Here is a 115,343-nt window from a genome sequence, read left to right as displayed (position 1 = left end):
ATTGCGGAAACGCACAAAGGCTACTGGATAGGTACCGAATCCGGTTTGCAATCGTACTCTTTTGCATCACAAGAGAGTGCCTATTTCGCCAGAGAACACACACACAGCCATGCGTTGTTTGGTGAAAAGGTTTACTCAATACTCAATGATCATCGAGGGGGAATGTGGATTGCCACTGAACGAGGCATTCATTACTTCTCATTGTTTGCTCATCATTTTAAGCGCTTTCCTGATTTGATGTTAACCCGCGGAGCAGCGTCAGAAAAACTGATTCAACTGACTAATAAGAAGAGTCGTAGTGGGTTTTGGATGGTCACCAATGTGGGTGTATATTCACTAAAATTGAACCGTAAGGCGTCGAGAAAGCTGCTTTATAAAGGTAGAGTGAACGATGTTATCGAGCATAATGGCGTGCTCTGGTTAGCCACTGAGAATGGCATCATCTGTATTGATAGTGTATCCGGTACTGTGATTGCGGACCGTTTACCTAACTTTTTAAAAACCTCGTCAGTTGAGTTGTTGGAACTGGATAACAACGGTCGAATCTGGGGAGCCAGCGACTATAAGTTATGGCGCTTTGATACCCAAAGTCGCGATTTGATGCAATATGGCTCTGAGTGGATGCTGAACAAGTATTTACCAGCGCAAGTTACTCAGATGGCAGTGGCTGACAACGGCAGTCTAATCTTGGGCACAGATCATGGCACCTATGTACTGATTAACGGCCAAATCCACTATGTTAGTGCCTCAGAATACTACGGGCGTGTGGCTAGTATAAAAGAAGTGAATGGTGGTGAAATCTGGGTGGCGAGCACTTACGGATTGTATCAATTAGACGCAGCCAGCTTGCAACTTAAGTCTCTGACTATGGTGGATGATCATATTACGCCTAAGTGTTTGATTAGTAATAGCAATGGTGTTTGGATGACTTCTTCTGCTGGTCTGACCCATTATGCGAAGAGCGGGCAAATAGCAGCACATTATGGTGAGCCGCTCGGTTTAGTGAATAACGAATTCCAGTCAGGGCTATGCAGCTCTGGCTCAGAAAGCCTGCAAAATCTATTAATTGGCTCAAGGCGAAACCTTATCAAGGTTGACACCAAAAGTCTTAGTGCTAGCAAATCTCCCAACGTACAGGTGATATACAGCCAAGTGGTTGCTAATCAGGATTTGTACTCTCTTGGTGGGAGTGTTTTGGGGGCTCCACATGTGACATATGGAGAATCGATTGCGTTTCAGTTTGGTGTGCTTCCACAGGTCAGTAATGTTTCCCTGCAATATCGACTGGGAGAACAGGATGAATGGCAGAATCTCGAAGGAATGAAGCTGACCATTGAACATATTCTTCCCGGTGACTACGCGCTTGAGGTGCGTGCTGTAAACAATGGCATGGCGCAGAGTGCTATTGAGCCGTTTGTTTTCTCAGTTGACGAGCCTTGGTATATCAGAGGGTATGCGATTTTCTCCTACGTGACAGCTGTATTTATTTTGCTAGCGTTTGTTATTTATTGGCGTTCTCGCATGATGGCAAGAACCAATAAGGATCTGAGGTCTCAGGTTGCGCTTAAGACTAATCAACTGCGTCATCAAAGCCGAATCCTGCTAACTAACAACGATCAATTAAGAAAACAGCTACAAATCCGACGCATCCTTTATCGACAGTCAGTGCAATCGTTGCGGGAAAGGCTGCAAGGTTGTGCATTACAGACGGCCACAGATTCAGAACAGGGCAAACAGCAATTATTGAGATTTATGATTCACGAACTGGATCTATTGCTTAACGTACGTGCGGCTAATGGCGATGCCTTGCCAGTTTACAACTTGTCTTTGGTATTGCGCTCTGCATTGGATGGTTGGCAAGAAGAGCTTATTAAGGCTGGTTTATCTGTGGAGGTACACTCAGAAGAAGATAAAGACATTTACGTCACTCTCGATGTTTTTAATCTCGATAGTGTGTTTAATCTTTTGATTGATAATCTGATTAAGCGCTCATATCGAGGGCAAGTTGTGTTGATGAGGTATCGTATCAATGACGGAGAAGTCTCTTTTTCCATAACCGAACAAGGTGCAAAGCTTGATGATGCTTCTGTGACGCCCATTGAGTTGTGGAATGAAATCGAGTCTTTGGTCAAAGAAAATGGTGGTAGCTTCCATCGATACAGCTCCGATGAACGAAACTTAATTGAGTTTGTGTGGCCTGTTGGAAGTGAATTTGAAGAGAACTCGATTGTTCAACTTACTGACACAGGCTTATCTGAAGAACAGTCAAAAGACCCGTGGATTGAAAAACTCGAAGCCTTAGTTGTCCAACATTATTCAGATCCGGAATTTGGTACGGCTTCAGCGGCTAAGCAAATGTACGTGTCCGAGCGTAGTTTACAGCGTCGATTTAAATCGGCTGCAGAACGTACGTTTATGGATTACGTGACTGAGGTGCGGCTGGACTATGCTTGTCGACGTTTGCTGGCTGGTGAAAAAATCTCAGATGTAGCGTTTGAATGCGGGTTCAATGACCCTTCCTATTTTAGCCAGCGATTTAAACATCGTTTTGGCGTATCTCCTTCTCAGTTTATTGAAGATCAAGATCGGTAGCTTGTTGCTGCCCACGACTTAATTGAACCAGAAAACTAAATAAAATGAGTTGTGTTAGGCAGGATGAACTTAGCACACTGATTGGCGTGATGCGTGATGCGTGATGAAAAAAATATCGTGGTATAGCCGGGGGGACTATACCACGGGTGCCAATGACACCTTCGCTTGCTGCCGGAGTGGTGCGGGTAGCACCACCTCTGGAATTCAATGTCTTCCAAGGAGCTGTCCTTGTCGACGTGTTTAACTATAAAACTATCGACTTATTTTACTTATAAAATTAACGCCAAGGTTACATGATAAAAGCGACATTGAAGTTATATTGTTGATATATAATTGTTTTTTGTTTATTTGTTGGCAAGGGTTTGAAATGGGCAGTGTTTATTAACTGACCAGAAATGATTGTTTTTAACGGAATTAACGGGTGTTTAATTGACGAAAGTGACGTTCCATATTCGCAATGTTTGATTTCAGACAAGATTTACAAAATTTACACAGGCTAAGATCTAAAGTCTTAATAATAATATTTCTCATTTTTATCTTTAATTGGCCTGTCTATGAAACTTTCAGATTTAACACAAGGGCAAAAAGCAACGATCACCGGTTTTTCAGAGCTTTCTAATGATGTTAGGAAAAAGCTTATGGTGATGGGGTTGCTTCCTCGAACTCCAGTCACGCTTATTCGTAAAGCCCCAATGGGCGATCCTCTTCAGGTTGAAGTCCGCGGTGTGTCTCTGGCAGTCAGAACCAATATTGCTAATTCAATTCATGTGGAGACCAACTGATGAAGTACAAAATTCTGACTGTCGGTAATCCAAACAGTGGCAAAACAACCCTGTTTAATGGCCTGACAGGTGCCAAACAGCAAGTAGGTAACTGGGCAGGTGTGACGGTTGAAAAGAAAACAGGTCGTTACAGTCATTCTGGTGATGAATTCATGCTCACTGACCTTCCTGGTATCTATGCATTAGATAGCGGTAACGATGGCAACAGCATCGATGAGTCAATCGCTTCACGTGCGGTCTTGACGCATCCAGCGGATCTAATCATTAACGTTGTTGATGCGACGTGTCTAGAGCGCAGCTTATATATGACGCTTCAGCTGCGAGAGCTTGGCAGACCGATGATGGTTGTGCTGAATAAAATGGATGCATTGAAGCGTGAACGACAAACTATCGATGTCAAAGCGTTAGAAAAAATGCTGGGCTGTCCGGTATATGCTTTATCCGCAAACAACAAAAATCAGGTCCAACGCCTGAAAGAACGTCTACATAAAGCGGTGGTTCAAGGCGTTGCACTGAATGAACTGAAGATTCGCTATGACGTAGAATTTGAGCGAGCGATAGACCAAATCCAACCTATTTTTGCTAATCATTCTGAGGTTTCCGCCCGCGCTCTTTCTATTCGAGCTTTAGAGCAGGATCTGTTGGTCTTAAACAATCTTTCTTCTGAAGAAAGAGACAACATTGCGAAAATTCAGGGCAGTCTCGACCTAGATATCGATCTCATGGTTGCCGATACGAAATATACTTTCCTCCATGAGCAGTGTAAGAAAGTGCGCCGGACTGAAGGCAAGCTTAGTCATAGCTTTACGGAAAAGGTGGATAACGTCATTCTCAATAAATGGGTAGGCGTTCCATTTTTCTTTGTCGTTATGTACCTGATGTTTATGTTCTCTATCAACATCGGCAGTGCATTTATCGACTTCTTTGATATTGGTGTCGGCGCTTTGCTGGTTGATGGTGGGCACTACTTGTTAGATGATCATCTGCCTGTTTGGTTGGTTACATTGATTGCGGATGGCGTGGGTGGAGGTATCCAGACGGTCGCCACGTTCATTCCGGTGATTGCTTACTTGTATCTCTTTTTAGCAATCCTGGAAAGCTCAGGCTATATGTCTCGTGCTGCTTTTGTTCTCGATAAAGTGATGCAGAAGATTGGTTTACCGGGTAAAGCCTTCGTTCCATTGGTTCTTGGCTTCGGTTGTAACGTACCAGCCATCATGGCAACACGAACGTTAGATCAGGAACGTGAACGCAAACTTGCTGCCTCAATGGCGCCGTTCATGTCTTGTGGTGCTCGTCTTCCTGTATATGCATTGTTTGCCGCCGCGTTTTTCCCTGAAAGTGGCCAGAATATCGTATTTGCTCTTTACCTACTGGGGATTGCTGCGGCTGTATTCACAGGGCTTGTGCTAAAGCATACGCTTTACCCGGGTTCAAGCGACAGCTTAATCATGGAAATGCCTGATTACGAATTACCAACGATACAGAATGTGCTGATCAAAACGTGGCAAAAGCTGAAACGCTTTGTTCTTGGAGCAGGTAAAACTATCGTTGTTGTTGTGACCATTCTTAGCTTCCTCAACTCCGTCGGTACTGATGGATCATTTGGCAATGAAGACAGCGAGAATTCAGTGCTGTCTAAAGTTTCTCAGGTGGTGACGCCTGTATTTGAACCGATAGGCGTTCATGAAGATAACTGGCCGGCGACAGTTGGTATTATCACAGGTATTTTTGCCAAAGAAGCGGTAGTGGGAACTTTGAACAACCTTTACGCACCAAGTGAAGGAGAAGAAGGTGAGTTCAATCTCATGGCGAGTTTGGAAGAGGCGGTTATGTCTATCCCGGAAAATTTAGCTGGATTGAGTTATTCCGATCCGTTGGGTATTGAAGTGGGTGATTTGACCGATAGCTCTACTGTGGCAGAAGAGCAGGAAGTCGACGCTTCTATTTTTGGTAACCTAAACCAATATTTTGTCTCAGGCCATGCCGCGTTTGCTTACTTGATTTTCATCTTGCTGTACACACCGTGTGTCGCGGCGATGGGCGCATATGTCCGTGAATTTGGCCAGAAATACGCGCGCTTTATTGCTGTATGGACGATGGGTCTTGCTTACGGCGGTGCAGTGCTTTACTACCAGACGATGCATTTCACAGACCACCCAATCTACAGTGCAGCCTGGATAGCCGGAGTCATTTTGGTTTCCTTTGCGACTTATCGCGCGTTGAAAGCGGCGGGGCAGAAGCAGATGCATTATGCTGAGGCACACACAGCATGATCTTACAGGAGCTGAAACGGCACATCGAACAGCAGGGTTGCGTTAGCCAGAAAGAACTCGCGAAGAAATTTTCAATGAGTGAAGACGGTGTCGATGCCATGCTGGCGGTATGGATAAAGAAAGGGAAGATATCTCGCTTGGTCGATACCAATAAAGCTCAGAAAGTGACCCGAGTCAGATACTCCGCGAATGGTGCCGATGAGTTATCTCTCACGGTGACCATGTAAAGAAAATGCCGCTGGTAACAGCGGCATTTTTTTATGCTTTTTTAAACAAGCTACTTAGTGATAAGACATTCTGAATCTTACTGAGTATCGCTTGTTGTTCCTCTTCAGAACGAAAATCCCCCTGAGTATTTCCCCATACGGGCCCTGGCCAGGCAACATCATCCTTAAAACGTGCGATGTGATGGACATGAAGTTGCGGAACCATATTACCAAGCGCACCTAAGTTGAGTTTATCTGGGCGAAAAGTTGCTTCTAATGCTTGGCTTACCGCTTGTGATTCGAGTAAGAACTGTTGTTGCTCTTGCATTGGCAAGTGATGCAGTTCTTTTAAATTTTCCCGTTTAGGAACAAGAATGACCCAAGGAACAGCGTTGTCCTTGTGGAGCAGGGCAATCGTCAAAGGAAAGTGGCCAATGACGCTAGTATCCTTTGCCAGTTGTGGGTGGAGTTCAAAACTCATGATTCATTCCTATTAGTATTTTTAGCCAGTATACGCCAGATAAAACAAAAGGTTGATGCTTTCACATCAACCTTTATTTTGTATCGCTAAAGCCCTAGCTTACATGCGTTCTAGCGTATCAATACCTAGCAGAGAAAGACCTTGCTTGATGGTCTTCGCTGTCAGTGCTGCCAGCTTCAGGCGACTCTGTTTAACAGACTCATCTTCTGTGTTCAGAATTGGGCATGCTTCGTAGAAGCTTGAGAACTGGCCTGCAAGTTCGAATAGGTAACTACACATGATATGCGGTTGACCTTCACGAGCAACTGACTGCACAGCTTCTTCAAACTGAAGTAGCTTGGCGATAAGAGATTTCTCTTTCTCTTCGGTGATCTGAATGTCACCTGCCAGCTCATCCATAGAGATGCCTGCTTTAGCGAAGATAGAAGCAACACGTGTGTAGGCGTACTGCATGTATGGTGCTGTGTTGCCTTCAAATGCCAACATGTTGTCCCAGTCAAACACGTAGTCAGTCGTACGGTGTTTAGACAGGTCTGCGTACTTAACAGCAGCCATTGCTACAGTGTTGGCGATGTTTTGCTTTTCAGCAGTTTCTAAGTCTGGGTTCTTAGACTCGATAAGCTTGATTGCACGCTCTTCTGCTTCGTCTAGCAGGTCCGCCAGACGAACTGTGCCACCTGCACGCGTCTTAAATGGACGGCCATCTTTACCTAGCATCATACCGAAAGCGTGGTGTTCAAGAGTTACCTCTTCTGGCACATAGCCCGCTTTACGAACGATTGTCCATGCTTGCATCAGGTGTTGATGCTGGCGTGAGTCAATAAAGTACAATACGCGGTCGGCACCTAGCGTCTCGTAGCGGTATTTCGCACAAGCGATATCGGTAGTGGTGTACAAGAAGCCGCCGTCACGCTTCTGGATGATAACACCCATAGGCTCGCCGTCTTTGTTTTTGTACTCTTCAAGGAATACAACTTGTGCGCCGTCATCTTCTTGTGCAAGACCTTGCTCTTTCAGGTCTGCCACAATGCCAGGTAGCATGTTGTTGTACATGCTCTCACCCATTACGTTTTCACGAGTTAGAGAGACATTAAGACGATCGTAGTTGCGTTGGTTTTGGATCATGGTGACATCCACCAGTTTCTTCCACATCTCTGCGCAGTATTCATCACCACCTTGCAGTTTAACCACGTAGTTACGCGCTTTGACTGCAAACTCTTCATCTTCGTCGTACAGCTTTTTCGACTCGCGATAGAAGGCTTCAAGGTCAGCCAGCTCCATTGAAACTTCACCAGACTCTTGCTGAACACGCTCTAGGTTGGCGATAAGCATACCGAACTGAGTACCCCAGTCACCGATGTGGTTAGCACGGATCACTTTATGACCAAGGAATTCGAGAGTACGAACAACAGCGTCACCGATGATTGTTGAACGTAGATGGCCAACGTGCATTTCTTTAGCAACGTTTGGCGCTGAGTAGTCAGCAACGATAGTTTTTTGCGCTTCAGCTGCAACACCAAGGCGAGAGTCAGAAAGTGCGGACTCAGCTTGTTTGGCGAGGAATTCTTCGCTCAGGAAGATGTTGATAAAACCAGGGCCCGCAATTTCAGTTTTGCTTGCGATACCGTCAAGGTCTAGAACATCCAATACTTTTTGAGCAAATTCGCGTGGGTTTGTGCCGAGTTTCTTAGCAACGCCCATCACGCCGTTTGCCTGGTAATCACCAAACTGTGGCTTTGCTGATTGACGAACGGCTGCAGGACTGCCTGCAGGTGCGCCAGCGGCTTCAAGAGCCTGAGATACTTTGTCGTTAATAAGTGCTTGGATATTCACACGCGCTTCCTTCAATTCTTGGGAATTGGTTGGATATGCATTGAGTTATTCAGCTTCGTCAGACGCTATTGCTGAATAATATCCACTCTGGTGGAATGAATGCATATCTCTATATAGTTCATAATTTGGCGCACATAATACCAACTTTATTGCTTTTCTTATAGGGAGTGTTCTGGGAAATTTTCTACTTTTCCTTAGGTTCTTGCTAGTATTGCGGAAAAATCAACGTTTTGGATAGATGAAAATGTCTCAAAGACTACTGGATGCTGAATTGATGCCTTCACAAATGAAAGGCAAGATTGAAGATTTTATGCATAAAATTCAATGTTTAAGCGAGAAACTGCATATTAATTTACGTCCTTTTAAGGCGGATCATATTGCATTACGTATCAATGACTTGGAATTGGCAAAACTGGCTCATCAAGAATGGTTAAAAGAAGGCTGTGAAATATCAAATGCGGTGATAAATGGTCGTCCGATCATTGTGATTGAATTTAGTCAGCCTTTGAAGGCGTTAAATTGGTCGATTGAGTGCTTAGAATTGCCTTATCCAGCCGAGGGAAAAAGCTATCCGCAGCAGTCATGGGAGCACGTCGAGTTCGTTGTGCCTTCGCAAGCTGAAACAGCAGAGGAATTTTTGCAGGGCATCAAGCAACAACAGCCAGAACTTGCGAAACACTGGAATCAGCTGGGAGAGCAGGGAATTAAGGTGAAATTATCGAGCCCGAAAGGAGAGGGCGAGCGACTCAACAACCCAACAGTGGCATTTAAGCACGATGGAATTTGTATCAAGCTTCACCCACATTCATTGAAAAAGATTGTCGAGTCGGAGCAATCAGCCTAAATCGATGTCTTTTGGTCTCAATTGAAATTCCTCAATCGAGCCAATTTCAAAACCTAATTCAAGCGGAGCGGACTCATGATGTGCGTTCCCTTGAGTGTGCATAATGAGACGGTTCGCTGTTCTGGGTTTGAGTTCGTTCACGACAAAGCGAATCATGTCAGCGCGAGTAAGTGTCTTGAGTTCTTCCAACACCACTTCTTTTTGGTTAAAGCCACGATCTTTATTACCTATTGCAACCCATAAACGCTGAGCTCGACTGCGTAGGGTGGTGTCTGGCGTTGCAATCTGGTTCCACAACCCTCGTTTACTGCTGTGCCATTGGTATTCGTTGAGCTCAAGAAGCACCATATAGAACGCATTGAGAAACTCGTCAATCGAGCTAATTAAATCGACAGGAGCGGCATTGGGAGATTGTACATAGAGCACAATACCCGGATGACGATTGAGTGGTAAGTTCCCTGTTCCTACCATATAACCCAGCTGTTGCTTGGTACGTATCTCATGGAAAAACGTAGCTGACATCAGGTGATTAGCCAGTGAGTAGAGAGCGATGTTTCGCGGCTCGATATCGTCACACTGGTAGTATACAACGACGGCAGAATCTTCCTGATTGCATTCCACCGAACATTGGAATGTCCCGTTTTTACCAAGCATCACAAGAGGACGAAGTGCTTCCTCATATTGTTGATTATGGACTCTAAGCGCGTCTTTGAGTGTCTCACCGAGGCTGATTGCATCAGTGCGGGTCCAATCACCATAAACAAACATCTCAACATGCAATTCGGCCAAAATATCCTGAACGAACTCGGCTAACTCTTCGACATGAATAGTCTCGAGTGCTTCCAACAATTCAACGTAAGGTGGGTTATTGGGTTGTAACAGCCCGGTCATGGCGTTGAACAACTGAGAAATGGGTTTGTCTTGGGCTGCGTTACGCCAGTTCCTGATTAACTGAGTTTTGATGGTCTCAAAGCGTTTGGCACTGAACTCACGTTTAGAAAAGCGGTTGAGGATCATTTTCATCAACTCTGGCTGTTTCTTGCTGAAACCAGACAGTGTTAACGTCACGCCACCTTGATGGGCATACATGTTGTAGCCCATACCGGCAATTTCCGCCTGATAGGTCTCTTTAGCCAGTGAATCGAGGAACATCTCTACACATAAGCGTGTTTTGACAATGTTTCTCGGATTAGCGACCGCATGCGGGCTATCAATCGCTACATAGATAACACCTTTAGGTACGCGGAATTCATGGTCTTGGAGGTGCCATAATTTGAAGCCTGGAAGTTCTTCAATGACTTCAGGGATATCAGACCGAGAATCGATGGGCTGCGGATCTAAGTCGTAACAAATAAACGGGTTCTTTGGCGGCAGGCAAAAGCTCAATTCGCTTGTTGCTTTATAGTAGGCCAGCTTCTCTGAATTAAATGGAGTGACGGAGTAGGGAGAAGCGTACCATTGGGCCTGCTTATCATACTTGAAGCCCTGCGCAATTAGCGTAATGCGAAGGTTCTCAGGCGTTAAATATTGCAGCAGGTCTTTGAGTAGAGGTTCGTCATATTCATTCATCATAAAGTCGCCGTAGATTGTATCTTCTGGCGCGTAATGCTGCATGTTGACCACAAGGTGACTGACCAAATCTAATGGTCGTGTCGGCTCTTGAAAGCGGAAAGCCGACTCGAGCACGGCCTGCTTCTCAAGGTAACGCCACTCATCAAACCCATCGCGGCTTAATAGTGTTAAATAGGAGAAAATCGCCTGTACAATTTCATCAACACAGCCAAGTCCCTCTGTGGTTAACGCGCAGCTAACCGTAAATTCACGATAGTTGCTGCCACTGGTGCCACCACCGGCAGAAAGGGAAGTGATCCAACCTGCTTCCTTCAACGCTAACATCAGGCTGCCTTCACCCTCATAACCAAGCAAATGCGCGAAATAAGAGAGAGGTTTCTGACGATAATGCTCATCCATACTTGGCATTGGGAAGGTCAGTATCAGTTTCCGGATTTCTTTGATTGGCTCTACATTCACCAAAATGCTGGTGGAGTTTTTGTCCGTATAGGGTGTGCTGATAGATTTACCCGCCAGGCCATGGGTTGGGATGGACGAAAATCTTTCTTCCACCCAGAGCGCAAGCTTGTCTGGAGATTGAGGGCCCATAACGGTTAGCGTCATCAAATCCGCAGAGTATTGCTGATAGTGAAATTCGACAATCTCGTCACGGATCGACTGCCCATCACGATCACCGAGTGTTTCTAGGTTGCCTACCGAAAACTTGGCAAACGGATGTTCCGGATTCACCAGCTCCTTGTGAACCTGATACAGACGACGAGAATCATCTTTAAGTTTGAGCTTATATTCAGATTCAACCGCTTGGCGTTCTTTATCTAGCGCTTCAGGGTTAAACAGTGGTGCAGTAAAAAATTGGCTAAACCGGTCGAGGCTATCCTCAAAGGCTGAAGGAGTAACGTCAAAAAAGTAGCAAGTGTGCTCGGTGCCAGTCCAAGCATTATTGCTGCCACCGTGCTGATTAATATAGCTTTGAAACTCCCCGACTTTAGGGTATTTTTCTGTACCCAAAAACAGCATATGTTCTAGGTAATGAGCGAGCCCCTGACGATCCATCGGGTCATCAAAATGCCCTACATTGACTGCAAGCGCGGCGGCTGATTTTTGTGCATCGCGATCCTGAACCACCAAGACTCTGAGCCCGTTTTCCAACGTGAGGTAGCGATATTGGTTGGTGTCATTTGGGCTTATATGCACAAGGGTCTCTCCGCTGAAGATGCTTAGATACTAGTATGTACGGGATGTGAACGAGTGCCAACTATCTCTTTGAGAAATATAAGCATACGTAATTTAATTATCCATTCCTTAAGATTGTTAAGAAAGTCGAAGTCTTTAGCAAGGTACTTGATATAATTATTTTTAAACGGGCAGCAAAAGTCCGTGTATTAAAGAATAACATTGCGGTTAGTAAGCAGTCACCGATTTAGGAAGAAGCCATGAAAATATTTATAATGCGCCACGGAGAAGCAGAGCATTACGCAGCTTCTGACGCTGAGCGTGCGCTAACAGAAAGAGGACGCAGTGCCTCAGCCGCAGTGGCCAGAGCTTGTGCAGAACAAGGCTATGCCCAGTTTGATAAAGTACTAGTAAGCCCTTACTTGCGGGCCCAACAAACCTGGCAGGAAGTATCCCGAAGTTTCAACGCCAAACAAATCCAAACGTTTGAAGAGATCACGCCATATGGTGAGTCGACTCATGTGGCGGATTATGTTGCTGCGGTTGCCGAAGTGGAAGGTCTTGAATCGATCCTGTTAGTCTCACACTTGCCATTGGTCGGTTATCTGACGGCGGAATTTGTGCCAGATATGGTGCCACCGATGTTTCCTACCTCCGGTATCGTATGTGTTGATTACGATCTGAATAAACGACGTGGTGAGCTGATTTTTAATATCCAACCTTAAAGTACATTGCTTGTGTAGGAAGTAATGTAATTCAATGAGTTACAGCTTTCTGCGACTTTTCTGTTTAGCCATAAAATTGACAGGACTTATGGACTGGAACTTGCATAACCGCCTAAGTCCCTTAATTTTGGTTAAATTATAGATTTCTCTTCTATGAAGTTTACATTGCCGTTCGCGGATAAGTTACCTCCCATCCCTCAGAGAGCGATGCCAGCGATAGGTGCGCCTGTCATGGTATTGGCGACACTGGCGATGGTCGTGCTGCCAATACCGCCATTCCTGCTCGACTTATTCTTCACATTTAACATCGCACTGGCGATGGTGGTGCTATTGGTCACAGTCTACACCCGTAGGCCATTAGATTTCGCTGCGTTTCCAACCGTACTTCTTATCGCGACTTTACTGCGCCTAGCGTTGAACGTTGCTTCAACTCGAGTTGTTTTGTTGTATGGCCACGAAGGTACCGGAGCGGCAGGTAGTGTGATTGAAGCGTTTGGTAGCGTGGTGATTGGTGGTAATTATGCCGTTGGTCTTGTTGTCTTCCTTATCCTGATGATCATCAACTTTATGGTTGTGACCAAAGGTGCAGGTCGTATTTCTGAAGTGAGCGCACGTTTTACCTTGGATGCGTTACCAGGTAAGCAAATGGCGATCGATGCTGACTTGAACGCAGGATTGATCGATCAAGACCAAGCGCGCACTCGTCGCCAGGAAGTGACGAAAGAAGCTGACTTTTACGGTTCGATGGACGGTGCATCAAAATTTGTTAAGGGTGATGCCATTGCAGGTATCCTGATTCTGTTTATCAACATCATCGGTGGTCTATCGATTGGTATGGCCCAGTATGGATTGGCATTCAGTGACGCCATCCAGATCTATACCTTGTTGACTATTGGTGATGGCTTGGTTGCTCAGATACCGTCGCTACTCTTGTCGATTGGTGCTGCAATCATGGTGACTCGCCAGAACACTGACGAGGATATGGGACAGCAGGTTGTGTTCCAGATGTTCGACAACCCGAAAGCACTAATGATTACCGCTGGTATTCTTGGCGTGATGGGTGTCGTGCCCGGTATGCCGCATTTTGCATTCTTGTTACTTGCGATTATGGCAGGTGCTGGCGCGTACTGGATTCATCGTAAACAGAAACAGGAAGCGGAGAAATCTAATTTACCAGCCACTACAGAGCAAGATGCGCCGACGCCTAAAGAATTGTCTTGGGATGACGTTCAACCCGTTGACATCATTGGTCTTGAGGTAGGTTACCGCTTGATCCCGTTAGTGGACAAAGACCAAGGAGGCGAGTTGTTAGAACGGGTTAAGGGCGTTCGCAAAAAACTCTCGCAAGATTTTGGTTTTCTGATTCCTGCGGTCCACATTCGCGACAACTTGGAGCTGACTCCCAATAGTTATCGGATTACTTTGATGGGCGTTGCAGTAGGTGAAGCAGAGATTCGCCCTGATATGGAGTTGGCTATTAACCCGGGGCAGGTATATGGCATGGTGGAAGGCGAACCAACCATTGACCCTGCTTTTGGTCTTGAGGCAGTGTGGATCAAAGATGAGCAGCGAGAGCACGCCCAAGCACTTGGTTATACCGTAGTGGACTCTTCTACCGTTCTTGCTACTCATTTAAGTCAACTACTAACGAACAACGCTTCAAATCTGATTGGTCATGAGGAAGTGCAAAACCTGCTAGAGATGCTTGGTCGAAGTGCGCCTAAATTGGTAGAGAACTTTGTGCCGGATCAGCTTCAGCTGGGCGTTGTGGTGAAAGTATTACAGAACTTGCTTAATGAAGCGGTACCTATCCGAGACATCCGAACTATCGTCCAAACCTTGGCTGAATATTCAAGCAAGAGTCAAGAACCTGACATCCTCACAGCCGCCGTTCGCATTTCTTTAAAACGATTAATTGTTCAGGAAATCAATGGAATAGAGCCAGAGTTGCCAGTTATTACATTGATTCCTGAGCTGGAACAAATATTGCATCAAACAATGCAAGCATCTGGGGGAGAGTCTGCAGGCATCGAACCAGGTTTGGCAGAACGACTACAATCTTCTTTAACTCAGGCAACTCAAGAGCAAGAGTTGAAAGGAGAGCCAGCCGTCCTTCTGACCTCTGGCGTATTGCGTTCAACATTGGCTAAGTTTGTGAAGAACACAATCCCATCGCTGCGAGTGCTCTCTTATCAGGAAATCCCAGACGAGAAACAAATACGTATTGTTCAAGCCGTTGGTAACTAGCAGTAATGCGTGAATAGATGGATATCTACTTTGAAGATTAAACGATTTTTTGCCAAAGACATGCGTACCGCCTTACTCCAAGTCAAAGGGGAGTTAGGTGATGATGCGGTTATCATGTCTAATAAAAAAGTCGCTGGTGGTGTGGAGATTGTTGCAGCGGTAGACAATGAGACAGCCGCGGCGCGCTCAGGCGCTAACTATAACTCCCAACCTCGCTACAACAACTCTCAGGCCGCTGCGAATATGAAGAGCGCGCCAACTCCTAAGCAACGTCAGTTAGACGAAGATAGAGTGAGTCTGCAAGGTAAGGCGGACTCAGGCCGCTCCATGACGAAGCGCTTTGCAAACATGCTTAAGCAATACAGCAACGGTGCTGGAGAAGCCGATGGCAATGAGCCAGAAAGTGCGGACTCACTATCGGCATTACTTAAGAGACAATCGGCTGCTCGAGGGGATAATAACGGCGTTCAGGTACGTGAAGACTCTCCGTTAGCCCGACTCATTGCAGAAGACCGAAGCGCAGAGCGACCTGCTCCACGTCTTGATCCGACACGTTATGAACGTAGTCGTGCCGAAGAGCAGAATGTGCGCGGCGAAGATCTTGAAGATATGCGTGAAGAGATGACGTCAATTCGCCGACTTCTTGAGCATCAAGTATCTGGACTTATGTGGCAGGAAGTTGAGCGCCGCGAACCTCTTCGTGCGATGTTGATTAAACGACTTGAACGTATGGGGGTTTCTGCTGAGCTAGCGGATCAACTCGCATGTTATATTCCTGAAGATACGCCACCAACAAAAGCATGGAAAGCGTTGCTGGGTCTAGTTTCGGACCAAATTCCTATTTCCAAACAAGATATTCTTAAACGTGGTGGCGTGGTTGCCTTACTAGGGCCTACAGGCGTGGGTAAAACGACGACGGTTGCCAAGCTTGCAGCAAGAGCTGCAATGGAGTTTGGCTCAGACAACGTCGCCTTAGTTACAACGGATACTTATCGTATCGGTGCACACGAGCAATTATCGATTTACGGTCGCATTATGGGATGTGCAGTAAAAGTTGCTAAAGATTCCAAAGAGTTAGCCGATGTAATATATCAACTGAGAAATCGTCGCCTAATTCTGGTTGATACAGCAGGTATGGGACAGCGTGATGTTCGCTTATCAGAGCAGCTTGATACGCTCATGCATGAAAGCGGTGAAGTGATTCATAGCTACCTAGTTTTACCTGCTACCGCGCAGCGCAAGGTACTGCAAGAGACCATCGACCACTTTAAGAGAATTCCACTTTCGGGTTGTATTCTCACCAAACTGGATGAGTCGTTAAGCCTAGGAGAGTTTGTCAGTGTCGTAGTACAAAACTCATTACCTGTGGCTTATATCGCGAATGGACAGCGAGTTCCGGAAGACATAGTGATAGCGCAGCCTAAGTACATGGTTGCGAAGGCAAATGAATTGTTAGAGAAGTCGACAGATGACGAACCTCACTATTGGAATAGTGAATCAGAAAGGTTCTAGGCGGCGGACGATTATGACTAAGAATATGATACAAGACCAAGCAAGCGGACTACGCCGCTTAACACAACCTTCACTGACTAAAGTAATTGCGGTTACTGGTGGTAAGGGCGGCGTGGGTAAATCAAATGTGACTTTAGGCCTTGCGATATGTATGGCGCGCCAAGGCAAAAAGGTCATGGTGCTTGATGCTGACCTTGGTTTGGCAAATGTTGATGTAATGCTGGGTATACGGTCGAAGAAAAACCTCGGCCATGTATTAGCAGGCGAATGTGACTTACAAGATGCTATTGTTGAAGGACCGTATGGAATAAAAATTATTCCGGCGACTTCTGGCACTCAGTCAATGACCGAATTGTCTCATGCGCAACATGTCGGTTTAATTCGTGCTTTTGGCAGCCTAGAAGATGAGATGGACGTGTTACTCATTGATACTGCTGCCGGGATCTCAGATATGGTAGTGAGCTTTTCACGCGCAGCTCAGGATGTGGTAGTTGTGGTTTGTGACGAACCGACTTCTATCACGGATGCATATGCTCTGATCAAACTTTTGAGTAAAGAACACCAAGTTCAACGATTTAAAATTGTTGCAAATATGGTCAGAAGCTATCGTGAAGGGAGAGAATTGTTCGCAAAGTTGACCTTGGTCACAGAGCGATTCTTGAATGTTAGCCTTGAGCTCGTAGCATGTATTCCATTGGATGATAAAGTTCGACAAGCTGTGAAAAAACAAAAGATTGTCGTGGATGCATTCCCTCGTTCGCCAGCGTCATTAGCTTTGGGATCGTTAGCAAATAAAGCGCTAACTTGGCCAATTCCTAAGACACCGAGTGGACATCTGGAGTTTTTTGTAGAACGCTTACTTCATAGAACAGAGATGTTAGAGGAACCATTTGGTGAATAAGGCATTGACCTATGACCAATACGCAAATCAAGACAGCCAGCGAGCATTTTTAGAAAAATACTCGGTGCTGGTAAAGCGCATTGCTCACCATTTGCTCGGGCGATTACCTCCGAGCGTACAGGTCGAAGACCTAATTCAAGCCGGAATGATTGGCTTATTAGAAGCTCAAAAGAACTACGACGGCAGTAAAGGCGCCAGTTTTGAAACCTATGCTGGCATTCGCATCCGTGGTGCTATGCTTGATGATATACGCCGTGGGGATTGGGTTCCCCGCTCAGTACACAAAAACAGTCGAGAAATCAGTCAGGCCATTGCGCAGTTAGAAGGTGAACTCAATCGGGACCCAACCGATGCAGAGGTCGCCAAGCGCTTAGAAATGAGCCTTGAGCAATACCACAGTGCATTAACGGATATTAACAGTTCTCGTCTCATTGGTATTGACGATTTAGGTGTGTCAGAAGATGCGATATCGCACGAAGATGCTGACGAAGAAAATATCCCTTTTCAGGGCGTCGCAGATGAATATTTTCGTACTGCACTAGTAGAATCAATTAAATCACTTCCTGAAAGAGAAGCTCTAGTACTTTCGCTTTATTATGATGAAGAGTTAAACTTGAAGGAAATCGGCGAAGTTATTGGTGTTAGCGAGTCGCGCGTTAGCCAAATACTAAGCCAATCAATGCAGCGTCTACGCACAAAGTTGAGTGTTTGGACAAATAATGACTAAAAATCACTGATATCGAACTCAGTGGAGGCAATTTTGAATAAAAACATGAAGATCCTTATTGTTGACGACTTTTCAACAATGCGCCGTATCGTTAAGAACTTACTTCGTGACTTGGGTTTCAATAACACTCAAGAAGCGGATGACGGCTTAACGGCGTTACCAATGCTTAAGAAAGGTGAGTTCGACTTTGTAGTAACAGACTGGAACATGCCTGGTATGCAAGGTATCGACCTTCTGAAGCATATTCGTGCCGACGAGGAGCTTAAGCATCTACCTGTTCTTATGATCACAGCAGAAGCGAAGCGCGAACAAATCATTGAAGCTGCGCAAGCAGGTGTTAATGGCTATATCGTTAAGCCATTTACCGCAGCTACACTAAAAGAAAAATTAGATAAAATCTTTGAGCGTTTATAAGTCAAGGAATTGACTACGTAACGCGAAAGGCCAATTCAGAATGATTTCATTAGAACAGGCAAAGCACCTCGTAGAGTTGTTAGAAAACGATCAGCAGAAAGAAGCTGACCAACTTGTCAAAGACATACATGAAGGCTCTTCTAATCCAATGCTACAGGAAATAGGTGAGCTGACGCGTGATCTTCACGAATCTATCAAGCAATTTAGCATTGATGAACGCATGAGTGAGATTGCGAACGATGAAATTCCTGATGCTAGGGACAGACTCCAGTATGTCATTGATAAGACAGAAACTGCGGCGAATAAAACCATGGATGCTGTTGACCGCTGCATGCCAATAGCAGACAACCTTCATGAAGGATTGCTCCAGGTCCGCCCTCAGTGGAACGAATTAATGCATGGGCGTATTGAACTTGCAGAATTTAAAGCTCTGTGCCATCGCATTGATGGTCTACTTGGTGAAGTAGAAGGAGATAGCTCCGAGCTTAGAGGGCAGCTAACAGAAATTCTAATGGCGCAGGATTTTCAAGATTTGACAGGTCAAATCATTCGTAGAGTGATTACCCTCGTTAATGAAGTTGAAAAGAGACTAGTGGAAATTCTGACAGCGTTTGGCGCAAGTCAACTACAAGACGCTGCAAACGATAAGAACAAATCATCGATAGACCCAGAGGGGCCAATACTCAACCCTCATGAAAGGGAAGATGCGGTTTCATCACAAGACGAAGTCGACGACTTACTCTCAAGTCTTGGGTTTTAGAGGTAACTTATGAGCTATGAATTAGACGAAGACATTCTACAGGACTTTTTGGTTGAAGCTGGCGAGATACTAGAGCTTCTTTCTGAACAGTTGGTAGAACTAGAAAACAACCCTGACGACAAAGACCTTTTAAATGCAATATTTCGTGGTTTCCACACTGTCAAAGGCGGGGCGGGTTTCTTATCATTAACCGAACTGGTTGATACCTGCCACGGTGCTGAAAACGTGTTTGATATTTTGCGTAACGGTCAGCGCCAGGTTACAGCAAGTCTAATGGATACCATGCTGAATGCGCTGGATACTGTCAACGAGCAGTTTCAGGCAGTACAGGATAGAGAGCCTCTGACTCCAGCAGATCAAGCATTGCTTGATGAGCTGCATCGTCTAAGCAAACCTCAAACTGAAGATGAAGCCGAACCTACGGCAGAAGCGCCTGCTGATCCAGTAGTGGAAGAGCCTATTGTTGAAGAGCCTGTCGCTTCAGAACCAGTGGAAGTATCACCAGAAGCACCTAGTACGCAAGCCGTGTCCGCTGGTTCTATTGACGAAATTACACAAGATGAATTTGAAAAATTATTAGACGAGCTTCATGGTGAAGGTAGTGCACCAGGGACCTCTGAAGCCGCTGCAGCAACAGAGGCTCCGGCCGCTCCGTCTGTGCTTGATGGTGATATGAGCGGTGACATTACTGATGATGAATTTGAAAAGCTTTTAGATGAGCTACATGGTAGCGGGAAAGCTCCCGGTGAAGGTTCGGCAGCCACTCCTGCCCCGCCACCGCCGAGTAAACCTGAAACGCCTGCACCTGCAGCTGCTGCCAGTGGTGGCGATAGCGATTTAATGACAGACGCTGAGTTTGAAAAGCTACTTGATGATTTACACGGTTCAGGTAAGGGGCCTTCAGTTGAAGAGCTTGATGCAGCAACCAAGCCCGCAACACAAAATGTAGAGCAAGCCCCAGAACCTGCTAAGCCAGCGCCAGCCCAAAAAGCTGCAGCACCAGCTCCTAAGGCGGCAGCACCTGCAGCTTCAACTGTTGCATCTGCCCCAAAACCAAAAGAGAAAGCTGCACCGCCAGCTAAAAAAGAAGCTGCTCCGCCAGCGACACAAGCCAAGAAACCTCAAGCTGAAGCAACTGTACGGGTAGATACATCAACACTAGATACCATTATGAATATGGTCGGTGAATTGGTGCTTGTTCGTAACCGACTGCTAAGTTTGGGCCTCAACAGCAATGATGAAGAAATGTCAAAAGCGGTAGCGAACTTGGATGTTGTTACTGCTGATCTTCAAGGCGCTGTGATGAAAACACGCATGCAGCCCATCAAGAAGGTATTCGGTCGTTTCCCTCGTGTTGTTCGAGATTTAGCTCGTAGTCTGAAGAAAGATATTAATCTTGAGATGCGTGGTGAAGATACAGACTTGGATAAAAACCTAGTTGAAGCACTAGCGGATCCACTGATTCACTTGGTACGTAACTCTGTCGACCACGGCGTTGAAATGCCTGATGACCGAGTCAAGGCCGGTAAACCGAGAACGGGTAAAGTTATCCTGTCTGCTTCTCAAGAGGGCGATCATATCGAATTAGCCATTGTAGATGATGGTGGTGGTATGGACCCAGATAAGCTTCGAGGTATTGCGGTCAAGCGCGGTATCATGGATGAGGATGCAGCTTCTCGCTTGACCAATAAAGAATGTTTTAACCTGATCTTTATGCCTGGCTTCTCTAGTAAAGAACAAATTTCAGACATTTCTGGTCGTGGTGTGGGCATGGATGTGGTGAAAACCGCTATTAACACCCTTAATGGCTCCATCGACATCGATTCAGAAATGGGTAAAGGAACCAAGATTACGATTAAAGTTCCGTTAACTCTGGCTATTCTTCCTACCTTGATGGTCGGTGTTGCTGGACATCCGTTTGCGCTACCACTGGCAAGCGTGAATGAAATTTTCCACCTCGACTTGAGCAGGACTAACGTCGTAGACGGTCAGTTGACTATTATCGTTCGTGAAAAATCGATTCCGTTGTTCTACTTACAGAATTGGTTAGCGCCTCAAGCTGGAGATGTAGAGCTTCGTAAAGGTCATGGGCATGTTGTGATTGTCCAGATCGGTAGCCAACGTGTTGGTTTTGTTGTGGATACCTTGATTGGGCAAGAAGAAGTGGTTATTAAACCGCTTGATAGCATGCTTCAAGGCACGCCAGGAATGGCAGGTGCAACGATTACCAGCGATGGTCATATCGCTCTAATTCTGGATGTGCCGGATTTGCTTAAGCAGTATGCAGCTGCTTCTCGAATCTAAGTCGTAGAACAAAAAAGGATTGCTATGGCGATTAAAGTTTTAGTGGTAGATGATTCGAGTTTTTTCCGTCGCCGAGTCAGTGAAATAATCAATTCAGAGCCTAGACTAGAGGTGATGGATGTTGCGACCAATGGTAAAGAAGCGGTCGAAAAAGCGATCAGATTGAAGCCAGACGTCATTACTATGGACATTGAAATGCCAGTCATGGACGGTATAACAGCCGTTCGTGAGATCATGGCAAAAAGTCCGGTTCCAATTTTGATGTTCTCTTCTTTGACTCATGATGGTGCTAAAGCAACGTTAGATGCGCTTGATGCAGGTGCATTGGACTTTTTGCCGAAGAAGTTTGAGGATATTGCACGTAACCGTGATGATGCAGTTTCTCTGTTACAGCAGCGCGTAATTCAAATCTCGTCACGCCGTACCTTTATGCGTCGCCCTGCGGCAAAACCAGCACCAACGGCTACTCCGACGGCAAGGCAACCTGCTACGTCGACTGCTCCTACGCAGCGGACGACGCGCCCAGCAGCGACCGCCTCTAAGCCGTCTTCAGCTGCAAGATTTAAAGCAAGTGGCAAAAAATACCAGCTGACTGCAATCGGTACCTCCACAGGAGGGCCTGTTGCATTACAAAAAATACTTACAAAGCTACCCGCTAACTATCCGCATCCAATTGTGTTGATTCAGCATATGCCAGCAACGTTTACGGCTGCGTTCGCGAGTCGTTTAAACTCGCTGTGTAAAATTCAGGTTAAAGAAGCGGCTGATGGTGATGTGCTCAAACCAGGAGTTGCATACCTTGCGCCTGGCGGTAAACAGATGATGATTGACGGGCGCCCAGGCTCTGCAAAGTTACGTGTCATCGATGGCGGTGAGCGAATGAATTATAAGCCTTGTGTTGATGTAACCTTTGGCAGTGCAGCAAAAATCTATTCTGATCAAGTACTTTCAATGGTTCTAACAGGTATGGGAGCAGATGGAAGAGAAGGCGCTCGTATGTTGAAAAGCGCAGGCTCAACAATTTGGGCGCAAGACGAAGAGAGTTGTGTTGTTTATGGCATGCCTCAAGCCGTGGCCAAAGCGGGTATTTCCACCGAAGACCTACCATTGGAGCGTATTGCTGAGCGCATTCTGGTAGAAGTTGGCCTGTCGTAGAGGTATCGCATGATTGTTTGGAGTATTGCAAACCAGAAAGGCGGTGTTGGTAAAACGACAACGACGATCACGTTGGCTGGTTTGCTTAGCAAGCAAGGAAAACGCGTTCTACTTGTAGATACGGATCCGCATGCATCTCTGACTACGTATTTAGGTTATGACTCCGACGGCGTGGCTTCAAGCCTGTTCGATCTTTTCCAACTCAAAGAGTTTAGTGAACAAAGCGTTTTACCTTTGGTCATGAAGTCAGATATTGAAGGGATTGACTTAATACCTGCCCATATGTCACTTGCGACGCTTGACCGTGTGATGGGAAACCGCAGTGGGATGGGACTTATCCTCAAGCGAGCTCTAATGGCAATAAAAGAGCATTATGACTATGTGCTCATTGATTGCCCGCCGATATTAGGGGTCATGATGGTCAATGCGTTGGCTGCGAGCAATCGTATATTGATTCCAGTCCAGACAGAGTTCTTGGCGATGAAAGGCTTGGAGCGTATGGTTCGAACATTGGCGATTATGCAAAAATCGCGTAATCGTGAATTTAAAGTAACGATTGTTCCGACAATGTACGATAAGCGAACGAGAGCATCGTTGCAGACTTTGCAGCAACTGAAGAAGGATTACCCTAATCAAGTTTGGACTTCGGCTGTACCGATCGATACCAAGTTCCGAGATGCCAGTTTAAAACATCTTCCAGTTTCACATTTTGCATCGGGTAGCCGGGGTGTTTTCGCATACAAGCAACTGTTGATCTATTTAGAGAGGTTAGCGGTGGATGAGTAGCAACACTTTACTCTCAAGTGAGCAAGCGCTGGACGAGTACTTTTCAGCGTTACTCGATGAATCAATTGAAATTGAAGAACTGTCAGAGGTTCCAGAAAGCGTTCCTGATATCTTACCAAAACCGGAAGAGGTGGAACTGGAGCCCGTTGTTCAGTCAGTTGAAGAGAAAAGCTACTATTCAGCACCAACTGCGGAAGTAGAAGTTCCCAATTTAGATGATGTGGAAAGGCTGCTGGAACAACTGGAGTCCACCAACCCTGTTGCAGAGCTTCAGCTTGAAGAGGTGATGGAGCAAAACACGGTTCAGATTGCTGAAGCCAAAGAGGTTGTTGAAGAAGTTCAGGATTGGGAAGTTGAAATTCCTGACTTAGACGAGCCGATAGTTGAGGCTGAGTTGGACACTTCTGACCTTGTTGAGGAAACCATCCAAGTAGAATCAGAAGCTGAAATTCAAATTGAAGAGCCAGAAGTTGAATTGGCAGAAGAAGCTTCTGTCGAGCCTGATACTCAAGCTGGGGGCAGCGAATTAGGCATTTGGCATTCGACTGAGCGTGACGCAGAGTTTCAGGTACTTTACTTTGATGTGAATAGCGTGACTTTTGCAGTTCCCCTAGACGAACTCGGTGGTATACACCGAATAGCGGAATTGAATCATCTGATAGGGCGTCCTGAATGGTATTTAGGCCTCCAAACAAGCCGAGAGGCTCAGCTGGATGTGGTAGACACGGCAAAGTGGGTGATGTCCGAAAAGCTGATAGACAACAGCTACAAGGATGAATACCAATACATAGTGATGCTGGATGAAAGTATGTGGGGACTAGCTTCAACACAACTAAAAGGAACAGAATCGCTTAATCCAGAGAAAGTCCGCTGGCGCAAAACAGCAGGTAAGCGCCCGTGGCTAGCTGGAATGGTTAAAGAAAAAATGTGTGCTTTGATCCATGTTGAAGCATTGATAGCTATGCTTAATGCAGGACTTGATGTAAAAGCCTTAGATAAATAAAACATTTATGCCGATTTAGGCTTAGAGAGGAATAGGTATGTCTCAAACTAATGAAGTCGAAGTAAGAAAAGATCAGTCCAATGACGAAGTACTTCAGTGGGTGACGTTCCAGCTAGAAGAAGAAACTTACGGTATCAACGTAATGCAGGTACGTGAAGTACTTCGCTATACAGAGATTGCTCCTGTACCGGGCGCCCCTGATTATGTTCTAGGTATTATTAATCTACGTGGTAACGTCGTAACGGTAATCGATACTCGTTCACGCTTCGGCTTGATGGAAGGTGAAATTACCGATAATACGCGCATCATCGTGATTGAATCAGAACATCAGGTGATTGGTATTCTAGTGGATAGCGTTGCGGAAGTGGTTTACTTGCGTTCTTCTGAAATTGATACCACGCCAAGTGTTGGTACTGATGAAAGTGCTAAGTTCATTCAGGGTGTGAGCAACCGCGATGGTAAGCTACTAATCTTGGTTGATCTGAACAAGCTTCTGACTGACGAAGAATGGGATGAGATGGCTCACCTGTAATGGATGCAGTGGTATTTGCAAATGCTCCTGTGATCGCAGGAGCCATTGCGTTAGTTGTACTGTTGTTTGTATTGGCTCTTTTTCGTATTAAGAAAAGTCAGCGGCTAATGGCCGATCATTGGCGGCAACAGAATCGCCACCTCGATAAAGAGTTGCAGAAGGCTACAAAACAACTGCTTGAAGTGCGCTCTGTGGTTGTCGGATTAGGGCAACGAGTAAGTGAGCAACAGGATCTCATCCAGCACCTGAATGAAAGAATATCAGAACTAGAACAGGAAGATGGTGATGGTCGGTTGTACTCGAGAGCCACAAAAATGGTTCAGTTAGGCGCTGACGTTAACGAGCTTATTGAAGAATGTGAATTGCCTAAAGCTGAAGCTGAATTGATGTTATCCTTGCAAAAGAAGATTGCAGGGAAAGAGAAGATTCCTCCTCTAAGTGCTGGCAATGAACAACGCAAAACACCAGTACGGCGAAAAAGTGCGAGAAAATAACGATTAAAAAGGATGCAAACAGCATCCTTTTTTTGTGTTCAATTGTAACCATTTAGTGGTAGTTAAATGGGGCTGTGATAGATTGTTAACAGAATCTTACCGAGTTTCGTGATTCGTATGTGGCTAATTCTATTTTGTGTGAGTACGGCTGTGGTACTATACCCGCACGAAATTTATGTAGTGAACGTTCATGTTAGAAGTATCTCAACTGACTGCCATCAGAGATGAAAGAATTCTCTTCGAATCCCTATCTTTTACTATAAATTCCGGTGAGTTAGTACAGATTGAAGGCCGAAATGGCACAGGCAAAACAACGTTGTTGCGTATCGTAACTGGGCTCGGAGAACGTGATAGTGGTGAGATTTTCTGGAACGGCGAGAATATTGAGTCAAACCGAGATGCTTATCATCAGGATCTGCTGTTTTTGGGCCATCAAACAGGTGTGAAGCGTGAGCTAACTGCTTATGAAAATTTGAGGTTCTATCTCAATATACATTCTCGTAAGCCTGTAGATAAAGAGACTATCTATAGTGCTTTGATGAAAGTAGGGCTAGTGGGGCGTGAAGATGTCCCCGTTGCTCAGCTTTCTGCTGGACAACAACGTCGAGTTGCATTGGCCCGTTTGTGGCTGAGCGACCATAAACTTTGGATCTTGGATGAGCCTCTGACGGCGATTGATAAACAGGGAGTGAAAGTTCTGGAATCTCTCTTCCTTAGCCATGCTGAAGATGATGGCATTGTGATACTTACAACACACCAGGACATGTTCGCTGACAATCCAAAACTAAGAAAAATAAAACTGGGTGATTAGCTATGTTTGCAACAATGAACAGCATTATTCGACGTGAATTGCTTATAGCGTTTCGCCGTCAGGCAGACATATTCAATCCACTGTGGTTTTTCATCATAGTGATTACACTTTTCCCACTCAGTATTGGCCCAGAACCCAACCTGTTAGCTCGTATTGCTGCTGGTATTGTTTGGGTTGCGGCATTGCTGTCTGCACTGTTATCTCTTGAACGATTATTCAGGGATGACTTTCAGGATGGTTCACTGGAACAAATGATGTTAATGCCTGTCCCATTGCCTATAGTCGTGATTTCAAAAGTGATTGCACATTGGGTTTTGACAGGCTTACCGTTGATTCTGATTAGCCCTTTGCTGGCTATTTTACTTTCTCTTGATATGAATTCTTGGCTGGCTGTTGTTACAACATTACTGATAGGTACACCAACGTTGAGTTTTATAGGTGCTATTGGTGTCGCGTTGACAGTCGGTCTACAAAAAGGGGGCGTGCTACTCAGCTTGTTGGTTTTACCGCTGTACATTCCCGTATTGATCTTTGCGACCTCGGCTATTGACGCTGCTTCACTTGGAATGGCGTATAACGGTCAGCTTGCAATACTAGGGGCGATGTTTATGGGAGCTATGACACTGACACCATTTGCGATTAGTGCTGCGTTGAGAGTAAGTGTCAATTAATTGTTTTCGATCAAGCACGAAATTTCCCCTTTCTATAAATTACAAAACTAATAATTGTCAAAAAAAAGTCCAAGAGACGTAAATAAGACAACACTGAAGTAAGAGTGAGAACGACGATGTGGAAATGGCTCCATCCTTATGCCAAGCCCGAAACCGCTTATCAGCTGTGTGGTAAGCTATTGCCCTGGTTTTTCATATTAGCCCTACTGTGTTTATCGGTAGGAACGATATGGGGACTGGCCTTCGCCCCTTCTGACTATCAACAAGGTGATAGCTTCCGGATTATTTATATCCATGTCCCTTCTGCGATTTGGTCTATGGGTGTTTACATGTCCATGGCGATTGCAGCGTTTATTGGCTTGGTCTGGCAGGTCAAGCTGTCAGACATGGCCGCCTCTGCAATGGCTCCAATAGGAGCAGTTTATACCTTCATTGCCCTGCTTACAGGGGCCGTATGGGGTAAGCCGATGTGGGGGGCATGGTGGGTATGGGATGCGCGTTTAACCTCTGAACTGATCCTCTTGTTCCTTTACCTCGGTGTCATCGCGCTTTATCACGCGTTTGATGACCAGAAAACAGCAGCCAAAGCGGCAGGTATTCTGGCGATTGTTGGTGTTGTGAACTTACCGATTATTCATTTCTCAGTAGAGTGGTGGAATACCCTACATCAGGGAGCGACTATCACTAAATTTGCAAAACCTTCCATCTCTAGCGATATGCTTTGGCCTCTATTGCTGAACATTTTCGGTTTTGCATTTTTCTTTGGTGTAGTGACGATGATTCGTCTACGCAATGAGATTATTAGCAAAGAGAGTCACCGCCCGTGGGTGATTGCTTTAGCTCAGGCTAAATCTCAGCGAGGTAACTAAACGATGCATTTTGAATCTTTGAGCGATTTTTTCGCGATGGGCGGTTATGCCGGCTATGTTTGGAGCGCTTTTGGTATCACATTCTTTTCGATGTTTGTTCTGCTTCTGGTCAGTATCCGCCGTGGCAAAAACCTGTTGAATGAAGTGCAGTCGAAGGTAGACAGGCAAGCGCGTATTGATGCGGCTAAAAATTTGGAGAACACATTATGAACCCTAGGCGAAAGAAAAGGCTGGGCATTGTCTTAGCAATTTTCATTGGTATTAGCGCTACCGTTGGTTTAATGCTTTACGCACTAAATCAGAATATGGATTTGTTCTATACACCAACCGAGTTGGTTGACGGCAAACCTGATGGCACCAAACCTGAAGTCGGCCAACGTCTACGGATTGGCGGTATGGTGGTTGAAGGTTCGGTTCGACGAGATCCTGAATCACTGCGTGTTTCTTTCGATTTGCATGATGTCGGCCCTAAGGTCACCATCGTCTATGACGGTATTCTTCCAGATCTGTTCCGTGAAGGGCAGGGCATTGTCGCTCAGGGTGTGTTGAAAGATGCGACGACCGTTGAAGCCTTTGAAGTGTTGGCAAAGCATGATGAAGAATACATGCCGCCAGAGATAGCGGAAGCGATGAAGAAAAATCACCAACCGCTTGAATATACAGAACAACAAAAACAAGGAAGCGGTCAATGATTGCTGAAATTGGTCATTTTGCAATGATCGTTTCACTGGCAATGGCAGTGCTGTTGAGCATACTGCCGTTAGTCGGTGCGTCTCGAAATAATACTATGCTGATGAACACCGCAAGACCTCTGTCTTGGGGCATGTTCCTGCTACTTCTTTTATCTTTCTGTGTGCTGCTTTGGGCATTCTACACCAATGACTTCACGCTCAACTATGTTGCTACCAACTCAAACAGTCAGTTACCTTGGTACTATCGCCTGACAGCGGTTTGGGGAGCACATGAAGGATCCTTGCTTCTTTGGGTTCTGATTCAAGCCGCTTGGACAGTTGCCGTTGCGACATTTAGTCGTGGTATGCCGCAAGAATCGGTTGCTCGTGTGCTTGCTGTAATGGGCATGATTACGGTTGGATTCTTACTATTCATCATCGTTACATCTAATCCGTTCCTACGTACCTTGCCATTCTTTCCTGTCGATGGTCGTGACTTAAACCCATTGCTTCAAGATCCAGGCTTGATTATTCACCCACCAATGCTTTACATGGGTTACGTAGGCTTCTCAGTTGCGTTCTCTTTTGCTATTGCATCATTGATGACAGGCCGACTCGATACCGCTTGGGCTCGTTGGTCTCGCCCTTGGACGACAGCAGCTTGGCTATTCCTGACTCTAGGTATTGCACTAGGTTCTTGGTGGGCGTACTACGAACTCGGCTGGGGTGGCTGGTGGTTCTGGGATCCAGTAGAAAACGCATCCTTTATGCCTTGGCTTGCGGGTACAGCGTTAATGCACTCATTAGCTGTAACTGAAAAGCGCGGCACCTTTAAGGCTTGGACTGTGTTGTTGGCAATCTCTGCGTTCTCGCTGAGTTTATTAGGTACTTTCCTAGTACGTTCGGGTATTTTGGTTTCAGTTCACGCGTTTGCATCTGATCCATCACGAGGCATGTTTATTCTCGGTTTCCTAGTGTTTGTTATTGGTGGTTCGTTACTGCTGTTCGCTTTGAAAGGGGCAACCGTTCGTGTCCGAGGTAACTTTAGCTTAGTTTCACGTGAGAATGCCCTGCTATCAAACAACGTCTTGTTGATTGCTGCTTTGGTGGTGGTTCTGGTCGGCACATTGTTACCACTAGTTCATAAACAGATTGGTTTGGGTTCAGTATCTATCGGTGCGCCGTTCTTCAACATGTTGTTTGCGTGGCTGATGATTCCTTTCTCTTTCTTGCTAGGTATCGGTCCGCTGATTCGTTGGAAACGAGATAGCTTATCAAGCTTGATCAAGCCTATGCTGGTTTCCGGTGTAGCGTCACTTGTACTTGCAGGTGTGTTTGTTTACTTGTTTGCCGATTTCTTCCAGTTTATGGCTTATTTAGGCTGGGTGATGGCGTTGTGGATTATCTTCATGCACGGCTTTGAGTTGCATGAGCGTGCGACTCACCGTCACAGTTTTTCTGTTGGTATCAAGAAACTTCAACGTAGTCACTGGGCTATGATGATGGGACATATTGGCCTTGCTGTAAGTATCATTGGTATTGCGATGGTTCAGAACTACAGCATCGAGCGAGATGTACGTTTGGCTCCTGGTCAGCATTACAACATTCAAGGTTATGACTTCTACTTCGAAGGACTGCGTGACAAAGATGGCCCGAACTATGATGGTTATATTGCAGACTTTGAAATCACTCATAACGGCAAGTACATCAATACACTTCATGCAGAAAAACGCTTCTATCGCACTGCACGCTCGATGATGACAGAAGCTGCGATTGATCGTGGTGTGACTCGTGATTTGTATATCGCGATGGGCGAACGTCTAGACGATAACAAGTCTTGGGCAGTACGTATCTATTACAAACCGTTTGTTCGCTGGATCTGGGCTGGTTCATTGCTAATGGCTCTAGGCGGTGCTATTGCAATCAGTGACAAGCGTTATCGTTTCAGAAAAAGTGCAAAAACGCAGGAGGCATAATGAATAAGAAATTACTATTCATCCCACTGTTGGCGTTTTTGGGGTTGGTGGCAGTTTTTGCCACCCAACTTGTTAAAAACTCACATGGCGATGATCCTACCAAGTTAGAGTCGGTACTTGTCGGCAAATCGGTTCCTGAGTTTCGTCTTGAAGACCTCGCCGAGCCAGGCAAGCTTTACGATCAGTCCATCTTTAAAGGTGAGCCACTACTGCTAAACGTATGGGCGACTTGGTGTCCTACTTGTTATGCAGAGCACCAGTACCTGAATGAGTTAGCGTCGCAAGGTGTTAAGATCATTGGTATGAACTACAAAGATGAACGTGATAAAGCCGTTCAGTGGCTAAATGAACTTGGTAACCCATACCTAATCAGCTTATTCGATGGTAACGGAATGCTTGGTTTAGATTTGGGCGTATATGGCGCGCCAGAAACATTCCTTATTGATGCACAAGGCAAAATTCGTTATCGCCATGTCGGTGATGTGAATGACCGTAACTGGAACGAAACACTGAAACCGATGTATGAGCAAGTTCTGGCGGAGGCTGGACAATGAAAAAGATGATATTGGCTCTGTTTGCTGCGATGACTCTGTCTTTGGCAGCACATGCCACAATCCAAATCTATGAGTTTGATGACTTGGAACAAGAGCAGCAGTTCAAAGAACTCGGTAACACCCTTCGTTGTCCTAAATGTCAAAATAATACTATCGCGGATTCCAACGCAGAGTTGGCTGTCGACTTACGTCAAAAAGTGTATGAAATGACCAAAGAAGGCAAGTCAAAACAGGAAATCGTTGATTATATGATTGCTCGTTACGGCAATTTTGTTACCTACAATCCACCATTCACAATAGCGACATCAATTTTATGGCTAGGGCCGATTTTTGTCGTGGTATTTGGCTTTGGCTTTATTGTCCTAAGAACTCGATCACGTAAGGCGCAACCTGAACAGGCAGAATCTTGGGACAAAGATAAAGAAGCGCGCTTGAAAGAGCTGCTGGATAATAAGAATGATGGAGATAAGCAGTAATGACACTATTTTGGGTAGCTTCAGTCATTCTTGTGGTACTGAGCTCACTGCTGATTGCTTTGCCGATCATTAGAAAAAAAGCGAATAATGATGAAGCATTGCGTGATGAGTTAAACAAGGCGTTTTACAAAGACCGTTTATCGGAGCTCGAAGAAGAAGCCGAAGAAGGGTTAGTTGAAAACCAACAAGATCTGATCGACGATTTGAAACAATCGCTGTTAGACGATATCCCGGAAGATCAGAAAGTAGAGCGTGAAAACGGCATCTCACCAATGGCAGTGCTTATTCCATCGGTTCTTTTGGTTGTAGTGTTGTCTTACGCCATGTACATGAAATTCGGTGCTTCGGATGAAGTTGTGGAATGGCAGCAAGTGAGTGCAAATCTTCCTGCTTTGTCTAAAAAGCTTATGGCACCAGAAGGTACTGCACTGAGCGACGATGAAATGCAGGATCTGACTCTGGCACTGCGTACTCGTCTGCATTACCAACCTGATGATTCTACAGGTTGGTTGCTCCTTGGTCGTATTGCACTAGCCAATAGGGATGTGGAAACGGCAATCGGGTCGATGAAAAAAGCGTACAGACTTGAGCCAGATAACGCAGATGTCAAATTGGGTTATGCGCAAGCTTTGATGTTGTCTCAGGATGATATCGACCAAGACAAAGCTCGTAAGATTCTTGGTCAACTGGTTCAGAGCGATTACGTTGATTTACGCGTATTCTCATTGTTAGCGTTTGATGCATATGAACGCAAAGATTACCCAGCAGCAGTTCGCTACTGGAGTGTTATGCAGCAGATGATCGGTCCGCAGGACAGTCGTTATGAAATGCTCTCTCGCAGCATTGAAAATGCTCAGAAACAAATGGGTGATCACGTACCGAGCGGTAAATCTGTGTCTGTCTCTATCGCGTTGAGCGCTGAGGTTCAGGCTGATCCTAATTCAGCGCTGATCGTTTCAGTTCACACTGCCGATGGATCTCCGATGCCAGTAGCTGCTGCCAGATACCCGATGGGCTCTTTCCCAAGAACCGTTGTTTTGGACGATGGAAACAGCATGTTGCAAGACCGTAAACTGTCTTCACTTGAATCTTTGATGGTAAGAGTGCGTCTAGATAGCGATGGAAATGTTGCAACCAAACAAGGGGACTGGTTTGGAGAGAGCGAAGCCGTTAAAATGGGCGAACCTGTTGAAGTTATAATTGATAAGCAGTATCAATAGATACCCCTTATGAATGTACGAAGGCCGGTGACTACACCGGCCTTTTTTATGGAAATTATAATAATGAAGAGCTTTAAGTCTCAGATATGGGTGATTGCTTGTACGTCAATTTTTCTATTTGGCTGTGCGGGCTCACCTCAGGAAAGTGAACACTCAACGTCAGCCGAATCGGAGGTCAATGACCCATTTGAGGGGTTTAACCGCACGATGTGGACAATTAACTATGACTATTTAGACCCTTACTTCGTTCGTCCAGTTTCGTTGGCATACGTTAACTACGTGCCTGATCCTCTGCGTCATGGCGTATCCAACTTCCTTGGCAACTTAGATGAGCCAGCAAGTATGGTGAACAACATCTTAATGGGGAATGGTGAGAAAGCACTCGATCATTTCAATCGCTTTTGGATTAACAGTACCTTTGGGCTTTTAGGCATCATTGATATCGCGTCTGAAGCGGGGATCACCGACCATAATGAGAAAGCTTTCAGTGACGCCGTTGGCCATTATGGGGTAGGTAATGGGCCATATGTGATGGTGCCAGGCTATGGTCCTTGGACTGTGCGTGAATCTACAGACATTGTTGATGGCTTATATGTCCCACTGTCATTACTCAACTTCTGGGCTGGGCTAGGTAAATGGGCGCTCGAAGGTATGGAGACACGCGCGGCATTAGTATCTCAAGAAGCGATGTTGGAGAACTCTCCCGATCCTTATGCGCTTACACGCGATGCATTTCTTCAAAGGCAAGACTTTAAAGCAGAAATCGAGCCTAAGGACGATTACGATGCAGATGAAGAAGCTTACCTAGATGAATATCTGGATGAAGATTTCTAATAAAAAGGCTTGGTCATGACCAAGCCTTTTTTGTTTGCGGGATAATTTATTTAGAATTTGTAATTAGCTTGAACACCGATTAGCCAGATGTTGCCTTTAGTCTCGCCGACGAATTGGCCTGCAACATTTTGTGCTTCATCATCCGATGCGTATCCGCGCGATTCGGTGATTGGTGCATCTTTCGCAAGGATGTAGGTTAATCCGCCATCCAATGTGAACTGTTTAGTAAACTCGTAGCTTGCACCAAGGCTCAGCCATGTACGATCGGTTTCTGGAATGGTAATTGTACGGTTTTTATCACTAACTGCTGACGTGTCGTATGCCGCGCCTGTGCGTAGAGTTAGTTTTGGGTCAACCTGGTAGGTAGCACCGATAGCAAAGCGGTAATTGTCTTCCCAATTTTCAACCTTAACCATTTTAGTGCCATAGGTATCAAGCTGTGCTTCAAGTTTCTCGAAGCTGCTCCAATCTGTCCAGTTTAAGCTTGCATGGATCGCCAGTTTTTCCGTTAGCTGATGGAAGCTTGCTAGTTCTGCTGTTGCAGGTAAGGCGAGATCCATAGAGCCGTTGTCACGGTTCCCGTCCCTAAGGGCTGAGTCAAAACCAATACCCGTTGCGTAGCCCTCAAGTTTAAGATCAATTTCAGATTTGTAAGTAAAACCAACTCTATGATCTTCATTAATTTGCCAAGCTGTGCCGACTTGCCAACCCCAAGCGGTATCATCACCTTCCATGTATTTTAGAGTGGTGCCCTTGGCCGCAGAAATTGGAGTCGTGCCAATAACACCAATTACGTTGTTTTCCGGCGTTTTTGCGCCAAAGCTACCTTCCCCCATTACATAACGGATACCGCCACCAAAACTGAACTGTTCATTGAGCTTGTATGCTGCGTTCAGGTTCGCTTCCATAGTAGTAACGCTAGCTTCATTACCAAAGTGTGCAGCGGCAAAGTCATCGCCTAGGTTAGTTTCCATGCCGTAGTTAGTGCCCATCGCAAAGCCGACAGCGACTTTTTCAGAGTACTTATGAGAGATATAAAAGTTAGGAATAACAGCATCATTTGCGAAATCATCAGAAGTTGCATTTGATGTAGGAAGGGTCGGGTTTAATGACTTAGAGCCATCCACGCTACCACTGACATCTACATTAGGGTTTACATAGATAGCACCGACAGAAATCTGAGTACCTTCGAGATAGGTTAGCATTGCTGGGTTGCGCCACTGTGCGCTCGCGTTGTCGGCCATAGCTGCTTCACCAGCGTATGCACGACCTAAACCTGTTGCTGAATATTCAGCGAGCTGGAATCCTGCCGCATTTACTGATGCAGATGCAGAAAGAAGGCCACCTGCCACTGCAAGAGATAGAAGAGTTTTGTTTGTTTTCATTTTTATGTTCGCTGAACGTATTGATAATTTGTCGTGCGATCATAAGTTTAGAGCTATTACTTTAAAAATTAAAAACAGTGTTAACTCTATATTTGGCATAAAATATTACTAATTGACCAAATTCCTTTTTAATTGACTAAATGTTAATGGTTTGTTTTTTGTATTGAGCGTACATGCGTAGTATGAAAAGGGTGTTTTTGAGTACATGTGTACGCTTAAAATGATTGATAAACAGAGACTTAAGGTAGGCTTTGTCGTTCAGCGAAAAGAAAGGGCCAGTAAAAACTGGCCCTTTAAAGTTGTTATTAGTCACACGTTAAAACTTGTGAGTGTATTGCACACCGAACAACATAGCTGTCGCTTTAGTCGTGGTATCTAGCTTAATGGTGTTCGAACCACTTGTGATGGTGTCGTTAACCTTTTGGTCTTCGCCTATGAGATAGGTGAAGCCAACGTCTATTGCTTGATCTTGGTTGATATGATACGTAGCACCTGCAGAGAACCATTGACGGTCAGAATCAGGTACAGATACTGAGGTCAGTTCATCTTGAACGCCTTCGTCGAACATGTAGCCTACACGAGCTTCCCAGTTTTGGTTGACGTAATACGTACCACCGATTGCGTAATGGAAAGTGTCTTGCCACTTATATTGCTTAATTTCAGTACCGTTAGTTGTTGCTAAGCGATCGAAAGCGCTCCAACCAATCCACTGTACGCTGTAGTGAACAGCGAATTTAGTGTCTTCAATACGATGATAACCAGAGAATTCAAACATATCGGGTAGTGGGATCTTAAGATCACCGATGTTTGAGTCGCCGCTGTAAGAAACGGTACCGCTTACTTCTTTTTCAGGGCTGTAATGATAGCTTAAACCGAAGCGGTTGTTTTCGTCCATTTCAAAAACAGTGCCTAGGTTAAAACCAAAAGCCCACCCTGAAGCATCGATATCCATTAGCTGTTGAGTGTTTGTTGTACCTGTTGAAGTACTAGGTACTTGCACTACGTTCATGGTTGACTGGCGCTTGAGTTCCCCCTCACCGTAGATTATATCTAAGCCACCACCAACACTCCATTGTTCATTAATACGATAAGAGCCAGCCAGTAGGATGTTTGTAGTGCTAACATTGGTGATACCGCCAAATGCATCAGCGCCAGGAACTGCTGAAACTGCAGTCGTACCGTTCACGAACAACGTACCAGTATTTGTCCCCCAGTTGCTATCAAACTCATTGGTTGTACCAAAGTTAGAGTAAATACCGAGGCCGACAGCGAACTCGTCGTTAACAGGATGAACAATGTAAAAGTTAGGCACAACAGATGTTGCGTCGTTCGTAGTGTTTTCTATAGAACTAGAAGAACCACCCACTGCAGCTGGTTGAGTGTACGTTGAATCCTTAATTTCTACTTCAGAGTCGATGACATTAAAGCCAACCGACACTTCAGTGCGGTCAAATAATGACATTGCTGCGGCGTTACGAGACATAACAGACGCATTATCTGCAATAACAGCGTCACCAGCGAAGGCTCGGCCTAAACCAGTTGCTGATTGAGAGTTAAGTTGGAAACCTGCAGCGAGAGCTTGCTGCGAAGCCATTGTAGTTGTGGCAATGGTCACTGCTAAAAGTGATTTTTTAAACAGACGCGTCTTGTTCATTTTTGCTTTTTCCTTTTTTGTTCGTCTCTACCGGACGTTATACTCGAGCAAAAGCTCAGTGGTGGCTGATACTAGACTCAAGTATAAAAGATAGAAATCCGACCATTGCCTAATTGGATGATAAAATTATGGAAATGATGTGTATCTGGCAGGAAAATGCTGAAAAATTCTTCTTTTTAGAGCTATGACTCTAATTTTATGCTAAAAAAATGGCTTAAACGATTCGTTCAAGCCATGAGATAGGTCACAAAATGTTAAAATTTGGTTAACTCATCGGTTTGATGATAGTCATCAGGTTTTCGGCGATTTTGGCAACATCTTCACCTTCTTCTCCGACCAAGATTAAACTGGTCTGACCGACAGGTTCTACAACACCCGCCATACCTTCTTTCTCGAAGTCGACCGTCTTGTCTGAAGCGATGCCCGTTAAGAACAAGGTAACTTTACCTTTTTCACCACGGAAGACCATGTGAAGTGCATTCGACTTACCAAACCCACAATGATTTAGGTAGTAGACGTGGTAAGGGAAGTTTTCACCAAGCTGACGATCGAACGGCATCATCTTGGCGTTAATTTGTGATGATGCGACGTTTTCATCTAAATTTTGAACAAATGGTTTTTCATCGATGACGTGCTTAATGGCTGTATCAGCTAGGCTAGCTTGTGCTGGAGAAACAACAATGTTTCCCCAATTCACCTGTCCAACGAGCAAACCAAAAACAAAAGCAATCGATGCTGCCATGGCCATGGCACGTTTGGCAAAGTTCGGTCTAACTACGTTTGATTCTGTGCTTGATGTCTGATTGAATAATATTCTGTCGGCCAGATCTTCAGGGACATCTACATTCATTGCTTTGGCAATCTGAGCGTCGAGATCCAGAATATCATCGGCGAACTTGCCATTGGCATCATTCGACTTCATTGCTTCTAAGATATCGCTGTCCCGGTCTTTAGGATCGGACATGATGCGACGACGAAATTCTAACTCATCCATTTTGCTGCCCTCTGTGACTGTTTTCTGTATCTAACATGTCTTTCAATTGATTTCTTGCTCTGAACAGACGAGTCATCACAGTATTCTTATTCAGACCTAGTATCTCACCAATCTCTTCACCGCTAAAGCCACCGACGACTTGCAAGAAAAGTGGTTCGCGATATTCATCTTCCAGCTTCATGATCTGTGCTTGGACCCATTCCGACTGATGGTGTGGGTCATCGCTGACCTTTGCATCATTACCATGATCATCAATATCGACCAGATCAAACTGTTTTCTTTCGAAGCGGCGAGCATTTTCTCGTCTCAAAATAGTAATGAGCCAAGATTTTGCTGCTTTTTCGTCCTGTAAGCTATCCAGAGATTTCCATGCCCTTAGGCAAGTTTCTTGTACCAAATCCTCTGCCACAGACTGATCTTTGCACAACCAGTAAGCGTAGCGGTACAGATCTCTGTGATACGCTCTGACAAGCGCTTCGTACTTTCTTTGTCTGTCCATATCCGAGTTGACCGGACTACTGGACTTTTTCTTCCCAAAAAAATTGATGACTGACACATGAGCCTCCAAATTTGCTCTGTGGTTTTTGTTGTACGCCTGTAAGTAAAGGCTATAGCGTGAGACCTAAATCAAACGGGTATGTCCAACTTTATGTGCAAGCGAATGTTCTCATAGCTACTGTTAGAGTGAAAGTGAATAGGATTATTTTATAAAATCGAATTAGGGGGATAAATCCACTTAAACTTGATCTATTTCAAAATCCGATGAATTTCAAAGGTTATAGTACTCCTTGTCATCTAGTTGGTCTTATGACTAACAAGTTGAGCAAGATGACACTTCCTTTTGAAGGCTGACTTTACTTTCTCCTAATCAGGAAACTGATTATTTTCAATTGGCGTAAGTTAATTGTTTTATATATTCCGACCACACAGTTCTGTGTGGTTTTTTTTTGCCCACACTTAATACTTCTATAGCAATTATAGATGATAGAGCTTTTCGCTCACAGATTGTCTGGACTAAGTCTTTGTCTGCAAGCTATTTGTTCTATAAATGACTGTTGCGTTCAGCTTTAGTTCATTCTCTTGGTTTAAATTGCTTTTCCATCCTAAGTCACGTTTATTTAAACGGCCGTTTGATTGTGTTAACATTCTGATTACAATATCTCTGGTCAGACCTCTTATTCTTAAAGGAGAAACAATGGGCAAGCAGGAAGTGAAAACGCGTTCCGGAGAGCGCGTCGCAGTCGTCGCTGGTTTGCGTACGCCATTTGCACGCCAAAGTACTGAGTTCAGCCAAGTTCCAGCGGTTGATCTAGGTAAAATGGTAGTTAGTGAAATGATGGCTCGCACAGAGATTGATCCAAAGTTGATTGATCAAGTGGTATTCGGTCAGGTTGTGCAAATGCCGGAAGCTCCGAACATCGCACGTGAGATTGTATTAGGTACGGGAATGAACATTCATACCGATGCCTACAGTGTGACGCGCGCTTGTGCGACGAGCTTTCAGTCTGCAGTGAATGTGGCAGAGAGCATTATGTCAGGCACTATCGATGTAGGTATCGCGGGCGGTGCGGATTCTTCTTCTGTTTTACCTATTGGTGTTTCTAAAAAGCTTGCCGCAAATCTGCTGGCGCTGAGCAAAACTAAAACCATGGGCCAAAAGCTCAAAATTCTTAAAAGTCTATCATTTAAAGATCTGATGCCGGTACCTCCAGCGGTTGCAGAATACTCAACAGGCTTGTCGATGGGTCAAACCGCTGAGCAGATGGCGAAATCACATTCGATTACCCGTCTAGAGCAGGATGCGTTGGCGCATCGATCTCATACTCTTGCCGCTCAAGCTTGGAATGACGGGAAAATTGAAGGGGAAGTCATGACGGCATTCCCTGAACCGTACAAAAAGTGGATCTCGCAAGATAACAACATTCGCCATGACTCTATCCTTGAAGGTTACGCGAAATTACGCCCTGCTTTTGATCGTCAATATGGCAGCGTAACCGCAGCGAACAGTACTCCACTTACAGATGGCGCAGCGGCAATTATGCTGATGCGTGAAGGTAAAGCGAAAGAGCTGGGCCTTGAAATTATGGGCTACATCCGCTCTTACGCATTCTCTGCTATTGGTGTTGAAACCGATATGCTGATGGGGCCTTCTTACTCAACACCGATGGCGCTCGACAGAGCGGGTATTGAACTGTCCGACCTTACTTTGATTGATATGCATGAAGCATTTGCAGCTCAAACCTTATCCAATGTGAAGATGTTTGCTTCTGATAAGTTTGCACAAGAGCAACTGGGTCGCTCTAAAGCGATTGGTGAAATCGATATGGATAAGTTCAATGTGCTTGGTGGTTCAATTGCTTATGGTCACCCATTTGCAGCCACTGGCGCACGAATGATTACTCAGACGTTGAGAGAGCTAAAACGTCGAGGTGGTGGACTGGCGCTGAATACAGCGTGTGCCGCAGGTGGTTTGGGTGCAGCTATGGTTTTGGAGGTTGAGTAATGAGCGAGCAAAAAGCGTTTGAGTTAAAAATAGACGAACAAGATATCGCCTGGCTGTCTATTGATGTTCCGGGTGAGAAAATGAACACCTTGCAGGCAGCGTTTGCTCAGGAGATGGAAGACATCTTTACTCAACTGAAGGAGAAAAAATCCTCAGTAAAAGGTTTAATTGTCCACTCTCTGAAACCTGATAACTTCATCGCAGGTGCTGATGTTAGGATGCTGGACGCATGTAATAGTGCGTCAGAAGCTCAAGCACTAGCTGAGCAAGGCCAGCAGATGTTTCAACAGCTCTCTGACCTACCATATCCTGTTATCGCTGCTATTCACGGTCCGTGCTTAGGTGGTGGTTTGGAGCTTGCTCTCGCATGTGATTACCGTGTTTGTACCAATTCAGATAAAACCCGTTTAGGTTTGCCAGAAGTGCAACTTGGTCTTCTGCCGGGTTCTGGTGGTACGCAGCGACTGCCACGTCTTATCGGATTGTTGCCATCTCTGGATATGATTCTTACAGGAAAGCAGTTACGCGCTAAAAAAGCCAAGAAGCTTGGTGTCGTGGACGCTGTGGTACCTGAGACTATTTTACTTGAGGTTGCGAAGAGCTTTGTCGAAAAGCATGCTGGAAAATCGCGAGCCAAACGTAAGGTTTCGACGAAAGAGAAACTGATCGCTAATACCGGTCTTGGTCGTAAAGTGATCTTTGAACAAGCATCTAAGAAAACCATCGAAAAGACTCGTGGCAATTATCCAGCGGCAGAGGCAATCCTAGAAGTGATTCGCTACGGCCTAGAGAAAGGGTTTGAGAAAGGCCAGGGAAAAGAAGCGCAGCGCTTTGGTGAGTTAGTAATGACCTCAGAGTCGAAAGCACTTCGCTCTATTTTCTTCGCGACAACTGAGATGAAGAAAGAGAATGGCAGCGATGCTGAGCCTAAAGCGATTGAACGTGCAGCGGTTCTTGGTGGTGGCCTGATGGGTGCTGGAATTAGCCACGTCAGCGTCTCGAAAGCGAAAGTTCCAGTGCGTATTAAAGATGTCTCTAATGATGGTGTTCTTAACGCATTGAAGTACAACTACAAGTTGTTTGATAAGCAGCGTAAGCGTCGCATTATTTCTAAAGCACAACTGCAATCCAAAATGCTTCAAATGTCAGGTGGTACAGATTTCACCAGTTTCAATCACGCGGATGTTGTCGTTGAAGCCGTATTTGAAGATTTGAACCTGAAGCAGCAAATGGTTGCTGATGTGGAAGAGAATGCGAAAGATACCGCTATTTTTGCTACTAATACCTCTTCGCTGCCTATTCATCAGATAGCGGACAAAGCGCAGCGACCTGAAAACATCGTAGGCCTTCATTACTTTAGCCCAGTAGAAAAAATGCCGTTGGTTGAGGTGATTCCTCATGAAACAACGTCTGATGAAACAATCTCGACTGTAGTTGAGTTTGCACGTAAGCAAGGTAAAACGCCGATTGTTGTTAAAGATTGCGCAGGTTTCTACGTGAACCGTATTCTTGCTCCGTACATGAATGAAGCAGCGCAAGTGTTGATGTCTGGTGAGCCGATAGAGCAACTGGATAAAGCTTTGCTGAACTTTGGCTTCCCAGTAGGCCCTATCACCTTGCTTGACGAAGTCGGCGTCGATATCGGTGCTAAGATTATGCCGATTCTGGTTGAAGAATTAGGCGAACGTTTCCAAGGTCCTGACGTGTTCGATATCTTGCTGAATGACAATCGTAAAGGGCGTAAGACAGGTAAGGGTTTCTATACCTATAAAGGTAAGAAGAAGGAAGTCGACAAGTCAGTGTATAAGCTATTGAGCTTATCACCAGAGTCTAAGATGGCAGAGAAAGACATCGCGATGCGCTGTGTGCTACCTATGTTGAACGAAGCGGTTCGTTGTCTGGACGAAGGCATTATTCGTAGCCCTAGAGACGGTGACATTGGTGCTATTTTTGGTATTGGCTTCCCTCCTTTCCTTGGCGGCCCTTTCCGCTACATGGATCAGATTGGCGTGAAGAAACTGGTAGAAATGATGAACGAGCACGCACAGAAATATGGTGATCGTTTCGCTCCATGTGACGGTTTGTTGACCCGAGCAGGGTTAGAGAAATCGTTCTACGAGTAATACACGACTAGATGACAATCAGGCGAGCCGTAAGGTTCGCCTTTTTTGTAACCTGAGGTTATGATCAAACCAAAGCAATTATAAAAACTCAGTAAGGATTTCAAATGGATGCTTTAGATTTGTTGCTCAACCGCCGTTCAATAGCAAAATTGTCTGGCCCAGCGCCAGAAGGTCATGTGCTTGAGAACATAATCCGCGCAGGATTGAGAGCCCCGGATCATGCAGGCCTGACGCCTTGGCGCTTTGTTATTTCCCAGGGAGAAGGGCTGAACAAGCTGTCAGACATTCTGGTTTCAGCGGCCAAAGCAGAGAGCAGCGAAGAAGCGGTAATAGAGAAGCTGAAAAATGCTCCATTCCGTGCACCTATGGTTATCACAGTGATTGCAAAAGTCACTGAGCACGAAAAAGTACCGGCATTAGAGCAATACTTATCTGCGGGTTGCGCGGTTCAGGCGATGCAGATGGCGGCAGTGGCTCAAGGCTTTCAAGGTTTTTGGCGTTCTGGCAAGTGGATGTTCCATCAAGCGGTTCATCAAGCATTTGGACTGGAAGGCGACGACGAAATTGTCGGTTTTCTCTATTTAGGTACACCAGCTTGCACACCGATGAAGGTACCAGAGCGTGACCTGAGTAAGTTTGTTGAGTATCTGTAGGGATTAGGAAAAGAGCTTGGTTTGTCCAAGCTCTTTCTTCATCTAGTGAATATTGTAGGCAATAACAAAGTCGATAAGTAAGCGTACTTTTTCTGGTAGGTGATCTTTATGATTGTAAAGCATATAGATATCGCGGGGGTTCGCACTCCAGTCTTCGAGTACGCGCGTTAAACTGCCATCTTCAATGTACTTTTTAAGCATGGCATCTGGCATAAGGGTGATCCCTAATCCGTTGGAACACGCGCTGCGTACGACATCAAGAGTACTTGCTTGGAAGCGTCCTTTGTCATTGTTGACGACGGTTTCACCGTTGCTGTTGGTGAGTTGCCATTTAAGAAGAGGTGCACCTTTTAATAGGGAATGATTGTGTAAATCTTCTGCATGTTTTGGAGTAGGGTTATTTTTTAAGTACTCAGGGCTGGCAACTAATATGTCCTCAACTGAGCTTATCTTACGCGCAATCAGGCTTGAATCTCTCTGAGGGCCGACACGGAAAATGACATCCCACTCTGTCGGATCAAGTTGATCAGCATGATTGCTAGTCGTTAGTTCAATGTTGATGTCAGGGTAGTGTTTCATAAACTCATTCAGCATAGGCATCATTCTACGCTTAGTGAGGTTTGAGGGTGCGGAAATGCGGATTTTGCCTGCAGCGCCTCGGCATTCGTCAGTGATCTCTTCGGCTGCAGAGGTCAATCGGTTAAGTAGGGGAGAGCATTCGTTGTAGAAACGTTCACCGGCTTCCGTAAGGGAAAGTTTACGAGCATGGCGGTTTAATAACCTAAGGTTAAGTGCCTCTTCTAACGCTTGTATGCGTCGTGTGATTGTTGCAACGGGAATCATCGTCTTGCGAGATGTCGCAGTATAACTCCCATTTTCAACGACTAGCCTAAAAAGGTTGAGATCATCTAATTTCATTACGTCCGACACATTTTTTTACGAATTTGGGTAATTTATATCTATAACAGATGTCAAAGGTTGAGTCACATCAACAAGTTTTACGATCTTTGACATTGCATACATATAGTATGCAACAAGGACGCAAAGTGGAAGATTTGTATAAATACACTTTCGCGACTACTTTTAAATGAGTGTTTGAAACAATTTACAAAAACAATAATAACAGCAGTTGTACGTTTTTAGTTGCGTGAGGCGAAGGTTTATGCATAAAACATATGAAGTGGCGACAACGCCCTCAACTCAGCTGGCTGCCAGCCAAAAATTGATCATGCTAGTCGATGATGATCCTGTCTTCCGTAAGATCACTTGTGGATTCCTTAAGGCTCAAGGTTATCAGGTTGTCGAAGCTGAAAATGGTTTAGAAGGTCTGAAAAAGTTAAGAAGCGCTGAGCCTGATCTCATCCTTTGTGACCTGTCTATGCCTGTTTTAGACGGTATCGAATTTGTTGAAGAGGTGAGTTTAGAGTACCCATCTCTTCCTTTAATTGTGGTGTCAGCAACAGATGAAATGTCTGATGTTGCTAAAGCACTTCGCTTTGGTATTAAAGATTTCCTACCAAAACCCATTTCTAATCATGAGCACCTTGCGAGTGCAATCGAAAATACACTTGATGACTCAGACAACCATCTGTGTGACCAGCGTGATTTCGCCAGTCAATGGTTTCGTGTAGACAGTGGCGATATGCCTGAAGAGCAGGAATTACATTGGCACCTAGAATATCTTGAAGATAATCCCATAGCTGCGAAAGATTTACTTCACGCATTACTTCCAGATAAGGATACCTCTCAGGGGGATTGGAAGTGCAGCTACCGCTTGTTGCAGTCAACAGATGTTATGCCTTTGGTGTTCGATTATGCGTGGCTAATGAATGGTCAGTTTGCGTTTTATCTTGTTGATTCAGCAAGTGAAGGCCAGCATGGTGCGGCAACTACTTTACTAGTTCGCGCTTTATTCCATGACTATTTACGTAACCTTAAATGTTTTAACGCGGATCTCAAAGACATTGCAGATTTGCTGGAGAAAGGTTTAGCTTGTTCAGACTGTGCTAGCCCAGTGCATGCCATGTTTGGTATTGCTGATGTCTCTGAAGGTACTTTGTCTATTTTGCCGGCAGGGCTGGATGCCCAATGGTCTAATGGCTATTTTTCTCAGCACATCCCGGCGGGTGTGAGGCTAGGGGATAGTTGCGCGAAGAACTTTATTACCACCGATTTGCCAATACAGTCTGCTTGCCAGCTAACTTTGAGCTGTCTTGGGTCAAGTAGTTTCAGCTTGGACATTTTCCGCGGAGGCAGTGCATAAGCGCTGCCTCGTTATTGAGCTCAATATCGAAATAACCCTTCTTTTGCTCGGTGTTTATGAGCAAGAGATTAAGGTATAGTCCGCCAAAACAAAAATGACCCAATGTTTTAACGAAAGTTTAACTCGTGGTTTGAAAAATCGTCACTTACATTAGAGAAGTAATCCCATGGCAGACAAAGATTTCAAAGAACCTTATAATATTTTCTACTTTCTAGGTTTTATTGCAGCTCTATTGATTCCAACACTACCAGCCACGTTAACTTGGATTCGTGTAGTAAACGGATACGCGGGCTTCTAACTGATTTCTCGGAGCTTACCATCAGTATTCAAAGATTTGGCTTAAATATTGTTGGTGGCTTAAGTTTGTGCCTAGGCTTTCTGGGCATATTCCTCCCTCTTCTCCCAACGACTCCTTTTATTCTTCTTGCTAGCGCTTGTTTTATGCGCAGCAGTCCAACTTTCCATCGTTGGCTGCATGAACACAAAACGTTCGGACCTATTCTAGACAATTGGCATCAGCATGGTGCTGTAACCAGTAAAGTAAAAACACGTGGTGCCATCTGTATGGTTGCGAGTTTTACTTTTTCTATTTGGATTGTTCCTCACTTTTGGTTAAAGATTATGCTGGTGGTTATGCTGATCATCTTATTGACCTGGTTTATTCGTTTGCCTGTGATTGAGCGCCTTGCTGACAAGCAAGAAAATCACTAAGATTGCAGAGAAGTGTGCCCGCTCTTCGAGTGGGCGTTTGTTATTGTAGGCACAGATAATTTAAGTCAGCTGTTAATGACCCAATTGTGCTGAGAACCTCGCTAGCGCTTGCCACATAATGACACGATAAGGTAAACGCTTAGCCAATCTAAGAAATGAGTTATGACAACTGAAACAATCTCACTGATCAAATCTAGCATCAAAAGTATTCCAGACTATCCAAAGCCAGGCATCCTCTTTCGTGACGTGACCAGCTTGATGGAAGACGCTCCTGCTTACCAAGCGACGATCCAACTATTAGTTGAGAGGTACAAGGACATGGGCTTTACCAAGATTGTTGGTACAGAAGCGCGTGGTTTTCTTTTTGGCGCTCCTCTTGCACTGGAATTAGGGCTAGGTTTTGTGCCTGTGCGTAAACCGGGTAAATTGCCACGTGAGACGGTTGCACAATCTTATGAGCTTGAGTACGGCACTGACACACTGGAAATCCACACTGACGCGATTTCAGAAGGTGATAAAGTGTTAGTTGTTGATGATCTTCTTGCGACTGGTGGCACTATTGAAGCTACCACTAAACTGATCCGTCAGTTGGGTGGCGTTGTAGAACATGCTGCATTCGTTATCAATCTTCCAGAGATTGGTGGTGACAAGCGTCTAGAAGGTTTGGGCCTCGACGTATACAGTATCTGTGAATTTGACGGCCATTAATCGGATATATTCATGAGTTACCTTGCTTTAGCTCGAAAGTGGCGACCTGCAAAGTTTAATGAAGTTGTAGGGCAAAGCCATGTTTTGACAGCATTAGAAAATGCTTTAGCCCAGAACAGGCTCCATCATGCCTACTTGTTTAGCGGGACACGTGGTGTAGGTAAAACGACCATAGGTCGATTGTTTGCCAAGGGGCTGAACTGTGAAACAGGGATTACCGCTACGCCATGTGGTACCTGTGATACCTGTAGAGAAATCGATGAAGGCCGATTTGTCGATCTATTAGAAATCGATGCAGCGTCACGCACTAAAGTTGAAGATACTCGTGAATTGCTTGATAACGTGCAATACAAACCTGCACGTGGTCGATTTAAGGTCTATCTAATCGATGAAGTTCACATGCTCTCGCGCCATAGTTTTAATGCGTTGCTTAAAACACTTGAAGAGCCGCCTGAGTATGTGAAATTCCTTCTGGCGACAACCGATCCTCAGAAGCTTCCAGTTACCATTTTATCTCGCTGTTTGCAGTTCCATCTTAAGCCAATCAGTGTTGATAATATCCATGAGCAATTGGATCATATTTTAAAGCATGAGCAAGTTTCTTCTGAGCCCCGAGCGCTTGGAATGATTGCGCATGCCGCAGATGGCAGTATGCGTGATGCACTAAGCTTAAGTGATCAGGCTATTGCATTGGGGAATGGACAGGTGCTTGCCGACAGTGTGGCGCATATGTTGGGTACACTGGATACCGATCAGGCGTTGCATTTGCTTGAGGCGATCAGCTCAAAGCAACCTCAGGTTGCGATGGACAGTTTATCGGCTTTAGCGAAAAACGGTGTCGAATGGGATGGACTACTCCAACAGCTTGCGACTCAATTACACCGCCTCGCAATGTATCAGGCACTGCCTGCGACCCTAGACAAGGAGCAACCTGACGCAGAAAAAGTAGAGCTCTTGAGCCGTGCGTTAGCGCCTCAAGATGTTCAGCTGTATTATCAAATTGCATTGAAAGGCCGCCAAGATCTACCTTTAGCGCCTTCAGAGCGTATCGGCCTAGAGATGATTGTGCTGAGAATGATGGCATTCAGGCCGTCGGCAAAACCTCATGCACATGCTATCTCGATAGATGTTGCTAAGTCAGAACCGACGACACCAGTTTCAGTCTCTCAACCTGTCTCTAGTGCGCCTGCTCTCAATGTAACGCCGCCTGTCGCACCAACTCCTTCCTATCCGCAGGAGCGAGAAGAGTTACCTCCGGCTGGTTACATGCCTGAGCAATATAGTCCTGAGCCTATGGATTACGCCCCTCCGCAGCATGAAGCACCGGTTCAATCTATGCCTCAAGAGCAGCAGGTTCCGCCTTCAGTGCAACAGAACCAACCTACATCGCCTGTGAGTGGATTGCGTCACCAGCTTCGTTCTCAACGCAAAGGGAACAATCAAGGAAATACGCCAAAAAAGGCTAACGCGACATCAGCAAAAAAATCAGATTCTGTTCTTGACCGAGTTGCTCAGCGACACTCAGGAACTATGCCGGTGTCGCCATTGTCAAACTCACAATCAGTAGCGACACCTGAGCCGGATAAGAATGAGCCTTATCAGTGGAAGCCGACACTGCCTCAAGTCGAAAAACAGGGCAGTGAACTTACTCCAACTCAGATAAAAAAGGCGTTGGAACATGAAAAAACGCCTGAAATGGCCCAAAAATTGGCAGAAGAGAGCTTAGAGAAAAATGAGTGGGCGAAGCTGATTAGCCAGTTGGATACGGCAAAGCTGACCGAACAATTGGCTCTGAACTCTCATTTTGAAAAACAAGGCCCATCAATTGCACTGACATTAAGGCCTCAGCAAGCGCACTTAAATACTGAGCGCGCGCAAAGTGAGTTACTCGAGGCAGTCAACAGAGCTACCGGTGAGGAATGCCATCTTACTGTTGAGGTAGGTGACAGTGGAGAAACACCTTTAGAGCTGAGAGAAAAGCTTTATCAAGGCAGATTGCAACAGGCTTTTATCAGCCTAGAAAATGACAATCATGTCCAGTTTATAGAGCAGCGATTTGCTGCTGAACTGGATAAAGACAGTGTACGACCAATTTAAGTCTGGGGTTGAAAACTTACACTTCGACCCCATCTATTAACGAAATAAGCTAAATAACCAGAGAGATAATCATGTTTGGTAAAGGCGGTATGGGCAATCTAATGAAGCAAGCCCAGCAAATGCAAGAGCGTATGCAAAAGCTTCAAGAAGAAATTGCAAATATGGAAGTGACAGGTGAGTCTGGTGCTGGTCTAGTAAAAGTCACTATCACGGGTAGCCACAGTGTGCGTCGCGTTGAGATCGATGAAAGTCTGATGGAAGACGACAAAGAAATGCTAGAAGACCTTATCGCTGCTGCTTTCAACGACGCTGCTCGTCGTGTTGAAGAAACTCAGAAAGAAAAAATGGCTGGCGTGACTGGAGGTATGCAACTACCACCAGGCATGAAAATGCCTTTCTAATCGATAGGGTTAGTTAATGCGCACCAGTCATATGCTGGAGCAATTGATGGAGGCCTTACGTTGTCTACCTGGGGTTGGCCCCAAGTCGGCTCAGCGTATGGCCTTTCATTTGTTACAGCGCGATAGAAAGGGTGGTTTGCAGTTGGCGGACGCGTTAAGCCAAGCGATGACGGAAATCGGCCACTGCAATGAATGTCGCACCTTTACCGAAGAAGAAACGTGCCATATTTGTACCAATCCTAAACGTCAGGAAAATGGTCAAATTTGTGTGGTTGAAAGCCCGGCTGATATAGCTGCAGTGGAATCCACAGGTCAGTTCTCTGGTCGTTATTTTGTTCTTATGGGTCATTTGTCACCACTTGACGGAATTGGTCCGAGTGATATAGGCCTTGATGTGCTCGATTACCGCTTACGCCGAGGTGATGTCTCCGAAGTCATTCTCGCGACTAATCCAACGGTCGAAGGGGAAGCAACGGCTCACTATATCGCTGAATTGTGTAAGGAACATCAGGTTCAGGCGAGCAGAATTGCTCATGGTGTCCCTGTTGGTGGTGAATTGGAGCTGGTGGACGGAACAACGCTTTCACATTCCCTATTAGGCCGACAAAAGCTGTGATTCATATCGGATGATTGAAAAAGCCACTCTTGCGAGTGGCTTTTTTTATTATTTCTTTTTGGTGTGAAACTGTTCACAAGCCAACATAGTGTTCTCAATCAAGCTGGCCACTGTCATTGGCCCAACGCCACCAGGAACGGGAGTAATAAAGCTTGCGCTTTCCTTTGCGTTTTTGTAATCGACGTCACCCACTAATTTGCCAGACTCTAAGCGGTTGATACCGACATCGACCACCACAGCGCCTTCTTTGATCCAGTTGCCTGGAATAAAGTTAGGTTTACCCACAGCCACTACCACCAAGTCTGCTTGACGAACATGGCTTTCGAGATCTTTGGTGAATCGGTGGCAAGTGGTCGTTGTACAGCCAGCTAGCAGAAGTTCAAGCGTCATAGGGCGGCCAACAATATTGGAAGCACCCACAACAACAGCATGCAGACCGCGAAGATTAATATTGTAGCGGTCAAGTAATGTGATGATGCCTTTTGGTGTGCATGAACGAAGCTTAGGAATACGCTGAGCAAGACGACCAACGTTATAAGGGTGGAAACCATCAACGTCTTTTTCTGGGTGAATACGCTCTAAAACATGTGTTGCATCAATACCAGCTGGTAATGGCAACTGAACCAGAATGCCATCAATTTCTTCGTCAGCATTCAACTCATCGATCAGAGACAGCAATTCTTCTTCTGATGTTGAAGCGGAAAGATCAAATGATTTTGATACGAATCCTACTTCTTCACACGCGCGACGTTTGCTTCCAACGTACACTTGAGATGCTGGATCTTCACCGACCAGCACAACAGCCAGGCCAGGCGCTCTTAAGCCCGCATTAACCCGAGCTTTTACACGAGCGGCAACTTCCGATCGAACGGTTTGAGAAATAAGTGTTCCATCAATATTTTGAGCAGTCATGGCGTTCCTTTAAATAGAATGGCTATTTAGTTGCTGCGCATTGTCGCAAAAAATTTGACGAACATCTAGAAGCAAACGTTTGCTTTGGGGTGTTTTTAATCAAAATGAAGTTCGGTGACCTTTTTTTAGTCATTTAGATCAGAATGTTAAGAAAAGACCTTGTTTTAAGGACTCGAACTCGTATAATCCTTTCCCTGTAGCGCGCCCTTAGCTCAGTTGGATAGAGCACGTGCCTTCTAAGCATGTGGTCGCAGGTTCGAATCCTGCAGGGCGTGCCATTTATTTGAAAACCCTGATAGCTTAACGGCTGTCAGGGTTTTGTCGTTTCGTAGAAGGATGAAAATTGCGCTGCAATCATAGCGTGACTATCGCACTAAATTCGACCTGTACATAAGCTGAGCTTTTCTGTAGCATGGCGTTCCTTCTCAAAGTACCTAAATTGATTAAAGCTTGAACAGGGCACCATACGTTCAGACAACATGCGCAGTATCCATACCAAAATTAAACCCGAGTTTGAGCCTCTCCTGTCTGAGCTAGCATTGCATGCATTGCTTCATCTGCACACCAATCATTCAGCACAGGTCTTAGGCCGAAAATCGCGTTCGGACATTAACGACATTCTTTCTGCTTGGCTGAACAAAGCGGCTAACAGCAAGAAATATAAACCTTTTAAGAAGAAAGTTCGTTCCCTGGTTAGCCACGCTCGATCTCAGCGCCTGGATATGGAATCAATGCTTGGTAATCTGTTCTCGCCCATTCATGGCGATGAACTGCCTCATCTTGATAGCTTTTTACTGCTGATCAACATGCTGGAGAAAGAACTTAATACGACGGTATTGGTTTCTAGCCCAGAAGAAGTCGACTTGGCCTTTAACCCTAAAGGCTGCCTATTGTGTGTGCTGTCACCGGATTTGAATGCGCATTTTGACAATCGCAATCGTCTATCTGCTGATATTTCAATGCTATTTCGTGGTACTCGTGGCGAAAAGCATGCCATTCTTCGAACCATTTACGCTTCTGCAATTTTTGAACATAAAGTTGATTACGAAGATGATAACTTTGTGCGTATTAGCTTAGGCTTGAAATAATTAATTGCTTCCAACCTGTTCGAGCCTAAAATTCGATTGTTGTTATTTGATTCGAGTTTCGCGAATTTTAGCCGCAATTTAACTACAAAGTTTGCACTGGAGCCTATTGTTTACACTTTTTAAAACTCAAAAAAACTAGCCTAAGCTCTCAAATTTTTCAGATTGTCATAAAAATTTAATCTTGGTGTGTATTGAGAAAAGTCTTCGAATTCATCATATTGTAATTAAGATGTAATAAAAACAACGAGGAGAACGTATGCAGCATCAAGAAATGATCCAACCTTCTAACTTTGGCGTTATCAGCCGTACTTGTCTATTTTCACTTGTTGGTATTGTGGGTGTTTTTGCTCTTATCTAACATTGGACGTCAGTGAAGCTAAGCCTTAATAGGTGTGTAACTACTTACTTTTAAAATCATTTATTAGGGCAGCTTTCAAAGCATATTTTTCCGCTTTATGCTACTTTCTGCGATAACAGCTTTGCAAATGGACTGCATATGTCTTCTCTGTCGTCGCTCAACCTTAACTACCGCTTTAGTCAATTTCCTTCAGCATTCTATACCCATGTTCAGCCGCAAGCGCTCGACAACAGTCGCTGGGTGGCTTGGAACAGTGAGCTTGCTCGCCAATTCAGCCTACCTTTGCAAGCGCCACAAGACTCACTGAAATCTTTGCTTGCTGGCGAACTTAAACCTATGCCTATCCCTTGTTTGGCCATGAAGTATGCGGGTCATCAGTTTGGTATCTACAACCCTGATTTAGGTGATGGTCGGGGATTGTTACTGGGCGAAATTTCTAATCAGTCAGGCATCTTATTTGACATCCACCTTAAAGGTGCTGGATTAACGCCTTATTCGAGGATGGGTGACGGGCGCGCGGTATTGCGCTCCACGATCAGAGAGTATTTGTGCAGTGAGGCAATGGCAGGCTTAGGGATCCCAACGACACGGGCGTTAGGGATGTTAACCAGCGATACTCTTGTTTTCCGTGAAAAAGCCGAGCAGGGCGCGCTTTTACTGCGAATGTCTCAGAGCCATATTCGTTTTGGGCACTTCGAGCATTTCTTTTACACCAATCAGATAGCCGAACTGAAGTTGCTATCTGATAAGGTGATTGAGTGGTACTGGCCGGACTGCATCGAGACTGACAAACCATACTTAGCGATGTTTGAACATGTGGTCAAAGGTACAGCTAACTTGATTGCGCACTGGCAGGCTTACGGTTTTGCACACGGCGTGATGAATACCGACAATATGTCTATTCTTGGCGAGACGTTTGATTATGGACCGTTTGGATTTCTTGACGATTATGATCCTAGTTACATCAGCAACCACTCTGACTACGAAGGCCGTTATGCGTTTGATCAGCAACCTAGAGTGGGATTGTGGAACTTATCGGCCCTTGCCCACGCGTTAACCCCGCTCATTGAGAAGAACGACTTAGAATCAGTACTGGAGAAGTACGAAGGTATACTTGGTAAGAGTTTCAGCCGATTGATGCGAAGAAAACTCGGCCTTCAGAGCAAGCGAGAAAAGGACAGTGAGCTCTTTCAATCTATGTTCGAATTGTTAGAGCAAAACCAAGTCGATTACACACGCTTTATGCGTGAGGTATCCAATCTAGACCGTACGGATCCCCAAGTCGTGATTGATTTGTTTGCCGATCGTGAAGCGGTAAAAGTATGGCTTACAGACTATCTTGCCCGATGTGAACAAGAAGCCGATGAAGCTGGTTCTCCCATCGAAGCATCAGAGCGCTGCGAAGCCATGCGGCGTGTGAACCCCAAATACATATTGCGTAATTATCTCGCTCAACTGGCGATTGATAAAGCGGAAGAAGGCGATTTTAGTGAAGTGAACCGAGTCGCTGAACTACTCAAATATCCTTATGATGAGCAGCCGGAAATGGACGAGTACGCTAAGCTGCCACCCGAATGGGGGAAGAAAATGGAGATCAGCTGCTCTTCCTAATTGACCTCTCTTGTGAAAAAGCACTGAATTACTTTTATATTTGTTAATAGGTTGTGATCTGAATCTGTTTTGTGATCAAATAATCCAATATTATCAATCTGCCCCATTCCTATTAATCTCTAAACTAGAGCCAGACATCGTAAGTAATAATTGAAGTGAATGAACGCAAAGATACTTGTTGTAGATGATGATCTAGAAATTCGGGAGCTGTTGGGTGAATACTTAACCAAAGCGGGTTATCAGGTCAACGCCGTGGCGGATGGCGAAGAATTAAAGGCGCACCTTGATCAAGAAGGCTACCCCGATATGGTGCTTCTTGATGTGATGCTACCGGGTGATGATGGCTTTACCTTGTGCCAACATATTCGTCGCGACTCGAATGTACCTATTATTATGCTGACCGCAGTGTCGGACGAAACTGATCAGATCATCGGTCTGGAAATTGGTGCCGATGACTACATTGCCAAGCCATTTAATCCACGTCAGCTCATCGCTCGAATCAAAGCAGTCTTGCGACGGGTTCAAATCAATGAAGAAAAAGGTTCAGACGCTCTACCAAAACAGATTACGTTTGGCGACTGGCAACTTGATACCTTGGCGCACAAAATTACCCATAGTGATACCCAAGAAGAACACGATCTGTCGGGCAGTGACTTTGCACTCTTAATGCTGTTTCTCTCGCGCCCGAATGAGGTTTTAGATCGCGATACGATCTCTTTTGCGACCAGAGGGCGAGAGGCACTTCCTTTTGAGCGAGGTATTGACGTCCAGTTGAGTCGCTTGCGTCAGCGTCTGGGTGATAGCGGAAAATACCCGCAATATATTAAAACTATGCGCGGAAATGGCTATATCCTCGCCGTACCTGTCAGTATTGAACATTGATAGATGAATACTCTGTTAAGTAGGCTAAAACCCAATTCCTTGGTAACCCGTACTCTAGGGTTAGCGTTATTAGCGGTGATATTAGCGCAGGGTATTGCCACGGCGATCTGGTATACCGAATCGAAGCAAAAAGAGCTGGCGGGTATTCAATCGGCCTCAGAAAGTATGGCGAACATGTTTGCTTCAACGGTGACCTTCTTCCAATCCCTACCGACTCGCTATCGTCATATTGTGCTGGATCAGATTCGTAATATGGGCGGCACGCGTTTCTTTGTGTCATTCAACAAAGAAAAGCTGATTGTTGAGCCCATTCCAGATACACAATTAAAAAGAGCCTCTCTTTCTGCGGTGGAATCTGTGCTCAACGACAAACTACCTAAAGTGTCTTCGATATCTGTCGACTTTTCTCATGCGCACAATCTTCGTCTACTAAAGAATGATATCTACCTTAGTGATTTACCCAAATCATGGGCGCATCATACTTTAACATTATCGCCCATTGATCCTCCTGTTCTGGTGGTACAGATCGAGCTTAAAAGCAATGAGTGGGTCTATATTGCTGCGTTACTTCCCGCACCCTATGTCACATTGGATGACACCTTAATTGGCCGAGAGCAGATCCTGTTTATTTTCTTCTCGACGACCTTGTTGCTTGGTCTGACTTATCTGTTAATGCGCCGACAAGTCAAACCCTTAAAGCGTTTAGCAAAAGCGGCCAATGAAATGAGTATGGATATTGATCAGCCGCCATTAGGTGAAGAAGGGGCGAGTGAACTGGTCACCGCGACTCGAGCGTTTAACAGAATGCAGCAGCGTATTAGGCGCTATGTGGCTGATAGGGAGCACCTGTTTTCGTCCATATCCCATGATCTCAAAACGCCGATCACTCGATTACGTTTAAGAGCTGAGCTACTTGATGACGACAAAAAACGTCATAAATTCAATCAGGACTTAGATGAGCTGGAGATGATGGTCAAAGGCGCACTTCAATGTGTGAAAGACACTGATTTACACGAGAACAATGCCTTTATTGATCTCAATGCCATGATTCAGTCGGTAATCGAACCGATGAACTTTAAGAGCGATTGTGTCACTTTTACTCCAATCGAGATGGAACCTATGGTGGCTAAGCCCTTAGCCATTAAGCGAGTGTTGACCAATTTAATCGATAATGCGGTTAAATATGGAGAGAGTGCCACTGTGTCGATTGAAGTGACGGATGAATGGATTTCCGTCTCGATTGACGATGTTGGACCGGGCATACCAAGTGATAAGCTCGAAGCCGTTTTTGAGCCGTATTTTCGCTTAGCTTCTGATGACCAAGGCCACGGTTTAGGCTTAGGTATCTGCCGTAACATTCTGCATGGGCATGGTGGAGATCTCATTATTAGCAATCGTCCACAAGGCGGTTTAAGAGCGCAACTCTTTATTCCACCGACACTTGAAGTTTAATGTAACATTGCTGTTACATTCCTATTACGGTTTGTTTCAATCTAATCTGTGCAAATCTATACACTCATTTTCGAACACATGAAACAGGGGCTTTTTCGCTGTCAGCCCTGTGTCTAATCCAATACATGGAAGATAATAATGAAAATGAATAAAACCCTACTTACCTTATCCCTTTTATCAGCGGCTTCTATGACTCAAGCGGGTGAAGTTGAAGTGCTTCACTGGTGGACTTCGGGTGGCGAAGCTAAATCCATTTCTGTTCTGAAAGACATGTTGGAAGAGCAAGGCCACAGCTGGAAAGATTTTGCGGTTGCTGGTGGCGGTGGTGAAAGTGCGATGACGGTACTGAAAACTCGCGCGGTGTCAGGCAACCCACCTTCAGCGGCGCAGATCAAAGGTCACGACATTCAAGAGTGGGGTGGTCTGGGCTTTCTGACTAACCTTGATGACGTTGCAGAAAAAGGTAACTGGGATGGCGTTGTACCAAAAATGGTGACCGACGTTATGAAGTGGGACGGTGATTTTGTGGCTGTACCAGTCAACGTTCACCGTGTGAACTGGCTTTGGGCAAACCCAGCGGTATTTGAAAAAGCGGGCGCAAAAGTCCCAACGACCTTGGATGAGTTTTTTGTCGCAGGTGACAAAATTAAAGCAGCAGGTCTAATCCCGCTGGCTCACGGCGGTCAGCCATGGCAGGACGCAACCGTGTTTGAAGCGGTTGCGCTTGATGTTCTAGGCAGCGAAGACTACGTGAAAGCTTTTGTTGAGTTGGATATGGATGTTCTGTCTGGCGATAAGATGGTCGAAGTGTTTGCCAAATTCCAGAAAATGCATGATTACATCGACTCGAACTCGCCGGGTCGTGACTGGAATGTTGCGACTTCTATGGTGATCAATGGTGAAGCGGCGATGCAAATCATGGGTGACTGGGCGAAAGGCGAATTCTCAGCAGCCGGCAAAGTGGCAGGTAAAGATTATGTCTGTGTGCCAGCTCCGGGTACCGCAGGTCAGTTTACTCATAACGTCGACAGCTTTGCTTTCTTTGAGCTAGGCGAATCAGGCAACCAACAAGCGCAAAAAGCGTTGGCAGCCACCATTCTTGACCCTAAATTCCAAGAAGTGTTCAACCTGAATAAAGGTTCTATTCCAGTGCGTCTGGATATGGATATGTCGAAGTTTGATAAGTGTGCACTGGATTCAATGGACGAGTTTAAAGCGACGGCGAAATCCGGTGATCTCGTACCAAGTATGGCGCACGGCATGTCAACAACCAGCTACGCACAAGGCGCGATCTTTGACGTTGTGACTAACTTCTTTAACGACAAAGATGCCAATCCGCAAGACGCCGCGCAGAAACTGGCGAAAGCAGTAAAAGCGGCGATCTAACGGCGCTTTATTCTGTCACCCCCAAGGGCAGGCAGGCTTGTGGGGAGCCTGCTTGTCCTTTCCTTCTAAGACTTACTTTCAGGGAAAGTGTCACAAGGATTCGTTATGGAGCATGTTTTGACTGGGTCAAAAAGTCAGTCTGTCTATAAGCCAAGCTTTGCTGACAGGCTACAAACCTGGCTACCGAAGATCGTATTAGCACCGACCATGTTGGTTACTGTGGTGTGTATTTACGGCTACATCTTCTGGACTGCCGCACTATCTATGACCAACTCTCGATTTCTACCTAGCTTTAATTTTGTCGGTTTTACCCAGTACGAAAAGCTAATGGACAACGACCGTTGGATCACTTCGATTTCAAACTTAGGCATTTTTGGCCTGCTATTTATGCTGGTCGCAATCGGCTTAGGTGTCGGTCTAGCAATATTGCTCGATCAAAATATTCGTCAGGAAGGGGCGATTCGTACTATTTATCTCTATCCGATGGCGTTGTCGTTCATTGTTACTGGTACGGCTTGGAAATGGATTCTAAACCCAGGTCTGGGCATCGAGAAACTGATGCACGACTGGGGATTTACAGACTTCAAATTCGACTGGTTGGTAGACTCTGATATGGCGGTTTACACGTTAGTCATCGCTGCAGTATGGCAATCTTCTGGTTTTGTAATGGCGATGTTCCTCGCGGGTCTTCGTGGTATCGATTCATCGATCATCAAAGCCGCTCAAATTGATGGTGCTAACCTACCGACGATTTACGTAAAAATTATTCTTCCTTGCCTAAGGCCTGTGTTCTTCAGCGCGGTAATTATTACATCGCATATAGCGATTAAGAGTTTTGATTTAGTGACCGCAATGACGGCTGGGGGGCCGGGTTATTCCTCGGATTTACCTGCATTGTTTATGTATGCCCATTCATTTACGCGTGGTCAGATTGGCCTTGGTGCTGCCAGTGCCATGATGATGCTAGCCGGAATTCTTGCCATTCTGGTGCCGTATTTGTATTCCGAGCTTAGGGAGAAAAAATCATGACCAATAACATGAATTTTGCTCGCCTGTTCATATACTCAGCGCTGATTTTCTTCTGTCTGGTTTACCTGATGCCATTGTTTGTCATGGTCATCACGTCATTCAAAACCTTACCAGATATCAAAGCGGGTAATTTGATGAGCCTACCTAAAGAGTGGGTGTTTGATGCTTGGTATAAAGCTTGGGACGGAGCTTGCACTGGAGTGAAATGTGAAGGTGTGAAAGGCTATTTCTGGAACTCTTTCCAGATGGTAATCCCTGCTGTTGCGATCTCAACCTTACTTGGCGCTTTCAATGGCTATGTTGTGACTAAGTGGCAGTTCCGTGGCTCGAACCTCTTCTTTAGCTTATTGCTGTTTGGCTGTTTTATCCCATTTCAGGTCATCTTGCTGCCTATGGCGGCGGTACTAGGTAAGTTGGGCTTAGCGAATACAACGGCGGGCTTAGTGACCGTTCACGTTATCTACGGTATGGCTTTTACGACGTTGTTCTTCCGCAACTTCTACATCAGCATTCCTGATGAGTTGATCAAAGCAGCAAAATTGGATGGGGCGGGCTTCTTTACCATCTTCTTCAAAATCCTGCTGCCACTTTCAACGCCAATCATCATGGTGACCGTGATTTGGCAGTTCACATCGATCTGGAACGATTTCTTGTTTGGTGTGGTGTATTCAGGATCCGACACACAGCCGATTACAGTAGCACTTAACAACCTAGTGAATACCAGTACAGGTGTGAAGGAATACAACGTGGATATGGCCGCGGCCATCATCGCCGCTCTACCGACGTTGCTGGTTTACGTGCTGGCAGGAAAATATTTTGTTCGTGGCCTGACCGCCGGATCAGTAAAAGGATAATCATAATGGCAACTTTAGAACTCAAACAGATCCGTAAAACCTACCCAAAAGCGGAACAGGAAACCCTCAAGGGAATCGATATCAGCATTGACTCGGGGGAGTTTCTGATTTTGGTTGGCCCATCGGGCTGTGGTAAATCAACCCTGATGAATACCATTGCTGGCCTAGAAGGTATCAGTTCAGGTGAAATCGTGATCGATGGCCGTGATGTCTCAGTCGTGGAGCCAAAAGATCGTGATATTGCGATGGTTTTCCAGTCGTACGCTTTGTACCCGAACATGACGGTGCGTGGCAACATCGCGTTTGGCCTTAAGATCCGTAAAATGCTCGAGGCTGAGATTAATGCTGAAGTGCAGCGTGTGGCAGAGATGCTACAAATCGACCATCTGCTTGACCGTAAGCCATCTCAGCTATCAGGTGGTCAGCGTCAGCGTGTTGCGATGGGACGAGCCTTAGCGCGTCGACCTAAGTTATATCTGTTTGATGAACCATTATCGAATCTGGACGCAAAACTCCGTGTCGAAATGCGTCATCAGATCAAACGCCTTCATCAGCAACTCAATACCACCATTGTTTATGTTACTCATGATCAGATTGAAGCCATGACTTTGGCTGATCGCATTGCCGTGATGAAAGATGGTGAATTGCAGCAACTGGGCACACCTCAGGAAATCTACAATACGCCCAACAATATGTTTGTTGCCGGTTTTATGGGATCACCATCGATGAACTTCATTAAGACCATGGTTGATCTTGATGATGAACAGCAGCCTGTGATTAAAGTTAAAGGTGGTAACGATCAGGAACACCATATCCGTTTACCTAACTCAATGCGTGAGCAAGATGGTAAGGAAGTTGTGATTGGTTTACGCCCAGAGCACATTACAGAAAAAGAAAATGAGGAATCGAGCGCTACCACGCAACTTGATCTGCAACTTGAGGTTCTGGAACCCACTGGGCCAGATACTATCGCGATGATTAAGGTCAACGATCAGGAGGTGGCATGTCGACTGTCTCCGGAGTTTGATGCTCGTGTTGGCCAGGTTGCTCCCCTGCATTTTGATCTGTCAAAAGCGGTATTCTTTGATGCGAAAACAGAACAAAGGATAGAGTTCCATTAATAAGATTGAACACACTCCCAACCAAGTACGGGGGAGAATCGGACTGGCTTGCTGTCCGAGTTGGGAGTGTGTTCGCCCTTAATTCGGCTAGATAAAAACTTATTTTTAATAAAAATATCAATAACGACTATGCTTATAGCATCAACATGAATATGAAATTCGTGTTTGTCTTGAGAGGGGGAGCCAGTCAGTCTCCTTGCTGACTCTCAAATCTCATGTAATAAAAATGGCAGCATGGCGCTGCCATTTGTTTATCTAACGTTTGGGTAATGTTAAATATGTGTAAAATGACACATTCGAGAAGTTTCGATGTGTCATTTCCCACCCATTTTTATCTAATAAATCTGTTTATAATTATTTTTCCGCATAGGGCTGAATTTAATTCATTGAAATATAAAGATTAAATTTATTTTCATAAGTTGGCTTAGTTATTGCCCTTATAAATATATCAACACCCAGTGATGGGGTTGTTCTATTAACAAGGAGAAAAACAATGCTAAAGCCTTTGACCCTACTATCTGCTTCGATTCTCGCTGTAACCAGTTTTAATGCGGCCGCTAACTGTGACCCAGGCGAGACTGTGATCAAGTTCAGCCACGTAACGAATACAGATAAGCACCCTAAAGGTATTGCGGCTTCACTGCTGGAAAAACGTGTTAACGAAGAGATGAACGGAAAAGTGTGTATGCAGGTTTTCCCGAACTCGACACTTTACGATGACAACAAAGTACTGGAAGCGCTTCTAAACGGTGACGTGCAACTTGCTGCCCCTTCTCTTTCTAAGTTTGAAAAGTTCACGAAGAAATACCGTATTTTCGATCTGCCATTCCTATTCGAAGACGTTGACGCCGTTGACCGTTTCCAAAACTCAGAGTCTGGTGAGAAGCTGAAAAATGCAATGAAGCGTCGTGGTCTGCAAGGCCTAGCTTTCTGGCATAACGGCATGAAGCAAATGTCGGCAAACAAGCCACTACTGTCACCTGAAGATGCTAAAGGTCTTAAATTCCGTGTTCAGGCTTCTGATGTATTGGTAGCGCAGTTTGAGCAACTAGGTGCGAACCCACAGAAGATGTCGTTTAAAGAAGTGTATGGCGGTCTACAAACTAAGGTTATTGACGGCCAAGAAAACACTTGGTCAAACATTTACGGTAAGAAGTTCTTTGAAGTTCAGGACGGTATTACAGAAACCAACCACGGTATCCTAGATTACCTTGTGGTTACCTCGAACGACTTCTGGAAAAAACTCCCAGCAGATCAGCGTGAACAACTGAATACCATTATTCAGGAAGTCACTGCACAGCGTAATGCAGAGTCAGCTAAGGTGAACCTAGCGAATAAGAACAACATCATTGAAGCGGGTGGTGAAGTTCGTACATTGACGCCAGAGCAGCGTCAGCAATGGGTTACTGCGTTGCAACCTGTTTGGAAGAAGTTTGAAAAAGACATCGGCTCTGACCTTATCGAAGCTGCATTGGCTTCAAACCAGTAACACGATAATAAAAACATCCCTGACTATTGGCCCTCCGAATCGGGAGGAGGGCCTTTTTTACCCTGCAATACCTGTTAGGCGCGACCAACGGGTGATCAAAGCGATGTAACTATGGAACAGTCAATTTTTGCCAGAATAGGAAAGGTGACAGATGCTATCGAGGAAACGCTGATTGCGTTTTTCTTGGGAGCAATGACACTGCTAACCTTTGCTAATGTAATTTTTCGATATGTCTTTAACGACAACATTCTTTGGGCTCTTGAGCTCACCGTTTTCCTTTTTGCCTGGATGGTTCTAGTCGGTGCGTCTTATGGCGTAAAAAAACACTTTCACATTGGTGTCGATGTCATCATCAACATGGCACCAGACCAACTGCGTAAAGTCTACGCGTTACTTGCAGCGGCTTGCTGTTTAGCATTCTCAATTCTTCTTCTGGTTGGTTCTTGGAACTATTGGTATCCGTTTGTCACTGAACGTGCTTGGTATGAAACCGACGATATTCCAATGCCTGAAATATTGCAGTTCCTAGCTGACTGGCTGAATGAAGGTGAGCGCTACGAAAAGCTTCCACGCTTTATTCCTTACATGGCGCTGCCAATTGGCATGGCGCTGATGACATTCCGTTTTATTCAAATCACCGTACAAATCGCAACAGGTAAATTAGACCGCTTGATTGCAGGTCATGAAGCGGAAGAAGAACTTGAGGCACTGAAAGAAGAGCTCAAAGACGCTGGTGAAGCGATGGAGCCGAAAAAAGCCGACGATAAGAGCAAGGAGAGCTAAACCATGGATATTTTGTTTTTATTCGTAATGGTGGTTGGCTTTATGCTGATTGGTGTGCCAATCGCTGTATCGCTTGGTCTATCGAGCATTCTGTTTTTGATGATGCACTCTGACGCTTCTTTAGCCTCAGTAGCCCAAACCCTGTTCAACGCGTTCGCCGGTCACTACACCTTACTCGCTATTCCATTCTTTATTTTAGCATCAAGCTTTATGTCGACGGGTGGTGTGGCTAAGCGAATTATTCGTTTTGCTATTGCAATGGTCGGTTGGTTCCGTGGCGGATTGGCGATGGCTTCTGTCGTCGCGTGTATGATGTTCGCCGCGTTATCAGGTTCGTCTCCGGCCACGGTTGTTGCCATCGGTAGTATCGTTATCGCAGGTATGATCAAAAACGGTTACTCCAAAGACTTTGCCGCTGGGGTGATTTGTAACGCGGGTACGTTAGGTATCTTGATTCCACCGTCAATCGTTATGGTTGTATATGCCGCTGCGACGGACGTGTCGGTTGGTCGTATGTTCCTCGGCGGTGTGATTCCAGGTCTTCTGGCGGGCGTGATGCTGATGATTGCTATCTATATTGCAGCGCGCGTGAAAAATCTGCCAAAACAGCCATTCGTTGGCTGGGGTGAAATGTTTGATGCCGCGAAAGACGCAAGCTGGGGTCTACTACTGGTCGTGATCATTCTAGGCGGTATCTACGGTGGTATTTTCACGCCGACTGAAGCTGCAGCGGTTGCAGCGGTCTATTCCTTCTTTATTGCGAATTTCGTCTACAAAGACATGGGTCCTTTCGCAGAGAAAGAGAATGGTAAACCAGCCATCGTCAAGATTTTCCAAGCATTTGTCCATAAAGACACTAAGCATACGCTGTATGAAGCGGGCAAGCTGACTATTATGTTGCTGTTTATCATTGCAAATGCCTTGATTCTTAAGCACGTACTAACAGAAGAGCGCATCCCGCAGATGATTACTGAGTCGATGTTATCTGCTGGCCTTGGGCCGATCACCTTCCTAATCGTGGTTAATGTCTTGCTTCTGATTGGTGGTCAGTTTATGGAGCCGTCGGGTCTGCTGATCATTGTTGCTCCGTTGGTGTTCCCAATTGCGATTGCACTGGGCATCGACCCTATTCACCTAGGTATCATGATGGTCGTGAACATGGAAATCGGGATGATCACTCCGCCTGTCGGGCTCAACCTGTTTGTGACGGCCGGGGTCGCTAAAATGTCGATGATGCAAGTGGTCAAGGCGGCGCTCCCTTGGGTGGCGGTAATGTTCTTGTTCCTCATTATCGTTACTTATGTGCCATGGGTATCGACTTGGCTTCCGACGACGCTAATGGGGCCTGAAATCATAACCAAGTAAGTGCTTCCTGAGTTCTAATGAAAAAGTCTCACTGTCGATGTGAGGCTTTTTTTTGCTCGGAGCGATTCGGTCTATAGTTAAAGAGGAATAGTTACTGTAATTGTGGCTTAGTTGTTTGTTGTAAGAATCGAGTGAGGACATTATGGAAATGCACCAACACTCAATGCGTGATTTGTTTCAGCAACTTGGGTTAGCGAGCTCCGACGACAGCATTCGGGAATTTGTTAATCACCACAGTGGGCTGGTGGTCGGCACTGCACTGCATGAAGCCTTTTTCTGGTCGCCTTCACAGGCCGCGTTTCTAAAAGAAGCGATAGAAGAAGATGCCGATTGGGCAGAACTGGTCGATCAGCTCGATGTGATGTTGAGAACCTAAATTAACTAAGCCAGCATCTGATGCTGGCTTAGTTATTACTATGATTAATCGGCTTTGTAGTTGGCCTTGTCTAGCCCGTAACGCTGCATTTTGTCGTAGAGCGTTTTTCTCGCCAGACTGAGCTTGTCCATGGTTTGTTTGATACTGCCTCCAGACTCGAGCAAGGCTTGCTCTATTGCACTTCTTTCGAACTCAGCCACTTGTGTCGCCAGTGAGAGTGGTTGATTACTTTGCTCGATACTTTCCCCAAATTGAGTCAGCTTACCCAGCAAGACGAAACGTTCGGCTGCGTTTCTTAGCTCGCGGACATTACCGGGCCAATCGTGGCTTAAAAGCTGACTCAGTGCGCTGTTTGGAAGCGCAGGGGCGCTTTTTCCATAGCGTGAAGCGGCAACTAACAGGAAGTGGTGGAACAGAGCCGCGATATCTTCCTTGCGCTCTCTCAGTGCAGGTAAATCCAGCGTGACGATGTTAAGGCGGTAGTAGAGATCTTGACGAAATTCTCCTGCCTCTGCTGCTTTCTTAAGATCCACTTTTGTAGCGGCAATGACTCTTATATCCAATGGTAACAGCTCATTCGAGCCCACTCTTTCAATTACGCGCTCCTGAAGGACGCGTAACAGTCGAATTTGTGCCTGCATTGGCATGGATTCAATCTCATCAAGGAATAAGGTTCCGCCCTGAGCATGCTCAAACTTACCGATACGCTTAGTTTCTGCACCAGTAAATGCTCCTTTCTCGTGGCCATAGAGCTCACTCTCGATGAGGTTCTCAGGCACTGCGCCACAGTTGATGGCGACAAAGTTCGCGTCGCGTCTTGAACTTTGTTCGTGAATCGAACGAGCAACCAGCTCTTTGCCTGTCCCTGTTTCACCGAATAAGAGAATATCGGCGTCGGTATCGGCAATATGTGAAATGGTCTCTCTCAGCATCTGTATTGACGGTGTGTCGCCGATGATCCTAGGGCCGAGGGTCTGACTCGCTTTGAGACTGCGTTTGAGTTCCTGATTCTCCAGTGTGAGGTCACGCTTTTCCAATCCTCGTCGTGTGGTATCGATTAAGCGATCGATGGGGAAGGGCTTCTCGATAAAGTCATACGCGCCGTTTCTGAGGGCGTTGACAGCCATGGAGATATCTCCATGGCCCGTAATGAGAATGACGGGAACATCTTTGTCCTGATGCAGCACCGTTGAAAGCAGGTTTTCACCGGAAAGACCGGGCAAGCAGATATCGGAAATGACCACTTTTGGCAAACCGTCCTGCTTAATGGCAAGAAGTGCATCTTCGGCACTGGAAAAAAATTGTGCGGATATTTCTTCTAACTCGAAGCTCTGCTCTATGGCTAAGCGAATATCGCTTTCGTCATCGATAAAAAAGACGTCGTACATCAAGATTCCTTTGCGTTATCTCTTACAGTCGAAACATGAAATGGTAACTGTATGGCAAACCTTGCTCCGCCATATGGCGAGGTTTCCACGGTTAACTGGCCATCCATCGCTTTAATGATCTGTTGGGAAATCGACAGGCCAAGACCCAAGCCATTTTTCTTCGTAGTAAAGAATGGCTCAAAGAGGTGCTTAGCTTGATCTTTTTTAATCCCAGGGCCGTTGTCATCGATGTAGATCATGATCGATGCCTCTGTTTGTTCAGTGCGGAGTTCGACAATGCGCTTGTCCTGCTCTTCCACTGCTTGTGCAGCGTTAGTGATTAGATTAATCAAAACCTGTTCTAGCTGAATTGCGTTTACCTCGGCGGAGCCTGTGGTGTGATTAAACTGTGTGGCTAATTCTACCCGATAAGATTTTATCTGAGGTGCAACCAGTTCCTTCGCTGAGAGCAGGATAGGTTCGATATCGAGAACGCTTTTGTCGCTGGTGTCTGATTTGCGCGTAAAGGATTTTAATTGACTGCTGATTTTGGCCATCCGATCAGTCAACGCTGAGATTCGGCTGAGATTGTCGTCGACACGCTCAAGTTTGTTTTTATCAAGAAAGCGGCGGCCATTGTCTGCAAAGCTTCGAATCGCGGCGAGTGGATTGTTTAACTCATGGCTAATACTGGCAGACATTTGGCCGAGAACTGCCAGTTTAGCGGCTTGGATTAACTCGTCTTGTGTTTGACGCAGCATTTGTTCGGTGCGGGAGCGTTCTAACACTTCGGCCTGTAATTCAGACGTTCTTTCAAGAACCAGAAATTCCAGCTTTTGTTTTGCTTCAGACTGCAGTTGCTCAAACTGGCGCTTTTTGAGATGCCTTTGGTAGGTCAGTTGCAGTGTTAAAAATGCAATTACAAACAGCAGAGTCAGTATTAGAGCGAAACTTAACGTGGACCAAAAAACGGTTATCTTCTCAGTCAATACACGAATGGTAAGATCGAGCAAGGAAAGCGTTCGACTGGAGACAATGTAGTCGCCTTGTATCCAGCCGAGCAAATGGTTTTCGAGCTCAGACTGGGCCTTATCGAGTTGCCCAACCAGCCCGAGAGATTTTATGTCTTTATCTAGGTATTGACGGCTGTTGGAAATCTGATTCCGCTCTGCTTCTGTCAGAGTGAGCAGGCTTTTAAATAACCATTGTGGGTTGCTCGACATGAAAATCACGTCGTAGCTGTCGGTCGCAACAAATGTATTTTGCTTCCCCTTCCAGTTCTCTTCGATTGCAGACAGATCCATCTTGACCACAATAACGCCGGCTATTTCACCTGCGTACACGACAGGGAACGAATAGTAATAACCTCTTTGCCCAGAGGTCGAGCCGAGCGCGAAATACTGGCTGGAGTTGCCTTTTACTGCTTCAGAAAAATAGGGGCGCCACGAAAAGTTTTTGCCAATAAACGAGCGCTCCAAATTCCAGTTACTGGCCGCAATGGTGTTGCCGACCCGATCAATCAGATAAGTATCGGACGCTTGGATGATGTTATTGACGTTCTCAAGATAGCGGTTCGTGATGTCTAGTTGAGCCGGGTTGTCAGGCTGCATTAAAGCTGAAATCAGCTCGGTATCTTTAGCAAGCAACTGGGGGAGGTGAGCGTACTTATCCAGTCTTGAGGCAATGTGGCTAGCAAAGCGATCAAGCTGCGCCTGATGTTCGTCGAGTAGGGATTGATAGTGGTAATTCCATACCCATTGAGAGCCAACAATGAGGCAGAACAGGTAAAGAATGAGCAGGTAGGCATTTGCCCGACGAAAAGGTGACATTACATTCCCTGTAATTGAGGTACTACTGATAACTTAGGGTAATGTTTTTTGTTACAGGTGTGTTTAGTTGTGTAACGAAAATGAGGAACAAAACCGGACTTGGATCTAGTTTTCTCGTTTAATTCAGAAAAAAGATTAGTTTCTCTTGAAAAACCGATTAATGTCCCCATTTCTGGAACGGTTAGCTGCTTGATTGATGTTTTTTATAGCAGTTAACTGAGTTTTTAGGGTAAAGCCTGGCCTATGTTAGGGATCGGCTCGACAGTGACCGACGAGGTCGGTAGAATGCTGCGTCTGAATTTTTATCCTGAGGCTAATCGGAGATACCTTTCACCAACTTGGTTGGAAAGATATCGCTAATTAGTCCGGTAACTGACTCGTTTGGTTATCGATACTCGATTTACGAAGAGTGCTCTTAGAGCGCAAACAAGGATGGGTCCTGAACTTTTCAAGGTTTTAGGGCACATACGCTCAGCTCAGTCTGAGCCAGTTTTGAGGTTAATGAATAATGCAAGTTACTGTTGAAACGCTAGAGGGCCTAGAGCGCCGTCTAAACATTACTGTTCCTGCTGCTAACATCGAAGATGCTGTAACAGCTGAACTACGCAACATCGCTAAAAACCGTCGTTTCGATGGTTTCCGTAAAGGCAAAGTGCCTCTGAAAATGGTTGCGAAGATGTACGGCAAAGCAGTACGTCAAGACGTAATGGGTGAAGTAATGCAACGCCACTTCATCGAAGCGATCGTTAAAGAAAAAATCAACCCAGCAGGCGCACCAACTTTCGCTCCAGTAGAGAGCAAAGAAGGTGAAGATCTAGTATTCAACGCAACTTTTGAAGTTTACCCAGAAGTTGAGCTGAAAGGTCTAGAGAACATCACTGTTGAAAAGCCAACAACTGAAGTTCAAGACGCTGACGTTGAAGAGATGATCGAAACTCTACGTAAGCAACAAGCTACTTGGGCAGAAGTTGATTCAGCTGCTGAAGAAGGTACTCGTGCAACTATCGATTTCGTTGGTTCTATCGACGGCGAAGAGTTCGAAGGTGGTAAAGCTGAGAACTTCCCACTAGAAATGGGCGCAGGTCGCATGATTCCTGGTTTCGAAGACGGTATCACTGGTAAAACAGCGGGTATGGAATTCGACATCGACGTAACATTCCCAGAAGATTACCACGCTGAAAACCTAAAAGGTAAAGCAGCTAAGTTCGCGATCAAAGTGAACAAGGTTGAAGCTCGTGAGCTTCCAGAAATCAACGATGAGTTCGTTTCTAAGTTCGGTGTAGCTGAAGGTGGCGTTGACGCTCTTAAAGCTGAAGTTCGTAAGAACATGGAGCGTGAGCTTAAGCAAGCAGTTAAAAACCGCATCAAAGAGCAAGCGATTGACGGTCTAGTTAACGAAAATGAAATCGACGTGCCAGCTGCACTTATCGATCAAGAGATCGGTACACTACGTCAGCAAGCTGCACAGCGTTTTGGTGGCAACCCAGAAGCAGCTGAGCAACTTCCACGTGAACTGTTCGAAGAGCAAGCTAAGCGTCGCGTAGTTGTTGGTCTTCTTCTAGGTGAAGTAATCAAGTCTGAAGAGCTAAAAGCTGACGATGAGAAAGTGAAAGCGCTTATCGAAGAAATGGCTACAGCATACGAAGATCCATCAGAAGTAATTGCTTACTACGAGCAAAACACTCAGATGATGGACAACATGCGTAACGTTGCGCTTGAAGAGCAAGCTATCGATGCAATCATCGCTAAAGCACAGGTTTCTGAGAAAGAAGTTAGCTTCAACGAGCTAATGAACCAACAGCAGCCAGCTTAATAAGCAATATCTTGCGTAGAAGGTTGACGGAACGTTAACTATTCTGCTAACAATGGTCCGTATGATATTTATCATCCGGGCCATTTATTTTAGGGACATAAGAATATGAGCTACCAAGAAAAAAATGCAATGTCACCAATTTTAGACGCGCTGGTACCAATGGTGGTTGAACAGACTTCCCGCGGTGAACGTTCTTACGATATTTACTCTCGTTTATTAAAAGAGCGCGTGATTTTCTTAACTGGTCAAGTGGAAGACCACATGGCAAATCTTGTCGTGGCGCAGCTGCTTTTCTTAGAATCTGAAAATCCTGATAAAGATATTTTCCTCTACATCAACTCGCCGGGCGGCAGTGTAACTGCAGGTATGTCGATCTACGATACGATGCAGTTCATCAAGCCAAACGTTAGTACAGTATGTATGGGCCAAGCGTGCTCAATGGGTGCTTTCCTTCTTGCTGGTGGTGCACCAGGCAAGCGTTATGTACTACCAAACTCTCGCGTGATGATTCATCAGCCTCTGGGCGGTTTCCAAGGCCAGGCGTCTGACATCCAAATCCACGCTCAGGAAATCCTGACCATCAAGCAGAAACTGAACAAGTTACTTGCTGAACACACAGGTCAACCTCTTGAGGTGATTGAGCGTGACACTGACCGTGATAACTTTATGGCCGCTGATCAAGCTGTTGAATACGGTTTGGTCGATGCAGTGCTGACTCATCGCGGTGAGTAATAATTGCCAGAGCATTTTGGCTATAATTGATATACACTCAGATCATAAAGAGTAAAGGCTAAGAGGTTAGCGAATGACAGACAAAAGCAAAGAGAGCGGTAGTAGTAAGCTTCTTTACTGCTCTTTCTGCGGCAAAAGCCAGCACGAAGTTCGCAAGCTAATCGCTGGTCCATCCGTTTACATTTGTGACGAATGTGTCGATTTGTGTAACGACATTATTCGTGAAGAAATCAAAGATGTTCTGCCGAAGAAACAATCGGAAGCACTGCCAGTGCCAAGAGAGATTCGTGAACACCTTGATGATTACGTGATTGGCCAAGATTACGCTAAGAAAGTGCTAGCAGTAGCCGTTTATAACCACTATAAGCGTTTACGTAATGGAGACACGACTAGTGAAGGTGTTGAGCTCGGTAAGAGCAACATCCTTCTTATTGGTCCTACGGGTAGTGGTAAAACATTACTGGCTGAGACATTAGCGCGTTTCCTAGATGTACCATTCACAATGGCGGATGCCACTACGCTAACCGAAGCTGGTTACGTAGGTGAGGATGTTGAAAACATCATTCAGAAGCTACTGCAGAAATGCGACTATGACGTAGCAAAAGCCGAGCGCGGCATCGTGTACATTGATGAAATCGATAAGATTTCACGTAAGGCTGAAAACCCATCAATCACTCGTGACGTGTCCGGTGAAGGTGTTCAGCAGGCGTTGCTAAAACTGATTGAAGGTACTGTGGCTTCAGTTCCACCTCAAGGTGGGCGTAAGCATCCTCAACAAGAATTCCTTCAAGTTGACACATCTAAGATCCTATTTATCTGTGGTGGTGCATTTGCGGGCCTAGATAAAGTGATTGAGCAGCGTGTTGCGACGGGTACAGGTATTGGTTTTGGAGCTGAAGTCCGCTCTAAAGACGAAACGAAGACAGTAGGTGAGCTCTTCACTCAGGTTGAACCAGAAGATTTGGTTAAATATGGCCTGATCCCAGAGTTCATCGGTCGTCTACCTGTGACAACAACGCTAACAGAGCTGGATGAAGAAGCACTGATTCAGATCTTGTGTGAGCCTAAGAACGCGTTGACCAAACAGTACGCAGCGTTGTTCGAGCTAGAAGACTCTGAGCTTGAATTCCGCGAAGACGCTCTACGTGCTATTGCGAAGAAAGCGATGGAACGTAAAACAGGTGCTCGTGGATTACGTTCAATCTTGGAAGGCGTCCTGTTGGAAACCATGTATGAGCTTCCATCCATGAATGACGTTAGCAAAGTCGTCATTGATGAATCAGTGATTAATGGTGAGTCTGACCCACTGCTGATTTACAGCAACTCGGATAATCAGGCCGCGGGCGCAGAATCTTAATCAGATTCACATAAATTAATGAATAATTTAAGGAGGTAATCATTTACCTCCTTTTTTTTATTCTTTCATTGAATCCAACCAATTAGCCCCCATATACTGCTCATAAGACTAAGCGGAAGAGAGAAGAATATGAACTTGGAACGTTCCGAACGTATCGAGATCCCCGTACTACCTCTAAGAGATGTAGTCGTTTACCCGCACATGGTAATTCCTTTGTTTGTTGGACGTGAAAAGTCGATTGCTTGCCTTGAAGCGGCAATGGATAACAACAAGCAAATACTGCTAGTTGCGCAGAAAAAAGCCGAAACTGATGAGCCAGCAAAAGACGATTTGTTTGATGTCGGTACCGTGGCAACCATTCTTCAATTGCTAAAACTGCCGGACGGGACAGTGAAAGTGTTGGTTGAAGGCCAGCAACGTGCAAAAATTCATAAATTTGAAGAAGACGAATTCTTTACTGCTGACGCAGAATATCTGACGACAGAGCAGCTCGATGAACGCGAAGAAGAAGTGATTGTTCGCAGTGCGATTAATCAGTTTGAAGGCTTCATCAAGCTAAACAAGAAAATTCCACCTGAAGTTCTAACATCACTCAACGGTATCGACGAAGCGGCTCGCCTTGCTGATACGATTGCTGCTCACATGCCACTAAAACTGGCAGATAAGCAAATCGTGCTGGAAACGTTGGACGTGACCGACCGTCTTGAGTTCCTGATGGGGCAGATGGAATCGGAGATTGACCTGCTTCAAGTTGAAAAACGTATTCGTACACGCGTTAAAAAGCAGATGGAAAAATCTCAGCGTGAGTACTATCTGAATGAGCAGATGAAAGCCATCCAGAAAGAACTGGGTGAGACTGAAGATGGTGTTGATGAGTTCGAAACGCTGAAGCAGAAAATCGTCGACTCTAAGATGCCGCAAGAAGCGCGCGAAAAGACCGAGCAAGAGCTACAGAAGCTGAAGATGATGTCGCCAATGTCTGCGGAAGCAACGGTTGTTCGTGGCTACATTGATTGGATGTTGGGTGTACCGTGGCACAAACGCTCAAAAGTTAAGAAGAATCTGGCAAAAGCCGAAGAAGTGCTGAATGAAGATCATTATGGTCTGGAGCGCGTTAAAGAACGTATTCTAGAGTACTTAGCGGTACAGAATCGCATTAACAAGCTTAAAGGGCCAATCTTGTGTCTAGTAGGGCCTCCAGGTGTTGGTAAAACATCCTTGGGTCGCTCAATTGCGGCGGCTACTGGCCGTAAATACACTCGCATGGCGTTGGGTGGTGTACGTGATGAAGCTGAAATCCGTGGTCACCGCCGTACTTACATTGGTTCTATGCCAGGCAAACTGATTCAGAAGATGTCCAAAGTCGGTGTTAAAAACCCGCTGTTTCTTTTGGATGAGATCGACAAAATGTCTTCTGACATGCGCGGCGATCCTTCATCAGCTCTATTAGAGGTACTCGATCCAGAGCAAAACAACGCATTTAACGACCACTATCTAGAGGTGGATTACGACCTATCTGACGTGATGTTTGTTGCGACGTCTAACTCAATGAATATTCCAGGTCCTCTGTTAGACCGTATGGAAGTAATTCGTCTATCGGGTTACACCGAGGACGAGAAACTCAATATTGCGAAACGTCACTTAGTAGAGAAACAGATCAAACGTAACGGTTTGAAACTGGGTGAAATTGAGATTGAAGATTCTGCAATCATCGGCATTATTCGTTACTACACACGTGAAGCGGGTGTACGTAGCCTAGAGCGTGAAATCTCGAAGATCTGCCGTAAAGCGGTGAAAAACATCCTGCTCGACAGCAGCCTTAAAACGGTCACTGTGAACATGGATAACCTAAAAGAGTACTTAGGTGTTCAGCGTCACGATTACGGAAAAGCGGACGACAGCAATCGTATTGGTCAGGTAACGGGTCTGGCTTGGACTGAAGTCGGTGGTGATCTTCTCACGATTGAAACAGAAGCGATGCCGGGCAAAGGTAAATTGACTCAAACTGGCTCTCTTGGCGATGTGATGCAAGAATCGATTCAAGCGGCGATGACAGTAGTTCGTTCTCGTGCGGTGAAATTGGGCATCAACTCTGACTTTTATGAGAAACGTGATATTCATGTCCACGTTCCTGAAGGTGCAACGCCGAAAGATGGTCCAAGTGCAGGTATCGCAATGTGTACAGCGCTTGTTTCTAGCCTGACAGGTAACCCGGTAAAAGCTGAAGTGGCAATGACAGGTGAAATTACCCTTCGTGGTGAAGTTTTACCTATCGGTGGTTTGAAAGAAAAACTACTGGCGGCACACCGTGGAGGCATCAAAACGGTACTGATTCCTAAAGATAATGAGCGTGATTTGGAAGAGATTCCAGACAACGTTATCGCTGATCTTAAGGTGATTCCGGTGCAATGGATTGATGATGTTCTTAAAGTTGCGCTAGAAAAAGACCCGTCAGGTGTCGAAATTGCTGCTGTAAAATAGTGATGTGCAGCAAAAATAAGTAAAAGATTACGCTGATAAGCATAAAAAGGCTTGTCAGCGTTTTTTTTGGACGCTAACGTTACCCACATAGCTTCAGGCCTTGTTGTATAAGGGGTTGGAGTTACTTTAAAATTGAAATGGAACGAAAGCTGCCTTTAAAAATAATAACAGGTGGCGCAAAGGGGAATCACAGTGAATAAAACACAATTAGTAGAAAAAATTGCAGAAAACGCTGACCTTTCAAAAGCTTCAGCAGGCCGCGCTCTAGACGCATTCATTGAAGCTGTGGGCGACACTCTTCAGTCTGGCGACCAAGTTGCTCTAGTTGGTTTCGGTACATTCAGCGTACGTACTCGTGCCGCTCGTACAGGTCGTAACCCAAAGACTGGTGAAGAAATTCAAATCGCAGAAGCAAAAGTTCCTGCGTTCAAAGCTGGTAAAGCTCTAAAAGACTCTTGCAACTAGTCTGAAAATTGCCGATAGCGGCAGTTTTTATCGAACCTTTTTAAATTATGCGCATCATACTGATGCGCATTTCTTTTTCTGGTATTATCGCGCTATCTGATTTTAATTATAATGTACGTCGTGTTAGCGATGATTAGAGCTAATGCGGTCTACACGCGGAGAGTGTTTTAAATATGATGGATCGATTACGCGAAGGCGTTAATAGCATCGCGGTTAAAATTATCCTTGGATTAATCATCCTATCTTTTGTCTTTGCCGGTGTTGGCAGCTACATCGTTGGCGGTAGCAATAACTCAGCGGCAAAGGTTGGTAACGTCGAGATTGGTCGTGGTGAGTTTGAACAAGCTTATCAGAACGAACGTAATCGCATGCAAGCTCAGCTTGGTGATTATTTCTCAACTCTGCTAGCAGACCCAAACTACGTTGAGTCTTTCCGCAAGTCAGTACTTGACCGAATGATTAACGATTTGCTGCTAGAGCAACACGCTGAGTCTTTAGGTCTACGTGTCAGTGACTCTCAAGTTCGTAGCATGATTGTCGATATGCCACAGTTCCAAGTCGATGGAAAGTTTGACCAAGAGATTTACCAAGCGTCTCTTCGTCGTGCAGGCTTCTCGCCAGATAGCTTTGCCGAATATCTGCGCAGAGACTTGGTTCGCAATCAACTCCTGACTGCAATTCAAGCGAGCGACTTTTCTCTTGAGGGAGAAGTGGAAGCTCAAAGCAAGCTTTTGACTCAAACGCGTGAAATCAAGAAAGTAACGCTTTCATTGTCAGACTTTGCATCTAAAGCTGAATTGTCAGAACAGGAAATTAACGACTACTACACTCAAAATCCAGAGCGTTATACTCGTCCTGAACAGGTTAAAGTGGCTTATGTTGAGCTTTCTGCTCAGCAGTTGAAAGACGCTATTGACGTTTCTGATGAGCACGCGAAACAATATTACCAAGAGCATCTTGATAAGTACTCATCGGAAGAGCAGCGTCGTGTTAGTCACATCCTGATTGAAGGTGATGATGAAGCGAAAGCTCAAGCGATTTTGGATGAACTCAATGCTGGTGCAGATTTTGCGACGCTAGCAGAAGAGAAATCTGATGACTTTGGCAGTGCTTCAGAAGGCGGCTCTCTAGGTTGGATAGAGCGTGATGTTATGGACCCAGCATTTGAAGAGGCAGCATTTGCTCTGAAGAAGGCTGGTGACGTGACAGGTTTGGTGAAATCTGATTTTGGCTATCACATCATTAAACTGGACGAGTTGAAAGACTCGGTAGCTAAGCCATATGAAGAAGTGGCTTCAGAAATCAAGCAAGAGCTAAAAGATCAGCAAGCGATTGACCAGTTCTATGAGCTGCAAAGTCAGCTAGAAACGGTCGCATTTGAGTACCCTGATTCTCTGGATGATGCTGCTGACGCAATCAAAGTTGAAATTCACACGACAGACTTCATTTCTCAAGCTGATGCGCCGGAGTTATTAAAAGCACCTGCTGTAATGCAAGCCATTTTAAGCCCTGAAGTAAAAGAAGACGGGTTGAACTCAGAAGTCATTGAAGTGGCACCTGAACACGTGATTGTTGTTCGTGTAGAAGATGCGCGTGACGAAACAGTGCTTCCATTAGACGAAGTTCGTGAGCAAGTGACAACGGCGCTGGCGAAAGTGAAAGGGGAGCAAAGCGCAATTGAGCTTGCCGACAATTTGGTTGCAGAGCTGAAGAAGGGTAACAAAGACCTAATGACTGAAAATGGTCTTGCGTTCAGTGACTCGGAAAACATTGATCGTAGCTCTCCGTTGGCTGATGTTGTCTTCTCGATGAAGAAGCCAAGTAGTGGTCAAGTGGAGTTCGCTCAAGCTAAAGATTTCAACGGTGACATCGTTGTGGTTGAGCTAACCAACGTGAAATCTGATGTTAATGCGCAGTACAACGAACAGATTGGTACTCAGTTAACCCAGATGAACGCACAACAAGATCTTTCTGGCTTAATCAATATTCTTCGTAAAACTATCGATATCGAATATTACGTTGTGACTCAGTAATCCTAGTTGATGTAATTGATAGACTACTCATAACGGGCTGCATTTGCAGCCCGTTTTATTATGCGCTGTTTTCTCTACTCCTATTGTTAGGTTCCTCTACGGTATCTATTCCACCAAGTGACATAGAGGAATATGGGAAATGCTACGCATACTTTGGACGAGTCTTTTAATGGTGCTCGCGGTATATAGCCCAACTACTGTATCGGCTGAAAAAACCACCAACTCAGAATACGCTGGAATAGAGATTACAGTGAATGTTAATACGGCTGAAGCGGCTGAATTAGCGGCGTTACTAACTGGTGTTGGTGCGAAAAAAGCTGAGGCTATTGTTCAATATAGGGACGAAAACGGTCCCTTTTTGAAGGTGACTGATTTGGCTTTGGTTAAAGGTATTGGCCCCGCTTTAATAGACAAAAACCTCAGTCGTATAAAGTTGTAAATTGATAGAGCGCTAAGCGCTCTATTTTTTGGCTTTTTACTGTCAATACTCTCTGGTGCGAAGAGGCGAATCCCACTATAATTCACGCCGAATATTGGTCAGCTCAATGGCTATTATTTTCAACTAATGTGGAGTAAAACATGTCGTCTCATACGCCGGTTGTAACCGTTGATGGACCAAGTGGTGCAGGTAAAGGCACTCTCTGTATGCTTCTGGCGAAGAAGCTTGGCTTTCACTTACTGGATTCCGGTGCGATTTATCGAGTATTGGCTTTAGCTGCGATTCATCATGGCGTTGACCTTGAATCTGAAGATGCGCTTGTTCCCTTGGCCACTCATCTAGACGTACAGTTCATCGCAGAAGGTGACTTAGTGAAAGTCATCTTGGAAGGCGAAGATGTTTCAGGTGAGTTACGCAAAGAAGAAACCGGAATGGCCGCTTCAAAAGTAGCAGCGTTTCCTCGCGTTCGTGAAGCTTTACTGCGTCGTCAGCGTGCTTTTGCTGAAGGCTCCGGTCTTGTAGCGGATGGCCGTGATATGGGAACTGTTGTGTTCACTGAAGCTGAAGCCAAAATCTTCCTTGATGCTAGTGCTGAAGAGCGTGCGAACCGCCGCCTTAAACAGTTGCAAGGCAAAGGGTTAGATGTTAAATTTGACGACCTTTTGAGCGAGATCCAAGAGCGTGACGATCGAGATCGTAACCGCCCGGTGGCGCCATTACGCCCCGCTGAGGATGCGCTGTTGCTAGATTCTACTTCGATGAGTATCGACGAAGTGGTAGAAAAGGCACTACAATATATCGAATCTAAGCTAGTCGTTTAGGCGGCTAGGTCAGAGCGTTGGTCGCATGGATGATGACTGGCGAATTTAATAACCCCACGCGGTAGGATACCCGTGGACGTTTAATTTATTGAAGATTAAATAAATGACTGAATCTTTTGCTCAACTCTTTGAAGAGTTTCTAAACGAGACTGAATTCCAACAAGGTACTATCGTTAAAGGTACTGTAGTAGCTATCGAGAACGGTTTCGTTCTTGTTGACGCTGGTCTTAAGTCTGAGTCTGCAATCCCTGCTGAACAGTTCAAGAACGCTGCTGGCGAACTTGAAGTTGAAGTTGGTTCTGAAGTAGACGTAGCGCTAGACGCTGTTGAAGACGGTTTCGGTGAGACTCAACTTTCTCGCGAGAAAGCGAAGCGTCACGAAGCTTGGATCGTTCTTGAGAAAGCTTACGAAGAAGCTGAAACTGTTGTTGGTATCATCAACGGTAAAGTTAAAGGCGGTTTCACTGTTGAACTAAACGGTATCCGTGCTTTCCTTCCAGGTTCTCTAGTAGACGTACGTCCAATCCGTGACACTGCTCACCTAGAAAACAAAGAGCTAGAGTTCAAAGTTATCAAACTTGACCAGAAGCGTAACAACGTAGTTGTTTCTCGCCGTGCGGTAATCGAGTCTGAGAACAGCGTTGAGCGTGATGAGCTTCTTGAGTCTCTACAAGAAGGCGCAGAAGTTAAAGGTATCGTTAAGAACCTAACAGACTACGGTGCATTCGTAGATCTAGGTGGTGTTGACGGTCTTCTACACATCACAGACATGGCTTGGAAACGCGTTAAGCACCCTTCTGAGATCGTGAACGTTGGTGACGAGATCCAAGTTAAAGTTCTTAAGTTCGACCGTGAGCGTACTCGCGTTTCACTAGGTCTTAAGCAGCTAGGCGAAGATCCATGGGTAGCAATCGCTAAGCGTTACCCAGAAGGTCACAAACTATCTGGTCGCGTTACTAACCTAACTGACTACGGCTGTTTCGTTGAAATCGAAGAAGGCGTTGAAGGTCTAGTACACGTTTCTGAAATGGATTGGACTAACAAGAACATCCACCCATCTAAAGTTGTTAATGTTGGCGACGAAGTTGAGGTTATGGTTCTTGAAATCGACGAAGAACGTCGTCGTATCTCTCTAGGTCTGAAACAGTGTAAAGCTAACCCATGGCAGTCTTTCGCTGAAGCGCAAGCTAAAGGCGACAAAGTTACTGGTAAGATCAAGTCTATCACTGACTTCGGTATCTTCATCGGTCTAGAAGGCGGCATCGACGGTCTTGTTCACCTATCTGACATCTCTTGGAATGTTGCAGGTGAAGAAGCAGTACGTGAGTACAAGAAAGGCGACGAAATCTCTGCAGTTGTTCTAGCAGTAGACGCAGAGCGTGAGCGTATCTCTCTAGGCGTTAAGCAAATGGAAAATGACCCATTCAATGCTTACGTTTCTGAGAAGAAGAAAGGTGTACTAGTTAACGGTACTGTTACTGCAGTAGACGCTAAAGGTGCAACTATCGAGCTTGAAGAAGGCGTAGAAGGTTACATCCGCGCTTCTGAAGTTTCTCGCGACCGCGTAGAAGATGCTTCTCTAATCCTAAGCGTTGGCGATAGCGTTGAAGCGAAGTTCACTGGTGTAGACCGTAAGAACCGCGTAATCAACCTATCTGTTAAAGCTAAAGATGAAGCAGAAGAGCAAGAAGCAATGGCTTCTCTGAACAAAGCAGATGACGCTTCGTTCGGTAACGCAATGGCTGACGCTTTCAAAGCAGCTAAAGGCGAATAATATCTCGCTTTATTGAAAAAGGAGCCGAAAGGCTCCTTTTTTATGGATTGAGCTAAAATAGTCTTAATACCAATCTCAGCAAGTGACTCTGATAAAACGCGATTTGGAATTGCGCAAATTGTTGGTTTGTGTCTAGAATTGATAGCAAGTGTTTGTTGGAATTGGTATTACTTACTATAATAAGTGATAAACTACTCTACGAGGGAAACTATGACTAAGTCTGAACTGATTGAGAGACTCTGCGCTGAGCAAACCCATCTTTCAGCGAAAGAGATTGAAGATGCTGTGAAAGACATTTTAGAGCATATGGCTTCGACACTAGAAACTGGCGATAGAATCGAAATTCGTGGATTCGGTAGTTTCTCTCTGCATTACCGCGAGCCTCGTGTAGGCCGAAACCCAAAAACGGGCGAGAAAGTAGAGCTGGAGGGCAAATACGTCCCTCACTTTAAACCAGGCAAGGAATTACGAGAACGCGTTAACCTCGACTAATTTCAAAATACTTATTATTGAAGCGGCATACGTAGTGTATGCCGCTTTTTTATGAAATGAAATTCTGAGATAGGCATGGTTTGTTCAAGGGTTTTACTGCATAATCGTATCGGCAGATATCGACTTAGGTGATAGAACATGAAAATTATAAAAATTGTTATCGTGCTGGCCCTATTTTTAATTGCACTGGCTTTAGGCTCTCAGAACCAGGAAGTAGTCAACTTTAACTACTTACTGGCACAAGGTGAGTTTCATCTTTCGACACTACTAGGTGTAGTGTTTGTGACTGGCTTTGTTTTGGCTTGGATTATCTTCGGTAGTTTACATCTACGTTCTCAAATGCAACTACGCAAGCTGAAAAAACAAGTGAAAAAACTTTCACCTCCAGAGAGTGAACCTCAACAGGTTAAAGCCCAATAAGTTGTATAGGTAGGCTTTTTACTCAATGTTAGAAATACTCTTCTTGTTACTACCAATCGCAGCAGCATACGGTTGGTATATGGGTAATCGCAGTGCCCAGCAAGACAAGCAGAAGCACTCCAACCAAATCTCTCGTCAGTATGTGACGGGTCTTAACCTGCTATTGTCCGATCAATCGGATAAAGCGGTGGACCACTTTATCGAACTTCTTCAGGTCGACAACGAAACGATAGATACACATTTGGCCTTGGGTAACCTTTTCCGTTCTCGTGGAGAAGTCGATCGCGCCATTCGTATTCACCAGAATTTAATATCTCGTTCTGGGCTGACCATAGATCAAAAAAACATAGCTCTTCAGCAACTAGCTAAGGATTACATGGCATCGGGTTTTCTTGACCGCGCAGAGAAAATCTTTGAGCAACTCGTTGATGAGCCTGATCATCGTGAAGCAGCATTGCAACAGCTAGTGTCGATCTACCAACAAACACGGGAATGGGGCAAAGCGATCCAATACGCGACCCAGTTGGTAAAATTAGGTAGAAAACGTATGCGTACAAGCATCGCGCATTTTTGGTGTGAGCTTGCAATGCAAGAAAAAGCAGACGGTGATAATAGTCGAGCGATTCAACACTTTAAGCGCGCACTGTCTGAAGACCCAAAATGTGTTCGTGCCAGCATCGCCCTAGGTAAGCTCTATCTTGAGGTGGAAGATTATGCTCAGACCATTAAGTACATGGAGATGGTGATTGAGCAGGACATCGACTTTATTAGCGAAGTACTCCCAACATTGGCAGACTGTTACCATCATTTAGGGCAGGAAGAGGAGTTACTGGATTTTTTACGCCAATGTATTGTCTCCAAGGCTGGCGTCTCGGCAGAGCTCATGCTTGCTCAAATGGTTGCTCAACATGAAGGTTCTGGTTCTGCGCAGGAGCTACTCACTCGTCAGCTCGTTAAAAATCCAACCATGAAAGGTTTTTATCGTTTGATGGATTATCATTTGGCCGACGCGGAAGAAGGCCGAGCAAAAGCGAGTTTGCAGACGTTGCAAAAATTGGTGGGAGAGCAGTTAAAAGTTAAACCTCATTACCGATGTCGTAAGTGTGGTTTCTCTACCCATTCAATGTACTGGCATTGTCCATCATGTAAAGGTTGGGGAACCATCAAGCCAATTAGAGGCCTTGATGGTGAATAAGAAATTCGATTGGGGATTCCAATCAAGAAAATAGCAGCGGTGATCCCGCTGCTTTTTTTAGGCATGTAATTAGTTAGTAGGAGATGAAATGATTGACCAAAAAGTTATTGTTGCACTGGATTACGACAATCAAGCGGACGCCCTTACTTTCGTAGACAGAATTGATCCAAGCTCTTGTCGATTGAAAGTTGGTAAAGAAATGTTCACGCTGTTTGGTCCTGATTTCGTTAAAGAGCTACACAAGCGCGGCTTTTCAGTATTCCTGGATCTAAAATTCCATGATATTCCGAACACATGCTCGAAAGCAGTGCGAGCAGCCGCGGAACTTGGTGTATGGATGGTGAATGTTCATGCGAGTGGAGGAGAGCGCATGATGGCGGCTTCACGCGATATCCTAGAGCCATATGGTAAAGACCGCCCGCTACTGATTGGTGTGACTGTGTTAACCAGCATGGAGCAAAGTGATCTTACCGGCATCGGACTCAACGTTGAGCCAAAAGAGCAAGTTATTCGTCTAGCAACATTGACCAAAAACTCTGGGTTGGATGGGGTTGTGTGCTCTGCTCAAGAGTCTTCAATGCTGAAGAGTGAGTTAGGGTGTGAGTTCAAGTTGATTACACCAGGCATCCGTCCAGCAGGGGCTGCTGTAGGGGATCAGAAACGCATCATGACGCCAGTCGATGCAATTCAAGCAGGTTCAGATTATTTAGTTATCGGTCGTCCAATTACTCAAGCTGCGGATCCTGACAAAGTCTTGATGGATATCAACCAATCACTCAGTATCTAGAGTTTTGTAAATCGCCAGTTTGACTGGCGATTTTTTTCGTTACAGGTACAACCTCTCGATATTATAAACATTCATGCTAGTTATTAGTCTGCTTTTCGTTTAGCTTGGATTTAGTGACTATAATGAACCTCTAAACAAGGAGTTGGTTATGACTGATACATTATCGGCGTCAGTTGGCGCTAGCGAAGCTTTGACTGATGCAGCAACCAAAAAAGTAACACCAGCAGATGTGGCTAAGGTGAAAGCGGAGGTTTTAAAGCGCATCGAACAATCCACTCACTTATCTCAGGGCTTCCGTCTGGTGAACCAAGCGGATTATCAGTCTGGTCTCGCAGAGCTCAAAGCCAAATTGAAATCGAAGAGCTTCCAACGAACTGAAGAAGGCAAGATGTGTAAGCTGATGCTCGACATATTGACCGATGATGCTCATCTTGCGGAATATCTAGACGAAGATTTGTCCCAGTATTTAGTGACCAACGATGCAGGGAAGAAAGTACTCGATACAAGCGCGATGGATTTTAAGGCCAAAAATCAGGTTGCCAATGCTAAGTTAAAGCGTAAGCAGCTGTTCCTGATGTTTAAAGAGATCATTCAAGCTCAGGTCGAATTGAATACTTTTGCTCAAAGACTGAAAGTGGCGTTTGGCGCTGAAATCAGCTTTCCTCCCGGCGCTTACGGCGGTATTAAGAGTTACAGTGGAGCCTTGGCAAAAATTACCACCCGAGAGCGTACTAACGATGTTGGCGACTTAAAGGACTGTGCTCGTATTACGGTGAAAGTAAAAAGCTTCAGAGACCTTCAGGGGGCGAAACTGTTCATCTGCCGTACTGAGGAGTTCAGGGCTGTTGCTCAATATCAAAAAGCATTGAAGGACCGTTACCAGCTCGCTAAATCAGGCTCTAATTTAGAGCGATTTAATGTCGAGGCCGATGGCAGTGGCTATAAGGATATTAAGTTCTTTCTTAAGATGAGTAACGGCCAAATCGCCGAATTACAGCTCAATATCCCGGGTATGCTGGTTGCGAAGAAAAAAGCACACATTATCTATGATATCGCACGGACCAATCAGGAAGCATTTGACTCCAGAGCCGAGTTTCAGGTCGCAAGCCAAGAAGTTCTCGATAAAGTCAAAGAGAAGATGAATGATGACTGGTTTGGCTTTATTCGCTCAAAACTGTCAGGTGTCGACAGCGATGCTAACTGCATTGAATCTATGATTGAAGTTTTACGCAGCAAGGGGAGTTTGGTCATTGGTGCCAATGAAGCAGAGGCACTCAATCGAGTGAGTAAGAAGTTGTATGCTGCTGGGTTGGGCAATGCGCTTTTGGACCCGAGTCCCGCCTCCAAATAATCTAAGCAAAAGATAGGATGCCAGTTTGGCATCCTTTTTAATATTTAGTGCAGAGTGGTTAGTTTTTAAGGGGAGTACCACTGTGGAATTTAAAGTCGCTATCAGGACTGGTGATTAAGTCGGCTTCGAGTTGACCAAAGTAAGCGACTCTATGTGAGATATCTTCGCCAGCGATCTCTTCAGCAAGGCTTAAGTAGTCCTGATAATGGCGTGCTTCCGAACGAAGCAGCGAGATATAGAATTTAGCAATATCTTCATCCATATGAGGAGCGAGCTTTGCAAAGCGTTCACAGGAACGTGCTTCAATGTATGCTCCAATGATCAATTTGTCTATGAGTGTTTGCGGTTCGTGAGTTGCCATACTTGCAAGTAGCCCTTTTGCGTAGCGGCTCGCTTGTACAGGTTCGTAGGCAATGCCTCGGCTATCCATAATTTCCAAAACCTGATAGAAGTGATGTAACTCTTCTTTGATTAGCAACACCATTTTGTCTATCAAGTCCTGACTATAAGGCGAATCAGATTTGGCCATGATCGCTTTCGAAATATTGCTTTTACCCTTGAGAGTTTCCAAGCTGCCTGTTTTTCTATAAGCGAAATCTTCGTAGGGCTTAAACCAGTTCAGCAAGTTGTGAGCGCTGCTTTTGTCTACCGCATACTTACGAATTAAATACATCGCCGACTGGCCAGCCTTAAGCTCACACAACAAATGATCGATAAGAACGGTTTTTAGGTTATCTGGTTTACTGGCTTCGGTGATCCAGTCTTCCGGTGTGGCACACTGAAGAAAACTGTTGATTGGTTCCAGTAAAGTATCGTAGCTTTTCAAATCGATCATGATGTTATTCAATAAATAGAAAAGGCCGCATAAGCGACCTTTTGGAAACGGACTGAGTGGATTATATTACCATTTTTTCTTTTCGCCAAAGAGCTCGTCCATATCATTTTTGCGTTGGTCTTCTTCAATCTGATGAAGCTCTTCTGCATTTTTAGATTGGCGTTTCTGCTCTAGGTCATCGTACATTTCTTGAAGCTTTTCTCTGGCTTGATTCGAGTAATTATCGTTTTTATTACTCAGAGCATCGAGGCCTTTACGCAGTAACTGAATCGCAGTGCCAGGTTGACCACGAACAATAGCATCATTAGCGCGTTTAATTACGTTTTCGATGTTAATACGAATCTGAATGGTCTCTAGACGAGCGTTTTCAGCGACATAAGCTTGAGTCTCAAATCGGCCTTTATTATGTTCACTACGAATAGTGTCACGTAAACGCTTCACCAGCTTCAACATCACAATTGCTTGCTTGTCGCTACTTGGCGTCTTGAACGAGGTGCTCTCGCCACCTTTTTTGTCGCTCTTTAATTGCTGTATTTGTTGCTTAACATGTTCAACGCGTTGTTCCAGCTGCTTATTCTTTGGATCCAGCTCAAACATGCTTTCGACAGCGTCAAGAATTCGAGTATTCAGACAAACCAGTAGTTCTTTGCTGTACGGCATGTGGTGTGCGTGGCCAATCAGCTCTTCTGTCGCATCGATGATGGCGAGGTATCTGGCACCTTCTTGCTTTCTTGCAGTTTCAACTTTGACTTTGTACTGGAGCATGATGTTATAGCCAAGCACTAACACCAGTAAGATGGCAACTAAAGCTATGATTAACCCAATATTCATAAATTCCGTATCTTATGTTTTGTTGGCTAGCGAGTAAGGATACACGATTCTTAAGAACCACTGCACCTATTTTGTATTATTACGTTTCCATGGCTAATTATTAACGAAAACTCTGATCTATGGGTAATTTTTGAGTTATTGCTTACAAAAAAGTCATCCAAATCAGAAATTACTCTTTATAAAGTACCCAAATAGTCAATTGTGCTATCAATTTTAACCAAGAGGCGTTATAACTAAATATTATAAACTATATTTGCTCAGAATGGGGCGTCGAGTAAGGGATTACGGGGTCGAGAATGAAGTTACAACAACTGAAGTATATTGTTGAGGTAGTTAACCACAATCTGAATGTATCTGCTACTGCCGAGAGTTTATATACCTCACAACCTGGCATCAGTAAGCAGGTCCGTTTGCTTGAAGATGAGCTTGGCATTCAGATTTTTGAGCGAAGTGGTAAACACCTGACTCAAGTGACTTCAGCGGGCGAAGATATTATCCGCATTTCTCAGGAAATTCTTGCACGTGTTGAAAGTATTAAAGCGGTTGCTGGAGAGCACACGCACCCAGAAATGGGAACCTTGAATATATCGACCACCCATACTCAAGCACGTTATGCGCTGCCAGACGTAATCAAAGGCTTTACCGCTCGATACCCTAAAGTATCGCTTCACATGCACCAAGGTACGCCGACACAGATGTCTGAAGCGATAGCTAAGGGGACGGCAAATTTTGCGATTGCGACTGAAGCTCTGCATTTGTACCAAGATGCCATCATGTTACCGTGTTATCACTGGAATCGATCAATTGTTGTGCCCAAAGAGCACCCTTTGGCTCAGAAAGGCAAAATCTCAATTGAAGATCTCGCCTCTTATCCGTTGGTTACATACGTGTTCGGCTTTACCGGACGTTCAGAATTGGATACAGCCTTCAATAAGGTCGGCTTGACGCCACGAGTAGTTTTCACTGCGACAGACGCCGATGTGATTAAGACCTATGTTCGTATGGGAATTGGGGTTGGCGTGATTGCTAGCATGGCTATCGATAAAGATCAGGATGAAGATTTAGTTGCGATCGACGCTAGCCATATTTTTGGTGCGAGTACGACCAGCATTGGTTTCCGCCGAGGCACTTTCCTTCGCTCGTACATGTTTGATTTTATGGAACGATTTGCTCCGCATTTGACACGTCCAGTCGTTGAGCAAGCTCTCTCTCTGAAGTCGAGCGCGGAAATTGAAGAAATGTTTAAAGATATTGAACTACCGGTACGTTAGAAACTTTCTTCTCACCTTGCTTCCCTCTAGAATAAACCCTTGTCAGGGGGAAGCATGCAAGACACATTTCAACAACTCGATTCATTTCTCTTATCTCATCAGAAATTTTGGCGCTTTGAGCCCTTCTTTTCTAGCTTTGATGATCAATTACCTTGGCAAGCTGAACACCCTCAGTTGTGCCAATGGCTTACTGAACTTTGCCCTCAACAAATTGAAGAGTTGAAATCTGCCCCCGAGCAACTCCATAAAGCCCTTGAGCAATTTATCCCTGCTCTATCTATCGTTCATGACTTCACTCAGCTCACCAGCTCTACTTTATACGGTTTGCAATTGGAACGAGGTATTGAGACAGGAGTTCCGGGCAGGAAGCTTGAACAGATTGTGTCGATGGGGGAGGCGGCGTTACGCTCTCATCAAGGCAGTGAATGGCTTGAATGGTGCTCAGGTAAAGGTTTCTTGGGCCGTATACTTGCCAGTCATAGCCAGCAGCCAGTGACCAGTTTCGAATTTCAACAAATGTTGTGTGATTCGGGTCAGCAAGAAGCTGATAAACAGAACTTACCCATGAGGTTTGTCCAAGGAGATGCGCTTTCCGCTGACGCAAAGCAAGCACTTAACCCTAAACAACATGCGGTTGCATTACATGCATGCGGCGATTTGCATGTTTCTTTGATTGAAAAGGCAGTTTCGGTTGGATTGCCAGCATTAAGCATCTCGCCTTGTTGTTACCACCTTATCCAACAGGATAAGTATTACCCTTTGTCTAAGCTTGCTTGTTCGTCAGCGCTTCAACTAACAAAGCCAGAGCTGCGTATACCACTTCAGGAAACCGTTACAGGTGGTGAGCGAGTTAAACGGCATCGCTTTCTCGAAATGAGCTACCGGCTCGGGTTGGACCTGCTATTGAGAGAAGTCGGTGGTCATCAAGATTACATACCAGTACCAAGTGTTAAAAAGTCCTTGTTGGCCGATGGATTTGGCGCTTTTTGCCAATGGGCGGCCGATCAGAAACAGCTGGATTTGCCAACGAATGTGTCGTTTGCGGAATTTGAAGCGAAAGGTGAACAACGTTATTGGCAAATGGAGAGGCTCAGCCTTGTTCAACAACAGTTCCGTCGCAGTCTGGAAATGTGGTTGGTACTAGATAAGGCTTTGTATCTTGCAGATCATGGTTACCAAGTATCTGTTGAAGCTTTTTGTGCTAAAAAAATTACGCCGAGAAATATCCTGATTCAGGCGATTAAAAATTAGCCGTATACACACCTCTAAGTTTGTTGATTTTTTGTTAAAACTCCCTTCCAATTTTTCTAAGTTATTGGTAATAATGAATGATGTGCACAGAAAATGTGCAACTCAATCAATAATTATATAAACACTAACCGCACACAACATCACATCAATAATGCTGTAATCAAGGAGTCGAGATGAAAGCAGGAAAAGTTATTGCTACCGCTGTATTGGCAGGAGCAGCACTACTGTCATCAACAAGCATCATGGCGAAGACAGCCAAAGTAGCTGTATCACAGATCGTTGAACACCCGGCACTGGATGCCACTCGTCAGGGGCTTATTGATGGCTTGAAATCAAAGGGCTATGAACAAGGAAAAAATCTCGAGTTTGACTACAAAACGGCACAAGGCAACCCTGCGATTGCCGTACAGATTGCTCGCCAGTTTGTCGGTGAAAAGCCTGACGTTCTAGTTGGTATTGCTACTCCGACTGCACAAGCATTAGTATCAGCAACGCGCTCAATTCCTGTTGTATTCACGGCCGTTACGGACCCGGTAGGTGCTAAATTAGTAAAAAGCATGGAGAAACCAGGAAAGAACGTCACGGGCTTATCTGATCTTTCCCCAGTGAGTCAACATGTTGAACTGATTAAGGAAATCATGCCAGATGTGAAATCCATCGGTGTTGTGTTTAACCCTGGAGAAGCGAATGCTGTCACTTTAGTGGAACTACTCAAAGAGAGTGCAAAAGCGCAGGGTATTGAAATTGTAGAAGCTACGGCGATAAAGAGTGCTGATGTCCAGTCTGCGACTCAGGCAATTGCGGAGAAGTCTGATGTGATTTATGCACCGACAGATAATACTGTTGCCAGTGCGATTGAAGGTATGATTGTAGCGGCGAATCAGGCCAAGACACCTGTTCTGGGTGGTGCGACTTCATATGTTGAAAAAGGCGCGATTGCTAGCTTAGGTTTTGATTACTATCAAGTTGGCGTTCAGACAGCAGACTATGTTGCGGCGATTCTTGAAGGTTCGGCGCCAGGTTCATTAGACGTTAAAGTTGCCAAAGGGTCTGATTTAGTCGTTAATGAGACGGCGGCGAAAAAGCTGGGTGTGACGATTCCAGCATCAGTACTTGATCGCGCAACTAGCGTTAAGTAACCCAAAAAGAGAACGCGCTATGCGTTCTTTTTTTTAAGGCAGAAAAGGGAGTTGTTATGTCTGCTTTTGCTTTTTTTGGTGCGCTTGAGATTGGCCTGCTTTACGGGTTAGTGGCATTGGGCGTTTACCTGACTTTTCGGGTATTGGATTTCCCCGACCTCAGTGTTGACGGCAGTTTCCCTATGGGAGCCGCTGTGGCTGCGACGGCAATCGTTGCGGGTATCAACCCTTGGGTTGCAACCGCAATGGCTATCTTAGCGGGAGCGGCAACCGGCTGGGTGACGGCTTTTCTAGCGGTTAGGTGTGGGATCCTTCATCTTCTCGCCTCCATTCTTACCATGATCGCTGCATTCTCGATCAACATTCGCATTATGGGTCGCCCGAATATGGCCTTATTGGGGGAAGAAACGATTCTGACTCCATTTGAAGCAATTGGTGACCCTATGCTAATGCGGCCATTGTTGGTTGGGATACTCGTGCTCGTTTCGGCATGGTTTGTTGTTAGGCTCCTTAACAGTGATTTTGGCTTAGGTTTACGTGCAACGGGTGTTAATGCGCGTATGGTATCCGCACAAGGTGGCAGTACGTCCTTTTACACTTATTTTGGTCTTGCTCTATCGAATGGCTTTGTTGGTTTTGCTGGTGCTCTATTTGCCCAGACTAACAGCTTTGCAGATGTGACTTCTGGAGTGGGTACTATTGTTGTTGGTCTTGCTGCAGTTATCTTGGGGCAGACGCTCATTCCTGGGAGAAAGATATGGGTGGCTGTGCTGGCTGTTATTATAGGCTCTGTGCTATATCGACTTGCTGTGGCATTTGCATTAAGTACAGGAATGTTTGGTCTACAAGCCTCTGATCTTAACTTGGTTACAGCGGTTTTGGTAGCAATTGCGCTGATTGCGCCGAAGCTAAAAGGAAACTTCAAATCAAAAAAGCCTAGTTCACCTGCTCAGAACAAAGTCATATCTAAGCAGGTAGAAAAATCAGGAGATGCAGCATGATTCAGCTTGAGAACATTCAAGTCACTTTTAATCCTGGAACCATTCTTGAAAATCCAGCACTGAAAGGTGTTTCACTGGAAGTCCCTGAACATCAATTTTTGACGGTTATTGGCTCTAATGGCGCCGGTAAGTCAACATTGTTAGGAGCTGTGACGGGTGAAACGCCAATGGTGGGGGGACGAGTCGTCATTAATGAGTTGGATGTCACACGGCAAACTGTTGATCAAAGAGCGCGTCAATGTGCCCGAGTATTCCAGGACCCACTGGCGGGAACCTGCGGTGATCTTACGATAGAAGAAAACATGGCTTTAGCTTATATGCGCGGAAAAAAGCGCGGCTGGAGTCTGTCTTTATCAAGTAAGCGTCGCAAACTGTTTCAAGAGCGTATCAGCATTCTTGGGCTAGGGCTGGAAGACCGTTTAGGTGACAACATCGGCCTGCTATCGGGTGGTCAGCGTCAGGCTGTAAGCCTAGTGATGGCAACGCTATCTGATAGCAAGCTGCTACTACTTGATGAGCATACTGCCGCACTTGATCCAAGAATGGCGGCATTCATCATTGATTTGACAAAGAAAATTGTCACTGAATTTAATTTGACCGTGATGATGGTGACACACTCAATGAAGGATGCGCTAGCGTGTGGTGATCGCACCGTGATGCTCCATCAGGGAGAGATTGTGCTTGATGTGGCTGGTGAGCAAAGAGCGAATATGCAAGTGCCAGATTTACTAGAGATGTTCTCTAAAGTAAGAGGAGAGGAACTGGCGGACGATAGCCTTCTCCTTAACTGATAAGTGGAAGTTAACGATACCTTAACCTTATTGCTTTGAGTTCTAACAAGTTTCTATCTAAAGCCCATTTTGTAGATTATCCTATGAATGGGCTTTATTAATTTGCAAGGCACTCCCCCTAATGAAGGTGAAAGGGCATTTCAGTCTTAAGTTTGTTATTTTTGTTCCCGCAGTGATCGCTAGCATATTGTTTGCTCTCACGGTAAAAAACTATCTAGATGCGGTCAATCGCGATATCGATGATGAATATCAGCGCATCGAAACTTCTCTTGAACGGGCAACAAAAGTGGTTACTGCGCTGGATTACAGCTTCAGTAATTACTACAAGTCAGGTACTGGCCTTTTACTGGAGCACAACAGGAAGATTGAAGACGGCTTATGTAAAATGTGGCCGATTGACGCCCTCCTTTTGGCAGAGAACAAAACACTCGACATTCCTTCAGTCGACATCAGTTATATGCTGGTGGGTGACAAGTCTTTGTGTCAGCAGGAAAGTGCGCTGTACCAAGATGTGACTGATCATGTTTCTATGGCACCATTACTTTCGTTTTTGCACGATATTGATGCTTTTTTGTTTGGTATTCACTACGTCGACTTCGACGGGTTCATCATGTCTTCTCCAGATACGCTTGCTAAAAGAATCACCAAGCCTTTATTGGATAATGCTTTGATTCGCGCGCGAGGTTTGTTTCGAGAGCCAGGTAGTCGTAAAGACTTTATTGCGATTTATGGTCCTGAAACATTAAGCATGCCCGAGCTAAAGCTTTTGAATTTAAGTGCCCCTGTTTATAGCTCGACTCAGCAAGAAGGCGTTTTGACGCTTCAAGTCGATGTTAATCAATTACTTGCGTCAGAATCTAAGCTGGCCAGCGCTATTCACCTGATCAATGTCCATAATTCTCAGCCGACGGACAATGCGGTAAGAGAGTATATGTTGGGTATTAACGGTATTGTTTCCAACCATATGCTTTATTACGAACTTGATATGCAAGCTGAAATTAAAAACTTCTTTCTGTTCGAGAAGTACAGCTTAGTTGTGACGCTTTGCTTATACATACTGCTCGTTACTGTACTGTTTTATGTGAATACGCACGTTGAAAGAAGCTACTTTAGAGATCTAGCTGCGAGAGACCCAATGACAGGATTACTTAATCGACGTGGAATGGAAGCCTTCCTTAGAAACACAACTCATAGTGAGTATCTTGCGCTTTCCGTGCTGGATATTGATAACTTTAAATCGATCAATGACGCTTATGGCCATGATGTCGGTGACGATGCGATCTGTTTTATGGCTGAGCAAATTGAAAAGAGTATTCGAGACAGTGATGCTGTAGCTCGTTTTGGGGGCGAAGAGTTCGTGGTTTATCTTCGTGGTCGAGACGTTGAAAAGATGCGTATGACGATGGAACGTGTACGCGAGGCAATTGGTCGGGACTCTGCAAATGTTGTAGAGGGAGGGTTTACGGTCTCTGGGGGAGTAGAGATAGTTAGATCTGAAGAAAACAGCGACTTTGAAAGTCTATTCAAAGCCGCGGACGAAAAGCTTTATGAGGCCAAAAACAGTGGTAAAAACAGGCTGGTGTTTTAGGCCACATATAACTGAGTTTGGTATTCCTTAATACGTTCTACAATCGGCTCAGCCTTGTTAAAGGTACGAATTTCACGAAAGAGCTCATTGGCTTCAGGGTACTCGTGTCGTAAATAGGAGAACCATTGTTTGACGCGGTTCGGGTAGTAGAGGCCTTTATCGCCTTTCATTTCGTATTGCGAGTAAAGTAGCAGCAGTTTGACCACTTCTGCCCAAGGCATCACGGTGTGATTATGCTTAACTACATTGCCCAAGTTAGGCACATTGAACGCGCCACGGCATACCATTAGAGAGTCGACACCCGTGGTTTCGATACAGGCTTGACCATCTTCGTAGTTCCAAATCTCGCCATTGGCAATTAATGGGATAGTAAAGCGCTGACGAATCTGGTTGATATAGTCCCACTTAATTTCGCTGGCCTTATAACCACCCGTTTTTGTGCGTGCGTGAACAGTGAGTTCGTCTGCACCAGCGCTTTGAATCGCATCTACGATCTCGAAACAGTCTTCTGGGTTATCCCAACCAAGGCGAATTTTGGCTGTGAGCGGAGTACCTTCTGGTACGGCTTCACGACAGGCTTTGACCACGCGATGAATAAGCTCAGGATGCTGAAGTAGTGCAGCTCCGCCCTTACTTTTGTTTACTAGCTTTGCTGGGCAACCGAAGTTGATATCAACGCCTTTCGCTCCCAGTTCAGCGGCGCGAACCGCATTTTCAGCCATCCAATGAGGGTCTTGTCCTAACAGCTGGATATGAACTGGGACACCGGATTTGGTGTGTGAGCCTTGTTTTAGCTCTGGGCAGAGGCGATAGAATACGTGTTCTGGCAATAACTGATCGACCACGCGAACGAATTCTGTGACACACAGATCATAGTCGTTGATGTCAGTTAATATCTCTCGCATCAAATGGTCTAAAACGCCCTCCATAGGGCCCAGAACAACTCGCATAAAAAACGCCTCCGAATTAGGAGGCGTGATTTTAGTGACTTCATTACGAGATGTCTAACAACTAGGCGTTATTTCTTCCGATCGCCTTCTCAATGACTCCAGTTAAGGGTGAGTAGCGCAACATCGGGGACTCTTCATCTTCGTCATAGCCGCTGGTGTAGTAATACGTGCACTCATTGTTGGCGGTATACCAAGCGACAATATCGGTATCGGAAGGCAATATGGTAGAAGTCAGTGGCCTGATTGTTAAATCCACCTGCATCAGTGCATTCCACATTGCGACACAATCTTCCCCTCGGATAGGCCCTAAAGCGGGATCAGAAGGTTCATGATTGACTGACATAGGGAAGCCCAGAGCAGAAGGGTATATGTCTTCAATCCCATAACCGACGTGACTGGTAGGTTCACCTTCTGTCAGCCATTTCGCTTGATAGAGCTGAATGGCATTGGCAAAACTGGCAAACGCAGCGTCGGCCCTCGAAACATGAGCATCACGTTGGTAATTCAAAAATCTGGGGGCGGCTGTGACGGCAAGCACGCCGAGAATAACAATCACGACCACCAGTTCGATCAGCGTAAAGCCGCTGGGTTTGTGCTTTTTCATGGTTAACCCGACTGCATCTAAATAGGTTGCTAAAACTATAATCGACGGGATTTTGCATTCATCACTCTAATTCTCAAAGTGAAATAAGTCATTGAATTGAATATTTACTCCATTTAGGTCTAAGTGTGTTAAATGAAATGAACGACTTCTCAAAAATGAACCAATGGAGCCGTCTATGTTCCTTACCAAGACTTGGGTGACCCACAGCGGCGCATGGGGTTATAATGGCGTGAGAATCTAGCAACATTGAATCAGATAATGACTTATCAACTACTGACACTTGAACCATCCAAAACTGAAGAATCTGCACTGTATCTTGAAGGGATCACTTTGGCCGCAAACTTGGCGACAAAGCCTCTCGCACCAGAAAGTTGGTTGCCTAGCCTTTTTTCCGAGCAAGCACAGTCTGTTAAGGCGGAGGTTGAAGGTCATATAAATCAGCAATACAGCTATTTAAAGCGCAATGAATATTCTTTGTTGTCCTTGCTTAATGAAGAGCAGCGTGACGAGCAGCTCGCTGATTTCGCTGAAGGTTTTATGATGCTCTGGCCCACCATCGAAGAGCAATGGGCGGAAACGTCTATCGGTGATGGGACATTACGCATGCTACAAGCTTTGCTAACCACAATGATGTTGGCAATCGATGAAGAGCAGACTCAAGCACAAATGAAAGAGGCAGGTATCGAAACGCCACCGGCACTAAATGACTTTCTTGGTCAGCTGGATTTGATGATTAATGAAGTCGCACAAGCGGCAGATGAAGCCATGGTCGGTGCCAAAGCACAAAGTGTAAACCCATTTAAAGATATCGGGCGTAACGACAATTGCCCGTGTGGTAGTGGTAAAAAATTCAAACAGTGTTGCGGTCAGTAGAACAAAGTTAACGTTACCCGGTCAAAACAGTATCGAAACCGAGGTATAACGTCGTATTCGCGACGAAATAGGATGATAAAGAATGAAGAAATTAGCCGCGTTGTTTTTCCTTAGCTTCTCCGTCATCGCAGCGCCCAAAGATGAATTGAGCCAGCGACTGCAACTGACTGACGGGTTTAGTGCGGATTTTTCACAGCAGTTGATCAGCCCGGAAGGGGAAATGTTGACGGAAGGTGAAGGCAAAGTCGAAATTGCGCGTCCAAGCTTGTTCCGTTGGACTACCACGTCACCAGATGAGAATGTCTTGGTGTCAGATGGTGAATCTCTGTGGTATTACAGCCCTTTCATCGAACAAGTTAGTATTTACTGGCAGGAGCAAGCTACTGAGCAAACCCCTTTTGTTCTGCTGACTCGCAACCGCGCCAGCGATTGGGAAAACTACAAAGTGTCACAACAAGGCGATGTGTTTACACTGGTACCGACCGCAGTGGACACCAATCAGGGGCAGTTTAAGCTAGAGATTGATGGTAAAGGTGCGGTGAAAGGCTTTAGTGTTATAGAGCAAGATGGCCAAAAAAGTACCTTCAAGTTTAATAACATCAAACTGGCTAAACCAAGTGCCGATCGCTTTACCTTTAGCATTCCTGAAGGGGTAGAGGTCGACGACCAAAGGAATTAATAGTGAGCAACTATTCATTGGACTTTTCAGGGGACGAAGATTTTCGTCCCCTTGCTGCTAGAATGCGCCCAGAAACGCTAGACCAATACATCGGTCAGCAACATATTCTTGGTCTAGGTAAACCCTTGCGCCGTGCGCTGGAGGCAGGGCATGTTCATTCGATGATTCTTTGGGGCCCACCCGGAACCGGAAAAACAACTCTGGCTGAAGTTGCAGCAAATTATGCTAATGCGGAAGTCGAGCGAGTTTCAGCGGTGACCTCTGGCGTCAAAGACATTCGTGCAGCGATTGATAAGGCTCGTGAAAATAAACTAACAGGTCGAAGAACGATTTTGTTTGTTGATGAGGTTCATCGCTTTAACAAATCCCAACAAGACGCGTTTCTCCCTCATATTGAAGATGGCACCGTGACTTTTATTGGTGCGACGACGGAGAACCCATCTTTTGAGCTTAACAACGCTTTGTTGTCACGGGCTCGGGTCTACAAGCTTACCTCTTTGGCTCAGAAAGATATCCGTCTGGCCCTAGAACAAGCCATTAATGATGCCGAGCGTGGTTTAGGTCAGTTTGAAGCCCATTTCGCCGATAACGTATTGGATCGCTTATCTGAGTTAGTGAATGGTGATGCTCGTATGTCACTTAACTATCTTGAGCTGCTGTATGACATGGCGCAAGAGGATGATAAGGGCGTTAAGCAAATCACGTTAGAGCTCCTTGCTGAAGTGGCTGGCGAAAAAGTGTCGCGCTTTGATAACAAAGGAGACATTTGGTACGACTTGATCTCAGCAGTGCATAAATCGATTCGTGGTTCGAATCCAGATGCCGCACTTTACTGGTCAGCACGTATGATTGCCGCAGGTTGTGACCCTCTGTATATCGCACGCCGATTGTTAGCTATTGCATCTGAGGACATCGGTAATGCTGATCCGCGCGCAATGCAGGTCGCGTTGTCAGCGTGGGATTGCTTTACCAGAGTAGGACCAGCTGAGGGTGAAAGAGCCATTGCCCAGGCTATTGTATATCTTGCTTGTGCACCTAAAAGTAATGCGGTTTATACCGCTTGGAAACAAGCCCTGCGTGATGCTCACAATCAACCTGAGTACGAAGTACCACCTCATCTTCGCAATGCACCGACAAGTTTAATGAAAGATCTTGGTTATGGAGCGGAATATCGTTACGCTCATGACGAACCCGGTGCTTACGCGGCTGGAGAGAAATATCTACCACCAGAAATGGGGGAGATTCGTTACTATTCTCCTACAAACCGAGGCTTAGAGGCGAAAATTGGCGAAAAGTTAGATTACTTGGCTAGTTTAGATGCAAAAAGCCCACAAAAGCGCTATGAATAAGCGTCTTTTTTGGATACATTTGTTCGGTTAATTATAAAAGCGTTTGAGCATGAAGTTTGGACGCACTTTCACAACCAAAAAAGCATAGGATTAACAATGCTGGATTCTAAATTACTTCGTACAGAGCTGGATGAAACAGCTGCTAAACTGGCGCGTCGTGGCTTTAAGCTAGACGTAGAGACAATCCGTACACTTGAAGAACAACGTAAGTCCATTCAAGTAGAAGTTGAAAATTTACAATCCACGCGTAACTCCATCTCCAAGCAAATTGGTCAGAAAATGGCTGCTGGAGACAAAGAAGGTGCTGAAGAGATTAAAAAGCAGATCGGTACGTTAGGTAGCGATCTGGAAGCGAAAAAAGCTGAGCTGGTGGAAATCCAGAACAAACTGGAAGACATCACGCTGTCTGTGCCAAACCTGCCAGACGATGAAGTGCCAGATGGCAAAGATGAAAACGAGAACGTTGAAATCTCTCGTTGGGGTGAGCCTAAGTCTTACGATTTTGAAGTAAAAGATCACGTTGATCTAGGTGAAATGGGCGATGGCCTAGATTTCGCTAGCGCAACGAAGATCACTGGCGCTCGCTTTATCATCATGAAAGGCCAATTTGCTCGTCTACACCGTGCAATTGCTCAGTTCATGCTGGATCTTCATACAGAAGAGCATGGCTATACGGAAATGTATGTACCTTACCTAGTGAATTCTGACAGCTTGTTTGGTACTGGTCAGTTACCTAAGTTTGGTGAAGATCTGTTCCATACTGAGCCATTGACTGAAAAAGTGAATGATGAAGAACCACGTAAACTGTCTCTTATCCCAACAGCAGAAGTACCGGTAACCAACATGGTGCGTGACACTATCGTTGATGAAGCGGATCTGCCAATTAAGATGACAGCACACACCCCTTGCTTCCGTTCTGAAGCAGGTTCTTACGGTCGTGATACTCGTGGTCTTATTCGTATGCACCAGTTCGACAAAGTTGAGCTAGTACAAATCACTAAGCCAGAAGAGTCAATGGCAGCACTTGAAGAGCTAACAGGCCATGCTGAGAAAGTGCTACAACTTCTAGAGCTTCCTTACCGTAAAGTGGTTCTATGTACAGGTGACATGGGCTTTGGTGCTCGTAAAACTTATGACCTTGAAGTTTGGGTTCCTGCTCAAGAGACGTACCGTGAGATCTCCTCATGTTCAAACACTTGGGATTTCCAAGCGCGTCGTATGCAAGCTCGCTTCCGTCGTAAGGGCGAGAAGAAGCCAGAGCTAGTACACACGCTAAACGGCTCAGGTCTAGCAGTTGGTCGTACTATGGTTGCGATTCTTGAAAACAATCAAGAAGCGGATGGCCGTATCGCAATCCCTGCTGTACTGCAAAAGTACATGGGCGGCGCAACGCACATCGGTTAAACTCAAATAAACACCAAAAAGCCAGCTCAAGTGAGCTGGCTTTTTTGTATCTGTTTATTATCCACGAAGAATTGGGTAGGTATAAAAGAGCAAATGACTGAAGTTAAATAGAAAATGAACCAAAACTGCAGCCCATAATCTTCCTGTTGTATGGAAGATCAAGCCGTAGCCAAGCCCAGCTAGTGACGCGAAAACAATTAATAGTGGACCACCTGCAAAGTGTGCCAATCCAAATAACAGACTCGCGACTACAACGCCGATATAGGCACCATACTTATTCGTTAACTTTTGTTGGATAAAACCACGGAACAGGGCTTCTTCAGCGACACAGGTGAAGAATAGATTGTTAAAGGCGAACAACCACCACCAGTTGGGGATAGAGAACTCGGGTTTGATTGCTCCTAGCAGTGACGCAATAGGCAGTAAAGCGAACAGTGGGATTGATATCAACAGCATGGTTCGATAATTGATCTTGCGGTTTTCACCTAGCAACGCAGGGAAGGCCAAAAGAAGGGCGAAGAAGGCCAGTGGTTTGTCTAGGTTCAAATACATGCTGAAATCGGCACTCAGAAGACCAGCTTGCACATTTTGAAGTACCTGCGGATTGCTAAAGCCAGGCACCAAATGTAGAAAGAGTGCGAGGCTCCCAATGATGACTACGGTTGAGAGTATTTCTGGTGGTAGCGAGGACTTGTTTTTGAGGTAGTAAGTAGCTGCTAGAAAGGTAACTACGAGTATCAAGCCTAGAGGTGATAATACACCAGCTATCAAGCCACCGAGGAGAGTTGCTGCAAGCAAACTCAATGAGGCTTTCGGCGCTTTAAGAAACGCGGCAAGAATGGAAGCGCTGAATAGTAGCCAAACCCATATAGAATGATCGATGTGCATAAGGTGAAATGGATTGCGATTGAAAAGCGTATGATGAACTGAATCCTCAGTCAGAACAAGCTCGCCGAATCTCATCAGAGCACTGAATTAAAAAGAAAAAGTCGACATATTGTCGACTTTTTTATCAGTAAAATTTCTTGAAGATATGTTGTTATATCGACATTTCACCGCGCAGTACTTGCTGCATTTGGACTTTGACCTGTTCGTAAGTCAGATTTTGACTCAAGAGGTAATGCAGTTTGGCAAGTGCAGCTTCTGGGGTCATGTCGTAACCACTAATTACACCAGCTTCAGCCAGTGCACAGCCAGTCGCATAACCGCCCATGTTGACTTTACCCGCTAAACATTGAGTTAGGTTGACCACGATAACACCACGCTCTGAAGCATCCTTAAGGTGAGCGAGTAGCTCTGGGTTTTGCGGCGCATTACCCACACCAAAGGTCAGTAGGATCATCGCGTTGACTGGCTGAAGTAGCGTATTGCGTATCACTTCGTGTGAGATGCCCGGGTACATGGTGATCACGCCAATTGGCTGAGGCGTAATGTCATGAACCTTAAATTCGCCTTCTGGTTTTTCACCCACCACAATATCGTTGCTGATCTGGATATTGATACCCGCTTCTAGTAGCGGTGGTAAGTTCGGGGAAGTAAAGGCATTGAAACCGTCTGCGTGTGATTTCGTACTGCGGTTACCACGCATCAATTTGTTGTTGAAGAACAGAGTGACTTCATTGATTGGGTAGTTGGCCGCAATGTGCAGAGCGTTAAGCAGGTTGGCCTGGCCATCCGAACGTAGCTCCGCAAGTGGGATTTGTGAGCCCGTCACAATCACAGGTTTGCCGAGGTTTTCCAGCATGAAAGACAGTGCCGAGGCAGTATACGCCATCGTGTCTGTGCCATGCAGAATAACGAAACCATCGTATTTGTCGTAATTCTCGCGAATATCATCTGCGATTTGCTGCCAGTCCTTTGGCGTCATATCGGATGAATCGATCAGAGGGTCATACTCGTGAATAGTGAATTCTGGCATTTCTGGGCGCTGGAACTCTGGCATGCTAGCCAGTTGTTTTTCCATGAATCCAGCCACTGGAACGTAACCATGGTCATCTGACTTTTTCATGCCGATGGTTCCGCCAGTGTAAGCGATATAAATGTGTTTTCTTGCCATTGCTTAGAAACCAGTTAATTGTAGGGGGAACAGAGCGTGGGATTATATATCAATCAGTAGCAATAAAAAGGGGCATCCCGCACAGGAATACCCCAGATAGACTTAATCCAGTTTGTGAATCAGTCGCTCAATCGTTACTGAACCTGACAGTTTAAACAGAACGCATATTGGCCTTTTGGATCATTGAAACTGTCCAGCAGGCTAGCATCCTGAACAACTTGTGCAGCCACAGGCTGTAGGGCGGTAGGCAGCAATGCGCTGGCATCGACACCAAGATTGACTTTTACTTGATTCATGAAGTCTTGGATGAACTGTTCAGCAGGCGATAGCGGCTCCTCTACCCAGTACAGGTTGTAATCTTCGACTTTTGCCAGCTCAGCAGCCATCTTCACAGCGTCGTCAAAGTCACCCATTTTATCAACCAGACCCAACTTCGCTGCATCTTGGCCCGTCCATACGCGGCCTTGAGCAATGTTATCCATGTCTTTCAATGGGATTTCACGGCTTTCACTGACTAGGCCGATAAAGCGATGATAGCCGTGTTCAATCCCCATTTGGAACGCATCTGCAGCACCGTCGGATAAGCCAGTGGTAACGCCCACGCCCGAGAACGGGGAAGTTCCGACGCCATCAGTGTAGACGCCGAGTTTGTTTAAGCCTTTTTCAAACGTTGTGATCACACTGAAAATACCGATTGAACCAGTTAACGTTGTTGGCTGAGCAACAATTCGATCTGCGCCCATCGAGATCCAGTAACCGCCGGATGCTGCTAAGCTCGACATAGACGCAACCACAGGTTTGCCAGCTTCTTTCAGTGCTTCGATTTCATTACGAATCACTTCAGAAGCGAATGCGCTACCACCTGGGCTATCTACACGTAAAACAACGGCCTTGATTTTGTCATCATTGCGCGCTTGACGTAAAAGTGCAGCGACGGTATCACCACCGGTTGTGCCTCTCGGTTGAGAACCATCCATAATGGCGCCGCTAGCGACAACAATCGCAATGTCGTCTTGTGACAAATCGAATTTCGGCTTCATTGTGGCTTGATATTCGTAGTAATCAACGTAGTTGTAGCTGTCCTCTCCGTTGCTACCAAACACTTCGGTCAAATCGGCACGTACCTGTTGTCGGGTCGCCAGCTCATCGACTAAGCCCAGCTCCAAAGACAAAGCAGCCAAGTCGCCGTCTTGCTCTTTTAATAAACCTAAAAACTCTTCCATGGTTGGATTGAGCGTTTTGGCGGATACCTGACGATTAGTGGCAACGTCATCCACATAGGCTCCCCATAGCTGACCTAACCAGCGTGACGCGGATTCTTTCGCCGCGTCTGACATGTTGTCACGCACAAACGGTTCAATGGCTGATTTATAGGTGCCTACGCGGAAAACGTGGGTATTCACATCAAGCTTTTCTAACAGCGTTTTGTAGTACATCGAGTAAGCGCTATAGCCTTTGATTAACACGGCACCATCTGGAGCTAGGTAAATCTTGTCGGCGTAACTTGCTAGGTAGTACTGGCTTTGGTTATAGAACTCTCCCGCGGCGTAAATAGGCTTGCCTGAAGCCTTGAACTCATTCAGAGCTTTAGCAATGTAGCGCAGTTTGGTTAAGTTGGTTTCTGGCATATCGCGTAGAGCCAGCACAATACCGGTGATTTTAGGATCGTCTTTGGCGTGGCGTATTGACTCAACGATATCAAATAAGACGTTTTCCCTTGGTATATCCTGACCAAATAGCGAACCAGTAAAAGAATCCATTGGGTTGACGTAGCGAGACTGTTCAACAATTGGGCCAGAGATGTTGAGAATCAGAGCCGATTCTTTTGTCTCATTTGGTGCAACAGATCCAACTCCTGAGTAGATGAAGTAAAGAATCCCGATACTGATAAGAAAGAAGAGATTAACCAGGGCAAGACGAATAAAAGTAATGAGTTTCCAAATGCCCTTAAAAAACAGGCCAATAAACTTAAATATTTTTTTCATTGTGGCTCCGCTGTGCTTTAGCACAGGTATAGGTCTCAGCGAACTAAGACCTTATAAATACAGATATGTTACATCCTACTTAAACTAGTATATCTGAACAACAGCAAGATTGATCGGTGTTACAAAAATGTAAACGCTTGTTTGATTTTTATTACAACTCGCCGTATTGTGGTCAGACCAGAATAAAATAACAAAGTGATGTCTGCCATGTACCCAAACTTGTTAAAGCCGTTGGATCTAGGATTTACTCAGATTAGAAACCGAGTCTTGATGGGCTCAATGCACACTGGTCTGGAGGAACACAAAGAAGGTCTCGGAAAACTGGCTGCTTTTTACGCTGAACGCGCGAAAGGTGGTGTTGGTTTGATTGTTACCGGTGGTTTCTCGCCTAACCTACGTGGTCGTTTGCACCCATTTAGCGCGGAATTCAGTAAATCCAAGCATGCCAAAGCGCACAAAGTCGTGACGGAAGCTGTTCACGAACATGGCGGGAAAATCGCTTTACAACTTCTTCATGCAGGGCGTTACGCCATGCACCCATTTTCGCAAAGTTCTTCTGCCATAAAGGCACCAATTGCTCGCTTCTCTCCAAGTGAGATGAGTACTCGACAGATCCACAAAACCATTGATGCATTTGCTAACAGCGCCAAGCTGGCACAATCAGCAGGCTACGATGGTGTCGAGGTGATGGGGTCAGAAGGTTATTTGATCAACCAGTTCATCTGTAAACGAACCAACATGCGTTATGACGAGTGGGGCGGTTGCTACGAAAACCGCATGCGTATGCCATTAGAGGTTGTGCGTGCAATTCGTAAGGAAGTGGGTGAAGAGTTTATCATCATCTTCCGCCTTTCTATGCTGGACTTGGTTGAGGAAGGCAGCACGTTTGATGAAGTGATTACTCTGGCAAAAGAGCTTGAGAAAGCTGGGGTGACCATTATTAATACCGGTATCGGCTGGCATGAAGCAAGAGTCCCGACTATCGCAACTCAAGTGCCGCGAGGAGCCTTTACTTGGGTGACGGAAAAAGTGCGCCCACATGTCAATGTGCCGATTGTCACCTGTAACCGTATCAATACGCCAGAAGAAGCTGAGCGTATTCTCTCGGGCGGTCACGCTGACATGGTGTCCATGGCGAGACCTTTCCTTGCCGATCCGCATTTTGTCATTAAGGCTGAAAATAAACAGTCGCATTTGATTAATACTTGTATCGGTTGTAACCAAGCGTGTCTGGATAATGTCTTTAAAGGCAAACGGGCGAGCTGTCTGGTCAACCCGCTTGCCTGTCGTGAAGATGAACTGAAAATTACACCTACCGATAAGCCGAAGAATATCGCTGTAGTTGGAGCTGGTCCAGCTGGCCTTTCATGTGCGACGACTCTGGCGAAACGAGGCCACCATGTTGATCTGTTTGAGCGCAATGACCGAATCGGTGGGCAGTTCCGCTTAGCCATGCAGATTCCGGGTAAAGAGGAATTCCGCGAGACCATTCGTTATTTTGCCAATCAGATTGATGAAACAGGCGTGAAGCTACATCTTGAAACGGATGCCAACTTTGACCTATTGGCCGAGTATGATGAAGTAGTCATGGCATCGGGCGTGGAGCCGCGTAAAGTCAAGATTGACGGGATCGACAACCCAGATAAAGTGATTGATTATCAGACGCTAATTAAAGAGAAAACTTACGTTGGTGAGAAAGTTGCGATTGTTGGTGCGGGTGGCATCGGTGTGGATGTCGCAACCATGCTGACAGAGCCAGCTGGTCACAATTTAGACGATTGGCTGCATGAGTGGGGAATTGATAAAGAGATCGCGCATCCGGGCGGTTTGTACCCTTATCCTGAATCCCTAAGCGAAAAAGATGTTTGGGTTCTGCAGCGCCGCAAGGGCAAAGTCGGTAAAGGGCCGGGTAAAACCACGGGTTGGATTCATAAACGTACACTTGAGAAGCGTGGCGTGAATCTGGTGGGTGGTGTTAGCTACGACAAGATTGATGATACTGGTCTGCACATCAGCCATGATGGCAAATCTGAGTTACTTGAAGTGGATAAAGTAATCATCTGTGCGGGTCAGGAGTCGGTGAGACCTTTTGAGGACCAGTGGCAGCAGTTTGGTGACAAGCTTCATATCATAGGAGGCGCCGATCATGCCGGTGAGTTGGATGCTGTTCGTGCTATCAGACAAGGTGTTGAACTGGCTGCGAAGCTTTAAGTAGGTTCGAATAAAGTCCTGAAATTAAAAAGACCTCCAATGGGAGGTCTTTTTGCATTTAGATACAAGATTAAAGAATCACAGTCTTGTTGCCATAGACAAATACGTGGTCGTTTATCACCTTATTGAGTGCTTTGCTGAGTACATTCTTCTCAACATCTCGTCCTGCTTGTGCCATATCTTTCGCGCTAAAGTTATGATCGACCGGAATCACGTCTTGCTTAATGATTGGCCCTTCGTCGAGGTCATTAGTGACGAAGTGCGCTGTTGCACCAATGATCTTAACGCCTCGCTCGTAAGCTTGCTGGTAAGGCTTCGCGCCAATGAAAGCGGGCAGGAAGCTATGGTGGATATTAATGATCTTATGGTGATACTTTTCGACGAATGATGGTGTTAGTACGCGCATGTATTTAGCCAGAACCAGATAGTCCGCATTGTACTGATCGATGACTTCAAGCATCTTCTGTTCATGTTCTTCACGGTTTAGCCCTTCGTGAGACACATGATGATATGGAATATCAAACTTTTCAGTCAGGCTCTGTAGCGTATCGTAGTTGCCCACCACTGCCGCAATATCGACATCCAGACTGCCGTCGTAGTTTTTCATTAGGATATCACCAATACAGTGCGCTTCTTTGGTGACGAGAATGACAATGCGTTTACGGTTTGGGCCAATCAACTTTCGTTTAGCGCCTTGAGGCAGAGCCTGGTCGAGATCGGCAAGGAAGGTTTGATCATTGAAGTAACCTTCCAGCTCAGTACGCATGAAGAAATGGCCGCTAGTATTATCGACAAATTCATTATTGTGGATGATGTTGAGTTGGTGCTTGTAACAGATATTGGTGATCTTAGAAATCAAGCCAGGTGCATCTGTACAATGAGTGAGCAGTGTTTTCTTTTCCATTGGGTTAAAACTTCCGTGAATTATTTTTTTCGTATTCTGAAATTTTTGCCGGGCGTTGAACGGTGAAGCGCCCCACAATATGGAAGCTACAATTAAACTAATATCAAGATGGTTTCAACAATTAATCCGAGTTAACCGATTAGCTCGGCGAATTTGTTTAAAAATTGTCAGATTTTAGCCCGACAGGTGGTACGTATGGATAAAGATCTACTAGCACGTAAGTTGTATTCCGAAAGAGTCAGTGCGCTACTAGGTGACCACGAAATCAATGAAGAGCTTCTCAATGAAATGTGGGAAAACAAAGCGTCGCCCAGTGAAGCAGCTCGAGCCATGATGGATAGTCAGAATGAGTTTGCTGGTCCCGCTTGGCTATCGCGTTATCTCAACCGTCGTTAACACAATTTACTCATAAATAAAGTGACCTATCGGCGCGGATCAGATTTGCATTCGCGCCAGGTCTTTAAACCTGCCATAATCCCTCGTTCCTAATCTTGTTCAACTCAAATTACAGCCTTTGATGATCTCTAAAACGTTCTCAGCAGATGGTGCTCTAGGTAAAGCGATTCCTGGGTTCCAACCACGACAGGCTCAGCTAGATATGGCTGAATCTGTGGTTAAAGCGATAAAAAGCGACCAGCAAGTGGTCATTGAAGCAGGAACCGGAACGGGGAAAACCTTCGCTTATTTGGTTCCAGCTTTACTGAGTGGCAAAAAAACCATCATCAGCACGGGCTCGAAAAACCTGCAGGAACAGTTGTTCCATCGTGATTTACCTTTAATGACCGATGCCTTGGGCTTTTACGGGCAAGTGGCGTTACTTAAAGGCCGAGCAAACTATTTGTGTTTAGATCGCCTTAGCCGCCAAATGGTAGAGAGTCATGGACATCATGCGGATCCAACACTGCTTAGCCAGTTGGTTAAAGTGCGCTCATGGGCGAGCGAGACCAAAAGTGGGGATTTAGGCGACTGTGACGAAATCGCTGAAGACAGCCCAGTGATCCCAACGATCACTTCAACCAACGACAATTGCTTAGGTAAAGAGTGCCCAAGTTATCAAGATTGCTTTGTTCTTAAGGCTCGCAAAAAAGCGATGGATGCGGATGTTGTGGTCGTCAATCATCACCTGTTTTTGGCAGATTTAGCGATAAAAGAAACGGGGTTTGGGGAACTGATACCAGAAGCGGAAGTGTTTATCTTCGACGAAGCTCACCAGCTACCTGATATTGCCAGCCAGTATTTTGGTCAGTCTCTGTCCAGTCGTCAGATACAGGAGCTTTCCAAAGATATTGAAATTGGCTATCGCACCGAAGCTAAAGACATGCGCCAATTGCAGAAGATCAGTGAGAAATTGCTGCAAAGTGCGATGGATTTAAGAATTGCTCTCGGCGAACCAGGTTTCCGAGGCAACTGGCGTGAAGCGATTCAGTCTCCCTCAATTGCCAGAGAATTAGAAAGATTACGTGAGTCGCTGGATTTTTGTCTCGAAGTGCTCAAATTAGCGCTGGGCCGAAGCCAACTGTTGGATACGGCGTATGAGCGTGCCAGCACGATTCAAGCAAGGCTTGAACGGATTTGCGAAGTTTCTATCACGGGATACTCCTATTGGTACGATACGACCCCGCGTCATTTTAGTCTTCATATCACCCCGCTTTCGGTATCAGATAAGTTTCAAGAACAGATCGAGCTAAAGCAAGGGGCGTGGATATTTACTTCTGCAACTCTGGGGGTAAAAGGGGATTTCGGACACTTTACTTCTCGGCTGGGTCTAAAACCTCAGACGGAAATGTCTTTGCCAAGCCCATTTGATTATCAAAGTCAGGCAATGCTATGCGTTCCGCGTTATCTTCCTGAGCCGAATAGTCCGGGGATGGCGGATAAGCTTGTTCGCATGCTCAGCCCTTTGATTGAACAAAATCAGGGTCGCTGTTTTTTCCTTTGTACCTCTCATAGCATGATGCGAGAGCTTGGTGAAAGGTTCCGTGAGTGCTTGAGTATTCCGGTGCTGCTGCAAGGGGAAACCAGTAAACAAAAAACACTGGCAGAGTTTATGGAGCTGGGTAATGCTTTGCTGGTGGCGACCGGAGCATTTTGGGAAGGGATTGATGTTAGAGGTGACACCCTGAGCTGTGTTATTATCGACAAATTACCTTTCACTGCACCTGATGATCCGTTGCTTAAGGCGCGGATAGAAGATTGCCAGCTTAAAGGCGGGGATCCATTTTCTCAGGTCCAGATACCGGATGCTGTGATTACCCTCAAGCAGGGGGTTGGTCGCTTAATCCGAGATAAGAAGGACAAAGGTGCGCTGATCATTTGTGATAATCGATTAGTAACGCGCGAATATGGCGGCGTATTCCTTGCCAGCTTACCTCCAATTCCCCGAACTCGGGATTTAGAGTTAGTGCAGGATTTCCTTAAACAAATTTCAGAAACAACCGAATAATCAGAGAATTCAATGAGCGCAAAAATTCTTGCCTTAGACACGGCAACAGAGAACTGCTCTGTTGCATTGCTAGTTAATGATCAGATCTATGTTCGCAGTGAAGTAGCACCGCGAGACCACACCAAAAAAATTCTCCCTATGGTAGATGAAGTGCTGAAAGAAGCGGGGATCACTCTGGCTGAACTCGACGCGCTCGCGTTTGGTCGTGGACCGGGTAGCTTTACAGGTGTCCGCATTGGCATTGGTATTGCACAGGGTTTAGCGTTTGGTGCTGACCTGCCTATGATTGGTGTTTCAACATTGCAAGCAATGGCTCAAGGTAGTTACCGTAAACACGGTGTAAGCCACGTGGCGTGTGCGATTGACGCGCGAATGAGCGAAGTCTACTGGGGTCGTTTTTCGCGTCAAGAAGATGGCACTTGGATGGCTACTGATGCCGAATGTGTTATTCCTCCTGCGGTTTTGGCTGAAAATAGCCAAAGTGATGAACAACGCTGGTTGACTGCAGGAACGGGTTGGGAAGCGTATCAGGAAGCGCTAGCTGGGCTGAAATTTGAAGTCGCGGCGGGAGAGGTTCTTTTCCCTGATGCGGAAGATATCGTCGCACTGGCGAAATTCGAATTGGAGCAGGGCAACACCGTGACGGTGGAGGATGCCAGCCCTGTGTATCTGCGTGATACCGTAGCATGGAAGAAGTTGCCAGGCAGAGAATAAGGTGTAATTAGACGGATAGTATGGTTTCGATTAATGGATTGCCTCCTTCGGTTCCGGGACCGAATAAGGCCAATAAAACCGGAAAAAAGAATGAGGTAAAAAAATCTCAGGAGAAGTCATCCGTTGGCCAGCCATCCAAAGTCGCCAACGCGGTGGCGCATTCTATCCGTCACGTAAATGAGTCAGACATTCATAAAGCTCAAGTGCAATACGACTTGCCTGAAGGGCAGGGCCGCAAAGCGATGGAAGAGTATATGAATGTGATGAATCAGTCTAAGCGTGATGAACTATCGCAGCTGTTAGGTGTCGATATTTATATATAACCCTTTTTGGTAAGTCCTTATGATGCCACGTGTTTTTAAACTTGTTTCTATGGCCAGTGTGCTTGTTGCACTTACCGCGTGCAGTACTCTTCCAGAAAACCTCGCGTCAGATAACCCAGACCTACAAACGGATTACTCCGGCTGGCAAGCTTCAGCAGCCAAAAAGCAAGAGTTGCGATTGGGTGGTGTGATTGCCAGTGTGACTAACCTGAAAGACAAGACGCGAGTGGAAGTCGTTAATTTACCCATCAGTTCCAATGGTAAGCCTGATATTGACCAAGAACCTCAAGGCCGATTCGTAGGCTACATCACCGGTTTCGCCGACCCAGTAACGCTGTCAGAAGGGCGATTGATTACCTTGCTCGGTGATAGCAGTGGCACTGAAGCTGCCAAAGTGGGTGAATATAGCTATGATTTTCCAGTCATGAAGATCAAGAGTTATCATCTTTGGCGAATTGAAGAGCGTGTGATTGTGCACGATGACTTTGGGCCATCAATGTACCCTTGCCGCAGTTTGTATTGTCGTGACCTCACCCGAGGTACCAGGCAGGGCAAGGTGATTCAAGAAGTCAAATGACCTGTAGAGACACACGTTACCCCTTAGCCGATGGTCACCTAGCCGCAATCGAATACGGTTATAGCCAGACAGCAGACTGCTCTATCGTTTTCCTTCATGGCTGGTTGGACAATGCCGCCAGCTTTGAATCCTTGATGCAAGAGCTGCATCAATCCGCCCCTTCACTGCACTTGTGCGCTATTGACCTGCCCGGTCATGGTTATTCTAGTCATAAGTCAGGCAGTAATTTCTACCCATTTCATGACTATATTGACGATGTTTATCAGTTTTTGGCTAACTTATCGCCAAACAGACTGGTGTTGGTTGGTCATTCTCTTGGTGCTTTGATTGCAAGTTGCTATAGTGCCGCCTTTCCTGAACAGATCAGTGGATTGGTTCAGATAGAAGGGCACGGGCCTTTGGCGGAAGAAGAGAGCGAAACGGTTTCTCGTTTGAGAGAAGGCGTTTTGAGTCGTCATAGAATTCGTAGCAAACCAACTAGAGCATTTGAGTCTGATGCCACTGCTGTTGATGTCAGGGCTAAGGTTAATCAAATTGCTTCTGACCTTATCAGACCCATCGTCCAGCGAGGATTGCTAAAGACCAATGATGGTTGGATATGGCGTCATGATGAGAAATTACAAAGCCAGTCTTTGTATCGCATGTCATTTGAGCATGCACAATCAATCAGCCGACAGATCACCTGTCCGCAGATTGTTGTGCTAGGCGAACAAGGTTTCTCCCACTTGCAGAAAACACAGGATAACACTCCTAATCCGGCCGAAATTTTTACGGTTGAGGGTGGACATCACTGCCATCTACAAGTCCCTTCTAGAGTATCTAACCTAATTTTTGGCTTAGTTAACAAAATTTAAACAAGTGTTTGAGTCTTTCGTGCTCAACCCCTTTGCCTGTGTTGTAATAGTCGTCAGTAAAAACACGGCGTTTCGTCGACAACAGTCAGCTTAATTCGAGGAGTATTACCGTGGATAAACCTTGGTTATCACGCTATCCAAGTGATGTGCCTGAGCATATCAACCCTGATCAATATCCGTCATTGGTGGAAATGTTTGAGCAGTCAGTACAAAAATATGCTGATCAGCCTGCCTTTATGAACATGGGCTCGGTAATGACATTTCGTAAGCTTGAAGAGCGTAGCCGCGCTTTCGCTGCTTACCTACAGAACGAACTTAAGCTGGAAAAGGGTGATCGCGTCGCTTTGATGATGCCAAACCTTCTACAATACCCAGTTGCACTGTTTGGTGTGCTGAGAGCAGGGCTGATCGCTGTTAATGTGAATCCTCTATACACGCCACGTGAGCTTGAACATCAGCTAAATGACTCTGGTGCGAAAGCGATTGTGATCGTATCTAACTTTGCTAACACATTAGAGCAAATCGTAGACAATACTCCTGTTAAGCATGTTGTACTGACCAGCTTAGGTCAGATGCTTCCGCGCGCAAAAGGCACATTGGTCGACTTCGTGGTTAAGTACGTGAAAGGAATGGTGCCTAAGTACGACCTACCAGGGGCGATTTCAATGCGTAAGGCGCTGCATAAAGGTCGACGCTTGCAATACGTTAAGCCTTTTATGTCTGACGATGATATTGCTTTCCTTCAGTATACTGGCGGTACGACAGGGGTTGCGAAAGGGGCTATCCTGACTCATAGCAATATGATTGCAAACATTTTGCAGGCCAAAGGAATGTACGGGCCGGTACTAAAAGAAGGCCGAGAAGTGGTTGTGACCGCGTTGCCTCTTTACCACGTATTTGCTTTGACGGTGAACTGCTTATTGTTCCTTGAACTGGGGGGACGTAACCTGTTGATCACTAACCCGAGAGATATCCCAGGTTTTGTCAAAGAGCTACAAAAGTGTCCGTTCACTGCAATTACCGGCGTAAACACGCTGTTCAATGCTTTGGTCAATAATGAAGATTTCCACGAGCTGGACTTCAGCAATCTGAAGTTAGCGGTAGGTGGCGGTATGGCCGTTCAACGTGCCGTTGCTGAACAATGGAAGAAGACAACAGGTGTACACTTATTAGAAGGTTACGGTCTAACCGAGTGTTCTCCTTTGGTAACGGTTAACCCATACGACCTTACCGAATACACAGGCGCGATTGGTTTGCCTGTCCCTTCCACTGAAGTTCGTATTGTTGATGATGAAGGGAATCCAGTACCGAATACTGAAGTTGGAGAACTGCAGGTTCGTGGCCCTCAAGTGATGCAAGGTTACTGGCAACGACCAGAAGCCAGTAAAGAAGTCATCAATGGTGAAGGATGGCTGTCTACGGGCGATATCGTTAAGTTTGATGATGATGGGTTGATTCACATTGTGGATCGCAAGAAAGACATGATTCTGGTTTCCGGCTTTAATGTGTACCCAAATGAGATTGAAGATGTGGTGGCACTGCACGGTAAAGTTCTGGAAGTTGCAGCCATTGGTCAGCCGCATGAAGTGTCGGGTGAGCTCGTGAAAATCTATGTGGTTAAGCGAGACCCAAGCCTGACGAAAGACGAGCTCATTGCTCACTGTCGCCAACACCTAACGGGCTATAAAGTGCCTAAGCTAGTTGAATTCAAAGATGAATTACCGAAAACCAATGTCGGTAAGATACTACGCCGTGTTCTGCGTGAAGAGAATGATGCAAACTTAGCAAAGGCTAGATAAAGTTAAAAATAAGCAGAACCAAGTGTTTAGTGTTAAAATGCCGACTAATACCAGTCGGCATTTTTATTTGCAGACCCCATCAGTCACAGTGAGAGCTTTGTGAATTATCAAATCATTACCCGCCCAGACCAGCTAGAAAAAGTGTGTGAACAAGCTAGAAATGCAGATGTCGTCATGCTTGATACCGAGTTTGTCCGAACACGAACCTACTACCCTCAGCTTGGTCTTATTCAGTTATTTGATGGTGAAACACTTTCTCTGATTGATCCAACAGTTATTGATGATATGACGGCGTTTGTCCACCTTCTCAAGGACACATCAGTATTAAAGGTTTTACACGCGTGCGGTGAAGACTTAGAAGTGTTTAACAACAGCTTTGGTTGTCTGCCTTACCCGATGGTGGATACCCAACTGATGGCGGCATTCTTGGGCCACGGATTGTCAACGGGCTTTGCTTCTTTGGTTGAGTCTTATCTTGGCGTAGAACTGGATAAAAGTGAATCTCGTACAGACTGGCTTGCTAGACCGCTAACGGATAAACAGCTCGACTACGCGGCCGCAGATGTCCACTATCTATTGCCATTGTATGAAAAGCTGCTTGAAGAAATTACTCAGGCTGGCTGGTGGGAAGCGGCTCAGCAGGAAAGTGATTTACTGGCTACCAAGCGTATCAAGTCACTTGATCCTGAAAAAGCCTACCTAGATGTTAAGGGCGCTTGGCAACTGAAACCGAGTGAGTTAGCTTTATTAAAGCCGCTTGCCACTTGGCGCTTCAAAGAGGCGATTCGCCGTGACCTAGCACTGAATTTCGTCTTTAAAGAACATGATCTACTTACTATTGCTCGTTTAGGCTTACAGAACAAACAAAGAATGGAGCAGGAAGGATTAGATATTCGTTCTGTGCAACGCCACAGCGCACGTATCATCTCGATTGTTAAATCAGCCAAAATGACGCCTGTAGATGAGTATCCGGCTAAAATTGAGCGTTTGATGGATATGCCAGGCTACAAGCAGAAGTTTAAAACCCTTAAGGATGAAGTGAAAAAAGCCTCTCAGGCTTCTGGGTTGGCGACGGAGTTTTTGGCGTCCAAGAAACAATTGAATCAGTTGATTAGCTGGGTATGGAAAAAAGATCGTGATCCATCAATATTACCGGATGTGATGCAAAGCTGGCGTTTGGAACTGATGGGTGAAAAACTCAATAAGTTGTTGTAAGTATTAGCGATAAATAAAAAGGGCTTCCAAATGGAAGCCCTTTTTTCGTCTGCTTAACCCGCTAGTACGTCGGTTGCGACTTTGTAGCTTGGGTCTTCTTTGACGTTAATCTCTACCAAGCTGCCTGCTTTGTCTAGAAGCTTACGACAATCTGGGCTTAAGTGGCGTAGGTGAAGCGTTTTACCCTGAGCAGAGTAGCGCTCAGCCAGTGTTTCGATAGCTTCGATAGCTGAGTGGTCGGTTACACGTGAATCAGCGAAATCGACGATAACATCGCTTGGGTCTTCATGAGCATCGAAAATCTCAAGGAAGTTCGCTACAGAACCAAAGAATACCGGGCCGTGAATTTTGTACTCTTTAGAACCTTCTGCGTTGATACTTGTATCGGCATAGATGTGTTTAGCGTGTTGCCAAGCAAACATCAGAGCAGAGGCAATAACACCAACGAAGACGGCAATAGCAAGGTCGGTCATTACCGTTACGACCGTTACGAGTACAATTACAAAGAAGTCTTGTTTTGGTACGCGACGAGCCAGTTTGAATGTTGCCCACTCAAAAGTACCGATAACCACCATGAACATCACACCGACTAGTGCGGCTAGTGGGATCATTTCGATAAGTGAAGAAGCGAACAGGATAAATATCAGCAGTGCAGAAGCAGCAACAATGCCTGACAAACGACCACGACCACCTGAGTTAACGTTGATCATCGACTGACCAATCATCGCACAGCCACCCATAGCGCCAAACACTGAACACGTCATGTTTGCCATGCCCTGACCGATACATTCACGGTTAGACTGACCACGAGTGTTTGTCATTTCGTCCAGAACAGTCAGTGTTAGCAGAGATTCAATCAGACCAATCGCCGCAAGAATGATAGCGTACGGGAGGATGATTTGTAGTGTTTCCAGTGTTAACGGTACTGCTGGGACAGAGAACGTTGGTAGTGAGCCTGCCAGTGTTGCTGCATCATCACCAGACATTGTACGTAGGAAATCGACAACTGTACGTGTTTCCAGATCTAAGCCTACTACCAAAGCTGTCACTGTGACGATCGCTACCAAGGATGATGGTACGGCGGTAGTGAATTTTGGCAGGAAGTGAATAATAGCCATGGTTAGCGCTACTAAACCCAGCATCAGCATCATTTGATCTTGAGGTAACCAAGTTAGCATGCCGTTAATGTCTGGCGCTTTGAACTGACCAAGCTGAGCTAGGAAAATCACAATCGCTAGACCGTTAACGAAGCCAATCATAACTGGATGCGGCACTATGCGGATGAACTTACCTAACTTAAATAGACCAGCAGCTACCTGAAGGATACCGGCAAGTAAGATGGCAGCAAAAAGGTACTGGACACCGTGTGATGCGACTAGCGACACCATTACGACTGCCATTGCACCTGTTGCACCAGAGATCATACCTGGGCGGCCACCAAAAATGGAAGTAATTAGGCCGACAATAAATGCTGCATACAGGCCAACCATAGGGTCGACACCAGCCACGAAGGCAAAGGCAACGGCTTCAGGAACCAATGCAAGTGCAACGGTCAGGCCTGATAACACGTCATTTTTTACAGAGTGTTTCGAAAATTGAGGGAATTCAAACATGCTTGCTCAGTTATGCTAAATGTTTACGGTTATTCTGAATACCAGAGAACGACAGATTTAAGTATAGGTTCTGGCTTAGTTTTCATGTGAGCAAAATGCGATGTAAAAGAGCACTGAAAACCAAGCGAATGATTCAGATCGAGTCGGCGAATGCTACCTAAAAGTGTGATTAAGTTCAACAAAGAAGCAGATATTGGCTAATATTTGTGACAAATAGTGAGAACAGTCATGCTCGTTACCATATACACATAAAAAAACAGCTCCATCATGGAGCTGTTTTTATTTTCTAGCCCTAAACCACCTTCTTTAGAAGGTGGTGATCGTTCTTTTGGGCTTTGCCCGAAGAACGCTCATGTTCAAGATGTCCTCGTTTGCAACCAACAAATGAAGGAAATAACGAACATGAGCAGATATGAATCCGCTTCACACGTTTATCATCGGTGCCAATATCATATTGTTTGGACACCTAAATATCGACTAAAGATTCTGAAAGGAAATTTAGGCAAAGAGCT

The 115,343-nt window shown here is 45.4% G+C and carries 104 protein-coding genes and 1 tRNA gene (1 of these 105 running past the window's edge); 85 read left to right on the top strand and 20 right to left on the bottom strand.

Annotated elements, in window-relative coordinates; all coding sequences use genetic code 11:
- The 4 genes from IX95_RS14245 to IX95_RS14230 form a co-directional block, all read left to right on the top strand.
- Positions 1-2,592 carry the 3' portion of an AraC family transcriptional regulator gene (locus IX95_RS14245; RefSeq protein ID WP_152562030.1) on the top strand. The gene continues 738 nt to the left of window position 1, outside the view, so 2,592 of the gene's 3,330 nt are visible here — the last part of the coding sequence; its start codon lies off the left edge, out of view; the stop codon is at positions 2,590-2,592.
- A gap of 554 nt (positions 2,593-3,146) precedes the next feature.
- Positions 3,147-3,374, top strand: a complete 228-nt coding sequence (locus IX95_RS14240; protein WP_038161097.1) for a FeoA family protein — start codon at positions 3,147-3,149, stop codon at positions 3,372-3,374.
- Positions 3,374-5,650 (top strand): Fe(2+) transporter permease subunit FeoB, encoded by a 2,277-nt coding sequence (feoB, locus tag IX95_RS14235; RefSeq protein WP_038161095.1) that lies wholly within the window; start codon positions 3,374-3,376, stop codon positions 5,648-5,650. The genes IX95_RS14240 and feoB overlap by 1 nt, the downstream gene beginning before the upstream one ends.
- Positions 5,647-5,877, top strand: a complete 231-nt coding sequence (locus IX95_RS14230; protein ID WP_006959452.1) for a FeoC-like transcriptional regulator — start codon at positions 5,647-5,649, stop codon at positions 5,875-5,877. The genes feoB and IX95_RS14230 overlap by 4 nt, the downstream gene beginning before the upstream one ends.
- Positions 5,878-5,908: 31 nt before the next feature.
- Here the strand turns inward: IX95_RS14230 and IX95_RS14225 are convergent, their stop codons facing one another.
- Positions 5,909-6,337, bottom strand: coding sequence for an HIT family protein (locus IX95_RS14225; RefSeq protein ID WP_006959451.1), 429 nt, complete (start codon positions 6,335-6,337; stop codon positions 5,909-5,911).
- Positions 6,338-6,436: 99 nt separating this feature from the next.
- Complete coding sequence (gene argS, locus IX95_RS14220) at positions 6,437-8,170, bottom strand: arginine--tRNA ligase (protein WP_038161091.1); 1,734 nt, start codon at positions 8,168-8,170, stop codon at positions 6,437-6,439.
- Positions 8,171-8,414: 244 nt separating this feature from the next.
- On the opposite strand from argS, the gene IX95_RS14215 reads away from it, so the two are divergent.
- Entirely contained in the window at positions 8,415-9,014 is a 600-nt protein-coding gene (locus tag IX95_RS14215) for a VOC family protein (protein WP_038161090.1), read from the top strand.
- Here the strand turns inward: IX95_RS14215 and IX95_RS14210 are convergent.
- The gene (locus IX95_RS14210; protein ID WP_038161086.1) at positions 9,006-11,780 is read right to left on the bottom strand and encodes an insulinase family protein; all 2,775 of its coding nucleotides are present in this window, start codon (positions 11,778-11,780) and stop codon (positions 9,006-9,008) included. The two genes, IX95_RS14215 and IX95_RS14210, sit on opposite strands and share 9 nt — an antisense overlap.
- A 239-nt stretch (positions 11,781-12,019) precedes the next feature.
- Here IX95_RS14210 and sixA point away from each other — a divergent pair, with 239 nt between their 5' ends.
- The 23 genes from sixA (at position 12,020) to IX95_RS14095 (ending at position 33,401) form a co-directional block, all read left to right on the top strand.
- The gene (gene sixA, locus IX95_RS14205; protein WP_021457205.1) at positions 12,020-12,484 is read left to right on the top strand and encodes a phosphohistidine phosphatase SixA; all 465 of its coding nucleotides are present in this window, start codon (positions 12,020-12,022) and stop codon (positions 12,482-12,484) included.
- A 153-nt stretch (positions 12,485-12,637) separates the two neighbouring features.
- A complete protein-coding gene (gene flhA, locus IX95_RS14200; RefSeq protein WP_038161083.1) occupies positions 12,638-14,731 on the top strand; it encodes a flagellar biosynthesis protein FlhA in 2,094 nt (697 codons plus the stop codon).
- 30 nt (positions 14,732-14,761) lie between these two features.
- Positions 14,762-16,243: a flagellar biosynthesis protein FlhF gene (gene flhF, locus IX95_RS14195; RefSeq protein WP_021457206.1), complete on the top strand. Its 1,482-nt coding sequence runs from the start codon at positions 14,762-14,764 to the stop codon at positions 16,241-16,243.
- 13 nt (positions 16,244-16,256) lie between these two features.
- A complete protein-coding gene (locus IX95_RS14190; protein WP_019277847.1) occupies positions 16,257-17,144 on the top strand; it encodes a MinD/ParA family protein in 888 nt (295 codons plus the stop codon).
- Positions 17,137-17,871: an RNA polymerase sigma factor FliA gene (locus tag IX95_RS14185; RefSeq protein WP_006959443.1), complete on the top strand. Its 735-nt coding sequence runs from the start codon at positions 17,137-17,139 to the stop codon at positions 17,869-17,871. The genes IX95_RS14190 and IX95_RS14185 overlap by 8 nt, the downstream gene beginning before the upstream one ends.
- Before the next feature lie 45 nt (positions 17,872-17,916).
- On the top strand, positions 17,917-18,285 hold the full coding sequence (cheY, locus tag IX95_RS14180; RefSeq protein ID WP_019277848.1) for a chemotaxis response regulator CheY: 369 nt from the start codon (positions 17,917-17,919) through the stop codon (positions 18,283-18,285).
- A 40-nt stretch (positions 18,286-18,325) separates the two neighbouring features.
- Complete coding sequence (locus IX95_RS14175) at positions 18,326-19,045, top strand: protein phosphatase CheZ (RefSeq protein WP_006959441.1); 720 nt, start codon at positions 18,326-18,328, stop codon at positions 19,043-19,045.
- A 9-nt stretch (positions 19,046-19,054) separates the two neighbouring features.
- Positions 19,055-21,349: a chemotaxis protein CheA gene (locus tag IX95_RS14170; protein WP_038161079.1), complete on the top strand. Its 2,295-nt coding sequence runs from the start codon at positions 19,055-19,057 to the stop codon at positions 21,347-21,349.
- 24 nt (positions 21,350-21,373) lie between these two features.
- Complete coding sequence (locus tag IX95_RS14165; protein WP_038161077.1) at positions 21,374-22,504, top strand: protein-glutamate methylesterase/protein-glutamine glutaminase; 1,131 nt, start codon at positions 21,374-21,376, stop codon at positions 22,502-22,504.
- Positions 22,505-22,513: 9 nt separating this feature from the next.
- On the top strand, positions 22,514-23,290 hold the full coding sequence (locus tag IX95_RS14160) for a ParA family protein (RefSeq protein ID WP_006959438.1): 777 nt from the start codon (positions 22,514-22,516) through the stop codon (positions 23,288-23,290).
- Positions 23,283-24,293 (top strand): chemotaxis protein CheW, encoded by a 1,011-nt coding sequence (locus IX95_RS14155; RefSeq protein ID WP_038161075.1) that lies wholly within the window; start codon positions 23,283-23,285, stop codon positions 24,291-24,293. Before IX95_RS14160 ends, IX95_RS14155 begins: the two co-directional genes overlap by 8 nt.
- A gap of 37 nt (positions 24,294-24,330) precedes the next feature.
- A complete protein-coding gene (locus IX95_RS14150; protein WP_006959436.1) occupies positions 24,331-24,825 on the top strand; it encodes a chemotaxis protein CheW in 495 nt (164 codons plus the stop codon).
- Positions 24,825-25,319, top strand: a complete 495-nt coding sequence (locus IX95_RS14145; protein WP_038161072.1) for a DUF2802 domain-containing protein — start codon at positions 24,825-24,827, stop codon at positions 25,317-25,319. The genes IX95_RS14150 and IX95_RS14145 overlap by 1 nt, the downstream gene beginning before the upstream one ends.
- Positions 25,320-25,509: 190 nt before the next feature.
- Positions 25,510-26,130: a cytochrome c biogenesis heme-transporting ATPase CcmA gene (gene ccmA / locus IX95_RS14140; protein WP_038161069.1), complete on the top strand. Its 621-nt coding sequence runs from the start codon at positions 25,510-25,512 to the stop codon at positions 26,128-26,130.
- A 2-nt stretch (positions 26,131-26,132) separates the two neighbouring features.
- Complete coding sequence (ccmB, locus tag IX95_RS14135) at positions 26,133-26,801, top strand: heme exporter protein CcmB (protein WP_006959433.1); 669 nt, start codon at positions 26,133-26,135, stop codon at positions 26,799-26,801.
- A 116-nt stretch (positions 26,802-26,917) separates the two neighbouring features.
- The gene (locus IX95_RS14130; RefSeq protein ID WP_038161066.1) at positions 26,918-27,670 is read left to right on the top strand and encodes a heme ABC transporter permease; all 753 of its coding nucleotides are present in this window, start codon (positions 26,918-26,920) and stop codon (positions 27,668-27,670) included.
- Positions 27,671-27,673: 3 nt separating this feature from the next.
- Positions 27,674-27,880: a heme exporter protein CcmD gene (gene ccmD / locus IX95_RS14125; protein WP_006959431.1), complete on the top strand. Its 207-nt coding sequence runs from the start codon at positions 27,674-27,676 to the stop codon at positions 27,878-27,880.
- On the top strand, positions 27,877-28,362 hold the full coding sequence (gene ccmE, locus IX95_RS14120; RefSeq protein ID WP_006959430.1) for a cytochrome c maturation protein CcmE: 486 nt from the start codon (positions 27,877-27,879) through the stop codon (positions 28,360-28,362). The genes ccmD and ccmE overlap by 4 nt, the downstream gene beginning before the upstream one ends.
- Entirely contained in the window at positions 28,359-30,317 is a 1,959-nt protein-coding gene (locus IX95_RS14115) for a heme lyase CcmF/NrfE family subunit (RefSeq protein WP_006959428.1), read from the top strand. Before ccmE ends, IX95_RS14115 begins: the two co-directional genes overlap by 4 nt.
- On the top strand, positions 30,317-30,871 hold the full coding sequence (locus tag IX95_RS14110) for a DsbE family thiol:disulfide interchange protein (protein ID WP_006959426.1): 555 nt from the start codon (positions 30,317-30,319) through the stop codon (positions 30,869-30,871). Before IX95_RS14115 ends, IX95_RS14110 begins: the two co-directional genes overlap by 1 nt.
- Positions 30,868-31,347: a cytochrome c-type biogenesis protein gene (locus tag IX95_RS14105; RefSeq protein ID WP_038161063.1), complete on the top strand. Its 480-nt coding sequence runs from the start codon at positions 30,868-30,870 to the stop codon at positions 31,345-31,347. Before IX95_RS14110 ends, IX95_RS14105 begins: the two co-directional genes overlap by 4 nt.
- Complete coding sequence (ccmI, locus tag IX95_RS14100) at positions 31,347-32,567, top strand: c-type cytochrome biogenesis protein CcmI (protein ID WP_019277855.1); 1,221 nt, start codon at positions 31,347-31,349, stop codon at positions 32,565-32,567. The genes IX95_RS14105 and ccmI overlap by 1 nt, the downstream gene beginning before the upstream one ends.
- Positions 32,568-32,630: 63 nt before the next feature.
- Positions 32,631-33,401, top strand: coding sequence for an MlaA family lipoprotein (locus tag IX95_RS14095; protein ID WP_006959417.1), 771 nt, complete (start codon positions 32,631-32,633; stop codon positions 33,399-33,401).
- Between the two features lie 50 nt (positions 33,402-33,451).
- Here the strand turns inward: IX95_RS14095 and IX95_RS14090 are convergent, their stop codons facing one another.
- From IX95_RS14090 to IX95_RS14075, 4 genes are all read right to left on the bottom strand, one after another.
- Positions 33,452-34,786 carry an outer membrane protein transport protein gene (locus IX95_RS14090; RefSeq protein WP_038161060.1) on the bottom strand — a complete coding sequence of 445 codons (1,335 nt, stop codon included), beginning with the start codon at positions 34,784-34,786 and terminating at the stop codon, positions 33,452-33,454.
- A gap of 316 nt (positions 34,787-35,102) precedes the next feature.
- Positions 35,103-36,440 carry an outer membrane protein transport protein gene (locus tag IX95_RS14085; protein ID WP_038161057.1) on the bottom strand — a complete coding sequence of 446 codons (1,338 nt, stop codon included), beginning with the start codon at positions 36,438-36,440 and terminating at the stop codon, positions 35,103-35,105.
- Between the two features lie 265 nt (positions 36,441-36,705).
- Positions 36,706-37,434: a DUF3379 domain-containing protein gene (locus IX95_RS14080; protein WP_038161054.1), complete on the bottom strand. Its 729-nt coding sequence runs from the start codon at positions 37,432-37,434 to the stop codon at positions 36,706-36,708.
- On the bottom strand, positions 37,427-38,002 hold the full coding sequence (locus tag IX95_RS14075) for a sigma-70 family RNA polymerase sigma factor (RefSeq protein WP_029236321.1): 576 nt from the start codon (positions 38,000-38,002) through the stop codon (positions 37,427-37,429). The genes IX95_RS14080 and IX95_RS14075 overlap by 8 nt, the downstream gene beginning before the upstream one ends.
- A 627-nt stretch (positions 38,003-38,629) precedes the next feature.
- Here IX95_RS14075 and fadI point away from each other — a divergent pair.
- From fadI to IX95_RS14060, 3 genes are all read left to right on the top strand, one after another.
- Positions 38,630-39,937 (top strand): acetyl-CoA C-acyltransferase FadI, encoded by a 1,308-nt coding sequence (gene fadI / locus IX95_RS14070; protein ID WP_038161051.1) that lies wholly within the window; start codon positions 38,630-38,632, stop codon positions 39,935-39,937.
- The gene (gene fadJ, locus IX95_RS14065) at positions 39,937-42,060 is read left to right on the top strand and encodes a fatty acid oxidation complex subunit alpha FadJ (protein ID WP_038161048.1); all 2,124 of its coding nucleotides are present in this window, start codon (positions 39,937-39,939) and stop codon (positions 42,058-42,060) included. Before fadI ends, fadJ begins: the two co-directional genes overlap by 1 nt.
- A gap of 104 nt (positions 42,061-42,164) precedes the next feature.
- Positions 42,165-42,713, top strand: coding sequence for an NAD(P)H nitroreductase (locus tag IX95_RS14060; RefSeq protein ID WP_006959402.1), 549 nt, complete (start codon positions 42,165-42,167; stop codon positions 42,711-42,713).
- Positions 42,714-42,755: 42 nt separating this feature from the next.
- Here the strand turns inward: IX95_RS14060 and IX95_RS14055 are convergent, their stop codons facing one another.
- Positions 42,756-43,631 carry a LysR family transcriptional regulator gene (locus IX95_RS14055; RefSeq protein WP_019277863.1) on the bottom strand — a complete coding sequence of 292 codons (876 nt, stop codon included), beginning with the start codon at positions 43,629-43,631 and terminating at the stop codon, positions 42,756-42,758.
- A gap of 244 nt (positions 43,632-43,875) precedes the next feature.
- On the opposite strand from IX95_RS14055, the gene IX95_RS14050 reads away from it, so the two are divergent.
- The 7 genes from IX95_RS14050 (at position 43,876) to recR (ending at position 49,509) form a co-directional block, all read left to right on the top strand.
- The gene (locus IX95_RS14050) at positions 43,876-44,976 is read left to right on the top strand and encodes a response regulator (protein WP_038161045.1); all 1,101 of its coding nucleotides are present in this window, start codon (positions 43,876-43,878) and stop codon (positions 44,974-44,976) included.
- Between the two features lie 166 nt (positions 44,977-45,142).
- A complete protein-coding gene (locus tag IX95_RS26950; RefSeq protein ID WP_006959397.1) occupies positions 45,143-45,274 on the top strand; it encodes a hypothetical protein in 132 nt (43 codons plus the stop codon).
- 47 nt (positions 45,275-45,321) lie between these two features.
- Positions 45,322-45,687 carry a YbaN family protein gene (locus tag IX95_RS14040; RefSeq protein ID WP_050778619.1) on the top strand — a complete coding sequence of 122 codons (366 nt, stop codon included), beginning with the start codon at positions 45,322-45,324 and terminating at the stop codon, positions 45,685-45,687.
- Positions 45,688-45,849: 162 nt separating this feature from the next.
- Entirely contained in the window at positions 45,850-46,395 is a 546-nt protein-coding gene (gene apt / locus IX95_RS14035) for an adenine phosphoribosyltransferase (protein ID WP_038161043.1), read from the top strand.
- A gap of 12 nt (positions 46,396-46,407) precedes the next feature.
- Positions 46,408-48,492 (top strand): DNA polymerase III subunit gamma/tau, encoded by a 2,085-nt coding sequence (gene dnaX, locus IX95_RS14030; protein WP_038161041.1) that lies wholly within the window; start codon positions 46,408-46,410, stop codon positions 48,490-48,492.
- A 71-nt stretch (positions 48,493-48,563) separates the two neighbouring features.
- Positions 48,564-48,893 (top strand): YbaB/EbfC family nucleoid-associated protein, encoded by a 330-nt coding sequence (locus tag IX95_RS14025; protein WP_006959389.1) that lies wholly within the window; start codon positions 48,564-48,566, stop codon positions 48,891-48,893.
- A gap of 16 nt (positions 48,894-48,909) precedes the next feature.
- The gene (gene recR / locus IX95_RS14020; RefSeq protein WP_006959387.1) at positions 48,910-49,509 is read left to right on the top strand and encodes a recombination mediator RecR; all 600 of its coding nucleotides are present in this window, start codon (positions 48,910-48,912) and stop codon (positions 49,507-49,509) included.
- 48 nt (positions 49,510-49,557) lie between these two features.
- Here recR and folD read toward each other — a convergent pair whose 3' ends face one another.
- A complete protein-coding gene (gene folD, locus IX95_RS14015) occupies positions 49,558-50,421 on the bottom strand; it encodes a bifunctional methylenetetrahydrofolate dehydrogenase/methenyltetrahydrofolate cyclohydrolase FolD (protein WP_038161037.1) in 864 nt (287 codons plus the stop codon).
- Positions 50,422-50,622: 201 nt separating this feature from the next.
- Here folD and IX95_RS14010 point away from each other — a divergent pair.
- The 13 genes from IX95_RS14010 (at position 50,623) to IX95_RS13950 (ending at position 64,215) form a co-directional block, all read left to right on the top strand.
- Positions 50,623-50,699: transfer RNA gene (locus IX95_RS14010), tRNA-Arg, on the top strand.
- 201 nt (positions 50,700-50,900) lie between these two features.
- The gene (locus IX95_RS14005) at positions 50,901-51,509 is read left to right on the top strand and encodes a DUF2913 family protein (RefSeq protein ID WP_038161035.1); all 609 of its coding nucleotides are present in this window, start codon (positions 50,901-50,903) and stop codon (positions 51,507-51,509) included.
- A 496-nt stretch (positions 51,510-52,005) separates the two neighbouring features.
- Entirely contained in the window at positions 52,006-53,478 is a 1,473-nt protein-coding gene (locus IX95_RS14000) for a protein adenylyltransferase SelO (RefSeq protein WP_038161032.1), read from the top strand.
- Positions 53,479-53,637: 159 nt separating this feature from the next.
- Positions 53,638-54,360, top strand: coding sequence for a response regulator (locus tag IX95_RS13995; protein WP_038161029.1), 723 nt, complete (start codon positions 53,638-53,640; stop codon positions 54,358-54,360).
- A 3-nt stretch (positions 54,361-54,363) separates the two neighbouring features.
- Positions 54,364-55,812 carry an ATP-binding protein gene (locus IX95_RS13990; RefSeq protein ID WP_038161026.1) on the top strand — a complete coding sequence of 483 codons (1,449 nt, stop codon included), beginning with the start codon at positions 54,364-54,366 and terminating at the stop codon, positions 55,810-55,812.
- A 138-nt stretch (positions 55,813-55,950) separates the two neighbouring features.
- On the top strand, positions 55,951-57,198 hold the full coding sequence (locus IX95_RS13985) for an ABC transporter substrate-binding protein (RefSeq protein WP_006959371.1): 1,248 nt from the start codon (positions 55,951-55,953) through the stop codon (positions 57,196-57,198).
- Between the two features lie 105 nt (positions 57,199-57,303).
- The gene (locus IX95_RS13980; RefSeq protein WP_006959370.1) at positions 57,304-58,227 is read left to right on the top strand and encodes a carbohydrate ABC transporter permease; all 924 of its coding nucleotides are present in this window, start codon (positions 57,304-57,306) and stop codon (positions 58,225-58,227) included.
- On the top strand, positions 58,224-59,081 hold the full coding sequence (locus tag IX95_RS13975) for a carbohydrate ABC transporter permease (protein ID WP_019277875.1): 858 nt from the start codon (positions 58,224-58,226) through the stop codon (positions 59,079-59,081). The genes IX95_RS13980 and IX95_RS13975 overlap by 4 nt, the downstream gene beginning before the upstream one ends.
- 5 nt (positions 59,082-59,086) lie before the next feature.
- Positions 59,087-60,202 (top strand): ABC transporter ATP-binding protein, encoded by a 1,116-nt coding sequence (locus tag IX95_RS13970; RefSeq protein ID WP_038161023.1) that lies wholly within the window; start codon positions 59,087-59,089, stop codon positions 60,200-60,202.
- 493 nt (positions 60,203-60,695) lie between these two features.
- A complete protein-coding gene (locus IX95_RS13965; protein WP_021457148.1) occupies positions 60,696-61,691 on the top strand; it encodes a TRAP transporter substrate-binding protein in 996 nt (331 codons plus the stop codon).
- A 111-nt stretch (positions 61,692-61,802) separates the two neighbouring features.
- Positions 61,803-62,474, top strand: a complete 672-nt coding sequence (locus tag IX95_RS13960; RefSeq protein WP_006959361.1) for a TRAP transporter small permease — start codon at positions 61,803-61,805, stop codon at positions 62,472-62,474.
- A 3-nt stretch (positions 62,475-62,477) separates the two neighbouring features.
- Entirely contained in the window at positions 62,478-63,839 is a 1,362-nt protein-coding gene (locus IX95_RS13955; protein WP_006959359.1) for a TRAP transporter large permease, read from the top strand.
- 142 nt (positions 63,840-63,981) lie between these two features.
- Positions 63,982-64,215 carry a DUF2789 domain-containing protein gene (locus IX95_RS13950; protein ID WP_006959358.1) on the top strand — a complete coding sequence of 78 codons (234 nt, stop codon included), beginning with the start codon at positions 63,982-63,984 and terminating at the stop codon, positions 64,213-64,215.
- A gap of 44 nt (positions 64,216-64,259) precedes the next feature.
- Here IX95_RS13950 and IX95_RS13945 read toward each other — a convergent pair whose 3' ends face one another.
- The gene (locus IX95_RS13945; RefSeq protein ID WP_021457149.1) at positions 64,260-65,603 is read right to left on the bottom strand and encodes a sigma-54-dependent transcriptional regulator; all 1,344 of its coding nucleotides are present in this window, start codon (positions 65,601-65,603) and stop codon (positions 64,260-64,262) included.
- On the bottom strand, positions 65,603-67,411 hold the full coding sequence (locus IX95_RS13940; RefSeq protein WP_038161019.1) for a sensor histidine kinase: 1,809 nt from the start codon (positions 67,409-67,411) through the stop codon (positions 65,603-65,605). Before IX95_RS13940 ends, IX95_RS13945 begins: the two co-directional genes overlap by 1 nt.
- A 508-nt stretch (positions 67,412-67,919) precedes the next feature.
- Here IX95_RS13940 and tig point away from each other — a divergent pair.
- The 14 genes from tig to IX95_RS13870 all read left to right on the top strand — a co-directional run bounded on the left by tig (position 67,920) and on the right by IX95_RS13870 (position 83,571).
- Positions 67,920-69,224 (top strand): trigger factor, encoded by a 1,305-nt coding sequence (gene tig, locus IX95_RS13935; RefSeq protein ID WP_006959351.1) that lies wholly within the window; start codon positions 67,920-67,922, stop codon positions 69,222-69,224.
- A 105-nt stretch (positions 69,225-69,329) separates the two neighbouring features.
- Positions 69,330-69,956, top strand: coding sequence for an ATP-dependent Clp endopeptidase proteolytic subunit ClpP (clpP, locus tag IX95_RS13930; protein WP_006959350.1), 627 nt, complete (start codon positions 69,330-69,332; stop codon positions 69,954-69,956).
- Positions 69,957-70,029: 73 nt separating this feature from the next.
- Complete coding sequence (clpX, locus tag IX95_RS13925) at positions 70,030-71,313, top strand: ATP-dependent protease ATP-binding subunit ClpX (RefSeq protein WP_006959348.1); 1,284 nt, start codon at positions 70,030-70,032, stop codon at positions 71,311-71,313.
- 129 nt (positions 71,314-71,442) lie between these two features.
- Positions 71,443-73,794, top strand: a complete 2,352-nt coding sequence (lon, locus tag IX95_RS13920) for an endopeptidase La (RefSeq protein ID WP_021457152.1) — start codon at positions 71,443-71,445, stop codon at positions 73,792-73,794.
- Between the two features lie 192 nt (positions 73,795-73,986).
- Positions 73,987-74,259, top strand: coding sequence for an HU family DNA-binding protein (locus tag IX95_RS13915; protein ID WP_004414742.1), 273 nt, complete (start codon positions 73,987-73,989; stop codon positions 74,257-74,259).
- A gap of 173 nt (positions 74,260-74,432) precedes the next feature.
- Entirely contained in the window at positions 74,433-76,292 is a 1,860-nt protein-coding gene (gene ppiD, locus IX95_RS13910; protein WP_038161012.1) for a peptidylprolyl isomerase, read from the top strand.
- Positions 76,293-76,461: 169 nt separating this feature from the next.
- Positions 76,462-76,731: a ComEA family DNA-binding protein gene (locus IX95_RS13905; RefSeq protein WP_006959342.1), complete on the top strand. Its 270-nt coding sequence runs from the start codon at positions 76,462-76,464 to the stop codon at positions 76,729-76,731.
- Between the two features lie 140 nt (positions 76,732-76,871).
- Complete coding sequence (cmk, locus tag IX95_RS13900) at positions 76,872-77,552, top strand: (d)CMP kinase (protein WP_019277885.1); 681 nt, start codon at positions 76,872-76,874, stop codon at positions 77,550-77,552.
- A 103-nt stretch (positions 77,553-77,655) separates the two neighbouring features.
- Positions 77,656-79,326, top strand: coding sequence for a 30S ribosomal protein S1 (gene rpsA / locus IX95_RS13895; protein WP_006959338.1), 1,671 nt, complete (start codon positions 77,656-77,658; stop codon positions 79,324-79,326).
- A gap of 210 nt (positions 79,327-79,536) precedes the next feature.
- Complete coding sequence (gene ihfB, locus IX95_RS13890; RefSeq protein WP_006959336.1) at positions 79,537-79,818, top strand: integration host factor subunit beta; 282 nt, start codon at positions 79,537-79,539, stop codon at positions 79,816-79,818.
- A 138-nt stretch (positions 79,819-79,956) separates the two neighbouring features.
- Positions 79,957-80,238, top strand: a complete 282-nt coding sequence (locus IX95_RS13885) for a LapA family protein (protein ID WP_021457153.1) — start codon at positions 79,957-79,959, stop codon at positions 80,236-80,238.
- A gap of 25 nt (positions 80,239-80,263) precedes the next feature.
- A complete protein-coding gene (gene lapB / locus IX95_RS13880) occupies positions 80,264-81,433 on the top strand; it encodes a lipopolysaccharide assembly protein LapB (protein ID WP_006959331.1) in 1,170 nt (389 codons plus the stop codon).
- 88 nt (positions 81,434-81,521) lie between these two features.
- Positions 81,522-82,220 carry an orotidine-5'-phosphate decarboxylase gene (pyrF, locus tag IX95_RS13875; RefSeq protein WP_038161009.1) on the top strand — a complete coding sequence of 233 codons (699 nt, stop codon included), beginning with the start codon at positions 81,522-81,524 and terminating at the stop codon, positions 82,218-82,220.
- A 148-nt stretch (positions 82,221-82,368) separates the two neighbouring features.
- Positions 82,369-83,571 carry a hypothetical protein gene (locus IX95_RS13870; protein WP_021457154.1) on the top strand — a complete coding sequence of 401 codons (1,203 nt, stop codon included), beginning with the start codon at positions 82,369-82,371 and terminating at the stop codon, positions 83,569-83,571.
- A 58-nt stretch (positions 83,572-83,629) separates the two neighbouring features.
- Here IX95_RS13870 and miaE read toward each other — a convergent pair whose 3' ends face one another.
- A complete protein-coding gene (gene miaE, locus IX95_RS13865; protein WP_038161005.1) occupies positions 83,630-84,406 on the bottom strand; it encodes a tRNA isopentenyl-2-thiomethyl-A-37 hydroxylase MiaE in 777 nt (258 codons plus the stop codon).
- Between the two features lie 66 nt (positions 84,407-84,472).
- Entirely contained in the window at positions 84,473-85,237 is a 765-nt protein-coding gene (locus tag IX95_RS13860; RefSeq protein WP_019277891.1) for a hypothetical protein, read from the bottom strand.
- A 296-nt stretch (positions 85,238-85,533) separates the two neighbouring features.
- On the opposite strand from IX95_RS13860, the gene cysB reads away from it, so the two are divergent.
- The 6 genes from cysB (at position 85,534) to IX95_RS13830 (ending at position 92,278) form a co-directional block, all read left to right on the top strand.
- Entirely contained in the window at positions 85,534-86,508 is a 975-nt protein-coding gene (gene cysB / locus IX95_RS13855; protein ID WP_038161001.1) for an HTH-type transcriptional regulator CysB, read from the top strand.
- Positions 86,509-86,562: 54 nt separating this feature from the next.
- Entirely contained in the window at positions 86,563-87,759 is a 1,197-nt protein-coding gene (locus IX95_RS13850) for a methyltransferase (protein WP_038160997.1), read from the top strand.
- A 173-nt stretch (positions 87,760-87,932) separates the two neighbouring features.
- Positions 87,933-88,898, top strand: a complete 966-nt coding sequence (locus IX95_RS13845) for an ABC transporter substrate-binding protein (RefSeq protein ID WP_038160994.1) — start codon at positions 87,933-87,935, stop codon at positions 88,896-88,898.
- Positions 88,899-88,954: 56 nt separating this feature from the next.
- Positions 88,955-89,899: an ABC transporter permease gene (locus IX95_RS13840; RefSeq protein WP_038160991.1), complete on the top strand. Its 945-nt coding sequence runs from the start codon at positions 88,955-88,957 to the stop codon at positions 89,897-89,899.
- A complete protein-coding gene (locus tag IX95_RS13835; RefSeq protein ID WP_006959315.1) occupies positions 89,896-90,690 on the top strand; it encodes an ABC transporter ATP-binding protein in 795 nt (264 codons plus the stop codon). Before IX95_RS13840 ends, IX95_RS13835 begins: the two co-directional genes overlap by 4 nt.
- A gap of 121 nt (positions 90,691-90,811) precedes the next feature.
- Complete coding sequence (locus tag IX95_RS13830; protein WP_038160988.1) at positions 90,812-92,278, top strand: sensor domain-containing diguanylate cyclase; 1,467 nt, start codon at positions 90,812-90,814, stop codon at positions 92,276-92,278.
- Here IX95_RS13830 and dusC read toward each other — a convergent pair.
- Positions 92,275-93,228, bottom strand: coding sequence for a tRNA dihydrouridine(16) synthase DusC (gene dusC, locus IX95_RS13825; protein WP_038160986.1), 954 nt, complete (start codon positions 93,226-93,228; stop codon positions 92,275-92,277). The genes IX95_RS13830 and dusC overlap by 4 nt on opposite strands.
- A 61-nt stretch (positions 93,229-93,289) precedes the next feature.
- Complete coding sequence (locus tag IX95_RS13820) at positions 93,290-93,832, bottom strand: prepilin-type N-terminal cleavage/methylation domain-containing protein (protein ID WP_038160983.1); 543 nt, start codon at positions 93,830-93,832, stop codon at positions 93,290-93,292.
- Positions 93,833-94,090: 258 nt separating this feature from the next.
- On the opposite strand from IX95_RS13820, the gene IX95_RS13815 reads away from it, so the two are divergent.
- The 4 genes from IX95_RS13815 to serS all read left to right on the top strand — a co-directional run bounded on the left by IX95_RS13815 (position 94,091) and on the right by serS (position 98,137).
- Positions 94,091-94,705: an SEC-C metal-binding domain-containing protein gene (locus tag IX95_RS13815; protein WP_019277900.1), complete on the top strand. Its 615-nt coding sequence runs from the start codon at positions 94,091-94,093 to the stop codon at positions 94,703-94,705.
- Positions 94,706-94,787: 82 nt separating this feature from the next.
- Positions 94,788-95,384: an outer membrane lipoprotein chaperone LolA gene (gene lolA / locus IX95_RS13810; protein WP_038160981.1), complete on the top strand. Its 597-nt coding sequence runs from the start codon at positions 94,788-94,790 to the stop codon at positions 95,382-95,384.
- A gap of 2 nt (positions 95,385-95,386) precedes the next feature.
- The gene (locus IX95_RS13805; RefSeq protein ID WP_038160978.1) at positions 95,387-96,733 is read left to right on the top strand and encodes a replication-associated recombination protein A; all 1,347 of its coding nucleotides are present in this window, start codon (positions 95,387-95,389) and stop codon (positions 96,731-96,733) included.
- 96 nt (positions 96,734-96,829) lie between these two features.
- Entirely contained in the window at positions 96,830-98,137 is a 1,308-nt protein-coding gene (gene serS / locus IX95_RS13800; RefSeq protein ID WP_006959308.1) for a serine--tRNA ligase, read from the top strand.
- Positions 98,138-98,194: 57 nt separating this feature from the next.
- On the opposite strand, the gene IX95_RS13795 is transcribed toward serS, so the two are convergent.
- The 3 genes from IX95_RS13795 to sppA form a co-directional block, all read right to left on the bottom strand.
- Positions 98,195-99,025 (bottom strand): CPBP family intramembrane glutamic endopeptidase, encoded by an 831-nt coding sequence (locus tag IX95_RS13795; RefSeq protein ID WP_038161270.1) that lies wholly within the window; start codon positions 99,023-99,025, stop codon positions 98,195-98,197.
- A gap of 151 nt (positions 99,026-99,176) precedes the next feature.
- The gene (ansA, locus tag IX95_RS13790; RefSeq protein ID WP_006959306.1) at positions 99,177-100,193 is read right to left on the bottom strand and encodes an asparaginase; all 1,017 of its coding nucleotides are present in this window, start codon (positions 100,191-100,193) and stop codon (positions 99,177-99,179) included.
- A 134-nt stretch (positions 100,194-100,327) separates the two neighbouring features.
- The gene (gene sppA, locus IX95_RS13785) at positions 100,328-102,178 is read right to left on the bottom strand and encodes a signal peptide peptidase SppA (protein ID WP_038160975.1); all 1,851 of its coding nucleotides are present in this window, start codon (positions 102,176-102,178) and stop codon (positions 100,328-100,330) included.
- A 207-nt stretch (positions 102,179-102,385) separates the two neighbouring features.
- On the opposite strand from sppA, the gene IX95_RS13780 reads away from it, so the two are divergent.
- Positions 102,386-104,389 (top strand): NADPH-dependent 2,4-dienoyl-CoA reductase, encoded by a 2,004-nt coding sequence (locus IX95_RS13780; protein WP_038160973.1) that lies wholly within the window; start codon positions 102,386-102,388, stop codon positions 104,387-104,389.
- 70 nt (positions 104,390-104,459) lie between these two features.
- Here the strand turns inward: IX95_RS13780 and purU are convergent, their stop codons facing one another.
- Complete coding sequence (gene purU, locus IX95_RS13775; protein WP_006959303.1) at positions 104,460-105,293, bottom strand: formyltetrahydrofolate deformylase; 834 nt, start codon at positions 105,291-105,293, stop codon at positions 104,460-104,462.
- A 195-nt stretch (positions 105,294-105,488) separates the two neighbouring features.
- Between purU and IX95_RS13770 the strand changes: the two genes are divergently transcribed.
- From IX95_RS13770 to rnd, 8 genes are all read left to right on the top strand, one after another.
- Positions 105,489-105,689 carry a hypothetical protein gene (locus tag IX95_RS13770; protein ID WP_006959302.1) on the top strand — a complete coding sequence of 67 codons (201 nt, stop codon included), beginning with the start codon at positions 105,489-105,491 and terminating at the stop codon, positions 105,687-105,689.
- A 121-nt stretch (positions 105,690-105,810) separates the two neighbouring features.
- Positions 105,811-107,736, top strand: a complete 1,926-nt coding sequence (locus IX95_RS13765; protein ID WP_038160970.1) for an ATP-dependent DNA helicase — start codon at positions 105,811-105,813, stop codon at positions 107,734-107,736.
- Positions 107,737-107,748: 12 nt separating this feature from the next.
- Complete coding sequence (gene tsaB, locus IX95_RS13760) at positions 107,749-108,450, top strand: tRNA (adenosine(37)-N6)-threonylcarbamoyltransferase complex dimerization subunit type 1 TsaB (protein WP_038160968.1); 702 nt, start codon at positions 107,749-107,751, stop codon at positions 108,448-108,450.
- A 20-nt stretch (positions 108,451-108,470) separates the two neighbouring features.
- Positions 108,471-108,773, top strand: a complete 303-nt coding sequence (locus IX95_RS13755) for a hypothetical protein (protein WP_006959299.1) — start codon at positions 108,471-108,473, stop codon at positions 108,771-108,773.
- Positions 108,774-108,792: 19 nt separating this feature from the next.
- Positions 108,793-109,350 (top strand): Slp family lipoprotein, encoded by a 558-nt coding sequence (locus tag IX95_RS13750; protein ID WP_038160966.1) that lies wholly within the window; start codon positions 108,793-108,795, stop codon positions 109,348-109,350.
- Positions 109,347-110,204: an alpha/beta fold hydrolase gene (locus tag IX95_RS13745; RefSeq protein ID WP_038160964.1), complete on the top strand. Its 858-nt coding sequence runs from the start codon at positions 109,347-109,349 to the stop codon at positions 110,202-110,204. The genes IX95_RS13750 and IX95_RS13745 overlap by 4 nt, the downstream gene beginning before the upstream one ends.
- Before the next feature lie 110 nt (positions 110,205-110,314).
- Entirely contained in the window at positions 110,315-112,003 is a 1,689-nt protein-coding gene (gene fadD, locus IX95_RS13740) for a long-chain-fatty-acid--CoA ligase FadD (protein WP_038160962.1), read from the top strand.
- A 99-nt stretch (positions 112,004-112,102) separates the two neighbouring features.
- A complete protein-coding gene (gene rnd, locus IX95_RS13735; RefSeq protein WP_021455307.1) occupies positions 112,103-113,218 on the top strand; it encodes a ribonuclease D in 1,116 nt (371 codons plus the stop codon).
- A 53-nt stretch (positions 113,219-113,271) separates the two neighbouring features.
- On the opposite strand, the gene IX95_RS13730 is transcribed toward rnd, so the two are convergent.
- Positions 113,272-114,831, bottom strand: coding sequence for a SulP family inorganic anion transporter (locus IX95_RS13730; RefSeq protein WP_019277913.1), 1,560 nt, complete (start codon positions 114,829-114,831; stop codon positions 113,272-113,274).
- Between the two features lie 402 nt (positions 114,832-115,233).
- Between IX95_RS13730 and IX95_RS25915 the strand changes: the two genes are divergently transcribed.
- Positions 115,234-115,343 (top strand): transposase (locus IX95_RS25915; protein WP_200876927.1); only part of this gene is annotated, 110 nt, incomplete at its 3' end.

Source organism: Vibrio sp. B183, from assembly GCF_000740665.1.
GTDB lineage: Bacteria > Pseudomonadota > Gammaproteobacteria > Enterobacterales > Vibrionaceae > Vibrio > Vibrio coralliilyticus.
This window is presented reverse-complemented; position numbering and strand designations above follow the sequence as displayed.

Coding starts and splice junctions, on each gene's coding strand:
- cysB (WP_038161001.1), top strand. CDS start 85,534: ATGAAGTTACAACAACTGAAGTATATTGTTGAGGTAGTTAACCACAAT.
- IX95_RS13780 (WP_038160973.1), top strand. CDS start 102,386: ATGTACCCAAACTTGTTAAAGCCGTTGGATCTAGGATTTACTCAGATT.
- IX95_RS14170 (WP_038161079.1), top strand. CDS start 19,055: ATGAGCTATGAATTAGACGAAGACATTCTACAGGACTTTTTGGTTGAA.
- IX95_RS13835 (WP_006959315.1), top strand. CDS start 89,896: ATGATTCAGCTTGAGAACATTCAAGTCACTTTTAATCCTGGAACCATT.
- IX95_RS13755 (WP_006959299.1), top strand. CDS start 108,471: ATGGTTTCGATTAATGGATTGCCTCCTTCGGTTCCGGGACCGAATAAG.
- ccmB (WP_006959433.1), top strand. CDS start 26,133: ATGTTTGCAACAATGAACAGCATTATTCGACGTGAATTGCTTATAGCG.
- IX95_RS13905 (WP_006959342.1), top strand. CDS start 76,462: ATGGTGCTCGCGGTATATAGCCCAACTACTGTATCGGCTGAAAAAACC.
- IX95_RS14110 (WP_006959426.1), top strand. CDS start 30,317: ATGAATAAGAAATTACTATTCATCCCACTGTTGGCGTTTTTGGGGTTG.
- ppiD (WP_038161012.1), top strand. CDS start 74,433: ATGATGGATCGATTACGCGAAGGCGTTAATAGCATCGCGGTTAAAATT.
- IX95_RS14050 (WP_038161045.1), top strand. CDS start 43,876: ATGCATAAAACATATGAAGTGGCGACAACGCCCTCAACTCAGCTGGCT.
- IX95_RS13985 (WP_006959371.1), top strand. CDS start 55,951: ATGAAAATGAATAAAACCCTACTTACCTTATCCCTTTTATCAGCGGCT.
- IX95_RS13730 (WP_019277913.1), bottom strand. CDS start 114,831: ATGTTTGAATTCCCTCAATTTTCGAAACACTCTGTAAAAAATGACGTG.
- IX95_RS14175 (WP_006959441.1), top strand. CDS start 18,326: ATGATTTCATTAGAACAGGCAAAGCACCTCGTAGAGTTGTTAGAAAAC.
- IX95_RS13770 (WP_006959302.1), top strand. CDS start 105,489: ATGGATAAAGATCTACTAGCACGTAAGTTGTATTCCGAAAGAGTCAGT.
- IX95_RS14025 (WP_006959389.1), top strand. CDS start 48,564: ATGTTTGGTAAAGGCGGTATGGGCAATCTAATGAAGCAAGCCCAGCAA.
- ccmD (WP_006959431.1), top strand. CDS start 27,674: ATGCATTTTGAATCTTTGAGCGATTTTTTCGCGATGGGCGGTTATGCC.
- IX95_RS14085 (WP_038161057.1), bottom strand. CDS start 36,440: ATGAACAAGACGCGTCTGTTTAAAAAATCACTTTTAGCAGTGACCATT.
- ccmE (WP_006959430.1), top strand. CDS start 27,877: ATGAACCCTAGGCGAAAGAAAAGGCTGGGCATTGTCTTAGCAATTTTC.
- pyrF (WP_038161009.1), top strand. CDS start 81,522: ATGATTGACCAAAAAGTTATTGTTGCACTGGATTACGACAATCAAGCG.
- flhA (WP_038161083.1), top strand. CDS start 12,638: ATGAAGTTTACATTGCCGTTCGCGGATAAGTTACCTCCCATCCCTCAG.
- IX95_RS13945 (WP_021457149.1), bottom strand. CDS start 65,603: ATGTACGACGTCTTTTTTATCGATGACGAAAGCGATATTCGCTTAGCC.
- IX95_RS13885 (WP_021457153.1), top strand. CDS start 79,957: ATGAAAATTATAAAAATTGTTATCGTGCTGGCCCTATTTTTAATTGCA.
- IX95_RS13870 (WP_021457154.1), top strand. CDS start 82,369: ATGACTGATACATTATCGGCGTCAGTTGGCGCTAGCGAAGCTTTGACT.
- IX95_RS14145 (WP_038161072.1), top strand. CDS start 24,825: ATGGATGCAGTGGTATTTGCAAATGCTCCTGTGATCGCAGGAGCCATT.
- IX95_RS13830 (WP_038160988.1), top strand. CDS start 90,812: ATGAAGGTGAAAGGGCATTTCAGTCTTAAGTTTGTTATTTTTGTTCCC.
- IX95_RS14225 (WP_006959451.1), bottom strand. CDS start 6,337: ATGAGTTTTGAACTCCACCCACAACTGGCAAAGGATACTAGCGTCATT.
- cmk (WP_019277885.1), top strand. CDS start 76,872: ATGTCGTCTCATACGCCGGTTGTAACCGTTGATGGACCAAGTGGTGCA.
- IX95_RS14090 (WP_038161060.1), bottom strand. CDS start 34,786: ATGAAAACAAACAAAACTCTTCTATCTCTTGCAGTGGCAGGTGGCCTT.
- IX95_RS13815 (WP_019277900.1), top strand. CDS start 94,091: ATGACTTATCAACTACTGACACTTGAACCATCCAAAACTGAAGAATCT.
- IX95_RS26950 (WP_006959397.1), top strand. CDS start 45,143: ATGGCAGACAAAGATTTCAAAGAACCTTATAATATTTTCTACTTTCTA.
- clpX (WP_006959348.1), top strand. CDS start 70,030: ATGACAGACAAAAGCAAAGAGAGCGGTAGTAGTAAGCTTCTTTACTGC.
- IX95_RS14000 (WP_038161032.1), top strand. CDS start 52,006: ATGTCTTCTCTGTCGTCGCTCAACCTTAACTACCGCTTTAGTCAATTT.
- IX95_RS14150 (WP_006959436.1), top strand. CDS start 24,331: ATGTCTCAAACTAATGAAGTCGAAGTAAGAAAAGATCAGTCCAATGAC.
- lapB (WP_006959331.1), top strand. CDS start 80,264: ATGTTAGAAATACTCTTCTTGTTACTACCAATCGCAGCAGCATACGGT.
- ihfB (WP_006959336.1), top strand. CDS start 79,537: ATGACTAAGTCTGAACTGATTGAGAGACTCTGCGCTGAGCAAACCCAT.
- IX95_RS14230 (WP_006959452.1), top strand. CDS start 5,647: ATGATCTTACAGGAGCTGAAACGGCACATCGAACAGCAGGGTTGCGTT.
- IX95_RS13845 (WP_038160994.1), top strand. CDS start 87,933: ATGAAAGCAGGAAAAGTTATTGCTACCGCTGTATTGGCAGGAGCAGCA.
- IX95_RS14005 (WP_038161035.1), top strand. CDS start 50,901: ATGCGCAGTATCCATACCAAAATTAAACCCGAGTTTGAGCCTCTCCTG.
- ccmA (WP_038161069.1), top strand. CDS start 25,510: ATGTTAGAAGTATCTCAACTGACTGCCATCAGAGATGAAAGAATTCTC.
- IX95_RS13940 (WP_038161019.1), bottom strand. CDS start 67,411: ATGTCACCTTTTCGTCGGGCAAATGCCTACCTGCTCATTCTTTACCTG.
- IX95_RS13860 (WP_019277891.1), bottom strand. CDS start 85,237: ATGAATATTGGGTTAATCATAGCTTTAGTTGCCATCTTACTGGTGTTA.
- IX95_RS13840 (WP_038160991.1), top strand. CDS start 88,955: ATGTCTGCTTTTGCTTTTTTTGGTGCGCTTGAGATTGGCCTGCTTTAC.
- IX95_RS14160 (WP_006959438.1), top strand. CDS start 22,514: ATGATTGTTTGGAGTATTGCAAACCAGAAAGGCGGTGTTGGTAAAACG.
- tig (WP_006959351.1), top strand. CDS start 67,920: ATGCAAGTTACTGTTGAAACGCTAGAGGGCCTAGAGCGCCGTCTAAAC.
- IX95_RS13950 (WP_006959358.1), top strand. CDS start 63,982: ATGGAAATGCACCAACACTCAATGCGTGATTTGTTTCAGCAACTTGGG.
- IX95_RS13970 (WP_038161023.1), top strand. CDS start 59,087: ATGGCAACTTTAGAACTCAAACAGATCCGTAAAACCTACCCAAAAGCG.
- lon (WP_021457152.1), top strand. CDS start 71,443: ATGAACTTGGAACGTTCCGAACGTATCGAGATCCCCGTACTACCTCTA.
- IX95_RS13820 (WP_038160983.1), bottom strand. CDS start 93,832: ATGAAAAAGCACAAACCCAGCGGCTTTACGCTGATCGAACTGGTGGTC.
- apt (WP_038161043.1), top strand. CDS start 45,850: ATGACAACTGAAACAATCTCACTGATCAAATCTAGCATCAAAAGTATT.
- tsaB (WP_038160968.1), top strand. CDS start 107,749: ATGAGCGCAAAAATTCTTGCCTTAGACACGGCAACAGAGAACTGCTCT.
- feoB (WP_038161095.1), top strand. CDS start 3,374: ATGAAGTACAAAATTCTGACTGTCGGTAATCCAAACAGTGGCAAAACA.
- sixA (WP_021457205.1), top strand. CDS start 12,020: ATGAAAATATTTATAATGCGCCACGGAGAAGCAGAGCATTACGCAGCT.
- ansA (WP_006959306.1), bottom strand. CDS start 100,193: ATGGCAAGAAAACACATTTATATCGCTTACACTGGCGGAACCATCGGC.
- IX95_RS14115 (WP_006959428.1), top strand. CDS start 28,359: ATGATTGCTGAAATTGGTCATTTTGCAATGATCGTTTCACTGGCAATG.
- IX95_RS14095 (WP_006959417.1), top strand. CDS start 32,631: ATGAAGAGCTTTAAGTCTCAGATATGGGTGATTGCTTGTACGTCAATT.
- IX95_RS14105 (WP_038161063.1), top strand. CDS start 30,868: ATGAAAAAGATGATATTGGCTCTGTTTGCTGCGATGACTCTGTCTTTG.
- fadI (WP_038161051.1), top strand. CDS start 38,630: ATGGGCAAGCAGGAAGTGAAAACGCGTTCCGGAGAGCGCGTCGCAGTC.
- rpsA (WP_006959338.1), top strand. CDS start 77,656: ATGACTGAATCTTTTGCTCAACTCTTTGAAGAGTTTCTAAACGAGACT.
- ccmI (WP_019277855.1), top strand. CDS start 31,347: ATGACACTATTTTGGGTAGCTTCAGTCATTCTTGTGGTACTGAGCTCA.
- sppA (WP_038160975.1), bottom strand. CDS start 102,178: ATGAAAAAAATATTTAAGTTTATTGGCCTGTTTTTTAAGGGCATTTGG.
- IX95_RS13955 (WP_006959359.1), top strand. CDS start 62,478: ATGGATATTTTGTTTTTATTCGTAATGGTGGTTGGCTTTATGCTGATT.
- IX95_RS14060 (WP_006959402.1), top strand. CDS start 42,165: ATGGATGCTTTAGATTTGTTGCTCAACCGCCGTTCAATAGCAAAATTG.
- IX95_RS14080 (WP_038161054.1), bottom strand. CDS start 37,434: ATGGATGAGTTAGAATTTCGTCGTCGCATCATGTCCGATCCTAAAGAC.
- IX95_RS14215 (WP_038161090.1), top strand. CDS start 8,415: ATGTCTCAAAGACTACTGGATGCTGAATTGATGCCTTCACAAATGAAA.
- miaE (WP_038161005.1), bottom strand. CDS start 84,406: ATGATCGATTTGAAAAGCTACGATACTTTACTGGAACCAATCAACAGT.
- cheY (WP_019277848.1), top strand. CDS start 17,917: ATGAAGATCCTTATTGTTGACGACTTTTCAACAATGCGCCGTATCGTT.
- IX95_RS13990 (WP_038161026.1), top strand. CDS start 54,364: ATGAATACTCTGTTAAGTAGGCTAAAACCCAATTCCTTGGTAACCCGT.
- IX95_RS14155 (WP_038161075.1), top strand. CDS start 23,283: ATGAGTAGCAACACTTTACTCTCAAGTGAGCAAGCGCTGGACGAGTAC.
- serS (WP_006959308.1), top strand. CDS start 96,830: ATGCTGGATTCTAAATTACTTCGTACAGAGCTGGATGAAACAGCTGCT.
- folD (WP_038161037.1), bottom strand. CDS start 50,421: ATGACTGCTCAAAATATTGATGGAACACTTATTTCTCAAACCGTTCGA.
- IX95_RS13765 (WP_038160970.1), top strand. CDS start 105,811: ATGATCTCTAAAACGTTCTCAGCAGATGGTGCTCTAGGTAAAGCGATT.
- dusC (WP_038160986.1), bottom strand. CDS start 93,228: ATGCGAGTTGTTCTGGGCCCTATGGAGGGCGTTTTAGACCATTTGATG.
- dnaX (WP_038161041.1), top strand. CDS start 46,408: ATGAGTTACCTTGCTTTAGCTCGAAAGTGGCGACCTGCAAAGTTTAAT.
- purU (WP_006959303.1), bottom strand. CDS start 105,293: ATGGAAAAGAAAACACTGCTCACTCATTGTACAGATGCACCTGGCTTG.
- recR (WP_006959387.1), top strand. CDS start 48,910: ATGCGCACCAGTCATATGCTGGAGCAATTGATGGAGGCCTTACGTTGT.
- IX95_RS13995 (WP_038161029.1), top strand. CDS start 53,638: ATGAACGCAAAGATACTTGTTGTAGATGATGATCTAGAAATTCGGGAG.
- IX95_RS13980 (WP_006959370.1), top strand. CDS start 57,304: ATGGAGCATGTTTTGACTGGGTCAAAAAGTCAGTCTGTCTATAAGCCA.
- IX95_RS14130 (WP_038161066.1), top strand. CDS start 26,918: ATGTGGAAATGGCTCCATCCTTATGCCAAGCCCGAAACCGCTTATCAG.
- IX95_RS13965 (WP_021457148.1), top strand. CDS start 60,696: ATGCTAAAGCCTTTGACCCTACTATCTGCTTCGATTCTCGCTGTAACC.
- IX95_RS13795 (WP_038161270.1), bottom strand. CDS start 99,025: ATGCACATCGATCATTCTATATGGGTTTGGCTACTATTCAGCGCTTCC.
- IX95_RS14190 (WP_019277847.1), top strand. CDS start 16,257: ATGACTAAGAATATGATACAAGACCAAGCAAGCGGACTACGCCGCTTA.
- fadJ (WP_038161048.1), top strand. CDS start 39,937: ATGAGCGAGCAAAAAGCGTTTGAGTTAAAAATAGACGAACAAGATATC.
- IX95_RS14165 (WP_038161077.1), top strand. CDS start 21,374: ATGGCGATTAAAGTTTTAGTGGTAGATGATTCGAGTTTTTTCCGTCGC.
- clpP (WP_006959350.1), top strand. CDS start 69,330: ATGAGCTACCAAGAAAAAAATGCAATGTCACCAATTTTAGACGCGCTG.
- IX95_RS13750 (WP_038160966.1), top strand. CDS start 108,793: ATGATGCCACGTGTTTTTAAACTTGTTTCTATGGCCAGTGTGCTTGTT.
- IX95_RS13745 (WP_038160964.1), top strand. CDS start 109,347: ATGACCTGTAGAGACACACGTTACCCCTTAGCCGATGGTCACCTAGCC.
- IX95_RS13975 (WP_019277875.1), top strand. CDS start 58,224: ATGACCAATAACATGAATTTTGCTCGCCTGTTCATATACTCAGCGCTG.
- IX95_RS13850 (WP_038160997.1), top strand. CDS start 86,563: ATGCAAGACACATTTCAACAACTCGATTCATTTCTCTTATCTCATCAG.
- IX95_RS13960 (WP_006959361.1), top strand. CDS start 61,803: ATGGAACAGTCAATTTTTGCCAGAATAGGAAAGGTGACAGATGCTATC.
- IX95_RS14055 (WP_019277863.1), bottom strand. CDS start 43,631: ATGAAATTAGATGATCTCAACCTTTTTAGGCTAGTCGTTGAAAATGGG.
- IX95_RS14240 (WP_038161097.1), top strand. CDS start 3,147: ATGAAACTTTCAGATTTAACACAAGGGCAAAAAGCAACGATCACCGGT.
- lolA (WP_038160981.1), top strand. CDS start 94,788: ATGAAGAAATTAGCCGCGTTGTTTTTCCTTAGCTTCTCCGTCATCGCA.